Consider the following 114,936-nt stretch of genomic DNA (forward strand, 5'->3'; position numbering starts at 1 on the left):
ACCGACAGAACCCGCCACCGCCGACCGGCGGGCGGGAGTGGACGGACCGCGCGTCACCTGCGGACACACGAACCGGCCTCGCGGCGGGAACGAGGGAGATCACGCCTCCCGGGGTCTTCCCGACGCCCTGCGGCCATGACATGGCGTCCGGGATAGGTTGGCCCCCTGTCGTCACGGACACGACTTCGACGAACACACGACGCATTGAGTGGTGAGCTAACGGTGAGCATCGACCATCAGGCCATCGAGGCGACACGCGAGCGGATCAAGGCGGAGCACCTCAGGGAGCACCGCCCGCCGAGCAGCGCGAGGGGGTTGCACCACTTCGCGCTGATCTCCTCCGACGTCGAGACGACGATCGCGTTCTACCAGGACCTCCTGGAGTTCCCGCTCACGGAGATCTTCGAGAACCGCGACTACCGGGGGTCGAACCACTTCTTCTTCGACATCGGCAACGGCAACCTCCTCGCCTTCTTCGACTTCCCCGGCCTGGACCTCGGCCCCTACAAAGAGGTTCTCGGCGGGCTCCACCACATCGCCATCTCCGTCGATCCCTCCACGTGGGAGCGCCTGCGGGGCAAGCTGGAGGCGGCGGGAGTGCCGCACCAGGTCGAGAGTGGCGCGTCCATCTACTTCGCCGACCCCGACGGCGCACGCCTGGAGCTGCTCGCCGACCCCCTCGGCGAGATGTACGGCTCCCGAGTGCTCTGACGACTCCGCCTCCTCATCCCGGACCTCGGCCGCCCGCGTTCTCACCGGCGACGGGCCTTCCCCCGTACGTCTCCCGTCCAGGTCCCGGCGGACCTGGACGGGAAATCGGGAGACGGGGTGGTTCGCGGTCAGGCGGCGTCTCGGAACGGGCTCCCCCACCCCGGAGTGGACCCATACTTGGGGTATGCGCCTGTCGGAATTCTGGAAGCGGATGAAGTCACACTTCGGTGACCAGTACGCCGACTCATGGGCCAACGACTACGTCATCGCCGACCTCGGCGGTCGGACCGTGGTCCAGGCGCTGGCCGACGGCGTGGGGGCGAAGGAGGTCTGGCACGCCGTGTGCGGGGTGACCGACGTCTCACCCAGGCTCCGCTGAGAGCCGGTCAGGATTCGGGAAGCGGGACGAGGAGCCTCTCCACCACCTCGGCCGCGTGCGCGGGATCGTCGGCGCTCTCCTCGCCGTCCGGTGCCCACAGGAACAGCCAGCCGTCCTTGACCGGCGTGGCGAAGACGATCGTCTGCCGGTGACTGTCGGGATGCCACACCCACAGCACGGGGGCGGTGCCGCCGAGGGTGCGGCTCACCATCCCCCGTTGTCGCAGTTCGGCGGCGAGGGAGTCGAGATGGGCTAGGCGTTGCTGTGTGAACGCGTTGGGCACGTCGGGCACCTCGGGTCGTTTCCCCTCAGGATCACCCCAGGTCAGCCCGGTTACAACAGGCTCCAGGTAATTCTTGGAAATGTCGCCTTTCGGATGGGTTCCGGGTTCTCCGGGGCGGTTCTCCCGCCGCCGGTGCCCACAGCGCCTGGCGCCACGCGCCTCGTCGGCGGCCCCGCCGCCCGTGCCTGGTTGCGTAGACTTGTGGCGTTCCATGCCAGTTACCGGCTATTCATGTGTTTCGTAGCTATTCGTGCCCGATGATGCCTGTCGCACCCGGTGTCACGCACGCCTCGCCGGCGGCTCCGCCGTCCGCGCCCCCGTGTTCGTCGGACCGCCACGCGACATCTGGACCGCCAAGGTGGACCCGCGTCCGCGCTCGCTCGTGTTCGTCCGCGTCCGTCTGTGTTCGTCGGCGTCCGGTCGTGCCCGGTCGTGCGCGGGTGACCTCCGCGATGGTTCGCGACTCCCGCAACCCGTGGCGCCAACGGGCGGCGATCGAACAATCGTTCGGCTATATTGAACAGGCCACCACTCCTGGCGTGCCCTCCCGAAATTGTCGGCGGCACCCCGTAGCTTTCTGGCAACCGATCCAACCCGCGACCCTTCAGGGGGCTCCCATGGCAGCTAACGACCGCGAGAAGGCGCTTGAGACCGCACTCGCTCAGATCGAGCGTCAGTTCGGCAAGGGCTCGATCATGCGCCTGGGCGACGAGACCCGGGCTCCCATCGAGGTGATTCCCACCGGCTCCATCGCGCTCGACGTGGCCCTCGGCATCGGCGGTTTCCCGCGCGGCCGCATCGTCGAGGTCTACGGTCCCGAGTCCTCGGGCAAGACCACGGTCGCCCTGCACGCGGTGGCCAACGCCCAGCGCGGCGGCGGCATCGCCGCGTTCATCGACGCCGAGCACGCGCTCGACCCGGAGTACGCCCAGAAGCTGGGCGTCGACACCGACGCGCTGCTCGTCTCCCAGCCCGACACCGGTGAGCAGGCGCTGGAGATCGCCGACATGCTGATCCGGTCCGGCGCCGTCGACCTGCTGGTCATCGACTCGGTCGCCGCACTGGTGCCCAAGGCCGAGATCGAGGGCGAGATGGGCGACAGCCACGTCGGGCTCCAGGCCCGCCTGATGTCCCAGGCGCTGCGCAAGGTCGCCGGCGCGCTCAACAACACCGGCACCACCGCGATCTTCATCAACCAGCTCCGCGAGAAGATCGGCGTGATGTTCGGTTCGCCCGAGACCACGACCGGTGGAAAGGCGCTGAAGTTCTACGCCTCGGTCCGTCTCGACATCCGCCGCATCGAGACGCTGAAGGACGGCACCGAGGCGGTCGGCAACCGCACCCGAGTGAAGATCGTCAAGAACAAGATGGCCCCGCCCTTCCGGGTGGCCGACTTCGACATCCTCTACGGCGTCGGCATCTCCCGCGAGGGTGGCCTGATCGACATGGGCGTCGAGCACGGTTTCGTCCGCAAGTCCGGCGCCTGGTACACCTACGAGGGTGACCAGCTCGGCCAGGGCAAGGAGAACGCGCGAAACTTCCTCAAGAGCCACCCGGACATGGCGAACGAGATCGAGAAGAAGATCAAGGAGAAGCTGGGTGTCGGCCCGCGCCTTGACAGCCCGGCCGCCCCGTCGCCCGTCCCCGCGGCTTCGGCCCCGGCCGCCGCGTCCGGCCGTGCGGCCGGTGCCGCGTCCTCCGCCGGGTCCGGTCGCGGTTCCAAGGCCGCCACTCCCAAGCCGGGTGACGCCTGAGTCCGGGCTGATCGATGACGACGGGACCTGACTCCGGTCCGGCCGACCAGGCCGGGCCGAGAGACTGGGGCGCCTGGCCCGACGAACCTCGGGCGGCCTCACCGGGCAGGGGTGGGCGCGACTTCGGTTCGTCCGCTTCTGAGGAATGGTTCCGCGAGGAGACCGCGGAACCTGCGGGTGACGCACCCCGCGGCCGGAGGAAACGTGCCTCCCGTCGTGGCGGGCGGCGCTCAGGGAGGGCTACCCCGGGTTTCCTTCCCGAAGGATCCGACGGCCCCGACGGGCCAGACGGGTCCGACGGATCGGCCGAGCGGGCCGGGGCGAGCCGGAAGTCCGAGGCCGACCCGCAGGCGGTGGCGCGAGGCATCTGTCTGCGGCTGCTGACCATGGCGCCGCGCACCCGAGCCCAGCTCGCGGAGGCGCTGCGCAAGCGTGAGGTGCCACAGGAGGCGGCGGACGCCGTGCTGGACCGCTTCTCCGAGGTCGGACTCATCGACGACGAGGCGTTCGCCGCGGCATGGGTGAGTTCACGCCACGCCGGGCGGGGACTCGCCAGAAAGGCCCTCGCCTCGGAGCTCCGCCACCGCGGGGTGGAAGAGGAGACCGTGAAGGAAGCGGTGGATCAGCTCGATCCCGAGGAGGAGGCGGAGACCGCCCGCCGCCTCGTTCGGCGCAAGCTCTCCTCGACCCGAAGCCTGGAGCCCGCGGTCAGGACTCGCAGACTGGCCGGCATGCTCGCCCGGAAGGGATACGGCCCCGGCCTGGCCTTTCGCGTCATCCGCGAAGTGCTGGAGGACGAGGGTGCGGAAACATCGTCATTCACGGATGATTCGGGCTATCCGCTTGACTAGTCCAAAGCAGCTTGACAGCGGGTCTTTGCTTGCTCGTTACCTCTCTGACGCTTAATCTCAACGGCAGTGAGGAGTTACTCCGCGCAGTGCGGATTGTCATAGCGGTGTAGTACGGGCAAACAGGCTTGGCGGATGAGGACGGAACGACGGACCGGCGGGAAGAGCCGGTAGGTGATCCCCTCTGGGGTCACTTCTGTCCCGACAGCGCCGCCACCTGGACTTTCCGTGCCGTGCGTGTGACCCCTCGTGTGCCTGATATTTGCGACGCGAGGAAGGTGAGGCGCGCATGGATCCGGTCGTGGTCGTCATGTTGGTAGTGACGGTTGTGGCTCTCGCCGTGATGACAGCCGTGCTGGTCGTGTTGCTGCGTCGTATCGGTGGAGCCGGGCCCGTGCAGAAGGGCCCCACCCCCGAGCAGGAGGCCGAGGCCGAGACCCATCTGGAGGAGGCCAGGCGCGAGGCCGCCGACATTCGGGCGAGAGCCAGGGATGACGCCGGAGAGCTCCTGCGCAAGTCGGAGACGGCGGTCGAGGCGGCGGCGGAGATGCGCAAGGAGGCCGAGGCCGAGGGCAAGATCCTGAAGTACGAGCTCAAGGAGCTCCGGTCCGACCTCGAACGCAGGGAGAACCGGCTCGCCGAGCGGGAGCAGCGTCTCGACGAGGAGGCCAGGCGCCAGACCGACCGGGCCCGCAAGCTCGCCGAGACGGAGGTCGAGCTGGCCGACCGCCGTGAGGATCTCGAACGGGTCGCCGAGGAGCGTAAGACCATCCTGGAGCGGGTGTCCGGACTCACCAGCGACCAGGCCAAGGCCGAGTTGGTCCGAGAGATCGAGAACCAGGCCAAGCGCGAGGCCGCGCTGATCATCAGGGAGATCGAGAGCGAGGCCCGCAAGGAGGGTGAGAAGCGCGCCACCAAGATCGTCACATTGGCGGTCCAGCGGGTGGCCACCGAGCAGACCGCCGAGTCCGTGGTGAGCGTTCTGCACCTGCCGGGTGACGAGATGAAGGGGCGCATCATCGGCCGTGAGGGCCGCAACATCCGCGCCTTCGAGTCGACCACCGGCGTCAACCTGATCATCGACGACACACCGGAAGCCGTGTTGCTGTCGTGCTTCGACCCGGTCCGCAGGGAGACCGCGCGACTGACCCTGGAGAAACTCGTCCTCGACGGGCGCATCCATCCGCAGCGCATCGAGGAGGCCCACGAGCGCAGCAAGGCGGAGGTCCAGGAATTGTGCGTGCGTGCCGGTGAGGACGCCCTGGTGGAGCTCGGCATCACCGATATGCATCCCGAGCTGGTCACCCTTCTCGGCCAGCTTCGTTACCGCACCTCCTACGGCCAGAACGTGCTCGGTCACCTCATCGAGTCCGCCCACATCGCCGGAATCATGGCGGCCGAGCTGCGGCTCGACACGACACTGCTCAAGCGCTGCACGCTCCTGCACGACATCGGCAAGGCGCTCACCCATGAGGTCGAGGGCAGCCACGCGCTCATCGGCGCCGAGATCGCCAGACGCTACGGCGAGCACGAGGACGTCGTCCACGCCATCGAGGCCCACCACAACGAGGTCGAGGTCAAGACGGTCGAGGCCGTCCTCACCCAGGCCGCCGACGCGATCAGCGGCGGCCGCCCCGGAGCCCGCCGCGAGTCGCTGGAGGCCTACGTCAAGCGACTGGAGCGGCTTGAGGAGATCGCCACCTCCTACGAGGGCGTCGAGAAGGTCTTCGCCATGCAGGCGGGGCGGGAGATCAGGGTGATGGTGAAGCCCGACGCGGTCGACGACATCCAGGCCCAGGTGATCGCCCGAGATGTCGCCAAACAGGTCGAGGAGGAGCTCACCTACCCCGGCCAGATCCGCATCACGGTCGTCCGTGAATCGCGGGCCACCGAGTTCGCCCGCTGACCCCGCCGAACCGCTGAAAACCCGTTGAGCCGCTGACCTCGCCGACCGGTCAGGAGTGGAAGATCTGCTGATAGAAGGCGAGCTCGGTGGCGAGGGCCGCACTACGGGTCTCGGCGCGGCGGAACCCGTGGGCCTCGCCCTCGAACGTGAGGTAGGTGCAGGGGACGCCGCGTTCGGTGAGAGCGTCGACGAAGGCCTGAGACTGCGCCGGAGGGACCACCGGGTCGGACAGCCCTTGCAGGAGCAGCATGGGACAGCTCACCCCCGCCACCTGGCCGACGGGCTCGCGCGAGGCGTACAGGGCGGGATCCTCCGGGCCGATCAGCCACTCGACGTAGCGTGACTCGAAGTCGTGGGTGGTCGCGCTGAAGTTGGCGAGTCCGCTCACGCCGTAGTAGGAGACACCCCCGGCGAACGCCTCGGACGCGCAGCAGGCCGCCATGACCGTCCATCCGCCCGCGCTGCCGCCCCTGATCGCGATCCGCGCCGGGTCGCCCAGACCTTCCGCGGCCAGCCACTCGGCCGCGGCGATCGAGTCTTCGACGTCGACCACGCCCCACTGGCCGTGCAGCCGCTCGCGATAGACGCGGCCGTAGCCGGTGGAACCGCCGTAGTTGACGTCGAGAACACCGATGCCCCTGCTGGTGAAGAACGCTTTCTCCAGGTCGAGTGCGCCGACACTGTGCCCGGTCGGCCCGCCGTGCACGAACACGACGTACGGCGCGGGGCCCTCGCCACGCGCCTCGGGGTTGGACGGAGGGTAGAGGAACGCGTGCACCTCGCGCCCGAACCGGGTCTCGAACTCCACGGGCCTGGCGAGCGGCAGGTAACCGGCGTCGGGCAGCTCGTTGACGTCCCTGCGGAGCTCCTCCACCCGCTCGGTCACGGTGTCGATCCGGATGATGGACCGGGGCAGCGCGGGACCGTACCCGATTCCGACCAGGGCGTGCCCGTCGGTGGCGAGCACCGCGTCCCAGCCCTCGTAGGGCACGTCCAGGTCGCTCAGCACGCCGCTGTCCGGGTCGAAGACCCCCAGACGCAGGTTGCCCCGCCCATGCAGGACCGCGAGGCTCCCGTCGGCCATCGGTGCGTACGGCACCGCGCCGAGCTGCCACAGCGGCCCCGCGAACTCCTCCTCCGCCGGGTAGAGCGCCCTTGGCTCGGTGCCGTATATCCCGACCAGGTAGAGGTTCCACCAGCCCGACCAGTCGGAGATCAGGTAGAGGCTCTGCTCGTCACGCCACTGCGGGGCGAGCACCGACTCGGAGACGCCGCCCCGCACCTTCCAGGCGGCGCCGTCGGCGAGCCGGGAGACCCACAACTCGGTGCCGTTCCACGGCATCCGGGGGTGGTCCCAGCAGACGAAGGCGAGGTGCTCGCCGTCGGGGGAGAGGGTGGGGAAGGCGTAGAAGTCGTGGCCGCCGGCCCGCTCGCGCGGCGCGTCCTCGCCGGACAGCGGGATGGACACGATCGACCGGCTCACCCGGCCGTCGTCGTGGCGCTCCCTCACGCACCAGATCTGCCCGTCGTGGACGACCAGGTCCGCGTAGCGCAGGCCGGCCGGCTCCTCGGGCTCCGGCGTGAGGGGTCTGGGCTCACCGCCGGCGGGCAGTAGGTAGAGGCGCTGGTCGACGAAGTTGGTGAACACCACGCCCTCGCCGGGCACCACCGCGTACGACCGCCCGCCGTACTCGTGGACCCTGGTCCTGGCGCTCCACGGCGCGCTCAGCAGCTCGCGCTGGGCTCCGTCGGCGCTGCGGTGCATGATGGTGGTCCGTCCGCCCTCGGCGGGACGGTCCTCGGTCCACCAGACCTCCTCGCCGAGAACAGTCGGGTATCCGAGGCGCAGCCCGGAACGGGCGACGTCGGAGGTGGAGACCGGCGACGGCCACGTGGCGTACGGCAGGACGACCTGCTCGGGGGACATGGCGTAATCCTGCCCGATAACCCGTCGCGTGTCGCCGGTATCACGCTCGCGTCATCGGAGATATGCCGTCGGTGAACCGAGCGGGCCGTGAGATCAGGGGGAATGATGAGGTGAGGGCGGTTGGCCCGATCTCTGGCATAAATCGGCCTGCGGAGGTTTTTACCCACCTGTCACACGGAAAGGCGGTCACCGGATCCGGTGACCGCCCTTCGGCTGCCGTACTCCTACGGCGTGGCTCCTACGGCGCGGGGTTGCCGGGGCCGCCCTCGACCGCCGTCGGCGAGTCGGGCCGGGCGATCGGCTTGGCCGCGGTCTTCCTGCTGCGACGGCTCCGTCTCTCCAGCCAGGTGGCGACGGCGCCCACCATCACGTTGATGATGATGTAGATGATCGCGATGACGATCACAGCGGGAATGATGTTGTTGAAGTTGGAGGGCAGCACGCGTGCCCCCGCGTTCAGCAGGTCCTCGAACGACACGATGAAGCCGAGGGCGGTGTCCTTCAGGAGGACCACCAACTGCGCGACGATCGCCGGCATCATGACCGTGACCGCCTGCGGCAGCAGGATCATCCGCATCACCTGGCCAGGACGCATGCCGACCGCGAGCGCGGCCTCGCTCTGCCCCCGTGGGATCGACAGGATGCCCGCCCGGACGATCTCCGCCAGCACCGAGCCGTTGTAGAGGACGAGGCCGATCACCACCGCCCAGAACGGCGTCACGGTGAGCCCGAAGACCGCGCTGCCGCCGAACATCACCGCGAAGATCATGATCAGCAGCGGGATCGCCCTGAAGAACTCGACGACCGCACCGGCGGCGCGCCGGATCCAGGCGTTCGTGGAGAGCCTGCCGATGCCGAAGACGAACCCGAAGGGCACCGCGATCAGGGCGGCGACCGCGGCCGCGGTGAGCGTGTTCACCAGGCCGGGCAGGATCAGGTTGATCCACACGTCGCCGCGTAGGAACGGCGTCCACAACTCGGCGCTGAGCTGGTTCTTCTCGCCGAGCTTGGTCACCATCACGTACACCGCGAACAGCACGGCGAGGATGACGAGCACGGTGAGAACGTTGTTGCGGATCCGGGCCCTGGGGCCGGGAATGTCGTACAGGACGCTGACGCGTTCCGAGCTCTCGGCGCGCCGCTTGCGCGCCGGGGGCCGCTCTGTGGTCACCGCGGTCATCGGACCACCGCCAGGCGCTTGGCGAGCCAGCCGAACAGCAGACCGGTCGGCAGGGTCAGGATCAGGAAGCCCAGCGCGAACCCGGCGAAGATCTGGATGACCGCGTCGCCGTGCGCCTCGAACAGCGTCTTCATGGTCAGGGACGCCTCACCCACCCCGATGGCCGCGGCGATCGTGGTGTTCTTGATCAACGCGATCAGGACGCTGCCCAGCGGGGCGATCACCGCGCGGAACGCCTGGGGCAGCACGATCAGCCTCAGGTTCTGTCCGAAGGTGAGCCCGATGGCACGGGCCGCCTCCGCCTGGCCGACCGGGACCGTGTTGATCCCGGCGCGGATCGCCTCGCAGACGAACGCCGCCGTGTAGGCGGACAGTCCGATGATGGAGAGCCACAGGTAGTTGGTGGACAGGCTCTCGGAGAACGAGACGTCCAGGACCAGGCCGAGCCCCAGCCCGCAGAACACGATCACCAGGGTCAGCGGGGTGTTCCGCAGGATGTTCACGTACGCCGTGGCGATCCCGCGAAGGACCGGCAGCGGGCTGACCCGCATGCCCGCGAGGATCGTCCCGAGCACGAGCGCCACCAGCCCGCTGGCGAGGGTGAGCCGTATCGTCAACCAGAAAGCGTCCCGAATCATCGGGAACTCATCGAAGAGTGCCTGCACTCATCCCTCCAGAGGTCACAGGCCGGGGCGTCCGTACGCCCCGGCCGAGGTGTGACCGAATCAGTAGCGCTCGACGGTCGGCGGGTTGGTGAAGAACTTGCCGAACTCGCCGAAGTTGGCGTCGATGGCCTTCTTCCAGCTGCCGTCCGTGAACATCTTCTCCACGGCCGCGTTGACCTTCTCGCGGGTCTCCGTGTCCTCCAGCTTCAGGCCGATGCCGTACTTCTCCTCGGAGAAGGGCTGGCCGACGAGGCGGAACTTGCCGGGAGACTGGGTGGCGAAGCCGGCCAGGATCGTCGCGTCGGTGGAGATCGCGTCGACCTGCTTGTTCTCCAGCAGCGGCAGGCAGGCGCCGTAGCCCTGCTGCTCGGTGAGGAAGCCGCTCTTCCACTCGTCGCCGAACTTCTCGACCAGGCGGGCGGGGGAGGAGGAGCCCTGGGCGCCACAGACCTTCTTGCTCTTGAGGTCCTCGACGCTGTTGATCGTGGTGTCGTCCGCCCGGGTCAGGATGTCCTGGCCGGTGACCAGGTACGGACCGGCGAAAGCGACCTTCTTCTTGCGGTCGTCGGTGATCGAGTAGGTCGCGATCACGGCGTTGACCTGGCCCTGCTGGATGAAAGACTCACGGTTGGCCGAGATGGCCTCCTTGAACTCAATCTTGTCGTCCGTGTAGCCGAGCTCCTTGGCGATATAGCGGGCGACATCGACGTCGAAACCCTTGAAGGAGCCGTCAGGCTGCTTCTGGCCGAGACCGGGCTGGTCGACCTTGATTCCCACGACGAACTTGTCGCCTCCGCTGCCGCCGTCGTCGCCGCACGCGGTCAGGCCGGCCAGCGCCGCCGCGGCTGCGATGACCACGGCTCCAATACGACGTACACGCATTCTTGCTACCTCTTTTTCGTCAGGGACATCAGGAACATCAGGGGTGAGCAGGCCGTCAGTGAGTGAGGATCTTGGAAAGAAAATCCTTGGCCCGGTCGGTCCGGGCGTTGGTGAAGAACTCCTCGGGGGTGTTCTCCTCCACGATCTGGCCCTCGGCCATGAACACCACGCGGTTCGCCGCGCGGCGGGCGAAGCCCATCTCGTGGGTGACGACCATCATCGTCATCCCCTCCTGGGCAAGACCGATCATGACGTCGAGCACCTCCTGGACCATCTCCGGGTCGAGTGCCGAGGTCGGCTCGTCGAACAGGATCATCTTGGGGTCCATGGCCAGGGCTCGGGCGATCGCCACGCGCTGCTGCTGGCCTCCCGAGAGTTGCGCGGGATACTTCGACGCCTGGGCGCCGATACCGACCCGCTCCAGCAACTCCATGCCCCGCCGCTCCGCGGCCTCCTTCGCGACGCCGCGAACCTTGATCGGCCCAAGGGTGACGTTCTCGAGGATCGTCTTGTGGGCGAACAGGTTGAAGGACTGGAACACCATCCCGACCTCGGACCTGAGCTTGGCCAGGGTCTTGCCCTCCACCGCGAGCGGCTGCCCGTCGAAGGTGATGGTCCCCTCGTCGATCGCCTCCAGTCGGTTGATCGTCCGGCAGAGGGTCGACTTGCCGCCGCCCGACGGGCCGATGACGACGAGGACCTCGCCGCGGGAGATCGTCAGATTGATGTCCCGAAGGACGTGCAGGCTGCCGAAGTGCTTGTTGACACCTTCAAGCACGACCAGAGGAGTCTTGTCCCCGTTCTCCGTCATGCTGGACAACGTAATTCTGTAAAGGGCACCTGGGGCTAACCCTGCGGTACCGATCAGATCACGTCCTGCTCACGCCTTGATCATCGGAGCCTGCCCAGGGTAGCCGGGTCGAGGGTGAGCTTGAAGGGTTCTGTCAGGTCCACGGTCGTCCCGGCGGCGACACGGTGGATGAGCTGGTACTCGCCGTTCTCGTCGAGCGCGTACGTGAAGATCACTGGAAGCTCGTCGGAGCCCTGCCCTCGGAACGACTTCATCTCGATGCGCCAGAAGTGAGGGATGCCCACCTCCGCGTATTTCGCGTGCTTGATGATCCGATCCGTGGCCGTGGTGAACCCGGCGACTATCTCCACCACCAGGTGGACCCACTCGGGCTGTGCGACCTCCGCGCCCTTCTCGAAAGGCGCCGCCTCCACCACCATCAGATCGGGAATGACGCCGGGCTTGCGATCCAGGAGCAGACCTGTCGCGGTAACGGGGATCAAGTCCTCCGGCGCCACCGTCTCCAGATAGGTCTGGAGGCGGTCTCCGATGCGCTGGTGTCTGAAGGGTGGGGCGGGGGACACGATGAGGCTCCCGTCGACGAGCTCGTAGCGACCGCCGTCGTCTCGCGAGTTGAGCTCGGACCATTCGTCGAGGCTGAGTTCGCCGGGAGTCTCCCAGATGGCCGTTTTCGGCGCCGCTGTTTTCTGGCGGGGCTTCTTGGTGGGCTTCTTGGCCTTCAACGGGGCCTCCGAGGTCTGCGCGAGCATCGCCATCGTGGCTCACCACTCTCGGCTGTGGGTCGAGTCCTCATTCTCGTATGCGGCTTTGGGGCCCCAGCTTAGCGAGATGATTGACGTTGTGTGACCGTTCGATTGCCTGGAGTTCGGTGGGCTGGGGGCGTACCTGAAGGTTCCGCGGAGCGCCTACCCTTGTCGTGAGATGACTGCCACCGTGGAGAGCGCCCGCACGTACGAGGTCCGTACCTATGGGTGCCAGATGAACGTGCACGACTCGGAGCGCCTGTCGGGCCTCCTGGAAGACGCGGGATACGTCCCGGCCGCCCAGGGGGAGACGGCCGACGTGGTCGTGTTCAACACCTGTGCCGTACGGGAGAACGCCGACAACAAGCTTTACGGCAACCTCGGTCACCTGCGTCCCTCGAAGGTGGGCAACCCCGGCATGCAGATCGCCGTGGGCGGTTGCCTGGCGCAGAAGGACCAGGGGGAGATCGTCCGCAGGGCGCCCTGGGTGGACGTGGTGTTCGGCACCCACAACATCGGCTCGCTGCCGGTGCTGCTCGAGCGGGCGCGCGTCCAGCGGGAGGCCCAGGTCGAGATCAAGGAATCCCTGGAGACCTTCCCGAGCACGCTGCCGACCAAGCGCGAGTCCGCCTACGCCGCGTGGGTGTCGGTCTCCGTGGGGTGCAACAACACCTGCACGTTCTGCATCGTGCCCGCGCTGCGCGGCAAGGAGAAGGACCGCCGTCCCGGCGACGTCCTGAACGAGGTGCGCACCCTGGTCGACCAGGGCGTGCTGGAGATCACCCTCCTCGGTCAGAACGTCAACACCTACGGCGTGGAGTTCGGCGACCGGCTCGCCTTCGGCAAACTCCTGCGGGCCTGCGGCGACATCGAGGGACTGGAGCGGGTCCGTTTCACCAGCCCGCACCCGGCGGCCTTCACCGACGACGTGATCGCGGCCATGGCCGAGACGCCCAATGTGATGCACCAGCTCCACATGCCGTTGCAGTCGGGCTCCGACCGGGTCCTCAAGGCCATGCGCCGTTCCTATCGGGCCGAACGCTACCTGGGCATCATCGAGCGGGTCCGCGCGGCGATGCCCGACGCGGCGATCTCCACCGACATCATCGTTGGTTTCCCCGGCGAGACCGAGGAGGACTTCCAAGGCACCCTCGACGTGGTGCGCGAGTCGCGGTTCGCCAACGCCTTCACGTTCCAGTACTCCATCCGGCCGGGCACCCCGGCCGCCACCATGGACGACCAGATTCCCAAGGAGGTCGTGCAGGAGCGCTACGAGCGGCTCGTCGCCCTGCAGACCGAGATCTCCTGGGCGGAGAACAAGAAGCAGGTCGGCCGGACGCTGGAGGTGCTGGTCGCCGAGGGCGAGGGCCGTAAGGACGAGGCGACCCATCGCATGTCGGGCCGGGCCCCCGACAACCGTCTGGTGCACTTCACCCCCGGTGCGGAGGTTCCGCGTCCCGGTGACGTGGTGAGCGCCGAGGTCACGTACGCGGCACCGCATCACCTGGTCGCCGACGGTCCGGCTCTGAGGCTCCGCCGCACCCGCGCGGGCGACGCCTGGCAGGCGCGTCAGGGCACCCCCGCCGGGGCCGGTCCCGGGGTCATGCTCGGCATGCCCTCGATCGGCCGCCCCGCCCCGCTCCCCGAGACCTCGGGCTGCTCCGTCTCCTGAAGATCCGGTCTCCCGGCCGGGCGTCCGGGGGTCCGGTGCTCGCCCCTGCTCCACGAGCTGCTGAGCGCGGTCCGGTCTCTCGAGGCCCGAGGCCCCGGCCTGTCTCCTGAGGCCCTGCCCTTCCTGAGAGGGGCACGGGAGACAACTCTCCCGAGGCGCTCCCTCCCGGCGGGTTTTCCAGGGCGTGCGCCCGAAGTGCCCTCTCAGGACGACCCTCGTGACGCGCTCCTTCCCTGGGCCGGGATTTTTCGGAATGCTCACCCTCTGGGGGAGATCTTCTGATTGTTTTCTGGACGCTTCTCCAGGTGGTGCGAATCCATGATCGAATTGCCGGAACCCCCGGTGGGGGCGGTGATTCCGGTGACGCCGACGCTCCTGCCAGGGGGGACGTGCGCGGCGTCGCTGTCGGTCTCTTAACGGATGATATTTCGTGATTCATCCGTGATTGATGTGCGAGCATTTCCCTGCTGTGGCTACTGTGGTTCAGCACCCGCGGAAGCCGTGGAGGTTTCCCCCCGAGAACCGCAGGGAGTTTTCCCCATGCACGTCCCTCCATCTTCGGGCAGTCCCGAGGAACCAGAGATCATCGTCGGACCCGCCGACGAGCCCAGACAGTCACGTAAATCCCGTAAGCCCCGACGGAGAAGCGGCCTGGCCATAGCCGTCTTCTCCGTGCTCGCCGCCGCGCTCCTGGGCGGAGGTGCCGTCTTCGCATACGTGAACGCCGGAGGCGACGACCCCCGAGTGCCGGCGGTGCCGGACAGCGCCCAGGAGGCGGCCCAGGAGCCCGAGCCGGACCAGAGCCCGCCGCAGGACGAGAAGCAGAAGCCGGAGAAGAGCGCGGACGTCGCCTCCGGAGGCGACGACACGTCCACCGGAGGCGGTGGCTCAGGCGCCAACACCAACGCCAACGCCGGGGGCGGCGGAACGGGCGGGAACGAGCCGGCCGCAGGGAGGCCCGCGGAGGACACGTCGAAGCAGCGGCAGAGCAGCCCGCAGAAGTCGCAGGGCCCTCAGGAGGGCGATCTGAGCGACGGCCCTGCCGGCTACGTGCATCCCCAGGGGCCCGTCGGCGGCTACTGACCCAGGGCGATGAGCCAAAGATGATCGGTACGGCCGGGGCGCGGTGCGAGAAGCACCGCGCCCCGGCGTGTTTCCGGATCTTGTACGACCATCCTCACCGCGAGGCCGCGAGGCCGCGAGACGGTCGCCGGGGGAGGGCTCCGTTAGTCTGGCGAGGTGCTTGTCGCCGCGGCCGTGTGCCCGCATCCCCCGCTGCTGGTCCCCGAGCTGGCCGGGGCCGCGGCCTCGGAGCTCGACGACCTCAGGGCGGCCTGCGCGGCCGCGATCGGGGCGTTGCGCGGCGCGGGAGCCGACGAGATCGTGGCGGTGGGAGGCGCCGACCGAACCGCGGCGTACGGCGCGGACGCGGCGGGAAGCCTCGCCCCCTGGGGCGTCGACGTCCGAGGCGGCGAGGGGGAGCCTGTCCTGCCGCTGTCCCTGACGATCGGACGCCGCCTCCTCGACGCGGAGCGCCTGACCGCTTCGGGATTCCACGCGATCTCCTTCGACGCTTCTCCTGGGGAGTGCGCGGCCCTGGGAGAGCGGCTGGCGGCCACGGCCGGTCGCGTGGCGATGCTCGTCATGGCCGACGGTTCGGCCTGCCTCACCGAGAAGTCCCCCGGATATCTGGACCCCCGCGCGAAACCGTACAACCGGGCGATCGTCGAGGCACTGGCCCGCGCCGAGATCCCGGCGCTCGACCCCGGTGAGGCCGCCGGGCTGTGGGTCGCGGGCCGTGCGGCCCTGCAGGTTCTCGGCGGGTGCCGAGGCGCCCTGCGCGGCGAGATCCTCTACGACGACGCGCCCTACGGCGTCGGCTATTTCGTCGCCCGCTGGACGGAGTGATCCCGCGGGGAAGTGGCTATACCGTGGCGGACGAGAACGGCGCCAAGGGCGTCGGGGACGACGATCTCGCGAAGGGAAGACGAGGCCGATGGCGGGGACCGTGGCGTTCGGGAGCATTCCGACGCGGCTGGGGGACATGGCCGTCGCCGTGACCGAGGACGGCGTGGTGAGCGTCGGCTGGGAGGATCCGTCCCGGTTCAGGGCGCGCCTGCTCGAACGGCTGGGGTTGGAGGAGACGGACGATCCCGTCATGACGGCGGCCGTGCTCGGCGAGCTGGGCGACTACTACGCGGGCAGGCTGAAGGTCTTCGGGGTCCCGCTGGACTGGCGGCTGACCTCGCCGGTGCAACGCAGGGTGCTCGGCACGCTGTACGAGACGGTCCCGTACGGCAAGGCGGTGACCTACGGGGAGCTGGCGGCCCGCAGCGGGACGGGTGTTCCCGCGCGGGCCATCGGGTCGATCATGGGAGCCAACCCGATCCCCGTCATCGTGCCGTGCCACCGGGTGGTCGCGGGCAACGGGCTCGGCGGGTTCAGCGGTGGCGACGGCGTGGAGTCGAAGCGCTGGCTGCTGACCCTGGAGGGCTACCTGCAGCCGATGCTCGACTGGGACTGACCGGGAGCCGGAATCGGCCACGGTAAATCGTCGACGGATCGTCCGTGGCTCGTCTAGGGCACTGAGGGCGGCGGTGTTGTGCCGGGACCGGACGCGGTGTCTCCCCGCCCGGAAGGTCCGGAAGGTGTGGTGCGTCCGGGCGCGGGTGTCGTACCCGGCGGTGTGGTGCGGTCCGGCTCGTCGATCTTGTCGGCCATCTCCCTGGCCTTCCGCGCGGCGGTGTCGACCTGCTGGGCGTGTTTCGGCCCCAGCTTCTTCTTGGCGAACTTCTCCGCCTTGTCGATGCCCTGTTTGGCGAGTTCTTCGGTCTTGGCGCTGCCGCCCAGCATGTGTTTGACCTTGTCGAGGATGGACATGGTGGATCCCCCAATTCCGATGTGAGGACACATCGCCTCTCATCCATACCCGGGGAGTTGGCAGACTTACCTCGTGCCTCAGCTACCCGTCATCGCCGTCGTCGGCCCGACCGCGGCAGGAAAGTCCGACCTGGCCGTGGATCTCGCCCTCGAACTGGGGGGCGAGGTGATCAACACCGACTCCATGCAGCTTTACCAAGGAATGGACATCGGAACGGCGAAACTGTCCGTGGCGGAGCGCAGGGGAGTGCCCCACCACCTGCTGGACATCTGGGACGTGACCACGACCGCGAGCGTGGCCGAGTACCAGTCGCTGGTCCGGCCGCTCATCGACGACCTGCGGGCGAAGAAGGTCGTGCCCATCCTGGTGGGCGGATCAGGGCTGTACGTGCGGGCCGCCCTGGACGACCTGGAGTTCCCCGGTACCGATCCGGAGGTCCGCGCCCGGCTGGAGGCCGAACTCGACCTGCGAGGCCCCGGCCCGCTGTACGAGCGGCTCCGCGAGCGCGATCCGAAGGCCGCCGAGACCATCCTCCCCGGCAACGGGCGCAGGATCGTCCGCGCGCTGGAGGTCATCGAGATCTCCGGGCGGCCGTTCTCGGCCACGATGCCGTCGTACGACGCCGTCTACGAGAGCGTCCAGCTGGGGGTGGAGGTGCCCAGGGCGACGCTGGACGCCCGGGTCGAGGCGCGGGTCGACCACATGTGGCGGGCCGGGCTGGTGGACGAGGTCAGGGAGCTGGCCGCGCGCGGGCTCGCCGGAGGCCGTACGGCGAGCCGTGCCCTCGGGTACGCGCAGGTGCTGCGCTTCCTCGGCGGGGAGTGCACCGAGGAGGAGGCGAAGCAGGAGACGGTACGGGCGACGCGGAGGTTCGTCCGCCGCCAGGAGTCGTGGTTCCGCCGCGATCCTCGCGTGATCTGGCTTCCTCAGCAGGAGCCCGACCTTCTGGGGCGCGCGCTCGCCGCGATTCGCGGCTGACCGCTCCGGGGGACCGGCCGGGGAGCGGATACGGGCGTGGGTGACCGGCCGGGGTGCGGACGGAAACGCGGGTGACCGGTCGGGGTGATGAGGGCGGAAGCGTGCCCGGATAGGGTTGGTGAATGCGATTCGTGAAGGGACACGGCACCGAGAACGACTTCGTCATCCTCCCCGACCCGGACGGTGAGCTGGAGTTGTCCGCGACGACCGTGGCGGCGCTGTGCGACCGGCGCGCGGGGATCGGCGCGGACGGCGTGCTGCGCGTGACGCGGACGAAGCTCAGCCCGGAGGTGTCCGGCCAGGCGGGCGAGGCCGAGTGGTTCATGGACTACCGCAACGCCGACGGCGGCGTCGCCGAGATGTGCGGCAACGGGGTGCGGGTCTTCGCCCGCTACCTGGTCGACGCGGGACTCGCCGCGCCCGGGGAGTTCGGTGTCGCGACCAGGGCGGGCGTCAAGCGGGTGCGGCTGGCGGAGACGGGTGACGTGACCGTCGAGATGGGCCCGCCCAGGGTGCTGGGGTCGAGTCGCACGACCGTCGCGGGCCACGAGTACGAGGGTCTGCACGTCGACATGGGCAACCCCCACCTGGCCTGCGTCATCGGCGACCCGGTGGCCCAGCTCGACCTGAGTCACCAGCCCGCGTTCGACCCCGAGACCTTCCCCGGCGGGGTCAACATCGAGCTGCTCAATCCGGTGGGTCCGCGCCGGGTCGTCATGCGGGTCTTCGAGCGCGGTTCGGGTGAGACGAGGTCCTGCGGCACCGGCGCCGTCGCCTCGGCGGTGGCGGCCGCGCGGCTGGCCGGTGAGAGCGGCGGCACCTGGGCGGTGGAGGTGCTCGGAGGCACGGTCACCGTCACCCTCGACGAACACACCAGTTACCTGGCGGGTCCCGCCGTCCTGGTCGCCTCAGGTGTGGTCACGCTCTGAGCGGTGCGCGTCCTGGGCCGTGTCCGGTGTGGGTCACGCGTCGAACGGCACGTTTCCTCGGCCGTGTCCTGTGTGGTCGCGTTCGGAGTGGTACGTGTCCCGGTCACGTTCCGAGCGGTGCGCATGACGTCGCCGCCTTCGCCGCCCGCGCGGGCGCGTCGTGCCCGCCGGGGACACGCTCCGGGGCGCGGAGGTGAATCTTTCGTGACCCTCGTGGCGTCGCGGCGGGCCCCGCGCCCGGCGGGGACACGCTCATCCGCACGTGCGGGGCCATACCGTGAGGCCTCGGAGGTGCACGGGATCGCCGAGCCGTTTGGGGCATGCTCCCCGACCTGGCAGACTGACGTCCCATGGACGTGGACATCTGGGCCTGGGTGGGCGACACCCAGCGGCAACTGCATGAGGCAGGCAACACCGGTCTGGCTATGGCGATCGGAGACGTGCCCGCGCAGGCGTTGGAAGGCCGGTACGGGCAGCTCGACGTGCTCGCGCCCGCCATCGCGCAGCAGGCGGAGAACCTGCGACTGCCCTGGTTGGAGTTCTACGCCCGCTACTGGCACCTGATCGGCCGCGTCGGCGACCGCGCGCAGGGGACGGTCGCGATCGCCGACGCCGAGACGCTGGTGGAGTTCACCAAGCGGGAGGACGTCCGCGAGTGCCCGTCCGTGCCCGGTGCCGTCGTGGCGCTGGCCATCGCGCAGGCGAACGCGGACGGTCCGGGTTACGCCGCCGAGCGGCTGGCCGCGCTCTCGGCCCTGGACGTCGAGCCCGGCTCGCTGGCCTTCGCCTCCGTCGCCGAGCAGTACGTCGCGGCGCTCGTCGACGCGGGGCGCGTCGACGAGGCCGTCTCCCACGCCGAGACCGCGGTGGCGGCGCTCGGCGGTGCGGACCGTGAGGCGAGCTGGGAGCTGGGGGCCGCCTCGGCCCGCGCGCTGCTCGCCGCCGGACGAGCCGAGGACGCGCTCACCGCGCTCGACGCCGCGACCGGGTTCAAGCCCGACGACCCGGTGGCCAAGGAGCACCGCGAGGGAGTGCTCCGCTCACTCGTGCTCGCCACCCTCGGCAGGGTTCAGGAGTCCGTCGACGCCCTGCCCGACCTCGACGTGGTCGGCGACCACCCTCGCGTCTGGGTCGAGTGGTCGCACGCCATCCACGCGCTCACCGGAGCGACGCAGATCACCAACACCTGGCAGCTGGGCCGGGTGCTCAAGCAGTGGATCGACTACTTCGCGATGATGGGCGGCTACCGCGCCCGGGTCGAGCTGGCGCTCGTCGCGGGGCACCTGGCGGTCGCGCGCCAGGGAATCTGGCAGGCGCGGCTGTTGGCCGACCTGGCGGAGTCCGCGGCAGGGGAGCTCAGGAGCCCCGGTGACATCGCCGAGCGGATCACCGAGCTGCGCGCCGCCGCGGACTCCGCCACCGCGCTTCCTGCCCCGGGTCCCACGGACGAGCTGGTCGGCTACTTCGACGCCGCAGACGGCTTCAACGCCGACCCGGAGCGCTGGGTGGGCTGGCTGGCCCCGCTGTCCGGCCGTGACGTGGAGGCCACCCGGCGCCACACCACCACGCTGGGCTTCCTCGGCTACCCGGCCAAGGGCGCCGACATCTACTGGACCATGCTGGTCGAGTCCGGTGACATCGAGACCGCGGACCCGCAGGACGCCTCGTACCTCAGCGGCCTGCTGATCGAGGCCCGCCAGGACGAGCGCCTGGAGCAGGTGGCGGAGCGGCTGCCGGCCGCGCAGCGTCACATGGCCCTGGGCCGCCTGTACACCTCGCGGGAGCGCTGGGAGCAGGCGGCGGCCGAGGGCGAGGCGGCGGTCGCCGCGGGCGGCGGCATCGAGGCGGTCCGCCTGTGGTCGGCCGCGGCGCAGCAGCTCGGCGACAACGCCAAGGGCGCCGGCGTGCTGCGTGATCTCCTCGACTCGGAGGAGATCGAGCAGCAGGACATCTGGCGAATGATCGTCATGGCGACGGCCGCGGAGGACTGGGAGACCGTCCGTCTGGGCACCGCCAAGATCGGGATGCCGCTGCAGTCGACCGAGGGGCCGATCGAGGAGGAGATGGGCCTGGTGCGCATCATCCTTCCCGCCCCGGACGGCAGCCAGCGCCAGGTCCTGAGCGTGCGCACCGGCCCCGCGACGGCGCGTCTGGCCATCCCCCAGCCTCCCGGTATGGAGTACAACGCCGGTGACCTGGTCGTCTTCGAGCCGCAGCTGCTTGAGCCGATCCCGGAGAGCGCCGAGGAGCAGGAGAGCTTCGTCCCGCCCTTCGCCGCGGTCAGCATGCTCCGCCCGGGTGGCTACACCAGCTGGTTCTTCGACGGCGCCGCTCCCAGTCAGGCCGACTGGACGGAGTTCAACGACGTCATGGTCGAGCGCGGCTGGCCGATGTGGGTCTACAGCGACGACAACTACACCGTGACCCACCCGACCTCGGGCGAGCCGCTGCCCGGTGTGTTCGGCTGGATCGCGGTCCCGCCGGATGTCAGCCCGGTCGAGCTCGACGCGCTTCTGGACGACGCCACCGAGCGCTGGGTGCACCCGCTGGCCTGGCTCGACCTGGCCAAGGCCGTCGACGTCGAGGTGGAGCGGCACGAGCGGATCACCAAGGAGTACGGCCTGTAGGACGGCTCGCCACGGCCGTGCCCGGCGGTCCGTGGCGCCGCCCGCTCTTCGGGAGGTGTGGTCCGCGCGCCGCCTCAGGAAGGGAGGGGCGCGGTCATTCGTGACCCACTCGGAGCCCGTATCGCCGGTGACCCGCCAGGATCACCGGCGAGCACAGGACACCGCGTCGCCCGCGAGTGGACCGACCCCTCCCGAGCGGTTTCCGGCACGGTCACTAGAATCTCATTCGGCATGTTGGACGGATGAGGGAGGACCCCGATGCTGGAACGATTCCGGCTGGACGGCAAGGTCGCGATCGTCACCGGTGCGTCCTCGGGGCTGGGTGTCGCGTTCGCGAGAGGGCTGGCCGAGGCGGGCGCGGACATCGTGATCGGTGCCCGTAGGAAGGACCGCCTTGAGGAGACCCGCGCCCTGGTCGAGGAGACCGGCAGGCGGTGCGTGGCCCTCGCCACCGACGTGACCAGGCCGGAGGACTGCCGGGCACTGGCCGAGACGGCGGTGGCCGAACTCGGCGCGGTGGACATCCTGATCAACAACGCGGGTGTGGGCTCGGCGGTCCCGGCGCTGAAGGAGACACCCGAGCAGTTCCGGCAGGTCGTGGACATCAACCTGCACGGCACCTACTGGATGGCGCAGGCCTGTGCCAGGGTGATGAGGCCCGGCTCCTCGATCGTCAACATCGGGAGCATTCTGGGCGAGACGACCGCCGGTCTGCCGCAGGCCGCCTACAGCGCCTCCAAGGCGGGGGTCGTCGGTCTCACGCGCGATCTCGCCCAGCAGTGGACGGAGCGGCGCGGCATCCGGGTCAACTGCGTCGAGCCGGGGTTCTTCGCCTCGGAGATGACCGAGCAGTACGCCGAGGGTTATCTGGCCAGGCAGCTTGAGCAGCGGGTGCTGATGAAGCGTGCGGGCGACCCGGCCGAGCTCGTCGCCGCCGCGATCTTCCTCGCCTCGGACGCCGCCTCGTACGTCACCGGTGCGGTGATCCCTGTCGACGGCGGGATCCTGATCACCTGATCCGGCTGCTCCGAGGGGAGTGTCTTTGGTAGCTTTTGTCCGTATCGAGTGAGAAAGATGCTGGTAAGGCATGGATTGATGGGTCAGAAATTCTCTCGTTCTCCCAAAGGCTTCTTAAGGCTTTTAAGATTGAGGGCGGCATCTGAGGTAATTTGCCGCTTCAGTTGGTGAGCACGTGAGAGGTGGCAGGGTGCGGACGGCACTGGTACGAGGCGTGGTCGTCGCGACGATCGCGTTCACGGTGGCGGGCTGCGGCCCGTTTCCCGACGGAGGCGTGGACGAGGGGACGCGGTCCTCAGGAGGGGCTTCCGGGGACAGGAACTCCGCCTCCGAGGCGCTCAAGGAGCTGAGGAAACTCGAGGTCAAGGGGCGCGCCCCGATGACGGGATTCAACCGCGACAAGTTCGGTCCCGCGTGGTCGGACGTCGACAAGAACGGCTGTGACACCCGCAACGACATTCTCATTCGCGACCTCAAGGAGGAGGTCTTCAAGAAGGGCGAGGAGGGCTGCATCGTGCAGTCCGGAATTCTTGAGGACCCCTACAGCGGCAAGACCATCAAGTTCGAGCGCGGGACACGGACCAGCATGGCGGTGCAGATCGACCATGTGATCGCGCTCGCCGACGCCTGGCAGAAGGGCGCCCAGCAGTGGCCCGCTTCCAAGCGGAAGGAACTCGCCAACGACCCGCTGAACCTGCTGGCGGTGGACGGGCCGCTGAACAGCCAGAAGGGCGCCGGAGACGCGGCGACCTGGCTGCCGCCGAACCGCGCCTACCGGTGCCCCTATGTGGAACGTCAGATCAAGGTGAAGGTCAAGTACGAGATGTGGGTGACGCAGGGGGAGAAGGACGCCATGGAGGACGTCCTCAAATCCTGCTGATCAGTCGTCGTAGTCGCGCTTCAACTTGATGATCTTTCCGGTCTTCGCGGACACGTAGACGTCGTACTCCCAGGCACCCTTGTGCAGCTCGACCTTCCAGGCGCGCCGGCCGTGCTCCCACTCGCGCTCGACCTTGCTCACGCGCGCGCCGGGAACGCGCTTCTTGGCGATCTTCACGGCCTGGCCGGAGGAGATGTACGCCGAGGTGGTGACGGGTGCGGTGGCGGCACCCGTGGTGCCGGCCGCGGTCACGCCGGTCGTGCCGGTCGTGGCCGCGGTGGCGGTGATCGCCGCACCGTCCGTCTGGTGCGCGGCGAGGGCGATGCCGCCTCCACCGGTGAGGAGGGCGGCGGTTGCGAGGGCTCCGACGGTGATTCTGGTGATTCGTGTCATGGGTCAAGATTTGCGGAGACTTTGCTAGGGGCACGCTAAGAGATCGTTAACCGACGGTGAGTACGGCCCGCCACCGGATTCCGGCCCCTCCCCGACGTCGTTTCAGTTGGTCCGCTCAGTGACCGGCGGCCGCGGCCTGCTCCCGGGCCAGCCGCTCCTCGCCCGACAGCGTGTTGAGCGGCTTCTCCTTGATGAACAGGACCGCCACCAGCGCGAGCGCGGTGAGCGGCACGCCGATGAGGAACAGTTCGGCGGTTGCCGTCGCGTACACGTCCTGGACGATGCGGACGACGGGAGCCGGCAGCTTGGAGATGTCGGGTACGGCCCCGCTTTCGCCACCCGCGCCGCCGCCGGCGGCCATCGGGCCGAGCCTCTCCGTCATGAGCGCGGTGATCCGGTTGGCCAGCACCGCGCCCAGGGCGCTGACGCCGACGGCGCCGCCCATGCTGCGGAAGAAGGTCAGCACCGAGGTGGTGACCCCCAGGTCGTGGGCGGGTACGTCGTTCTGGGCGGCGAGGACCAGGTTCTGCATGAGCATGCCGACACCGATGCCGAGCACCGCCATGTAGATCCCGAGCAGCACCATGCCGGTCTGACCGTCGATGGTGCTGAGCAGGCCCATCCCGGCGAGCATGACGACGCCGCCGGCCACCAGGAAGCCCTTCCAGCGGCCCCACTTGGTGATGAGCTGGCCGGCCACGGTGGAGGAGACGAGCAGGCCGAACACCATCGGCAGGCTCAGCAGGCCGGCGACCGTCGGCGACTTGCCGAGCGCCACCTGGAAGTACTGCGACAGGAAGACCGTGCCGCCGAACATGGCCACGCCGACCAGCACGCTCGCCACGGTGGCGAGGGTGACGGTGCGGTTCCTGAAAATGGTCAAGGGGATGATCGGCTCGGCCGCCCTCGACTCCACCCAGATGGCGAGCGCGAGGGTGACCAGGGCGCCGCTCACCAGGGCGACGGTCCACCAGGAGCCCCACTCGAACTGGTTGCCCGCCAGGGACGACCAGATCAGCAGTGTGGACACACCCAGTGTGATCAGCAGGGCGCCCAGGTAGTCGACCTTGACGTCCCTGCGCACCACCGGCAGGTCGAGCGTGCGCTGCAGCAGGACGATGGCCAGGATCGTGAACGGCACGCCGATGAGGAAGCACCAGCGCCAGCCGAGCCAGGAGGTGTCCACGAGCACGCCGCCGATGAGCGGGCCCGCCACGGTACCGACGCCGAACACGGCGCCGAAGATGCCGGCGTAGCGGCCGAGCTCACGCGGCGGGATCATGGCCGCCATCACGATCATCGCGAGCGCGGTCATGCCACCGGCGCCGATGCCCTGCACGACGCGGCTGACGATGAGGATCTCCACGTTCGGTGTGAGACCCGCGATCAGCGAGCCCACCACGAACAGCCCCAGCGAGAGCTGGATCAGCAACTTCTTGTTGTAGAGGTCGGCCATCTTGCCCCAGAGCGGCACCGTGGCCGTCATGGCCAGCAGCTCCGAGGTGACGATCCAGGTGTAGACGGTCTGCGTGCCCTGCAGGTCGGTGATGATGCGGGGCAGGGCGTTGGCCACGACGGTCGAGGCCAGGATGGACACGAACATGCCCACCATCAGTCCCGACAGCGCCTGCAGCACCTTTCTCCTGGAGGTGGGCGCCGCGGCCACGGACTCGGGCTGCGCGCTGGTGGATGTCATCTTTCCTCGATTTCTCGGGCGGGGGACCGGCGCTCCGCGTGACTCGCGCGGACGCCTTCCGAACGGGAACGTGTTCGGGGGGTGATCGAAGGAGAACGGTGACCGGGACGGTCACGGATTGGGCAGGCCGGCGGCGAGCTGGGAGAAGGCCTCGTCGACCAGGTCGGCCAGCGCCGGGCGGCCGTCCGCGGCACTCCAGCGCATCATCGCCGCCCGGAAGGCCGCCATGGCCACCGCGGTGGCCAGCTCGGGATAGCCGCTCGTACCCGGTTCGACGCCGATTCTGCACGCGACGACGGCGGACACGGCGCGCTCGGTCTCGGTGCCGTTGGCGACCAGCCGCGGCAGGAGTGACGGGTTCTGCTCGAACACCTTCAACCGCAGCAGCCACTGCTCGCGGCGCTGCTGGACGTGTTCGGCCTCGACCCGCGACATCAGGCGCAGCGCCTCCAGAACCGGCACCTCGGCCGGCACGGCCTCCAGCCTCTCGCGCAGCTCGGCGACGGACGCCGGGCTCGCTCCGACAAGCGCGTCCTCCTTGGACGGGAAGTAGTTGAAGAACGTGCGCGAGGAGAGGTCCACCGCCGTGGCGATGTCCTCCACCGTGACACCCGCCAGGCCGTGTTCGGCCACCAGCGTCAGGGCGGCGTGCTCCAGCGCCGCACGGGTCTCGAGCTTCTTTCGATCTCTCCGGCCGAGCTCGTCCACGCTCTCCACACTGGTCACGACGTCAACAGTAGGGAGGAACTTTCAGATTATGCAACATTTCATTGTCTGAAGTGCGGCAGATCACAGGTGGGACGAGCACGCGGGCGTCGCGGGGATGGGCGGGGGCTTCCTCATCGGTTCCGTGAACTCCGCGTCCACCTCCGGTCACCGCGGGGGCGAGGGTTCCGGGGTCAGGACGTGACGGCGGGCAGGAACAGGATCACGCTCGCCCCACCGGAGGGGGAGGTGCGCAGGGACAGCGAGCCACCCGCCGACTCCGCCGTGCGGCGGGCGATGTCGAGGCCGAGACCGGTCGATCCGGCCCCGCTCTCGCCACGCTGCAGCGGATCAGGCGTGGCGAAGCCGGGACCCGCGTCGGCGACGGTCAGCAGCGCGCCGTCGCCGGTCGCCTCCAGCCGTACGGAGAACGAGACCCCCTCCGGGGTGTGCGCGAACACGTTGCCGAGCAGGGCGTCCACACAGGCGGCCAGGTCGTCCGCGGCGACCCCGACCGGCAGTGGTCCCGGGGCGAGATCCAGGGTGAAGTCTCGTGACTGGTCCTCGGCGAGCACCGACCAGAACGCGACCCGCGCCTCGGTCACCGCCGCCGCGTCGCACTCGGCCCGCTCACGCACCCGCCGCCTCGCCTCGGTGATCACCGAGGTGACGGCGCGTTCCAGGGCGTCCACTCTCGCCTCGATCCTGGCAGACTCCTCGGGATCGGCCAGTGACTCCGCCTCCAGCCTCAGCCCGGTGAGCGGGGTGCGCAGCCGGTGGGACAGGTCGGCGGCGCTCTCCCGCTCCTCTGCGAGCAGGCCGGTGATGCGCTCGGCCAGGTGGTTGAGGGCGAGACCGACCGCGTGCACCTCGGGAGGGCCGTCGGGCACCGTCCTGGCGGACAGGTCGCCCGCCGCGAGCCGGTGCGACACCTTCGCCAGCGCGGTGATCGGCCTGATCACCGCGCGGGCCAGCCGGTCGCCGACCAGCACGCCCAGTCCGACCAGGGCCAGGCCGAGCGCCGCCAGCCCGGCCCAGACCTGGGGCACGCCCCTGGTCAGGTCGGCGTCGTCCAGGAAGACCCGGACCACCGCCGTACCCCCGGGCGCCCCCTGGACCGCGACCAGGATCTCCCGCCCGCCGGGCGCGGCGGCGGTGACGCTGCGGCCGTGGGAGGCCAGCTCCACGGCGGTGGAGCGCGGCGCGGGATCGCCGATCACCTCCCCGCCGGGAAGGAAGACCGTCACCGGATGCCTGGCCTGTTCCGCGGTGAGCCGCAGGGTCTCGGTGTCCACCGCGCCGACCACGACCGCCACCGACTCTGCCTCGCTCTCCGCCTCACTGACCGCTCCGCTCACCGCGACCGTGCGGACCAGCAGGGCGAGCGGGACCAGCAGGGCGATCAGTACGAGGGAGGTGGTCGCCGCGACCAGCAGGGTCAGCCAGCGCCTCATGCCGGGGCGGCCAGTCGCACGCCGACACCCCGGACGGTCTGCAGGTAGCGGGGCTCCTGGGATGTCTCGCCCAGCTTGCGGCGGAGCCAGGAGAGGTGGACGTCCACCGTCTTGTCGGCCCCGCCGTAGGGGATCTGCCAGACGTGGGTGAGCAGTTCCCGCTTGGTGACCACCTCGCCGGGCCTGGCCGCCAGGTAGTGCAGCAGGTCGAACTCGCGAGGACTCAGATCCAGCGGCGTCCCGTCCAGGGTCGCCTCCCGGGTACGGGGGTCGATGCGCAGGCCACCGACGGTGACCGCGCTGTCGGCGCGGCTCTCGCCCGCCACCCGCCGGAGCACGGCCCGGATCCGCGCGTCGAGCTGGGCCGCGCTGAACGGTTTGACCACGTAGTCGTCGGCACCCGCGTCCAGCAGCCTGACCATCTCCGTGTCGCCGTCTCGCGCGGTCGCCACGATCACCGGGACCCGGCTCACCGCGCGGAGCATCCGCAGCAGGTCCAGGCCGTCCATGTCGGGCAGGCCGAGGTCGAGGACGACCAGCTCGGGGTGTTCCTCGACGGCCAGCCGCAGGCCTTCGAGAGCGGTGGGGGCGGACGACACGGCGTGGCCGCGATCGCGCAGGCCCCGGGTGAGGGAGGTGCGGATCGCGGCGTCGTCCTCGATGAGCAGCACATTCGACATTTGCCGCCACGTTAGCCTTCTCCGGCACCGCGTCAAAAGCGGGTTAGCCGCTCCTTAGCGTTGTCTTATCGTTCCAGGTGGCACAGTGAGGACATGCGCAAGCGTCTTCCCCTGGTCGTGGCCGGATGGCTGATCACCGGGCTTCTCGCGATCGGAGCGGGTGTGGCGGTGATCGATCGTCTCAGCGAGCCGCTGACGGACACCGGTCTTCGGCCGCTCTCCGCCGCCGAGGTGGATGAGGCGCTCGCCCTCGCCTCGTCCCTTCCCAGTGCCCCGCCCACCGCTCCCTCCCCTTCCGAGAGTGCCCCTTCCGAGACCGACGGCGTCGAGGAGTCCGGTGAGGCCACCCCCGAGCCCGCCACCACCGCCGCGGAGCCCGGTGAGAGCCGACTGATCATCACGAAGGGCGGCAGAGTGATCGCCCGGTGCGAGGGCGGGCTCGTCACCCTGCGGTCGTGGAGTCCGGCCCAGGGCTTCCAGGCCGACGACGTCGAGCGCGGACCCGCCGACCGGGCCCGCGTCGAGTTCGAGTCCGAGGAGGACGAGGTCAAGGTCGAGGTCCGCTGCGCGGCCGACGGATCACCCGTCCACCGTCTGCACAGCTGATCCGGGCTCTCATGCCCCTCCGCCGGTCGCCGCACGCCGTCCCCTGCCAGGACGGTGATCGGCTCACGAGACGCGCTCGGCTCCGCCGGGCGTGATCGGGCCCAGTTCGGCGCCGAAGTCGTGCGCGATCCTGCGCATGCCCTCGGCGAGGTCCCGCCGGTCGAGCGCGGCGATGCGCTCGGCCGGCCCGGACACCGACAGCGCGGCGATCGTCCGCGCCCCGTCCCGTACGCCCACCGCCAGGCAGTGCACGCCCAGCTCCTCCTCGCCCAGGTCCATCGCGTACCCGTGTTCTCGCACCCGCTCCAGCTCGGCGAGCATCCCGGACAGGTCGGTGATCGTGTTGGCGGTCCTGCGGGGCATGCCGGTCCGCTCGACCAGCGACGCCACCTCGCTGTCCGCCCTGTCGGCCATCAGGACCTTCCCCACGGCGGTGCTGTGCGGCAGCACCCGCCTGCCGACCTCCGCGAACATCCGCAGCCGCCTCGGCGAGGGCACCTGGGCGACGTAGACCACGAAGTCCCCTTCGAGCACCGCCAGGTTGGCCGTCTCACCCGACAACTCGACGAGCCTCGTCAGATACGGTTGCGCCCACACGCCCACCATGCGCTCGGCCACCCCGCCGAGCCGCACCAGAGCGCCCCCCAGGGCGTAGCGGCGGTCGGACTCCTGGCGCACGTAGCCCCGGGCGAGCAGTGTGCGCAGCAGCCGGTGGATCGTCCCGTACGGCAGGCCGGTCCTCGCCGCGATCTCCGAGAGGCCGGCCTCCCCGCCCCGTTCGGCCAGCGCCTCCAGCACGTCCAGCGCCCGGTCGACCGACTGCACCGCGCTCATGTGCCCTCCCCACGGGACGGCCCCCGACCTTGGCGCGTCCCGTGCCGGCGGGACGGGCCGCTCACGAGATCCCCGCCCGCCCTCACGGCACCCTCGCGAGTCCGCGCAGCGAGGCGTCGAGAACCTGCGCGGTGTGCGCCACGGGGACGGGTTCGGCGCCCCGGCGGCGGATCGCCGAGGCGATCTGCATGGTGCAGCCGGGGTTGGCCGAGACCAGCAGGTCGGCGCCGGTGGCGAGCACCCGTTCCGCCTTGCGGTCACCGAGGTCCTTCGCGGTCTCGGGCTGGAACAGGTTGTAGGTTCCCGCCGAGCCGCAGCAGATCGCCGATTCGGCGATCTCCTTCAGCTTCAGGCCGGGCACGCCCCCCAGGAGCTCGCGGGGCTGGGACCGTACCCCCTGGGCGTGGGCGAGGTGACAGGCGTCGTGGTAGGCCACGGTGAGCGGCAGCGGATGGCGCTCGGCCGCCGGGCCGAGCGCGACGAGATACTCCGCCAGGTCGACGGTCCTGATCGCCCGGGCCCTTTCGACCCACTCGCCGCCCTCGCCCTCGAGGATCTCCGCGTAGTCCTTCATCGTCGATCCGCATCCGGCGGCGTTGACGACGATCGTGTCGACGCCCGCCCGCTCGAAGGTGGCGATCGTCCGCTTCGCGAACCGCAGGGCCTGCCTCTCCTGGCCGGAGTGCAGCGACAGCGCCCCGCAGCAGCCCTGCGAGGGCGGGATCACCACGTCGCAGCCCTCCATCGCGAGCACCCGGGCCGTGGCCTCGTTGACCTGGGGGAAGAACTCCCCCTGCACGCAGCCGGTGAGCATGCCGACCGTGGCCCGGTGCGGGCCCCGCGCCGCGATCCTTCGCGGCAGCCGCGTCCGGTCGGCGGCCGGGGGAGCGAGGTCGGCCATCGCCGCCAGGGACGGGTTGATCCGCTCCAGCCTCGGCGCGACCGCGCGGCGCAGCCCGGCGCTGAGCCGCAGCGGCAGCCGCATCGCCCGCAGCCGCCGGGGATAGGGGAACAGCTGGAAGACCAGCGCCCGCAGCGCCCTGTCGTCGGGCTCTCTCACGTGCACCCGCTCCACCTCGGCCCGGGTCTGCTCGATCAGCCGGTCGTACCTCACCCCGGACGGGCAGGCGGGCACGCACGCCATGCACCCCAGGCACGCGTCGAAGTGCCCGGCCATCTCGGGCGTGAGCGGTGTGCCCTCGACGTGCTGTTTCATCAGGTGGATCCGGCCGCGCGGGGAGTCCATCTCCTCGCCCCACAGGACGTACGTCGGGCACGAGGGCAGGCAGAACCCGCAGTGCACGCAGTCGTTGATCAGCTCAGGGTCCATGTCAGATCCCTCCCGCGAACCGGCCGGGGGACATCCTCCGGCCGGGGTCGAACCGTTCCTTGACACGCCGCATCAGGGGCAGGGCGCCGGAGGGACCCCAGCGGTCGATCCCGCGGGCGAGAGCGGAGGGCACGGCGAGCACCGTGAGCGCGCCGCCGAGCCGCCGCAGGTCGTCGCGTACGCCCGTCACGAACCCGGAGAACTCCGCCTCGCCGACGTCCCCCGGCAGGGCGGCCAGCAGGACCGCTGAGGCCACCGACCCGCGCACCCGAGCGGGCAGTCCGCGTGCGGCGACCGCGCGCAGCGCCGGGCAGGCCGCGGCGGGCGGGACCCGCAGTTCCAGCAGCACCTCCTCGCCGGGCGGCACCGACCACCAGGCGGGCGCCTCGGCGGTGATCCGCGCGCTCCCGTACTCGTCCATCGAGGTGCGCACGGCCTCCGCGCGGACATCGGCCGCCACTCCCTCGACGAGCGCGCAGACGGTGGCCTCGCCGGTGATGTCCGGCCACTCCAGCTCGACGGCGCTCGGCTCGGCCTGCGAGGCCGCGAGCTCGGCGACCAGTGCGCCCAGTACGTCCAGTCCCTCCCTCGCGGGGGAACCGGCGGAACCCGGTCCGCCGGCGGGCAGGTCCACGGTGACCCACCGGCGGTCGGCGGGGATCGGGTGGAGGCGGAAGGTGGCCTCGGTGATGACGCCGAGCGTGCCGTAGGAGCCGGTGAAGAGCTTGCCCAGGTCATAGCCCGCGACGTTCTTGACGACGTTGCCGCCCGAGGTGGCGATCGTGCCGTCGGCCAGCACGACCGTGATGCCGATCAGCAGGTCGCGGGCGGTGCCGTAGCGGAACCTGCGGGGACCGGCGACCGCGGTGGCGAGCGTGCCGCCGACCGTGCCGGCACCCAGGGGCGTGTCCAGGGCGAGTTCCTGCCGCGACCGCGAGAGCGTGGCGTTGAGGACGCCGAGGGGGAGTCCGGCGCCGACCCGCGTCACGAGATCGCCCGAGGAGTGCTCGACCGAGGTTCCGTCCCCGAGGAGCAGACAGCAGGTGTCGATCAGCAGGTCGCACCGTTCGGGGGGATTGCCCCAGCCGAGCTTGGTGCCGTCTCCCACCGGGACCACGGCCAGGTCGTGGGCGGCCGAGACGCGCATCAGCGCGGCGACCTCCCCGGTGTTCTCCGGCAGGGCCACCCAGCGGGGCGAGACCCCGCCCACCGCGTCGTCGGAGGTCGCCTCCCGGATCGTCACGCCCGTCGCGCGCAGCGCCTGCTGTGCCTTTTGTGCCTTCAAGGGTGCCTCCAGCGGTGCTCCCATCAGAAGTGCTCCGCCTGTCCCGACTCGACCAGCGGGTGCGCGCCCTTGCGGACCCCGGGGACCTCGCCGCACAGCCGGGGGGTCGGGAAGATCTTTCCCGGGTTCGACAGGCCGCGGGGGTCGAAGGCGCAGCGCACCAGCTGCATGGTGTTGAGATCGTCGTCAGAGAACATTTTCGGCATATATCGGGACTTGTCCACGCCGACGCCGTGTTCGCCGGTGATGGAACCGCCGTGCTCGATGCACAGGTCGAGAATTCTCCCCGACACGATCTCCGCCCTCTCCTCCGCACCCGGCTCGGCGTCGTCGAACAGCACCAGCGGGTGCAGGTTGCCGTCACCGGCGTGGAAGACGTTCGCCACCCTGATGCCGTACTCGCGGGAGAGGGCGTCGATGCTCGCCAGCACCCCTCCCAGCGCGGTACGGGGGACGACACCGTCCTGAACGATGTAGGCGGGGCTGATCCGGCCCACCGCGGCGAACGCCGACTTGCGGCCCCGCCAGATCGCGGCCCGCTCCGCCGGGTCGTCGGCGACCCGTATCTCGAACGCGCCGCTCTCCCGGCAGAGTCGCGTCACCTCGCCGAACTGGTGCGCGACCTCCTCCGCGGGGCCGTCCAGCTCCACGATGAGCACCGCCCCCGCGCCCTCCGGGTAGGCGCACGCCACGGCCGCCTCGGCCGCCTCGACGGCGAGGGCGTCCATCATCTCGATCGCGGCGGGCACGATGCCTCCGCCGATGATCGCCGACACCGCCTGCCCGCCCCGCTCGATGTCCTCGAACGCCGCGAGCAGCGTCGTCACGGCCTCCGGCAGCCTGCTCAGCCGTACGACGATCTTGGTCGCGATACCGAGGGTGCCCTCGGAGCCGATGAACGCGCCCAGCAGGTCGTATCCGGGATCGGTGTCCGACAGCTCGACGATGTCACCGTCGGGGGTGACGATCTCCAGGCCGACCACGTGGTTGACGGTGAAGCCGTACTTCAGGCAGTGGGCGCCGCCGGAGTTCTCGGCCACGTTGCCACCGATCGTGCAGACCTGCTGGCTGGAGGGGTCGGGCGCGTAGTAGCGGCCCAGGTCGCGGACGGCCTCGGTGATCGCCAGGTTGGTGACCCCCGGCTCCACGGTCGCCCTCCGGTTCGGCAGGTCGACGGAGAGGATCCGCCGCATCTTCGAGGTCACGACCAGCACCCCGTCGGCCCGTGGCAGGGCACCGCCCGACAGTCCGGTCCCGGCGCCCCTGGCCACGAACGGCAGGTCGTACTCGTTGCAGATCCTCACCACGGCCGCGACCTGCTCGGTGCTCTCCGGCAGCACCACGACTCCGGGGGTGACCCGGTGGTGGGTCAGCCCGTCGCACTCGTAGGTGCGCAGCCGTACGGGATCGGTGATGACCGACCCGGGTCCGAGGAGTTCCTCGAACCTGCGGGTCGGCTCGTCCAGGGTCTTCGTCGACATCGCTCCTCCTCCGGCGTGCCCGGCGTCCCGGCGCTGTCGCCGGTGCCCGCCGGCCTCCATCGGCCGATCGAGGACGCCGTCCTTGTCATCCTCGTCTCGAATTCTCACTCAGCGCGGCGGCGCCGGTGTTCCTGCCGTGTCTGGGGCCGTCGTCCACGAGGCCGGAGAAGCAGGGCTCTCCGGGCGCCCGCTGCGGGGTACGGCGCTCGGGGGAGGGCGGCGTACGGACGGGGCCCGGCGGGGAGTGCCGGACGCGCAGGTGGAGCCGTCCTTTGATCATCGTGATCAGGACGCCCCTCGCCCACCCCTCGTCCGCGGTCTTGCGCGCGTAGAACTCCCTGGTCGCCCTGTTGTCGAGCATGTCGAGCAGGACGATGTGATGGCCCCAGGGGATCGGCCGGGTCGTCCTCGGGATGGAGTCCGGCCAGGCGGCCGCGAAGGCCCTCATGTAGAGGAGGTTGGTCCGCGAGTACCCCATCGCCTCGGGGAACGCGCCGCGCAGGTCGGTCGAGAGCCGGGGCACCGCTCTTCTGCCCCAGTCTTCGTCCGGCTGCCGATCGAGGATGTGGCGGCCGATCCGCCAGTACTGCCGGATCAGCTCGGTGTCGGTGGTGAGCAGCGCCACCCGTCCCCTGCTGCCGATGATCTCGCGTTTGACGGCGTCGAGCAGTGCCGCGTACTCGCCCTGGTCGACTCCTTCGCCGTTCCTGTCATCGCTCATGCACGCAAAGTATCCACTGAGCCCGGCGTCCGCATCCGCCCGCGGGGACCGCCCGGAGTGAGGAATCCCCGCCGGGGGATGAGGATTCCGCACTGTCGGGCTGGTCATGTCACGGCATACGCGCATAGGCCGGGAGGGTAAGGAACTCCGCGAAGTCGTCGTCGAGGGCGACCTCCTTGAACAGGGCGGTGGCCTGACCGTAACGGGCCTCGTCGTAGCCGGGCTCCGCCTTGATCTTGGCGAGTTCCTCGTCGATGATCCTCTCGACCAGCTCCCTGGTCACCACGGCACCGGTGTCGGCGAGCTCGATGCCGTTGTGGATCCACTGCCAGATCTGGGAACGGGAGATCTCGGCGGTCGCCGCGTCCTCCATCAGGTTGTGGATCGCCACCGCGCCCAGCCCGCCCATCCAGGCGGCCAGGTAGCGCAGCGCCACGTCCACGTTGTTGCGCAGCCCCGCCTCGGTGATGTCGCCGGGGGTCTTGGAGACCGCCAGCAGGTCGGCGGCGGAGACGGAGACGTCCTCGCGCAGGCGGTGGAGCTGGTTCGGCCGGTCCTCCAGGACGGCGTCGAAGACGTCGCGGCAGATCGGCACGAGGTCGGGGTGCGCCACCCACGAGCCGTCGAAACCGTCGCCGGACTCGCGGGTCTTGTCGGCGGTGACCTTCTCCAGGGCGACCTTGTTGACCTCGGGGTCGCGGCGGGAGGGGATGAACGCGGCCATCCCGCCGATGGCGTGGGCCCCGCGCCGGTGGCAGGTGCGGACCAGCAACTCGGTGTAGGCCCGCATGAACGGAGCGGTCATCGTCACGGCGTTGCGCTCGGGCAGCAGGAACTCGCGGCCCCGGGTGCGGAACTTCTTGATCACGCTGAAGAGGTAGTCCCAGCGGCCGGCGTTGAGCCCCGCGGAGTGGTCGCGGAGCTCGTAGAGGATCTCGTCCATCTCGAACGCGGCAGGGTAGGTCTCGATGAGCACCGTCGCCCGGATCGTGCCGTGGGGGATGCCGAGCAGCTCCTGGGCCCTGACGAAGACGTCGTTCCAGAGGCGGGCCTCCAGGTGTGACTCGATCTTCGGCAGGTAGAAGTACGGGCCCCTGCCCTTGGCCATCTGCCGCTGCGCCGAGTGGAAGAAGTAGAGGCCGAAGTCGACGAGGGAGGCGGAGAACGGCCTGCCGTCACAGGTGAGGTGCTTCTCGTTCAGGTGCCATCCGCGGGGCCGGACCACGATGGTGGCGAGCTCGGTGTCCGGTTTGAGGGCGTAGCTCTTCTCCCCGGCGGAGAAGTCCAGGGTCCGATCGAGCGCGTCGCGCAGGTTGAGCTGGCCGTTGATGGTGTTCTCCCAGGTGGGAGCGTTGGCGTCCTCGAAGTCCGCGAGCCACACCTTGGCGCCGGAGTTCAGCGCGTTGATCGTCATCTTCCGGTCGACGGGGCCGGTGATCTCCACGCGGCGGTCCACCAGGCCGGGGGCGGGCGGGGCGACGTGCCACTCGGACTCACGCACGTGCCGGGTCTCGGGCAGGAAGTCGAGGGTGCCTCCCGCCGACAGCTCCGCCTGGCGGGTCTGGCGGGCCTCCAGCAGCTCCAGACGCCGGCCGTCGAACTCGCGCTGGAGGGTGGCCAGGAAGGCCAGTGCCTCCGGCGTGAGGATCTCCTCGAAGCGGTCCTGGAGGGGGCCGCCGATCTCAACGCCGTCCATGGGTCCTCTTTCCTCGCGGACTTCCATATGGTGGAAAAGTAATTCTGAATTGTGGAATCGACGCTACTTCAGGGCCGGTCACCGGTCAAAGGCAGGGTCCCCTCAGGGGTCGATCCGGGCGTTCCCCGATGATCTGGGAGGCGGGCTCGGTCAGAGTTGGGTCAGCGCCCTCGGCAGGTCGGCAGAGGGAGAGGACGAACCCGTCGCACGTCGGTTGGGAAGCGAAGGTTTCCCGGAAGGTCGAGGACTGAGCACATGAAGAGGAACATGGTCGTCGCAGGGGCGATCCTGGGGTCGGTGTTCGTGCTCTCGGGGTGCGGCGCACTCGACTTCCGCGACCGGCAGCAGGAGGTCGTCTCCTACGACGTCACCGGCGAGCTGAAGGCCCTGGACGTCGCCACCGGCTCCGGGGACATCGTGGTCGCCGAGTCGGACCGGGAGGCCGTCCGGGTGACCGAGACCATCCACTGGCGTGGCGACAAGCCCACCCTCCGGCACCCGGTGGACGGCGGCACGCTCACCCTGCGCTACGAATGCCGCGGGAACTGCTCGGTCGACTACAAGGTCGAGATCCCGCGGGGCCTCACGGCCAAACTCGACACCGGCTCGGGCACCATCACGATGCGCGGGCTCACCGGGGAGGTTGAGGCCACGAGCGGCTCCGGCGAGATCGAGGCCGGCGCCCTGACCTCCAAGCGGTTCGTCGCCGACACCGGCTCCGGCGACGTCGAGGCGAGGTTCTCCGCCGCGCCCGAGGAGGTGCGGATCGAGACCGGCTCCGGCGACGTCGTCGCCTACCTTCCCAAGGGCGGCTACGACGTCACCACCGACACCGGTTCGGGGCAGGAGACCGTGGAGGTGGTCAGGGACCCCTCCTCGCCCCGCAAGGTCACGCTGCGGACCGGCTCGGGCGACGCCTCGGTCCGGCTTCCCTGAGGCCGCGCCTTCGCGCCGTTCCCGGGGCCCCGACCGAGGGGCGTTCACGGCGCGCCGGGACGAGGCGGTGATAACCAGGTGATGACCGGAGGTTCCCGTGGCACCATCAAGGGGAAGAGACCCGGGGTGTCGGGGCGTTCTCTTCTGTGAGAAGAACGCATACGCACCAACCATCTGAATGGAGCGACGACATAGACACTCGTGAGCCGCTGGACATCGACCGATTCGACGACCTGCTCGACAACGGCGAGATGGACCTGGCCGAACGCCAGGCACTCCGCCGGGTGGCGGGCCTCTCCACTGAGCTGGAAGACGTCACCGAGGTCGAATACCGCCAGCTGCGGCTTGAGCGGGTCGTCCTCGTCGGTGTCTGGACCTCCGGTACGTCGACCGACGCGGAAAACTCCCTCCTTGAGCTGAAGCTCCTCGCCGAGACCGCGGGCTCGGAGGTCCTGGAAGGTCTGATCCAGCGCAGGCAGAAGCCCGACACCGCGACCTACATCGGCTCCGGCAAGGCGCAGGAGCTCGCCGACATCGTCTCCGCCACCGGTGCCGACACCGTGGTCTGCGACGGAGAGCTGAGCCCCGGCCAGCTCCGCCAGCTTGAGGAGATCGTCAAGGTCAAGGTCATCGACCGGACCATGTTGATCCTCGACATCTTCGCCCAGCACGCCAAGAGCCGCGAGGGCAAGGCGCAGGTCGAGCTCGCGCAGCTCAACTACCTGCTGCCGCGCCTGCGAGGCTGGGGCGGAAACCTGTCACGCCAGGTCGGCGGTCGCGCCGCGGGCGGCGTCGGCATGGGAGGTCGCGGACCCGGTGAGACCAAGATCGAGCTGGACCGCCGCCGGATCCGCGAGCGGATGGCCAAGCTGCGCCGCCAGATCGGCGAGATGACCACGGCCCGCGTGACCAAGCGCTCGCGGCGCCTGCAGCGCGAGGTTCCCGCCGTGGCCATCGCCGGATACACCAACGCGGGCAAGTCCTCGCTGCTGAACCGGCTGACCGGCGCGGGGGTGCTGGTCGAGGACGCCCTGTTCGCCACGCTCGATCCGACGGTCCGCAAGGCGCACACGCCCGACGGCCGCCTGTTCACGCTCGCCGACACCGTCGGATTCGTCCGGCACCTGCCGCACCAGCTCGTCGAGGCGTTCCGCTCCACGCTGGAGGAGGTCGGCGACGCCGACCTGATCCTGCACGTGGTCGACGGCTCGCACCCCGACCCCGAGTCGCAGCTCGCCGCGGTACGCGAGGTGATCGGCGACATCGAGGGCGCCCGCGACATCCCCGAGATCGTGGTCGTGAACAAGGCCGACGCCGCCGACCCGGTGGTGCTGGCCCAGCTGACCGCGAAGGAGAAGCACACCGTCGTGGTCTCGGCCCGCACCGGCGCCGGACTCGACGAGCTGAGGGCCGTGATCGAGCGGGAGCTGCCCCGCTTCGACCAGGAGGTCAGGCTTCTCGTGCCGTACGAGCGCGGTGACCTGATCTCCAGGGCGCACAAGGAGGGCGAGGTCCTCGGCGTCGAGCACACCGGAGACGGTACGGTGCTGCACGCCAGGGTCCTGCCCGGCCTCTTCGCCGAGCTGGAGAAGACCGCCAAACCGGTCGAGACCGCAGTCTGACCCGCCAAAGTGCGCCGTACCGTCCTCTTATGGCGGTACGGCGCATCTAGCACATCCGGGCGCGTCCGCCGCCTCCCGGACGTCGTTCAGCGCTTCTCGCGCCGGAACATCACCAGCGCCACGTCGTCCTCCCTGGCACCGAACCGCTCGATCAGCCGGTCGCAAAAGGCCTCCTGGTCTCCCTCCAGGCTCTCCGCCAGGTGCCGTACGATCTCCAGGCTCTCGTCGAGCAGCTTGTCGCGATCCTCGATGAGCCCGTCGGTGAACAGCAGCACCGAGGCTCCCTCGGGGATGTTCACCCGGTCGACCCGGTAGGTCTCCTCGGCCACCCCCAGCAGGAGGTTGCCCAGAGCGTGGTAGCGGGCGTGGCCGTCCGCGATGACGAGAGGCGGGATGTGTCCCGCGTTCGAGATCTCCATCTCCCCGGTCACCGGATCGATCAGGAACAGGGCGACGGTGGCGGTCATGCCGGGGTGGTAGCGCCGCAGCACGTTGTTGAGCAGCGCCATCGACGTGCCGAGATCCTGGTCGTCGATGACGGAGGCACGCAGCGCGTGGCGCAACTCCGCCATGACGGTGGCGGCGAGCAGCGAGTGCCCCTGGACGTCGCCGATGGCGATGAGCACCCGGTGGTCCATCCGCAGGACCTCGTAGAAGTCACCGCCGACCTCGACGTTGTCGACCGCGGGCTGGTACCGCCAGCTGATCGCGATTCCGGGGATCTCGGGGATCCGGGCCGGCAGCAGACTGCGCTGCAGGGTGAGGGCGATCGCGTGCTCCTCGGCGTACGCCCGCAGCGCGTCCACGGCGAGGGCGAGGGCCTGGCCGAGCTGGCGCAGCACGTTGGACTCGTCGGGGTCGAGCGGCGGCGTCTCCACCACCCCGAGATAGACGGCGGGCCTGCCCAGCTTGGTGCGGCAGATCACCGCCGAGACGTCACCGTCGAGCGTCGCGTCGGGCATCAGCTCCATCCACTCGGCGGCCGGCACCGTGAGGACCTGGGTGCCCGCGGCGGCACCCAGGGACATCGCGCTCAGCCTGGGCAGCGTGTCCGGCGCCGCAACCTTGGCCTGGGCGACGTTGTCCGAAGGAGTCGCGGCGAACCTTCGGGTCCGGCCGTCGGGGGGCAGGGCGAGCGCGCCCGCGTGCCGCCCCAGGATCCGTGAGGTTCCCTCGACGGCCGTGGCGAGGAGCTCGTCGAACGTCTCGGCGGAGTTCATCGAGAGCGTGACCTCGGTGAGGGCGGCGAGTCGTCCGGCCATCAGCTCGGCCCGCTGCCGGGCACGGTAGTAGCGCAGCGTGGCCTCGACCGTCGCGGCGAACTCGTCCGGCTCGACCGGCTCCGCCAGATAGGCATCCGCCCCGCGTTCGAGCCCCTGGGCCCGGTCGGCGGGGGTGATCGCGGCCCCGGAGATCTGGATGACCGGGATGGAGGACGTCGCCGGATCCGCCTTGATCTGCTCGCAGACCTCGTAGCCGCTGATGTCGGGCAGCCGTACGTCCAGGACGACGAGGTCGGGGAGGAGCTCCCGCACCTTGGCGAGTGCCTCCATGCCGCCGGTGGCCTGCACGACCTGGTGACCCGAGCGCCGCAGCCAGCTCGACAGGATGTACAGCTTGGTCGGGGTGTCGTCCACGACCAGTACGGTCGCCTCCTTCCTCACCGTGCTCCTAGTCATCGACGTGTCCGAGGGCGCTCTCGATCGCCTCCAGCAGGGTGTCGCGGCGGAGGCCGTGCTTGGGGACCATCATGTGCGCCCTCTCGGGGACCTGGCGCGCCGTGGCGACGGTCACGACGATCACCGGCACCTTGCGCAGCCGCTCGTCGTCGGACATCCGCAGCATCAGCGCGGTGCCGTCGAGCCGGGGCATCAGCAGGTCCACCAAGGCGACGTCGGGTGGGTTCTCCTCCATCATCTCCAGGGCTCTCAGGCCGTCGGAGGCCTCGTCGATGTGGGCGGCGAATCCGGTGAGCATCCGGCGCACGACGGCGCGGAACTCCTCGTCGTCGTCCACGACGAGCAACCGGTCGACCACGGGGGCCCCGTCGTGCCGGTAGGGCAGCCTCAGGGTGGCCGTGGTGCCGGAGCCCGCGACGCTGGTCAGGTGCAGCCCGCCGCCCATCGCTTCGGCCAGCCGACGCGCGTACGGCAGGCCGAGCCCGGTCCCCTTGCTCCGCACCTGGATCGGTCCGGGAACCTGGAAGAACTCCTCGAAGACGCGCTCCAGATGCTCCTCGGGCACGCCTATCCCCGTGTCGGTCACGGTGAAGACCAGATCCTGGGTGGTCTCGTCGAGCCTCGCCTCCAGCTTGACCTCGCCCTGCTCGGTGAACTTCAGTCCGTTGGTGAGCAGGTTGCGCAGGATCCGGGTGAGCATCACCTCGTCCACCATCATCTCCGTCGGAGCCTGCGAGACCTCCACGGTGAGCCGCACCCCGTCGTGGCCGGTGGTGGGGCGCAACGTCATGCGCAGCCGTTCGGCCAGGGCCGTCAGATCGACCATGGAGGGCTGAGGGTCGAGCCTGCCCGCCTCGGCCTTCGCCATGTCGAGCAACTCGCTCACCAGCGACAGGAGCGTCTCCGCGGAGGAACCGATGAGGTTGATCTGGTGGAGCTGCTCGTCGGCGAGAGGGTCCCCGCCGGGGCCCACCAGGAGGCGGACCAGGCCGATGATCGAGTTGAGGGGGGTGCGCAGCTCGTGGCTGACGGTGGCCCAGAACCTGTTCTTCGCGTCGCTCGCCGCCCGGAGTTGCGCGGACTTCTCGTCCAGCTCCGCGTAGAGCGCCACGACGCCGCGGTTGGTCTCCTCCAACTCCTCCGACAGCTGGTTGTAGAGCGCGAGCACTCCCCGGTTGGTCTCCTGCAGTTCGGTGTTGAGCTGCAGGACCTCCTCCAGGGTCTCGGCGAGTTCGCGGTTCTGCCTGCGCAGCTCGTCGAGGGCCGTCGTGGGCGCGGCCGCGGCGAGCCTGGCGCGGATCTCCTCCGCCGAGAATCTCGGCTTGCGGCCCTGCGGGAGCCGTTTGACCATGCTTATTCTTCCCTCGGCGGAATCGAGCTCGATGCGGTCGACGAGACGCCCCGCGAGGGTCATGCCGTCGGAAGGACGGAAGTCGGCCTTCGAGAAGTCGACCGCGATGAGCAGGGCGTCCCGCTCCAGCCGGAAGGCGACGAAGGCGTCGCTCCCCGCCTCCACGAGTTCTCTGCCGATCTCGCTCAGCGCGGTGGCCACCCGGATCTGGTCCTGGGTCTCCATCCCGACGTTCTCCGCCACCTCACGGCCCAGCTTGCGCATGGCGAAGACATCCTGGTCGTCCCGGACATGGATCTGGATCAGCTCGTCCCCGGTCATGTGCCCGGCCTGACGGCGACCACGCAGGCGTCGTCCCTGCGGGTCCCGGCCTCACGCAGCAGCGTGCCGGCGACGACGGAGGGAAGGCGTGTGACAAGACCCGGATAGGAGGTGATGTTCCACCGCTCGGACAGACCGTCGGAGTGGAGCAGGACGACGCTGTGCGGTGGCAGGACGTACTCGTACTGGCGCAGCGTCCTGGCCTTGTGACCGGCGATGCCGGGAACCGAGATCATCCCCTGACGGCCGTCGTTGTGGGCGATCCACGCGGAGACGTTGCCGAGGCCGGCGAAGCTCACCGTGCCGGCTGCGCCGTCGACACGGGCCACGGCGACCGCGCCGCCCCTGGTGTGGCCGAGACCGGCGTGGATGCGTTCCAGGGCGGTGATCGGGGCGAGGTCGGTGTGCCGCAGGAACAGCCGTGCCGCCTCCTGGGAGGCATGGGCGGCCGCGGGGCCGTGGCCGAGGCCGTCACAGAGCATCACGGTCGTCACGGCGCCGTCATCGGTGATCACGAACGCGTCGCCGCAGACGGTCTCGTCGCCGATCGGGCGGGTGAGGCCGCTCACCCGGCACCGGGGCCGAGGGGCGCCCTGCGCGACGAAGTACATACCGAGCACGGTGCCCCGGCCGGGCATGGAGTGAACCTCGTATCCACTCGCCATCCTGGCGATGCCCCCCAGGCCGATGCCGAGGGTGCCGGTGGTGGAGTAGCCGTCGCGCAGGGCACGGGAGACGTCCCGCATTCCCGGCCCCTGGTCGATCGCGAGGACCTCCACCGCCGAGTCCAGTTCCAGATGGGGGCGAATCAGCATGACCCCGTTGGTCGCGTGCTTGACCAGGTTCGAGGCGGCCTCGCTCACCGCGACGGCGACCCGTCCGCTGTCCTCCTCGCTGAATCCCCTCGCCTCGGCGAGTGTCACGGCGGTACGGCGAAGGGCGCCGATCGCGCTGGCGTCCTCGGCCCTCACCCAGTTGTCACGCTGGGAGTGGATCAGCGCGCCCATTTCGTCACCGTGATCAACGTTCCCTCACCGGGAGTCGATTCGAGGTCGAACTCGTCGACCAGGCGACGCGAACCACTGAGGCCGAGCCCCAGGCCTCCGCCGGTGGTCCACCCGTCGGTCAGTGCCTGCTCGATGTCCGAGATGCCGGGGCCGTTGTCGCTGAAGACCATCCGCAGGCCCCGCCGCATGCCCTTGTGGACGACCTCGACCCGTACCTGCCCGCCTCCCGCGTAGACCAGGGCGTTGCGGGCCAGCTCACTGGCCGCGGTCACCACCTTGGTCTGGTCGACCAGGGAGAGGCCCACGTCCACCGCGACGGTCCTGACGTGCTGGCGGACCAGCACGACGTCGCCGTTGGCGTTGATGGGCAGTTCCTTCGCGGTTGTCACCGGGAGGCCTCGGAGTGCTGGAGTTCTTCGATCTGGTTCAGCAGCGCGACGCCCTTCTCGAGGTTGAGCGCCGTGCGTACGCCGCCGAGGGAGAGGCCGAGCTCGACGAGGGTGATCGCGACCGCCGGTCGCATGCCGACGACGATCGTCTCGGCGTCGAGCATGCGGGAGATCGCCGCGATGGTGGCGAGCATCCGGCCGATGAAGGAGTCGACGATCTCCACGGCGGTGATGTCGATGATCACCCCGCGCGCGCCGGTCTCGACGACCTTCTCCGACAGGTCCTCCTGCAGGGCGAGCACGCTCATGTCCTGCAGGTCGATCTGGATGGAGACGATCAGGATGTCGCCGAGTTTGAGGATGGGAACGCGATCCATCAGCCCTCCACCGTCCGCACGGCGATGCGGGACGCCCCGCCCTTGACGAATTTGACGCCGCTCGCCCGCAGTGTGTGGGCCAGCGCGTCGGCGAGGGTGGCCTTGGTCACGATGTCACCGAACTCGATGCCCAGGGTGACGATGGTGTGCGCGATCTGCGGGCGGATACCGGAGATCACGCACTCGGCACCCATCAGCCGGGCCGCCACCACGGTCTTGAGCAGGTGCTGGGCGACCTCCGTGTCGACGGCGGGGACCCCCGTGATGTCGATGACCGCGTGCTCGGAGCCGGTGTCGACGAGCGTCTGGAGCAGCTTCTCCATCACGACCTGGGTCCTGGCGGAGTCGAGCGTACCGACCAACGGCACCGCGACGATGCCCTCCCAGAGTTTGACCACCGGGGTGGACAGCTCCAGCAACTGCTCCGCCTGGTCAATGATGATCTTCTCCCTGGCCGCCGCGTAGCTCTCCATGGTGAAGAGGCCGAGGTCGTCGATTACCCGGGAGAACCAGATGAAACCTCGCACGGCCTCGGGGGAGCCGTCATTCTCGACGACCTCGTAGAGGGCCTCCTTCAGCCCGAAGACCAGGGTCGCGGTCTCGGTGGGGGTGAACCCCTGGCGGGCACGGTCCCGGGAGAGTTCGGAGAGCAGGCCGTGCAGGTCACTGAGGTCTCCGGAGTCCCCGAAGGACTGACGCAGCGCCTGGGAGAGCTCGCGCAACTGATCGGCGAGCTTTCCGCTCTCCGCATGGTCCCCGATGGACGAACGGGCGATCTCAAGCCAGCGCTTGAAGACGCGTGCCTCGTGCTCCTGGAAAAGTTCTTCGATGCGACGCCGACCGGCGTCCGCGTGGACGGACAAGGCAACTCCCATGCGTACGACCTGAAGACAGCTCGCACGAAAGGCTACATGGAACGTCCTGCTTACGACCCTTTTTGGGGGTTTGGTGGGCCGCCTGTGGTCAGATCCTCGAGGGGAGCGACGAGGTTGGACGGCCTGTGCGCTGTATCACATCGCGAGGTCCCGCGAGCTCCTCGGACGTCATCATCCTGGAGTGTGTGCCCATAGGGAGCATTGGAGGCGAGGGCGTCGGAGATCGCGGGTGACCGTGGGATCGCCGTCACGCCCGCGGTGCCGGCCCGCGGGCAGGTGGGGAGGGTCGCCGGGAGGGCGCGTTTTGAGTCTCTCGAGTTCCAATTTAGAGTGGTGGCGAACCGCATTTCAATGGCAGAACTTGCGTCCGACAGCCTGTGGTGGCTGCACTGTGAGAGTGCGAAAACGTACAAAAGCCTCAAAAGTTGCAGTGGTCGCCCAAGGTTTAGATTGCTACCATAAGGCAAATCTAGCGAGATGTTATGACGCAAGTTGCTCTGGTGACTACTGTTACGAGCGATGAAGAAGTAGTCTGAGCTGTGGAAAGTTGTTCGACGCCACGCGTGACCGTCGAGCCGGCGGGTGAGGTGCGGTCGCGGAGGGGCGGCGTTCTTCCCAATTAGCCTGTACAGCGGGCTGACTTGTGAAATAACGTAACTGAACTGAAATCGCCCGATCATGATCCCGGCGATACTGTCGCCGCACAACAGACACGCGGATGAGAGCAGGAGACCCCCGATGCCGTCCGGACTCACAGCGGGCTCGAAGGGTGCGGTGCTCGGCGCCGCGCGGAGCGGCCCGCCCCGTCCGGGTGCGGTCCTCCTCCAGGTGTCTTCCCCTGAACACAAGGCGGTGATGCGATGACGGTCCGCCTCCTGACCAACATCGGCCGGCTCTGGACCGGAAACGACGTGTTCAGCAACGCGGCGATTCTCGTCCACAACGACCGGATCGCCTGGGTCGGTCGCGCCGCGGATCTTCCGCAGAGCGTGCCCGGTGTCGTCGACGACATCGTCGACGTCGACCACGTCGAGAACCTGGGCGGCGCGCTGGTCACCCCCGGTCTGATCGACGCGCACACCCACCCGGTCTACGCGGGAAACCGCTACGCCGAGATGGCGATGCGCTCCAGCGGTTCCACCCCCTCCGCGATCACCGCGGCGGGCGGCGGCATCGGCTCCACCGTGACGGTCACCCGAGGCACCGACCCCTGGACGCTCTGCAACGGCGTCCGTGAGCGACTCCGTGAATGGCTGCTCAGCGGCACCACCACCATCGAGGCCAAGACCGGCTATCACCTCACCCGTGACGGTGAGCTGGCCGACGTGCGGCTCCTGCGCGAGCTGGAGAAAGAGCCGATGATGCCGCGGGTCCACGTGACCTTCATGGCCGCGCACGTCGTCCCGCCCGAATACTTCGGCCGCCAGCGCGACTACGTCGAGGCGGTGGGTTCCTGGTGCGCCGACGCCGCCGCGGCGGGAGCCGACGGTGTCGACGTCTACTGCGACGAGGGCCACTTCACCGCGGAGGAGGCCCGCTGGGTCCTCGCCTCCGGGCGCAACGTCGGCCTGCTGCCGCGCGTGCACGCCGGCGCCTACAGCCGGCGCGGCGCCGTTCAGCTCGCCGCCGAACTCGGTTGCGCCTCCGCCGACCTGCTCCACCACACCACCGACGAGGACATCGCGATCCTGGCCCGCTACGGTGTCCCCGCCGTGGTCTGCCCCGGGACCGCCCTCCAGCGTGGCAGCCTGCCCCCGGTCCGCCGGATGCTCGCCCAGGGGGTCACCGTGGCTCTCGGCAGTGACCACAATCCGGGCCACTGCGGCATCACCTCGATGTCCCTGGTCATCAGCCTCGCCGTCGCGGCCTTCGGCATGAGTGTCGGCGACGCCCTCCGAGCCGCCACCCTCGGCGGCGCCACGGTCCTCGGCGCCCCCGACCGCGGCGTCCTCGCTCCCGGCCGCCTGGCCGACATCGTCCAGTGGGACGCCGACCACGAGGGCGCCTTCGCCTGGTCCTTCGGCCTCAAGCCTCGCCGGGTCTGGCGCGGCGGCACCCCCGTCCAGTAGAGCCCTCCCTCCTCCCTCCGGCGGGTCCGCACTCGAAACCCTCACCCGCCGGATCCCTCCTGGGCATCGACCCCGTCTCCTTCGTGTGATCTCCTCCACGTAGCCTCTGGACATGCCCGCACCGGTCGCCGTCATCACGGACTCCACCGCCTACCTCCCGCAGGAGGAGGTCTCCCGCCTGGGAGTCGTCGTGGTGCCCCTCCAGGTGGTCGTCGGCGGCAGGTCGTTCGACGACATGGCGTGGACCGACGGCGCGGGCAGCGAGGACGTGCTGAGGGAACGAGGCCGGGTGACGACCTCCAGGCCCGCCCCGCGACGTTTCACCGATGTCTACCGCGAAGCGGCGGCCCGGGGCGCGAGCGGTATCGTCTCCGTCCACCTGTCGGCGGAGTTGTCCGGTACGGTCGAGGCCGCCCGCGCGGGAGCCGAGGACTCTCCCGTTCCCGTCGACGTCGTCGACAGCAGGTCCATCGCCATGGGTCTCGGATTCCCCGTCCTCGCGGCCGCGAGCGCCGCCGCCCGGGGCGCGCCCCGGACAGAGGTGGCGGACGTCGCCCGTCGCCGGGCGGAGTCGGCCCGCAGCCTCTTCTACGTCGACACCCTGGAGCATCTCCGCAGGGGAGGCCGGATCGGCGCCGCGGAGACCCTCCTCGGCTCGGCGCTGATGATCAAACCGATCCTGCACATATCCGATGGGATGATCGTCCCGTTGGAGAAGGTCCGTACGGCGAGTCGTGCCATCTCCCGCCTCGAAGACCTCGCGGTCGAGGCCGCGGGCACGGGCCCGGTGGAGATCGCCGTTCAGCATCTCGGCGCACGGTCCCGCGCGGAAGTCCTGGCCGCACGCCTGCAGGGACGTATTTCCGCACTCACCGAGGTCGTCGTCGTCGAGGTCGGCTCGGTCATCGGCGCCCATGTCGGCCCCGGCATGCTGGGCATCACCGTCTCCTCTCGTGAGCCTCTGACGTCTTCGGGGTCCTGACGTCTCCGATTCGGAGCCGACGTCTCCGAATTCGTGACAGCGACAGCGGGGACACACGGGACGCCCGCAGATGTCTTTCGCCCGTGGCTCTCTGCGCTTGCACGTCTTTGCGTTCGCACCTCTCTGCGCTCGCAGGTCTCCGGGCCTTCGGTGTCCCACACGCCGATCAGATGACCGGCGTCCCCCCTCCGTCGCGCGATCTTCCGGTTATCCACAGAACCAGATTCGGTGAAAGTTCGCTCGCCGCCGCCACCGTAACGTCCTGCGGGTGCGGACCACAGGCCAGAACATCGAGCGGTTCCAAGCCGAGTCGCGGCTGAGGATCCTGACAGGGTGCGGATCATCCGCCCCCGCCCCCCTGCTCTCGCCACGCCGTCCGGGCGGTATACCGCGCCGGGGCCGGCACGCGCGGCCCGGCGTTCATGACGGGATGGAGGATGTCGTCCACGACAGCCCCGCCTCGCGCTTGCGTTCGGCACCGATCCCCCCGTCCTTCGAGGCGCTTCGCAAGGTCGTGGCCATCCAGAGCCCCGCGCTCGTGCCCGGCCGTCCCGGGCTGCGTCTCCTGCTGCTTGTCGCCCTGATCGCCCTCGTCATGGGAGGCGTGTACGCCTGGCGGTCCCAACCGGAGCCCGAGCCCCTGGCACCACCTGTGCCGGTCTCCGGGCCACCGCTGTCGGCGCCCGCCACCGCTCCACGCCGGCAGTCCGCGCCGCTCACCGGACTCACCGTTCACGTGACGGGTAAGGTCCGGCGTCCCGGAGTGCTCACGTTGCCGGACGGTTCCCGGGTCGCCGACGCGGTCAAGGCGGCCGGGGGCATCCGTGGGGCGGCCGCCACGGGATCCCTCAACCTCGCGCGCAGGCTCGTCGACGGCGAACAGATCGTCGTCGGCCCCTCCGGCGCGGCCGTCGTCGCGGCGGCGCCCAACCCGGTGAATCCCGTGGATCCCGCCACCGCCGTCGTCGACCTCAACACGGCCACCCCCGAGCAGCTTGAGCGGTTACCGGGCGTTGGTGAGGTGCTCGCCCGGCGCATCGCCGAATATCGCGACGCCCACGGTGGTTTCCGCACCGTCGAGGAGCTTCGCGACGTGAGCGGGATAGGCGACCGTAAGTACGCCGAGATGCGCGACAAGGTCCGTGTCTGACGCGCCGACGGCGAGGGAGGTCGTGACACGGCTCGTCACGGCCATCACGGCAGCCGGCTCCGATGGCCCTCCCCGCCGCGATGTCGCCGCTCTTCGGAGTCTCGGGGGACCGTGCGGACCGGAGGAGACCATCGGCTCCGGCGGTCCCCGACGGTCCGCCGACCCCGGTCATTCCCGAGGTGCGGCAGGCTCGGGCGGGCAGGGAGGCCCGGAGGGTTCCGGCAAGGGAAGGCGCGCACATGCCGCTCAGCTGGTGCTGCCGGCGGCGGCCTCATGGATCACCGCCCTCGTCCTGCTGGGCTGCTCGGCTGTGACCGGTGCCGTGACGGCCGGTCTCATGGCCGCAGGTGCTCTGGCGATGGCCGTCATGCCCCGGCCACCGGGAGTGGCGGGCCGGCGAAACGCGATGATCGCGGTCCTTGGGTGCGCGGCCGCGGTGGCGGGATCGGTGGCCTTCCGGGTGCACGCGGTCGGTACGGGACCGATCGCCGAGCTCGCGGGAGGAAACGCCCTGGCGGTGGCCGAGGTGGTGGTGACCGACGACCCGCGGGAGACGGGCAGGAGGGGAGGGCCTTCCCTCCGGGAGAGCTTCGTGGTGCCCGCCCGGGTCGAGTCGGTCGGTACGGGAGCGGGCAGGGTGGTGCTGCGGGCTCCGGTGGTGCTGTTCGTCTCGGGCGCCGAGTGGCGCTTCCTGCTGCCCAGCCAGCGAGTGGAGGTCACCGGTCGCTTCGGCCGGGCCGGCCCCGGAGAGTTGCTCGCGGCGGTGGTGCTGGTCAGAGGGGCACCGCGAGTGTTGAGCGGGCCGTCCTGGGAGCAGCGCGCGGCCGGCGCGCTCAGGTCGGGATTGCGGGAGGCGGCCGACGTGTTGCCTCCGGCGCAGCGCGGACTGCTGCCCGGCCTGGTGGTCGGTGACGTGTCCCGGATGGACGAGCAGGTCAAGGCCGACTTCAAGGCGGCAGGCCTCAGCCATCTGCTCGCGGTCTCCGGCGCGAACCTCGCCGTCGTGGCGGGGGCGGCGGTCGCGCTGGCCAGAATGGCCGGGCTGCCCCTCGCGGCGCGGGCGGTGCTGGCGATGTCGGCCATGGTCGCCTTCGCGGTCGTCGCCCGGCCCTCGCCGAGCGTGCTCAGGGCACTCCTGATGGGTGGAGTCGCCGCCCTCGCCCTCGGCACGGGCCGCTCGCGTGACGGTGTCGCCGCCCTGTCGGTGACGGTCCTGGGGTTGATCTTCTTCGTTCCCGGTCTCGCGCGTTCCTACGGTTTCGCCCTGTCGGTCGCGGCCACCGCGGGCATCCTGGTCCTCGCTCCCGGCTGGCGCGACCGGCTCTCGGCCCGCATGCCCCGATGGCTCGCTGAGGCGACCGCGGTGGCCGCCGCGGCTCAGGCCGCTGTGACCCCCGTCCTGGTCCTGATGTCGGGGCAGCTCGCGCCGGTGGCGATTCCCGCCAACCTGCTCGCGGGACCGGCCGTCGCCCCCGCCACCCTGCTCGGCTTCGCGGTGGCCTTGATCGCCCCGCTGCACATGGGGCTCGCCCAGTTGCTGGTCCGGCCGGCGGGGCTGGCCACCGGATGGATCATCGAGGTGGCCGCGCACGCCGCCGGACTCCCACTGGGCGTGATCCCGTGGCCGGGCGGCGTCACCGGCCTGCTCCTGCTGGCCGCCGCCGTCCCGCTCGCGGTGCTGGTGCTGCGACATCGGCGGTCACGCCTGATCGCCCTCGCGGCCATGGCCGGGCTGGTTCTCGCCGTGACGGTGGCCGCGCCGATCGTGGCACGCTGGCCGCCTCGCGGATGGTTGCTCCTGGCCTGTGACGTCGGTCAGGGAGACGCGTTGCTCGTCGCGGCGGGACCGGGGCGGGCCGTGGTGGTGGACGCGGGCCCCGACCCGGTGCGGATGGACCGCTGCCTGCGCTCCATGGGGATCAAAGAGGTGCCGCTGGTCATTCTCACCCATCCGCATCTCGACCATGTGGGAGGACTCGACGGGGTCTTTCGCGGACGCGTCGTGGGGGCGGTGGTGGTGACCCCGCACGATGCCGGAGGGTACGAGGGGAGGAGGCTGAGCGACGCCCTCGCCCGTCGCCATGTGGTCGAGTGGGCGGCGAGGCCCGGCGTGAGCTGGTGTTTCGGGCCTTCCGAACTCACCGTCATCGGCCCGGCGGCCGAAGCGTCCCCGCCCGGCGCGGGGGAGGGGGCGGCCGTCAACAACGCGAGCATCGTGGTGCACGTCCGCTGGGCCGTGGGGGCGGCCCTGCTCAGCGGCGACATCGAGACCGAGGCCCAGGCGGAGTTGCTCCGGCGCGGCCTGCCGTCCGCCGAGATCCTCAAGGTTCCGCACCACGGATCGGGCAGGCACGACCCGGGCTTCCTCGCCGCCTCCGGTGTCCGCGCCGCTCTGATCAGCGTGGGGGCGGACAACGGCTACGGCCACCCCGCCCCGTCGACCCTGGCCGCGCTGCGCCGGCTCGGCGCCCGCGTCTACCGAACGGATCTGTCGGGAGACCTCGCCGTGGTGGTCCGCGAGGGGGCTCTGGCCGTCATCGCGAGGGGGGCGGAGACTCGTTCGCGGGCGGCGCGGGGCGTCCGGGCCGAGGTGGGCAGGCTGGTGGGCAGGCTTCCGGGTCCGGTCGCGCCGGTGCGGATCAGTTCCCGCTTCCGGCCTGGCGGCGGAACTCGGTGTCCACATCGGCGGCGTAGACCGACCGGCTGCAGCGCGCGCAACGGTACATGATCGGGCCCTCGTCGAGGGATGTTCCGCAGCGAGGGCAGGCGTGTCGGCGAATGGTGGAGTTTGTCATGGTTCTCACCTCCTCTGGTGTTTCCCAGGGTGCCCGGTGGCACCTGCATTTCGATTGCGAACGGCTTGCCGACGGCCCAGCCGGTCACCGAGACGTGGCATGCTGCTCGACATGGCGGCAATCGATCCGGCACCCGTGATCCTGATCCTCGGCGACGAGGAACTCCTGGCCGACCGCGCGGTGAGCGAGGTGACCTCGGCGGCGAAGGCGGCCGATCCGACCGCCGAGGTGCACGACCTCCCCGGCTCGAAGATGGAGCTCGGGGAGCTCACCCGCATGACGTCGCCCTCGCTGTTCGGCGAGAGGTCCGTGGTGGTCGTCCGCTCGGCCCAGGACCTCGGCAAGGACGTCATCGCCGAGGTCGTCTCCTACGCGGCGCACCCGGCGGACGAGACCGTGCTCGTCCTCGTCCATCCGGGAGGAGTGAAGGGCAAGGCTCTGGTCGACGGGGTCAAGAAGGCCGGTGCCCAGGTGGTCTCCGTCACCAAGGTGACCAAACCGGCCGAGCGTCTCGCGTTCGTCAAGGCGGAGCTGAAGCGGGCCGGGCGCACCATCGGGGCCGACGCCGCCTCCGCCCTCCTCGACGCCGTGGGCAACGACCTGCGCGAGCTGGCCGCCGCGTGCAGCCAGCTCGCCTTCGACACCCCCGGCAAGACGATCGACGAGGCCGCCGTCGCGCGCTACCACCGGGGCAGGGCCGAGGTGAGCGGTTTCACCGTGGCGGACTCGGCGGTCGAGGGGCGGCTGGGCGACGCCCTGGAGCAGCTGCGCTGGGCGCTCTCGACCGGTACGGCCCCCGTCCTGCTGGTGAGCGCGCTCGCCGGGGGCCTGCGCTCGCTGGCCAAGGTGGGAGGCGCTCCCCGCAATCTCCGGGGTGGTCAGCTCGCCAGCCATCTCGGCATGCCGCCCTGGAAGATCGACCGGGTCCAGCGGCAGCTGAACGGCTGGGGGCCCGAAGGGCTCGCCCGTGCCATCCAGGCGGCCGCCACAGCCGATGCGCAGGTGAAGGGCGGCGGGGCCGACCCCGCGTACGCGCTGGAGCACATGGTCCAGACCGTGGTCGCCAGTCGCACGGGGCGTTAGGCGGATACGGGCGAGAGGAGCCCGGGACCGCCGGGAACCGAAGCCGCCGAGGCGGGACGGCGTGAAACGCAGAAACGCCGCATCCCTTTGGGATGCGGCGTTCGCGGAACCTGGGACTACTTGGCGGCCGACAGGGCGGCGGTGCGCTGGGCGATCGCCGACTTGCGGTTGGCGGCCTGGTTCTTGTGGATCACGCCCTTGCTGGCAGCCTTGTCCAGCTGGCGGGAGGCGGCGCGCTGCAGCGCGACAGCCTCTTCGACGTTACCCTGGTCGGCGGCCTCGCGGAACTTGCGGATGGCCGTCTTCAGGGAAGACTTGACAGCCTTGTTGCGCAGCCGGGCCTTCTCGTTCTGCCGGTTGCGCTTGATCTGGGACTTGATGTTCGCCACGAAGAAGCCTCGGTGAATGTCGTTGGATGGGGCGCGCGGGCAGAGAGGGCGCGCCACACGCAGTTGACTAGGCTACCAACTGCCGTGGTCGACACTCAAATCGACAGGCCGGGCAGAGGGATGCCTGATCAGTCTAGCGTGTGGTCCCGATGGCTCGGGCCGGAATCCTCATGGCTTGAACCAGAACTTCTCGTACTCCGCCCAGTCCTCCTTGGTGGCGGCGAAGTCGACATAGAGCGCCAGGCCGAACCGTTCGCGCGGCTTGCCGTACGAGGTCAGCGCCAGCCGGGCGCCCGTCGCCGCCTTCTCGACGCTCTCGGCCTCGTCGGCCCAGGAGACACCGTGGTCGTGATAGGCCGGGGCGCCGATCAGCACCGTCTTCTCCTCGGGGACGATCTCCAGCGCGAGCGAGGTCTGCCGTACGACGTAGCCGCCGTAGACGGTGGGGAAGGGGAGGTAGGAGTCGTAGGTCATGATCGCCACCTGGTCGGTGAGCTTCGCGACCTCGCGGAAGTAGGCGGGCGACCAGTACTTGTCGTGGCCGAGGGCCGCGCGGACGGCCGGCCGGACGAGCGGGAACGGCTCGATCTGCGGGGTCGAGGTGGAGAGCAGGCCGTCGCCCACGATCGCCCGGGTCTGGGTGAGCAGGTCGAGGAAGTCGGTGTCGCCGTCGCCGATCGGCTCGAAGTTGTAGTGGACGCCGTCGAAGCCGAGCTCCGTGATCGCACGGGCCCCCTCCAGCACACGCTGCCTGGAGGCGGCGTCGTCGAGATCCAGGACGCCGTCGACCTTCTGGCCGAGCCAGGCGGACACCCTGACCTTGGGGAGTTCCTCGCGCCACCACTTCAGGAAGTCGGCCGCCTTCGGATACGCGCCGGCGGGCAGTGTCCCGTCCGAGTCGAACGGGCCGGAATGGACGTACACGTCCTTGATCCCGGTCTTTCGCAGCCGGGCGGCGAGGGTCCGCACGTCGTCGGCCGTCTTGCGGCCGTCGACCCACGCGTGGCCCAGCCACAGGGCGTCGTGGCCGGTCGTCTTCGCCCATGGGGCGGGTGTCCCGGTAAACTGCAGGGTGAGGATGGCCACGGCCACCCCTGGAAGCGCGAGGAGCAGGGCCGCCACCGTAGCGAGGAACCGCAGGCCGCGCCGTGCTCTGGTCCGGGCAATCACCCGGACATGTCACCATGGAAGACGGCTGGCATGCCAGCCGTATGATCGTCATCAATCTGTTGAAACGGATCCCGGTGCGCATTCAGCCTGGCCAGACCGACCCCGCTGTGCTCCGCAACTTCTGCATCATCGCGCATATCGACCATGGCAAGTCGACGCTCGCCGATCGCATGCTGCAGATCACCGGAGTGGTCGACGACCGTTCCATGCGTGCCCAGTATCTCGACCGCATGGACATCGAGCGCGAGCGCGGCATCACGATCAAGTCGCAGGCGGTCAGGCTTCCCTGGAAGGTCGGCGACACCGACTACGTCCTCAACATGATCGACACCCCCGGGCACGTCGACTTCACCTACGAGGTCTCCCGGTCGCTCCAGGCGTGCGAGGGCGCGATCCTGCTGGTCGACGCCGCGCAGGGCATCGAGGCGCAGACGCTGGCCAATCTCTACCTGGCGATGAACAACGACATGACGATCATCCCGGTGCTCAACAAGATCGACCTGCCCGCCGCCCAGCCGGAGAAGTACGCCGCGGAGATCGCCCACCTCATCGGCTGCGAGCCGGAGGACGTGCTGAGGGTCTCCGGCAAGACCGGCGTCGGCGTTCGCGAGCTGCTGGACCACGTGGTCTCGAACGTTCCGGCCCCGGTCGGCGACGCCGACGCGCCCGCCCGTGCGCTGATCTTCGACTCGGTGTACGACACCTACCGCGGTGTGATCACGTACGTCCGGGTGATGGACGGCCACCTGGGCAAGCGTGAGCGCATCCTGATGATGTCCACCACCGCGGCGCACGAGACGCTGGAGATCGGTGTCATCTCGCCCGAGCCGAAGATCGCCGACAAGGGGCTGGGCGTCGGCGAGGTGGGTTACCTGATCACCGGGGTGAAGGACGTCCGCCAGTCGCGGGTCGGCGACACGGTGACCTCCGTGACGCGTCCGGCCCTCCAGGCGCTCAGTGGTTACGAGCACCCCAAGCCCATGGTCTTCTCGGGTCTCTATCCGATCGACGGGGACGACTACCCCGACCTGCGCGAGGCCCTGGACAAGCTCCAGCTCAACGACGCCGCCCTGGACTACGAGCCGGAGACCTCCGCGGCGCTCGGCTTCGGATTCCGCTGCGGCTTCCTCGGCCTGCTCCACATGGAGATCGTCCGCGAGCGGCTGGAGCGCGAGTTCAACCTCTCGCTCATCTCGACCGCGCCCAACGTGGTCTATCGGGTGATCATGGAGGACGGCAAGGAGGTCGTCGTCACCAACCCCTCGGAGTTCCCCACCGGCAAGGTGGAGAAGGTCTTCGAGCCGATGGTCAAGACGACCGTGCTCGTCCCCTCGGAGTTCATCGGCGCGATCATGGAGCTCTGCCAGAACCGCCGGGGCAGCCTGCAGGGCATGGACTACCTGTCCGAGGACCGCGTCGAGATCCGCTACACCATGCCGCTCGGTGAGATCATCTTCGACTTCTTCGACCAGCTCAAGTCCCGTACGCGCGGCTACGCCTCGCTGGACTACGAGCCCTCGGGCGAGCAGGAGTCGGATCTGGTCAAGGTCGACATCCTGCTCCAGGGCGAGGCCGTGGACGCCTTCAGCGCCATCGTCCACCGGGAGAAGTCGTACGCCTACGGGGTCGAGATGGCCAAGAAGCTGCGCGAGCTCATCCCCAGGCAGCAGTTCGAGGTGCCGATCCAGGCGGCGATCGGCGCCCGGGTCATCGCCCGTGAGAACATCCGCGCCATCCGCAAGGACGTCCTCGCCAAGTGCTACGGCGGCGACATCTCCAGAAAGCGCAAGCTGCTGGAGAAGCAGAAGGAGGGCAAGAAGCGGATGAAGATGGTCGGCCGGGTCGAGGTGCCCCAGGAGGCGTTCGTCGCCGCGCTGTCCACCGAGTCCTCCGCGGACAAGAGCAAGAAATAGCTGAAACGTGCGGGCGAGGCCGCTGGTGACCCAGATCCTGCGGCCTCGCCCGGTATGAGGGGGATCGCTCAGCGCAGGACGCTGTAGAGCGCCGAGGTGAGCGACGCCCGGGTGTCGTCCTGGTCGATGGACCACATCATCGAGCCGCCGAGGCCCTTCAGGCGGATGTAGGCCGCCTTCTGCAGCAGCGTGGCCGGGTCGTCGTAGGACCAGAACTCGTTGCCGTCGTAGAGCCACACGGTCCCGGTCAGCAGGTCGCGGTGGCGCTTGCCAGGCTTCTTCACGAGGATCTTGTAGTCCTCGCTTCCGGCGGCGTAGGTGGCGGGAGCGGGGCCGGTGGCGGTGCCGTACAGGCCGTTCTTCCCGCCGGTGACGCCGGTCCAGCCCTGGCCGTACGCCGGTACGCCCACCACGAGCTTCTTGGCGGGTGCGCCGCGCGTGAGGTAGTCGCGGACCGTCTGGTCCACGCTGTACTTCACCGGGTGGGGGTCGCGCCGGTCGTTGAACAGGTTGCCGTTGTGGCCGGTGACGGTCTCCCACGAGCCGTGCAGATCATAGCCCTGGATGGTGGCGAAGGTGAGCTGCTTGAAGACGTCGCGGACCTCGAAGCCCGCGTCGATCTTCGCGGCGGCGGCGGGCAGGAAGGCGGTCAGCTCGGTGCGCTGGTCGAACTGGTTCATCTGGCGGCGGATCTCGGCGACGAACAGGGTGAAGTTCCGCTTGTCCTCGGGGCGGATGATGTTGCCGACCTCCCCTGAGGAGCCGGGCCACTCCCAGTCGAGGTCGATGCCGTCGAACACACCGGCCCCGGTGCCGGGGGCGGTACCGGGCAGGTTGCCCTTCAGCCACAGGTCGATGCAGGAGGAGGCCAGCTTGGCGCGGCCCTGGGGGGTCAGCACCGCGTCGGAGAAGTACTTCGAGCCGGTCCAGCCGCCGAGGGAGATCAGGGCCTTGAGCCCGGGGTGCTTGGCCTTGAGCTTCTTCAGCTGGTTCAGGTTGCCGTTCAGCGCCTGCCCTTCGACGTCGGCGACGCCGTCCACGCTCTGCTCGGCGGGCACCGGGCGCTGCCAGTCGGCCCACGGGTCGGGGGAGTAGCAGGAGCCCTCGGCGTTGACGAAGCCGAAGGCGTAGTTGATGTGGGTGAGCTTGGCCGCGGCGCCGCTGGTGTCCATGTCCTTGACGTGGTAGTTGCGACCGTAGATGCCCCACTGGACGAAGTAGGCGACCCGCTTGTAGCGGTCACCGTGTCCCTGGAGTCCCTGAGATGCCTGAGCCTGGGCGGGGGCCGGCGCGGCCACCGCCACGAGACCCGCGGCGAGGGCTGTCGCGATCACTTTACGGAGGAGTCTCTGCACGGGCTTCTCCACTGCTTGGAATAGTAACTTATAGGAAACTTTCCTTTAAGTTTTCCCGGATCGTAGACCTGCGCGATCTGGCCGTCAACGGCCATCGGCGTTTTGACCGGTGGACGGCAGGATGCTTCGACTACCTTGGTAAGGCATGGAGCAGCAGGCGTTCTGCAACCGATGTGGCACCCCTGTGCGCGGGCTGTCGCGATGTCCCGGGTGTGGGGCGTCCACGGGGGGCCTGCCCTCGGCGAGCCGGTCCTCGCCGGCCGGGTTCCCGCCGCTCCAGGCCCCGTCGGCTCAGACCCCTTCGGTGCGGCCTTCCGGGGGCGTCCCTCCGGGCGGGAGCAGGATTCCGCCCGAAGAGTGGCGGCAGGATCCCGCCGACTGGCAGCAGCATCTTCCACCGGACGAGCGCCCCCGGCCGCCCGCACCGGACGACCCGGCCCCGAGGGGCCGTGCCCGGTCGCCTCGCGAGGACCGCAAGGTCTGGCCCCCGCCTCCGCCGGCCACGGTCCTCGCCGACGGCGGCGACTCCGGTCGATAGGCGAGGGCCGAGGCTCGAAGCCGACGGCCCTGGCTTCGAGCCGGTCGGTGTCCCTGAGCATCGGATCTTCGGCGTACCGGGCATCGCGGGGAAAGCGGCAGACTTGAGGCGTGCCATCCACACTTCCCGACGGGGATCCCGTACCCGCCTCCGGCGAGCTCCCGGAGAGCGCGCTCGCCGGACTCGGCGAGCGGCCCTTCGGCTTCTACGTCCACGTCCCCTTCTGCGTGACCCGGTGCGGTTACTGCGACTTCAACACCTACACGGCGTCCGAGCTCGGCCCCGGCGCCTCGCAGAAGGACTACGCGGACACCGCCGTCGAGGAGGTGCGGCGGGCGCGGGCCAACCTCGGCGCCGCGCGTCTCCCGGTCGAGACCGTGTTCTTCGGCGGGGGAACCCCCACCCTGCTCCCCGCCGGGGATCTGGTACGGATCCTGAAGGCGATCGAGGAGGAGTTCGGGCTCGCCTCCGGCGCCGAGGTGAGCACCGAGGCCAACCCCGAGTCGGTGGATCCCGCCTACCTGGCGGAGCTGCGCGCGGGCGGGTTCAACCGGATGAGCTTCGGGATGCAGAGCGCCCGCGAGCACGTGCTCCAGGTGCTGGACCGCCGCCACACCCCCGGCCGCCCCGCACGGGCGGTACGGGAGGCGAGGGAGGCGGGGTTCGACCACGTCAACCTCGACCTGATCTACAGCACGCCGGGGGAGAGCGACGACGACTGGCGCGCGTCGCTGGCCGCGGCGATCGAGGCGGGGCCGGACCACGTCTCCGCGTACTCGCTGATCGTCGAGGACGGAACGAAGCTGGCCGCCAGGATCAGGCGCGGCGAACTCCCGATGCCCGACGACGACGTGGCCGCCGATCGTTACCTGATCGCCGACGCCATGCTGGCCGAGGCGGGGTTCGAGTGGTACGAGGTGTCCAACTGGGCGACCTCGGAGGCCGGGCGCTGCCGGCACAATCTGCTCTACTGGACCGGCGGCGACTGGTGGGGCGTCGGTCCCGGGGCGCACAGCCACGTCGGCGGCACCCGCTGGTGGAACGTGAAGCACCCCGCCGCCTACGCCCGGCGTCTGGCCGAGGGCACCTCGCCCGCGCACGCGCGCGAGGTGCTGGACCCTCAGGACCGGGCGGTGGAGCGGCTGATGCTGGAGCTGCGGCTCGCCCGGGGTTTCCCGCTCGGCGAGCTGGAACGCCCGCCCGTGGTCGCTCGCGCGCTCGCCGACGGCCTGCTGGAGGTGGAGCCGTTCAAGGCGGGCCGTGCGGTGCTCACCCTGCGCGGTCGTCTCCTGGCGGACGCCCTGGTCCGGGATCTCACCTGAGAGCTCCGGGGCACCGGCCGGTCCGCCGGGCGGGTCAACCGACGAAGCGGATGTTTATCGGATAGCGGTAGGTCTCTCCCCGGTTGGCCGCCAGCGCGGCGACGATCGCCATGACGATCGATCCGACCCAGAGGAAGAACATCAGCAGGAAACCGATGAACACGAACGCCAGGACCCAGCAGACGGCGTAGGCGATCAGCACCGTGAGCTGGAAGTTGAGCGCCTCGGCGGCCTGGTCGCGCGCGTAGGGCGACTCGTCCTTCTTCGCCAGATAGAGCACCAGCGGCCCGACGAAGGAGGTGAGCAGGCCCAGCAGGTGGGCGAGCATCGCCATGGTGGTGTCGTCGCTGCCCGGTCGCGGGCCGTACGTTCCAGGGGGCGCCTGGTGGCCGTATCGCGGCGGGGGGCCGTACGCCCCGTATTCGGGGTATCCGTGCTGGTAACCACCCGGGTAGCCGTCGGAGGCGTACGGGGAGGTGTACGGGGAGGTGTACGGCGGGTAGCCCCCGTACCGCTGGTCCGGTTGCCCGTGGGATCCGTATTCCTGGCCCGGTGGGGGGTGACCCTGGCCGCCGGGCCCGTATCCCTGGTCCGGGGGCGGGGTGCTCTGCCCCGGCCAGGAGTGGTCCGGCGGAGGGTTGCCGACCCGCCGCGTCGGGTCGTCGGCCGATGGGCCTTCGGGGTTCTCGCTCATGTCCCCTCCTGATGGGTTGACGGCCTATCCGTCCTCGTCCGGAACCGTCACGAAGTCGATCAGCTCCTCGACGGGGCCGAGGAGCTCTGGCTCCAGATCGGCATATGTCGTGACCGATCCGAGAATGCGGCGCCATGCGGCGGCAGGCTCCACATCCCAGCCCAGCGCGGCGATGACACCCTCCTTCCAGGGCACCCCGCGGGGCACCGACGGCCAGGAGGGGATCCTGAGCACCTGCGGTCTGACCGCCTGCCAGACGTCCACGAACGGGTGCCCGACGATCAGTACGTGCGGTGAGGAGATCCGCGCGACGATCCGGCTCTCCTTGGAACCGGGGACGAGGTGGTCGACGAGCACACCCAGCCGCCGCCCCGGCCCCGGGCCGAACTCCTCGACGATCGAGGGCAGGTGGTCGACCCCCTCCAGATACTCCACGACCACGCCCTCGACCCGCAGGTCGTGCCCCCAGACCTTCTCCACGAGCGCGGCGTCGTGCACGCCCTCCACGTAGATCCGGCTCTCCTTCGCGACCTGGGCCCGCAGGCCCTCGACCGCGATGGAACCCGACGCGCTCCGCCTCGGGCCGCGCGGCGCGGCGGCGGGTCGTACGAGGGTCACGACCCTGCCCTCCAGAAGGAAGGCGGCCGGCTCCAGCGGGAAGACCCGCCGGCGCCCGAAGCGGTCCTCCAGGGTGACGGCCTCCTTGTCGCAGGCCACCACGGCGCCACAGAAGCCGCCGTCGGCGTCCTCGACGACCAGGTCGAGCTCCGCGGGCACCTGGGGGATCGTCCCCCTGCGCGGGCGCCGCCAGTCTCCCGCCAGAACGTCACGCTCGTACATCACCGACCGCCACCCTCTCTCGCCGGGGATCAGGTGGGACGCTAGCAAACACCGGCGTCACCTGCCGTAGGGTCCCGGCTGTCCCCACTGCCCCATCGACGACGCGGCGGCGGCCTGGCGCTTGCGGGCACCGCTGCGCTTCACCAGCACGACGATCGTCACGACGATGGCGAGCAGAATCCCGATGCCGGGGATCAAGAACAGGGCGGCCACCCCGCCCACCAGCGAGTCGGCGGACAGTTCCCTGCCCACGCCGAAGGTCGTGCCGTCGGCGGGGTCGGCGGAGCACTGGACCTGGTAGTCGCCCGCCTGGTCCACGCCGACCCGCAGGCCCATCTCCCAGGTGACGCCGTCGGATCCCGCGACGGTCTGCTGGATGTCCGGCTTCTGCAGGCGGGGCGTGCTCGTACCGCCGGTGAGCGTGCACTCGAACTTGGTGGGCCCGCCGGTGGCGACGTAGATCGCCGGCTTGTCCGCCGGGTCGAGCGCGACCGTCGCGGTCTCGCCGGGGGCGAACGTCCGCGTCGGGGCCGCGTCGGTGACCGCGCCGAGGATGCCACCGGCGAAGCCGCCGATGCCGACGACGATGCTGACCAGGGCGAGCAACCAGACCCCGACGATCCACCCGATGCCAGGCTTGATCTTTCCGCTGGGAGGCGGTCCCTGCGGGGCGCCGTAACCGGGAGGGGCGTAACCGTACGAGGGGGGCTGCTGGCCGTACGGCTGCTGACCGTATTGCTGGCCGGGCTGCTGCTGGCCGTACTGCTGACCATACGGCTGCTGAGGGCCGCCGTGACCGGGGCCGCGGGAGGCGTCGCCCGGATAAGAACCAAAATCGTTGGACATGTGCAAATTGTGGTGGGTACCGCTTGGATCGCGATAGCAGTTGACTTGACAAAGGCTTGCCGTCATCATCCACCGCTTTCGCTTATCGCGCCTTCCGTGCGGGGGCCGTACACTTGGCACTCGGGAACACAGAGTGCCAAGCCTCGTGTTTCCCTCTGAACGCAGGCAGGGAGGTGACCACGTTGGTCGACGACCGCAAGCTCGCCGTGCTCCGCGCCATCGTCGAGGACTACGTGTCCACCAACGAACCGGTGGGGTCGAAGGCTCTCGCGGACCGGCACAACCTGGGGGTGTCCCCGGCGACGATCCGCAACGACATGGCGATGCTGGAGGAGCAGGGCTACATCGCCCAACCCCACACCAGTGCCGGCCGGGTGCCCACCGACAAGGGCTACCGGCTCTTCGTCGACAGGCTCTCGCAGGTGAAACCCCTGTCGAGCGCGGAACGCAAGGCGATCGAGAGTTTCCTCGCGGGTGCCGTGGACATCGACGACGTCGTCATGCGGACGGTGCGGCTGCTGGCCCAGCTCACCCGGCAGGTCGCCGTGGTGCAGTATCCGACGCTGACCCACTCGACGGTCAGGCACGTCGAGCTGGTGCCGCTGAGCGAGCGCCGGCTGATGTTCGTGCTGATCACCAACACCGGCAGGGTCGAGCAGCGCGTGATCGAGGTGCCCGACGTCATCGACGAGCAGCGCGTGGCACACCTGCGCGCGATGCTCAACGCCTCCCTCGACGGATGCGGGCTCACCAGCGTTCCCGACCGGGTCGCCGATCTGCCGGAGCGGTTGCCCGCGGAGGATCGACCGCTCGCGGCGACTATCCTGTCCGTACTGCTCGAGTCCCTGGTGGACAGGCATGATGAGAAGATCGTTTTTGCCGGGGCCGCCAACCTCGCGGGAGCCGACTTCACCGTCGGGCTCCGCGACGTGCTGGAGGCCCTGGAAGAGCAGGTCGTGCTCATGCGACTGCTCGGTGAGACCTCGGACCTTTCCGCGCTGACCGTGCGGATCGGCTCGGAGAACCCCTACACCGGACTCCAGGGCACATCCATCGTCGCCGCTGGATACGGTTCCGGGGACAAGCAACTCGCCCGGCTCGGTGTGCTGGGCCCGACGCGAATGGACTACCCGGTCACGATGGGCGCGGTGCGCGCGGTGGCACGCTACGTCAGCCAGATTCTGGCTGCATCATAAGAGGTCAACGAAAAGTGGCTAAGAGCGACTACTACGGCACCCTCGGGGTGCGCCGTGACGCCAGTGCGGAAGAGATCAAGAAGGCGTACCGCCGCCTGGCACGCGAGCTGCATCCCGACGTCAACCCCGATCCTGAGACTCAGGAGCGCTTCAAGGAGATCACACAGGCCTACGAGGTCCTGTCCGACTCCGGCAAGCGGCAGATGTACGATATGGGTGCCGACCCGTTCGCCGCGGGCGGCGGTGCGGGCGCCGGGGGCTTCGGCGCCGGCTTCCCGTTCAGCGACATCATGGACGCCTTCTTCGGCGCGGCCGGTGGAGGCGGTGGCCGAGGCCCCCGCTCCCGTGCCCGCCGCGGGCGCAACGCGACCATCAGGGTCGAGCTCGACCTGCGCGAGTCGGGCTTCGGCACGACCCGCGAGCTGGTCGTCGACACCGCCGTGGTCTGTGAGGTCTGCACGGGCTCAGGGGCCGCGGCCGGCACCCACCCCGACACCTGTGACATGTGTCACGGTCGGGGAGAGGTCTCCCAGGTCACCCGGTCCTTCCTCGGCCAGGTCATGACCTCCCGCCCCTGCCCCCAGTGCGGCGGCTTCGGATCGATCATCCGCAATCCCTGCCAGGAGTGCTCGGGTGACGGCCGGGTTCGCACCCGGCGGACCATCAAGGTCCGCATCCCGGCCGGTGTCGAGGACGGCACCCACATCCAGCTCGCCGGCGAAGGCGAGATCGGCCCGGGCGGGGGTCCGCCCGGAGACCTGTTCCTGGAGATCGTCGAGCGTCCCCACGAGATCTTCGAGAGGCGCGGCGACGACCTGCACTGCACCGTGCAGATCCCGATGACCGCGGCCGCGCTCGGCACCATCCTGACCATGGAGACGCTCGACGGCGCCGAGGAGCTCGACATCCGTCCCGGCACGCAGTCCGGGCAGACGATCCCCCTCTACGGGCGGGGCGTGCAACGGCTGAACGAGACGGGCCGAGGCGACCTGCTGATCCATGTGAACGTGGAGACCCCCGCCCGCCTCGACGCTGAGCAGGAGACGCTCCTGAAGGAGCTCGCCAGGCTCCGCGGCGAGGAGCGCCCGCCCGGTAAGTTCGCCCCCGGGCAGCAGAGCTTCTTCTCCCGCCTGCGGGACGCTTTCAATGGCCGCTGACCAGGTCTCAACGGCCGCTCCGCCCCGCTTCCGGTTGCGTCGTCACGGTCCGGCCCGCACCCTGCCCGGTGCAGGTTCCCGGCCGGGGCGTCGGGTCCGTCCCGAGGCATCGTCCCGGTCGCGTTGCCGGGGGCACCTCGGGGCGGTCCGCCCGGACGGCCCATGACCGTCCCGGTCTTCCTGGCGGACCCGGCCGACCTGGCCAGGCCGGAGTTCGTCTTCGGCGGTCCCGAAGGACGCCACGCGGCGGCCGTACGGCGGCTGCGGGCGGGTGAGCGGCTCGACCTGACCGACGGGGCGGGCTCCGTCGCCGAGTGTGTGGTGACCGAGGCGGGCAGAGACTCGCTCCGGGTCGAGGTGCTGCGCCGCCACGACGTGCCCGTGCCGTCGCCGCGCCTGGTCGTGGTCCAGGGCCTGCCCAAGGGCGACCGGGGCGAGCTGGCCGTGGAGATGATGACCGAGGCGGGGGTCGACGTGATCGTCCCCTGGGCCGCGGCGAGGTGCGTCACCCAGTGGAAGGGCGAGCGGGCGGCCAAGGCGCTGGCCCGCTGGCGCTCCACGGCGCGCGAGGCGGGCAAGCAGTCGCGCCGCTTTCACCTGCCGGAGGTGACGGAGCTCGCGTCCACCGCGAAGGTGGCCGGCCTGTTGTCGGCGGCGGCGTTGGGCGTCGTACTGCACGAGGAGGCCGCCTCCCCGCTGTCCGGCCTGCCTCTCCCCGCGGGCGGCGACATCGTCGTGGTGGTCGGACCGGAGGGCGGGGTGTCAGGGGAGGAGATCGCCGCGTTCCGCGAGGCCAAGGCGGTGCCTGCGCTGCTCGGGCCGACGGTGCTGCGCACCTCGACGGCCGGCGTCGTCGCGGCGGCGGTGCTCCAGACGCGCAGTGGCCGCTGGTAGGGCGCCCCTGCCGACGCGCTACCGATCGCACGGCGACCACGGGGCCCGGGGGATCCGCGCCGTGAGGTCTCGGCAGCCGTGAGACAGAGAAGCGGTCACGGCTTGCCGTGACCGGTACCAACGTTGGTTGTGGATGGGGCACCGGTCACGGCTCGCCGTGACCGGTTACCGCGCTAGTTCTGGATGGGGGCCGGAGCCAGGGTGTTCGCCTCCGTCGGCATGGGGGGCGACACGTCGCTCGAGGGGGCGCACTCATCGGGCGAGCACGGGCTCTCCGAGGGGGCCGGTGGCCTCGATCGCGACGGCGTCGGGGTCGCCTCGATCTCCTCACACTTGCTGATGATCCCGCTGGGCTCGACCTCAGGGCTGTCGGGGGGAGTGGGGCAGGTCGGCGTCGGCGTCGGCGCCGGCCGGGGCGTCGGCGCCGAGTCGGTCCTGGACGGCCGGGTGCTGGACGCCGCGCTCCTGGACGGTGTGGGCGTCGGCGGGAGCATGGTGGCGCCGGGGTCGCCCGACCTGTCGAGAGTCGGAAGCGGGGCGTGGGCGGACGGTGGCTGCGAGGAGGCCGCAGGGGGGCGCGAGGTGGCGGACCCGTCGACGGGAGGAGTCGACTCGGCGTACTTGACCCCTTCGGTGCTCACTTGAGGGATCACCTGTTCGCGGAACTGGGGAACCACCATGACGACGGTCGCCGCGACGAGGACCGCACCGGCGACGGAGGCTCCGGCACGCCACCACATCAGCCCGCGGAGTCCGCGCCGCTCGATGCGGCCGCGGATTATCTCCAGCCCGTCCGGGGAGGGAACGACCGAGTTCGCCTCCGCGCTGAGCGCGCGGCGAAGCAGCTCGCCGTACTCATCCGGGGAGTCGGTCATGACAGTTGCTCCAGTGAGGTTCGTAGGGCGGCCATGCCACGAGCCGTGTGGCTCTTGACCGCGCCTTTGCTGATGCCCATCGCGTGGGCGATCTGCGCCTCGGACAGATCTCCGTAGTAACGCAGGACCAGGGCCTCCCGCTGGCGTGCGGGCAACCCGCGCAGCGCTTCGATGACGGCGGAACGCTCGAACTCGCCGATCGCGCCGTTCTCGGCGCTCGGCGCGTCGGGCATGCCCTTGGGCGCGTACTTCTCGACGACCGCTCGATGCCGAAGCACCGAACGTGATCGGTTGACGACCGACTGTCGCAGGTAAGCCAGTGCCTTGTCGGTGTCGCGCAGTCGGCGCCAGGCGCCATGGATGGCGACGAACGCGTCCTGCACGACCTCCTCCGCGGTTGCCATATCGCGGACGAGCAAGACGGCGAGACGGACAAGAGACCGATAGTGCGCGCTGTAGAGCGCGGTAACGGCCATGTCGGCGTCCCATCCGACGGGCACCGCCCCGAGCGACCTGTCGGCCACGAGGGTCTCGGTGGTCACATCAGTGGGACGCTTGGCCTTCCCAGAGGGTTTACGCTCTTCCGGTTCATTAGGGGGCATGACCCAGTCGTGTCCTCGCCAGGCGGCCATATATTGCTGTGCGCAAAGGGCTGTCGTGGTTGAAGTTTTGCACACCCACCATATCCGGGCGGATCTTTGTTTGCGGACGGGAACCATCACCGATTCACAACGTCCTCAGCGGTATGGTGCCTGTCATGGTGAGCGAAGCCGACTGCCTGTTCTGCAGGATCGTGGCCAAGGAGATTCCCGCGGAGATCGTCTACGAGACCGATCGCGCGCTGGCCTTCCGCGATGTCAATCCCCAGGCGCCGACCCACGTGCTGGTGATCCCCAAGGATCATTACCGGGACGCGGCGGCCCTCGCCGCGGCCGACCACGGCCTGGCCGACGAGGTGATCAAGGCCGCGCACGAGGTCGCCCTGCTGGAGGGGGTCGCCGAGTCGGGCTACCGGCTGGTGTTCAACACCGGGCCCGGTGCCGGCCAGACCGTCTTCCACGTGCACGGACACGTGATCGGCGGGCGGGGCCTGCAGTGGCCGCCCGGCTGAAAACCGGTAGGCGTGATCTTGACGATCGCGGATAGCATGGCGTTGAAGTTCCGCGCCTATATCTGGAGGCGAACAGGCCGTAAGGCCCGCTCATGTCCGAGACAAACGATTCCAGCAGAACGCCGCCGAGGTCCCGGGGTGCCAGCCGGACCCAGGCGAAGGTGGTTATTCCGGACGATCAGTCGATGGTCAGCCTGCTGGGCTCGCGCGACGAGTTGTTGCGCGTCATCGAGGGCGCCTTCCGCGCCGACATCCACGTCCGGGGCAACGAGATCACCGTCACCGGCAGCCCCGAGGAGAGCAGCACCGTGGTGCGGCTCTTCGAGGAGATGTCCGAACTCGTCCGCGGGGGCGCGCAGCTCACGGCCGACGCGGTCGAGCGCAGCATCGCGATGCTGCGGATGACCTCCGACAGGCCCGCCGAGGTGCTCTCCCTGGACATCATCTCCTCGCGGGGCCGGACCATCCGCCCGAAGACCGTGAACCAGAAGCGTTACGTCGACGCGATCGACAAGTTCACCGTCGTCTTCGGCATCGGTCCGGCAGGCACGGGCAAGACCTACCTCGCCATGGCGAAGGCCGTGAAGGCCCTCCAGGAGAAGAAGGTCAACCGGATCATCCTCACCCGCCCCGCCGTCGAGGCGGGCGAGAGGCTGGGCTTCCTGCCGGGCACGCTCTACGAGAAGATCGACCCCTACCTGCGCCCGCTCTACGACGCGCTGCACGACATGCTCGACCCCGACTCGATCCCCAGGCTGATGGCCGCGGGCACGATCGAGGTCGCCCCCCTGGCCTACATGCGCGGCCGTACGCTCAACGACGCCTACATCATCCTGGACGAGGCGCAGAACACCTCGCCGGAGCAGATGAAGATGTTCCTGACGCGGCTGGGCTTCAACTCGAAGATCGTTGTCACCGGAGACGTCACCCAGGTCGACCTGCCGAACGGCACACAGAGCGGCCTCCGGGTCGTCCAGGACATCCTCGATGGCATCTCCGACATCCACTTCAGCCGCCTGACCAGCGCCGACGTGGTGCGGCATAAGCTGGTGGGAGACATCGTGGACGCGTACGGACGCTACGACGAGACGCAGCGCCAGAGCAGCGCGGTGGAGCAGATCAAGGGCGTGGTCAAACGTCCCCGAGGGAGATCATGAGAACGGCCGGTCGAGAGGCGATGAGCGTGGAGCGACTCCGGCGCGGGAAACCGATCGGGGCGCGGGGCACGAGCCGGCCGCGTGGCGAGCGGGGAGCGAGGAGCGCCCGATGAGCGTCGAGGTCAACAACGAGTCCGGTGTCGAGATCGACGAGGGGCTCATCGTCTCGCTCGCGGGGCACGTGCTGGAGCGGATGGGCATCAACCCGCTCGCCGAGCTGTCGATCCTGGTCGTCGACGAAGAGGCGATGTCGGTGCTGCACGAACAGTGGATGGGCGAGCCCGGCCCCACCGACGTGCTCGCCTTCCCGATGGACGAGTTGCGCCCCGGGCCCGGCGCGGGGGCGAGGCAGGAGGGCGACGCGCCCACCGACCCGGCGCTCCTCGGTGACGTGGTGCTCTGCCCGCAGGTGGCCGCCAAGCAGGGGGCCGAGGCCGGGCACGGCACCGAGGCCGAGCTGGAGCTGCTGTGCACGCACGGCATCCTCCACCTGCTCGGATACGACCACGCCGAGCCCGAGGAGCACAAGGAGATGTTCGGCCTTCAGGGCGAGCTTCTGGAGTCGTGGCGGGAGGTGCGCCCCCAGCGGTGAACCTCGCCAACGGGTGGTTGTTCGCGGCCGTCGTCCTCGTCGTGGTCGGCGGGTTGATCGCCAGCGCGGAGACGGCCCTGACCCGCATCTCAAGGGTTCGCGCGGAGGAGTTCGGCCGCGAAGGCCGCCGGGGCGCAGGGCGCCTGCAGGCCATCGTCGCCGACCCGCCGCGCTACCTGAACCTGCTGCTCCTGCTCCGGTTGAGCTGCGAGCTGGTCGCCACGGTGATCGCCACGCTGCTCTTCATCGACTGGCTCGGCGACCGGGGCGGTGCCTACGCCGCCGCCGCAGCCGTCATGATCGTCATCAGCTACGTGATCGTCGGGGTCTCCCCGCGCACGCTGGGGCGTCAGCACGCGGAGCCGATCGCGCTCGCGAGCGCGCCCCTCGTCTACGGGCTGACCCGGATCTTCGGCCCCCTGCCCAAGCTGCTCATCCTGCTCGGCAACGCCGTGACGCCCGGCAAGGGCTTCCGCGAGGGGCCCTTCACCTCGGAGGCCGAGCTGCGCGACCTGGTCGACCTGGCCGAGGAGCGCAGGGTGATCGAGCCCGACGAGCGGGAGATGATCCACTCGGTCTTCGAGCTCGGTGACACCCTGGCCCGCGAGGTCATGGTGCCCCGTACCGACATGGTGTTCATCGAGCGCGGCAAGACGCTGAACCAGGCTCTGTCGCTCGCTCTGCGCAGCGGTTTCTCGCGGATCCCCGTGGTCGGTGAGAACGAGGACGACGTCATCGGTATCGCCTACCTCAAGGACATCGCGCGCCGGGTGCAGGACACCGGTGACGAGGGGCGTGCCGAGCCGGTGGAGTCCCTCATGCGCCCGGCCACCTACGTGCCGGAGAGCAAGCCGATCGACCAGCTTCTCCGTGAGATGCAGGCCCGCCAGATCCACCAGGCCATCGTCATCGACGAGTACGGCGGCACGGCCGGTCTGGTCACCATCGAGGACATTCTGGAGGAGATCGTCGGTGAGATCACCGACGAGTACGACCAGGAGGCGCCCAGGGTGGAGCCGCTGGAGGGCGGCGCGGTCCGGGTGACCGCGAGGCTCCCGGTGAGCGACCTGGAGGACCTGTTCGGCATCGAGCTTGAGGTCGACGACGTCGAGACCGTCGGAGGGTTGCTGGCGCACGCGCTGGGCCGGGTGCCGATCGCCGGTTCCCACGCGGTGGTGGAGGGTCTCAGCCTGACGGCCGAGAGCCTCGCCGGGCGCCGCAACCGGATCGGCACGGTCCTCGTCACCAGGGCCGTTCCCGCCGAGCCCGACTCGGTCTCGGCCTCCGCCGACCAGTGAGGGGTCCCGGGCCGCCGCGGAGGCCCGGGGAAGCGCCCCATGCGTTTTGGGTGGGTTATCCGTTTACAAGCCATTCGCAAGCCTCTCGCAACCGGGGCGCGCGACTCTTCTCTCACGGCACCCGGTCGCGCGGGAGCCGGTGGGGAAGGTCCCGGTGCCCGGAGGGGTTCGCGGTGCGAGGGATCTACCTCAGGGGAGACAGGGTCACGCAGAGCTCCGAGGCTGTTCTGCGTGACTCGCGCAAGGGTGTTCTCGACCGTGAGGTGCGGTTGAGGGCACCCTTAGGCGTTTATTGAATGATTGCCGCTTTTGCCGATGGGGAAGAAAGCGGGTCGGTGGGGACAGGGACGCCTCGCACATGACATCGGGGGAATGGTCATGACACGGGGGATGAGTTTTGTCGTTTTTGTAGTGTGGTGTGGACTTTTGTCGGGTGTTTTGGTCGGGTGTGGCGAGCAGGAAAAGGGCGGGGTGCCGGATCGTGCCGCAGAGCGGGACCGGCTGCGGGCGGTACTCGGCGAGGCGCGAGGGCTGCCTGACGGGTTCACGACACGCCCGCGCGCCGGCTGGCGCGCCCCCTTCAAAGCCGTCGACGAGGACTGCAGACTCGTCCTCGACGCCGCCGGAGGCAGGCCGCCGAAGCGGGCGCTGGAAGCACGGGCCGCCGTGACCTACCAGGGCGACGGGGTCGGGGAACTGGCCGGGTTCGGCCTGGCCTCCTACGACGGCGACGACGCCGCACTCCACTTCGGCGAGCTCGCCGAGGCGCTGGGCGGCTGCCCTGTCGTGCGCACGCCCATGGCGGGTCGCGGCACCGCCTTCAGGGTCTCCGACCTGGACCTGGATCTGAGCGGGGTCGGTGACGGGGTGCGGGCGAGGCGGTTGAACGGCAGGCTGGACGGATACCCGTACGAGATCCACCTGGTGTTCGCGCTCAGCGGTCACACCCTGATCTCGCTGGTACACGCCGGGGTGAGGGAAGTCGACGCCGCGCGTACCGGGCAGCTCGCCCGCCTGCTGGTCGACGAGGCCGGCACGTGAAAGGGCACGCCGTACCAGCGGATGCGCCGGCAGGATGCGGCCTGCGGTTCGCCGGGAGAACCGGCCTCGCCCCGGCGGGGTTCGCCGGGAGAACCCCGCCGGGGCGAGGCCGGGTCGCGGTGAGGGGTGATGGCTGAATACCCTTGTGCCGTGAGTGACGCGACCCTCGATCCCGAGGACAAGAAGATCATCGTGCTGGCCCGTTCCGCCCGTGCCCGCAACGGCGCCGCGGAGGGGGCCGCCGTGCGGGACGAGACGGGCAGGACCTACTCGGCGACCAACGTGGCGCTGCCGTCACTGACCCTCTCCGCGCTCCAGGTCGCCGTGGCGATGGCCGTCTCCAGCGGAGCGGAGTCACTGGAGGCCGCCGCGCTGGTCACGGCGGGTGAAGGCCCCTCGGATGCCGACACGCGGGCGGTCCGCGATCTGGGCGGTGAGACCGTGCTCGTGGCCGGCCCCGACGGGACACCGCGTCAGAGCTGAGTCCGGTATCGGGGACAATGGTGGACGTGAGTTCCTCAGCTGCTGATTTCCATGCCGGTTTCGCCTGCTTCGTCGGCCGGCCCAACGTCGGCAAGTCCACGCTGATGAACGCGTTGGTCGGCACGAAGGTGGCGATCACCTCCTCCAAGCCCCAGACGACCCGCCGGGCCATCCGTGGCATCGTGCACCGCCCCGACTCCCAGCTCATCATCGTCGACACTCCCGGGCTGCACCGGCCCCGCACGCTTCTGGGCGAGCGGCTGGACAGCCTGGTGCTCTCCACCCTCACCGAGGTCGACGTGATCGGCTTCTGCGTGCCCGCCAACGAGCCCATCGGCAAGGGCGACCGGTTCATCGCGGAGAAGCTCGCGGGCATCAAGAAGACCCCGGTGGTCGCCGTGGTGACCAAGTGCGACCTGGCGACCCGCGAGCAGATCGCCGCGCAGCTGCTCGCGATCTCCCAGCTCGCCGACTTCGATGACATCGTCCCGGTCTCCGCGCAGTCGGGCGAGCAGCTCGACGTGCTCGCCGACGTGCTGGTCCGGCGCCTGCCACCGAGCCCGCCGCTGTACGAGGGAGGCCGGCTCACCGACGAGCCCGAGCAGGTGCTGGTGGGCGAGCTGATCCGCGAGGCGGCCCTGGAGGGCGTACGCGACGAGTTGCCGCACTCGATCGCGGTCGTCGTCGACGAGATGATGCCCAGGGAGGGCCGCGACGACCTGCTCGACATCTACGCGCACATGTTCGTCGAGCGTCCGTCACAGAAGGCCATCGTGATCGGGCACAAGGGCTCCCGGCTCAAGGACGTCGGCAGCCGTGCCCGCGGGCAGATCGAGGCGCTTCTCGGCACCCGCGTCTACCTCGACCTGCGCATCAGCGTCGCCAAGGACTGGCAGCGCGACCCCAAGCAGCTCCGCCGCCTGGGCTTCTACGACTGAGAGCGGCACCGAGGCACTTCGAACCCGGTGAGAGCACGACGGGTGCCGGTCCGTCTTTGAACGTTGACCGGGTATCACCACCTGATGAGGGCCGGATCCGGTTTTTCCCGCAAGGTCGTTGTGACGGCCCGGTGGCTCCGCCGGCCGGGTCTCTACGAGCGAGGATCCGTCATCGCCGTATCAAAGCGGTCGCCTCCTCACCGTGCCCGAGCCGCCGCCGCAGCTCGACGGCGTCCCGGCCCAGCGCGGAGACCAGGGTGGCCGGGCCGGCGAGCGGAAGGACGGCCCAGCCGTCCCCCACCGTCGTCTCCGGCGCCCGTCCGGTGATCAGGGTGCTGCCCACGCAGCGGGCGTCACCGTAGACGGCGGAGCTGCCGTCGATCTCCGGATCGCCGACCACGAACTCCTGCCGCAGCAGCGGCACCCCGCCGAGAACGGCGTCGAAGCGCGAGTGGCAACGCCCGGGCCGCTCGCCGTACCGGCCGAAGACGATCTCCTCGCGCCAGAACACCCGCGCGTCCTCGGCCAGGTCCAGCCGGACGGCCGTCCGGTGCAGGCAATCCGCCGCGAGCACCGTCGGTTCCGGCGCGAACCGCAGCGAGGCGCCCGCGCCGACCCTGACCGTGATCGTCATCAGCGACTCGGCCCCCGTGAAACCGGGCAGCACCAGCGTGCTCGCCACCGACCGCACCTCAAGCGCGGTGCCCGGTGCCACCTCGATGTCGAGGGCGAGGTCGTCGCCGCCCAGCGGACCCGCGGCGGTGGACACCAGGTGCACCCGGCCCGGCGCGGTCGCCCGCACCGTGAGCGGCGGTCCGGAACGCATCGTGGCCAGGACGGTCCGGCCGCCGGAGTCCCGCCGGGTGACGATCTCCGCCCGTGCCCTCATCGACCGCCGCCCGGCCCGCTCGGGCTCGGGTCGTAGGGATCGTGCGGGCCGTGCGGGGGCGGGAGCGGAGTCGGTGACGGACATGAGGTCAGACGCCGGAGTGTTCGTGGGCCCAGGACGAGACCAGGCCGGTGACCCATTCCGAGACCGCGTGCGCGCTCGGGTCCTCCCTGATCGAGGTGAACAGCACGGGCCTGCCCTCCCGTACGGCCGCCGCGTCGCGTGACATCACCGTGAGGTCCGCACCGACCATCGGCGCCAGGTCGGTCTTGTTGACCACGAGCAGGTCGGCCGTCGTCACGCCGGGGCCGCCCTTGCGTGGGACCTTGTCGCCGCCCGACACGTCCAGGACGAAGATCTGCCGGTCGGCCAGGCCCCTGCTGAAGGTGGCGGTGAGGTTGTCCCCGCCACTCTCCACGATCACCAGATCGAGCGGGCCGAACCGCTCCTCCAGGCTCTCCACCGCGTCGAGGTTGGCCGCGATGTCGTCGCGGATGGCGGTGTGCGGGCAGCATCCGGTCTGGACGGCGACGATCCGCTCGGGATGGAGCACGCCCGCTCTGCGCAGGAAGTCGGCGTCCTCGGTGGTGTAGATGTCGTTGGTCACCACACCCAGGCGCATCGAAGGGCCGAGCGTCCGGCACAGGGCCGCGGTCAGCGCGGTCTTGCCGCTGCCGACCGGGCCTCCGATGCCCAGGCGTAATGCTCGTCCGTGAGGGTCGGCGGCGTGGTGGTGGTCGTCGTGGTTGGCGCCCATGGGGGTCACCGTCCTTCCAGATGGTCGTCAGGAGACGAAGAGCCTCAGATCTGCGCGGATGTGCTGTTCGGCGAGCAGGTCGAGCGCGGGGGCGGCGTGCGCGGGCAGTGACTCCCACGATTCCCACGACTCCCATGACATCCCGGGCCCTCGGGACTTTCCGGTTTCTCCGGACTCCCGCGACTTCTCGGGCTCTCGGGGCTTTCCGGCTCCCCAGGACTCCCGGGATCGGGACGCAGGCCCGGTGGGGACGGCGGCCGCGACCCTTTCCAGGGCCGGGGCGAGTTCGGCGAGCAGGCGGTGGACGGCCACCGGGTCGAGTCCCAGCAGCCGTACCGCCGCCGTGGCGGGTCCGGTGACGGAGGTGTAGGCCGCCGCGAGGGCGGCCTCGGCGGGGGAGCAGCCCGCCACCGCCGCCACCGCGCCGAGCGCGAGAGGGTGGTGGACCCCCGAGGTGACGGCTCCGGCCGACGCGTCGAGCACCGGGGAGGGCCAGATTCTCCGCGAGGTGCGCAGCAGCAGCCTGCCCTGCGTGCGGCTCGCCTCCCGCTGGGCGGGCGAGGAGATCCTGGCGTCTGCCTCCGCGTCCAGCCGTACCCAGAGCGAACGGCTCGTCTCCGGATCCGGAGACGAGCCGTTCGCGGGAGCGGGATCGGGGCCGTTCGCGGGCGTGAGAGCCGGACCGTTCACGAGAGCGGCGCCGTCAGCCGGGGGGAGGCCGTTCGTCCGCGTGGGAACCTCCGCCGGAGAGCCGCCCGCCGGAGGCGAGAGGCTCGCGGAGAGGTGGGCCGTGCCGAGCTCGCAGGCCGCGGCGGCGAGGGCGGCCGTCACGAGGCCCGCGGTGGCGAGGCGGCCCCGCAGGAAGGCGGCGAGGCCGGGAAGGTCGTGGATCGCACCGATCCTGACCGCCTCCTCGGCGCCTCCGGAGTGGCCGTGACCCCCGGCGGGCAGCCGGGAGTCGGCCAGGAGCAGCAACGCGGCGTTCATGCGCTACGGGGCCTCACCTTCGGCTGGACGGGACAGCGGGGCGGTCGATCGGGAACCGGTCAGAACAGGAAGTAGCGCTGGGTCATGGGCAGGGTCTCGGCGGGGGCGGGTTCGATCACCTCGCCGTCGACGCTGACGGCGAAGGTGTCGGGATGGACGTCGATCCTGGGCATCGCGTCGTTGAGCGGCATGCTCTCCTTGCCCCTGCGACGCACGTCGGCGACAGGCAGCAGGCGCCTGCGTACGGCGAGCCGGTCGGCGAGGCCGTCCTCGATCGCGAGGGGGGCGACGAAGTGGACCGACGTGGCGGAGGCGGTGAGCGGGGCGGCACCGAACATCGGGCGCGGCATGACCGGTTGCGGTGTCGGGATGGAGGCGTTGGCGTCACCCATCTGGGCGTACGCGATGACACCACCCTTGACCACCAGGTCCGGTTTGACGCCGAAGAAAGCCGGATCCCACAGGACGAGGTCGGCCAGCTTGCCGACCTCCACCGAGCCGACCTCGCCGTCCAGGCCGTGGGCCACGGCCGGGCAGATCGTGTACTTGGCGACGTAGCGCCGGGCGCGGAGGTTGTCCGCGGGGCCGTCACCGGGAAGCGCGCCCCGGCGGCGCTTCATCACGTGCGCGGTCTGCCAGGTGCGGATGATCGTCTCGCCCACCCGGCCCATCGCCTGGGAGTCCGAGCCGATCATCGAGATCGCACCCATGTCGTGCAGGATGTCCTCGGCCGCCATCGTGGACGGCCGGATCCGGGACTCGGCGAAGGCCAGGTCCTCGGGGATGGACGGGTTGAGGTGGTGGCAGACCATCAGCATGTCGAGGTGCTCGTCGAGCGTGTTGACGGTGTGCGGGCGGGTCGGGTTCGTCGAGGACGGCAGGATGTTGCCGTAGGAGGCGACCCGGATGATGTCCGGCGCGTGACCGCCGCCCGCCCCCTCGGTGTGGTACGCGTGGATCATCCGGTCGCCGATCGCCGCGAGCGTCGACTCCACGAACCCGGCCTCGTTGAGGGTGTCGGTGTGGATCGTGACCTGGGTGCCGGTGTCGTCGGCGACCGAGAGGCAGGCGTCGATCGCGGAGGGGGTGGTGCCCCAGTCCTCGTGCAGCTTGAACCCCGAGGCCCCGGCGCGGAGCTGTTCGAGCAGCCCTTCGCGGCTGACCGTGTTGCCCTTGCCGAGCAGCGCGACGTTGATCGGGTAGGAGTCGAGCGACTCCAGCATCCGGGCGAGATACCAGGTGCCGGTGACGGTGGTGGCCTTGGTGCCCTCGGCGGGTCCCGTGCCGCCGCCCACGATGGTGGTCACCCCCGCGGCGAGGGCCTCGTCGAGGATCTGCGGGCAGATCAGGTGGACGTGGGAGTCGATCGCCCCGGCGGTCAGGATCTTCCCGTTGCCCGCGAGGATCTCGGTCGAGGGGCCGATGACCAGGTCGGGGTGGACGCCGTCCATGGTGTCGGGGTTTCCCGCCTTGCCGATCGCGACGATGCGGCCGTCGCGGATCCCGATGTCGGCCTTCACCACGCCCCAGTGGTCGAGGATCACCGCGCCGGTGATCACCAGGTCGGGCGAACCCTCGGCCCTGGTGGTCCTGGCCTGGCCCATCGACTCCCTGATGACCTTGCCGCCGCCGAAGACGGCCTCGTCACCCGCTCCGGAAGGGCCCATCGACAGGTCCTCGGTGACCTCGATGAGCAGGTCGGTGTCGGCCAGCCTGACCCGGTCGCCGGTGGTGGGGCCGTAGAGCGCGGCGTAGCGCGATCGTTCAATGAACACCGGGGCTCCCGTCGAGAGGTCCGGCCCACTCGGGGCGGAGGCCGGGGACGATCCGCAGTCCGCCGATCGGTACGAGGGTGACATCGCGCTCCACACCGGGCTCGAACCGCACCGCCGTGCCGGCGGGGACGTCGAGCCGGGTGCCCCAGGCCGCCTCGCGGTCGAACTCCAGGCCGGGGTTGCAGGCGGCGAAGTGGTAGTGCGAGCCGACCTGGATCGGCCGGTCGGCGGTGTTGACGACGCGGACGGTGACGCGCTCACGGCCCGGGTTGAGCGGGATGGGCGCGTCGCCGTACTGGATCTCACCGGGTGTCATCGGCGCTCACCGTTCCTGGGATGTGAGGGGCCGGTGGAAAGTCGTGGGCTCTCATGAGATCGGCCGGGGCTCACGGGATCGGGTGGTGGACGGTGACGAGTTTGGTGCCGTCGGGGAAGGTGGCCTCGATCTGGACCGACGACAGCATCTCGGGCACCCCCTCCATGACGTCGTCGCGGGAGAGCACCTTGCGGCCCGCGTCCATCAGCTCGGCGACGGTGCGCCCGTCTCTGGCGCCCTCCATGAGGAAGGACGCGATGATCGCGGTGGCCTCGGGGTGGTTGAGCCGGAGGCCCCGTGACCTGCGGTCGCGGGCGACACCGGCGGCGACGTGGATGAGCAGGCGTTCCTGCTCGTGTGGTGTGAGCCGCATTCCCGGACCATAGGAACCGGCGGTTTCCATGATGTTGCACGTCGATGTCGTGCTGGTTTCCAGGTGGTGCGGATCGTACGAACGGGAGAGAAGCGGCCATCGGTGTCCCCTTTCCTGCGGGTATACCGACGCGTTCCGAAGTGAATATCACGAAATTTGCTGATTTGTCAGGATAAAAAGTGGTGCGGTGTCCGCGCCGCCACGTCCTGTCACAGCGGTGAAATCCCGGTAAAGCGCAATTAACAACTGCGAACTAGTCGGGAAACCTCACTCAGTCACCTTGACGGCAGATAGCTCGGTGCGGGGGCCGTACCGGCAAGGAGGAAAGTCATTGAGGAACACAGTGTGGCGCTCCGGAGTCGTCGCCGTGGCGCTGGCCATGGCACTGACCGCATGTGGAGGCGAAGCCCCTGCGGACAAGAACGCGGCCAGTGCCGGTGGCGGTGGCGGTGAGGACGGCATCAAGGTCGGCATCCTGCACTCGCTCAGCGGGACCATGGCCATCAGCGAGGTGACCGTGCGGGACTCCGAGCTGCTCGCGATCGAGGAGATCAACGCCGCCGGAGGCGTACTCGGCAAGAAGCTGATCCCCGTCGTGGAGGACGGCGCGTCCGACTGGCCCACCTTCGCGGAGAAGGCCACCAAGCTCATCCGCCAGGACAAGGTCGCCACCACCTTCGGTGGATGGACCTCCGCCAGCCGCAAGGCGATGCTGCCGGTGTTCGAGCGGAGCAAGGCCCTGCTGTGGTACCCGGTCCAGTACGAGGGCCTGGAGAGCTCGCCCTACATCTTCTACACCGGCGCCACCACCAACCAGCAGATCATCCCTGGCCTGGACTACCTCAAGGAACAGGGCAAGAAGAAGATATTCCTGGTCGGCAGCGACTACGTCTTCCCCCGCACCGCCAACAAGATCATCAAGGCGTACGCGGCGGCGAACGGGATGGAGATCCTCGGCGAGGAGTACACCCCCCTCGGTCACACCGAGTACAGCACGCTGACCAACAAGGTCGTCCAGGCCAAACCGGACGCGGTCTTCAACACCCTCAACGGTGACAGCAACGTCGCCTTCTTCAAGCAGCTCAACAGCGCGGGGGTCACCGCCGAGAAGATGCCCGTCCTGTCGGTGAGCGTCGCCGAGGAGGAGGTCAAGGGCATCGGCGTCGACAACATCGCCGGCCACCCCGTCGCCTGGAACTACTACCAGACCACGGAGAACCCGGCGAACGAGAAGTTCGTCGCCGCGTTCAAGGCCAAGTACGGCGCCGACAAGGTGACCTCCGACCCGATGGAGGCCGGATACAACGCCGTCTACCTCTGGGCCGAGGCCGCCAAGAAGGCCGGAACCGTCGAGGTCGAAGCCGTCAAGAAGGTCGCCGGGGGCATCGCCCTGGAGCGCCCCGAGGGCCTGGTCACCATCGACGGCGAGAACCAGCACATGTACAAGACGGCGAGGATCGGGGTGATCCAGCCCGACGGTCTCATCAAGGAGGTCTGGAACTCCGGCGAACCGATCAAGCCCGACCCCTACCTCAAGGGCTACCCCTGGGCGAGCGGCCTGGCCAACGGCTGACCCCCTCTCAGACCGGCTCCGGACCGGGCCGTGACCAGATCACGGGCAGCACCGTGGCGCACCCACAATGCGGCACGGCCCGCTCCGGAGCCAGACACTCCTAGGAAGGGGATTCGGTGGAGGCCTTCCTCAACCAGCTCCCGATCGGCCTGTCCATCGGCGCCGTACTGCTCCTCATCGCCCTCGGCCTGACGTTCACGTTCGGCCAGATGGGCGTGATCAACATGGCCCACGGCGAGTTCATCATGGCGGGCGCGTACACCGCCTACCTGCTCCAGGACCTCACCGGCCGGATGGCCGTGATCGTCGCCCTGCCCGTCGCCTTCCTGGTCGCCGGGCTGATGGGGCTCATCCTCGAACGGACCGCGATCCGCCACTTCTACGGCCGCCCGCTCGACACCCTGCTGCTCACCTGGGGTGTGAGCCTCGTGCTGCAGCAGCTCGCCCGCGACCTGTTCGGGGCGCCCAACGTGCAGGTACAGGCACCCACCTGGCTGCAGGGCGGCATCGCGTCCCTGCCCTACAACCGGCTGTTCATCTTCGCCCTCGCCATCGTCACCGTCGTCGGCATCTGGGCCTACATGAACCGCACCGGCCAGGGGCGGCGGATGCAGGCGGTGATGCAGAACCGCCAGCTGGCCGCGGTCAGCGGCATCAACACCGCCCACGTGGACCAGCGCACCTTCTTCATCGGCTCCGGCCTGGCCGGGGTCGCCGGAGTGGCCCTCACCCTCATCGGCCCCGTCGGACCCGCCCTCGGCACCTACTACATCGTCGACGCCTTCCTCGTGGTCGTCGCCGGAGGCCTCGGCCAGCTGCGCGGCGCCGTCATCGCCGCCGCCGGCCTCGGCCTGCTCAACTCCTACGCCGAGTTCTGGAGCGACGCCAGCCTGGCGAAGGTGATCGTGTTCGCCGCGATCATCGCCTTCCTCCAGTTCCGGCCCCAGGGCCTGTTCGTACTCCGATCGAGGGCTTTGACATGAATCTCGCACGTCTCAGGGGGCCCGGGGTCTTCGCGGTGGTGGCCGTGCTCGCCCTCGTGGTCGCGCCGCTCCTGCTGGAGCCCTTCCGTCTCGGCCTGCTGGCCAAGTATCTCTGCTTCGCGATCATCGCCCTGGGCATCGGCCTGGCCTGGGGGCAGGGCGGCATGCTCACCCTGGGCCAGGGCGTGTTCTTCGGCCTCGGCGGCTACGCCATGGCGATGCACCTGAAACTGGTGGACGCCCAGGGCGACCTGCCCGACTTCATGGTGTGGAGCGGGGTCGAGCAGCTGCCCGCCCTGTGGAAACCGTTCGCGAACCCGGTGTTCGCGCTCGCCATGGTCGTCGTCGGGCCGATGGCGATCGCCACGGTGCTCGGCCTGCTGGTGTTCAGGCAGCGGGTGCGCGGCGCCTACTTCGCGATCCTCACCCAGGCGCTCGCCGCCGCGTTCGTCATCCTGCTCGTCGGCCAGCAGGGCCTGACCGGCGGCACCAACGGCCTGACCAACTTCTACGACCTGTTCGGCCAGGACCTGGCGGCCGACTCCACCCAGCGCGGGCTGTACCTCGCGGTCGCGATCGTCACGGGACTGCTCTATCTCGGTGCCCGCCAGCTGGTCAAAAGCCGCTTCGGGCGGCTGCTCGTCGCGATCAGGGACGGTGAGGACCGCGTCAGGTTCCTCGGCTACGACCCCGCCAGGATCAAGACCGTCACCTTCGCGCTCTCAGCGGGCATGGCCGGGCTCGCGGGGGCCCTGTTCGTGCCCGTGGTCGGCATCATCTCGCCCGCGCTGCTGGGCGTGGTCCCCTCCCTCGAACTCGTCGTCGCGGTCGCGGTGGGCGGCAGGTTCGCGCTGGCCGGGGCGATCCTCGGCGCGGTCGTGATGGGGTACGCCAAGACGTCCTTCAGCGAGCAGTTCGCCGACGGCTGGCTCTACCTGCAGGGCGCGCTGTTCATCCTCGTCATGACCCTGGCCCCCAAGGGGATCCTCGGCGTGGCGGCGTCGGCGCGCGACGCCTGGGCGCGCAGGTCGAGGCGTCGTACGGACCCGGAACCGCCGCCCGCGGACGCCCCCGGAGTGAGAGTCATGGAGGAGGTCGGATGAGCCCGATGATCGAGGTGCGCGGGCTGTCGGTGGTCTTCGACGGCTTCCGCGCCATCGACGGCATCGACCTCACCGTCGAGAAGGGGGAGCTGCGCTTCCTGATCGGCCCCAACGGGGCGGGGAAGACCACGCTCATCGACGTCATCACCGGCCTCACCCGCCCGACCACCGGCGAGGTCGTCTTCGACGGGAAAAGCCTGGTCGGGCAGCGCGAACACAAGATCGTACGGCTCGGCGTCGGGCGGACCTTCCAGACCTCGGTGGTCTTCGAGGAGCTCACCGTCCTGGAGAACCTCGACCTGGCCGCGTCGTTCCGCAGGCCGCTCTGGTCGCTGGCCCGGCGCAGGCGGGGCATCTCGGAGGCCGTCGCCGAGGCCCTGGAGACCACCGGCCTCAAAGAGCTGGCCGATCGGCCCGCGGGGGTGCTCTCCCACGGTCAGCGGCAGTGGCTGGAGATCGGCATGCTGCTCACCCAGAGTCCCAAGCTGCTCCTGCTGGACGAGCCGGTGGCCGGTATGTCCAAGGACGAGCGGGAGCGCACCGGCGAGCTTCTCACGTCCGTGGCGAACGACCACACGGTGATCGTGATCGAACATGACATGGAGTTCCTGCGCAGGTACGCCTCGCAGGTCACCGTCCTGCACGAGGGCAAGGTGCTGATCGAGGGGTCGGTCGACGAGGTTCGCGACGATCCGCGCGTGCAGGAGGTCTATATCGGAAGGAAGCGCAGCGATGCTGTCGGTACAGGAACTTGACGCCGGGTACGGCAGGGCCCGGGTGCTGTTCGGAGTCTCCCTGGAGGTGGAGCCGGGGCAGCTGATGTGCGTGATGGGCCGCAACGGGGTCGGCAAGACCACCCTGCTCAACACGGTGATGGGCGTGCTGCCCGCCACCGCGGGATCGGTCACCTTCGAGGGCCGCGACGTGACCCGCATGCCGCCGCACGAGCGGGTCCGGCTCGGCATGGCGTACGTCCCCCAGGGGCACGAGACGTTCCCGCAGCTCAGCGTGCTCGGCAATCTGCAGGTCACGCTGGAGGCCGCCAAGGGGTCGCAGGAGGCGCTGGAGGAGGCCCTGGAGACCTTCCCGCGTCTGAAGCCGCTGCTCAAGCGGCGCGCCGGATTCCTGTCCGGCGGGCAGCAACAGCAGCTCGCCATCGCCCGCGCCCTCGTCACCCGTCCCAAGCTGCTCATCCTCGACGAGCCCACCGAGGGCATCCAGCCGTCGATCGTCATCGAGATCGAGGAGGCGATCGAGCGGCTGCACGCCACGGGCCTGTCGGTTCTGCTGGTCGAGCAGTATCTGGATCTGGCGCTCCGCCTCGCCGACCGTTTCCTCATTCTCGACGCCGGGCACGTCGTCCACTCAGGGGCGGCCGAGGAACTGCGCGGGGAGGGAATTCACCGTCTTCTCGCCGTCTGATCCGCAGAAAATCCGAATCGGACTTCCAACATCAAGAAGGGCCCATTTGATCACTTCTTGATGAAGAGCCTCCCGCGGCGGGTGACGACGACATAATCTGCCCAGAAAAGCGGAGTCCGGGGGTGTCATGGCGAAGGAACCTGCGGACGGGGAGACGGGCCCGGAAGGGGCTCCCTCACCTCCCGAGAAGCAGCGCCGGTCTTCCCCGGGGGAGACCGGCGGCCCGGCCCCTGACTCGGGGGAGACCGGCGCTCCGGCCGTCGGCGAGCGCGAGACACCGCCCGGCGGGGCGATCGGCGAGCCGGACGGCGGCGCCCCCGCCGCCCCCGCCGCCCCCGGTGCCCCCGGCTCGCGAGGCGACGAGGGACGCGACCGGCAGGGTCGTGATCCCGATGACCGCCACGACCGCGATCAGAGGTCTGATGACCGCCGCGAGCGTGATCAGAGGCCTGATGACCGCTATGACCGTGACCGGCGGGGTGACGATCGGTATGAGCGTGACCGGCGGGGTGGTGATCCCGATGACCGAGATGACCGCCATGACCGGGACCGCCGGGACGATGACGGGTACGGACGCGACCGGCGCGACAGCGGACGATATGAGCGCGGCCGGAGGTCTGACGACCGCTATGACCGGGACCGCCGGGACGATGACGGGTACGGACGCGACCGGCGCTACGACGACCGCTACGATCGCGCTCCGCGATTCGACGACGCGGACGTCAAGGGCTTCCAGCCCGGGCCGCCGACCACCCCGGCCGGAGCGCCGGGGCCGCCCCGCAGGCGTCGTTTCCGCCGTTTCCGGCTGGCCGCCTGGATCGCGCTGGTCCTCGCCGCGGTCGTGGTCGGGGTGTCCATCGCGTGGGTGAACGGGCCTCCCACCGAGGCCGAGCTGCGGGAGAAGGCGGGACTCCTCAACAAGGACAGACTGCTGATCGGGGTGAAGGAGGACACCCCCGGCATCGCCCTGCGGGAGCCGGGCGGGACCGGTTTCACCGGCTTCGACATCGACATCGCCTACATGATCGCGGCGGATCTGGGATTCCGGCCCGACCAGGTCGACTTCCTCGCCATCGAGACCGAGGACAGGGCGCGTATGCAGGCCCGCGACACGGACGGCACGTTCGTCAAGGTCGACCTCGTGGTGGCGACCTTCAGCGTGACGCCGGAACGCAGGGCCGACCCCTCCGTCGGTTTCTCCACGCCCTACCTCTACACCGAGCAGTCGGTGGTGACCAGGGCCGACTACCCCGACGACAACGTCGCCTCGCTGGGTCAGCTTGAGGGCAGGAAGGTCTGCTCACTCGGCACCTCGACCTCCCTGGCCGAACTGAGGAAGGCGATCAAGACCGACCCCATCGCCGAGCTCCTGATCAGCAAGTGCGTGGACCGTCTGGCGGACGGTGTGCCGAGCGACAGGGCGGCCGAGGCGGTGACGACCGACGCGGCACTGCTGGCCGGGTTCGTCGCACAGCCGGAGAGGAAGCTGCGCCACCACGACATCGCGCTGGAGAAGACGGAGATGTGGGCGGTCAACGCGGGTTCCAACCGCGCGCTGCGTACCCTGGTCGATCTCGCGCTCTACCGTTCCTACGCCGATCCGGGCAACAAGATGTGGGAGGAGGCGTACGAGAAGCACATCCGGCCGTTGCTGGCGGCCAACCCGGGGGTGGACGTGGCGCAGGCGCAGCAGCCGTGCGCGCTTCCCCCGGACGTACGCCGCTGGCCCTGGGAGCGGACCCTCCCCGTGCGGGATTGCCCCTCCGCGCCTTGAAGCCCAACGCGCGGTTGAGGGACGCGCCGAGGAACCAGGAGTGGTTCCTCACGCTGCTGCCGGTGTTCCCGATCGTCCTGCTGGTGATGCGGCTGTGGTACGCCAGCAGGCAGGACACCCAGACGCTGCTCCTGCTCGTGCAGACCATCAGCCCGCTGGGCCTGCTGAGCGCGGTCCTGCTGACCACGGTGTGGGTGCTGCCCGTCGTCGTGGTCGGGGGCAGGCTTCTCGGCACCCTCTACTGGATCAGCACCGGCCGCTTCTCGTGGCTGGTGCACAGCGCCCAGCGGCTGCCCGGCTGGGTCGTGGTCCTCGCCGTCGCGATGGGCGTGTGCACCTGGCAGCTGCGCTTCCTGCCGACGCTCGCGATGATGTCACTCGCCCTGCTCGGGCTGACCGTGCGCGAACGGTTCCCGGATCACGAGGAGCTGCGGACGACGTTCTGCTACGCGCTGCCGGTGATCGCCGCCGTGCTGTCGTACGTCATGCTGTGGCCGGCGATCGTCTCGGCGTTCACCGCGCGGGACGTGGCGACCGCGATCCTGCTCACGCTTCCCCCGGTGTTCGCGGCGCTGCTGACCGGTCCCGTGCCCGAGGCGCCGGCCAGGGTGCTGACCCACGGCATCGCGATCGGGATGGCGGTGTTCACGCCGTTCCTGGTCGGCGTGGTCGTGATGAGGGCGCCGATCCTCCCGTTGATCGCCATACAGATCAGCGTGGAGAGTCCGACCGCGAAGAGGCCCGCCGAGGTGGTCGTGGGCTACATGGTCGCCAGCGACGACCAGATGACCACCGTCCTCAAGCGTGACGGTGCCGTGGAGTTCATCCAGAACGACAGGCTGCAGTCGAAGGTGCTCTGCCCCGATCCCGGTGAGGTGCCCAGGACGTGGGTGAACCTGCACGGCTGGTACGTCGAACAGAGTGTGATCTCCTGGCTCGCCCCGGCGTCGCAGCGGACTTCGGCGGACTCGCGCTGCGAGGGCCGTCCGGAGAAGGCGATCGGCCCGCTGCCACCGTCCTCCGACCGGTCCCCGGATCCGTCTCCACATCCGTCTCCGAGTACGGAGAAGTCTCCGACCCCCGCCAGGTCTCCGACTTCCGCCGAGTCTCCGTCCGTGACCGAGCCGCGTGCCGGGTGAGTGCGGCGGAGCGGCAGGGGCGGGCGAGCGGGAGTGACGGGTCAGCTCGCGGGGCGGACGACGCACTCCCTGTGACGACTTTCCGGGCGAACGGTCACTGACGGTAGTCTTCGACCTCGTCGATCGGGCGGGGGGCCGCCGAGTCGGGGTCATCGCCGAACTCGCGGAGCGCCCGGCGCTGCCTGAGCAGGTCCCAAGCCTGGTCGAGAGCCTCCTCCAGCTGCATGATCCGGTTGTTCTCCTCGTGTGAGGAGATCGAGTGCGAGCCCAGCTTCGCCCGGAGCTCCCGCTCCTCGGCGATCAGCTCGTTGATGTGGGCGAGGATGTCGCCGTCCTTCATGGCCGTTCCCCCTGTCAAAGTATTTCTGGACTGTATCCGATCAGTGGATCGTCGCACCGGGGGAATCGGGCGGCCTCGCGCGGCGGCCGTCGCGGGCGGCGCCTCCCGTACGGACGAGATCTGGAAGATCTTCGAAGTCCCGCGATGTGAGACCGAGGCACGGGGATCCTGAGACGTCTGCTAACGTGCTAGGCATGCTGCGCGGTCTGCTTCTTAGCTGCCGCGACGAGGGCCTGTAGAGGCCGGCTCCCTCGTCGCGGAGCGAGCCATGCGCGTCGGCCACGATTGTTTTCCCAGTCGAGGAGCCTTGCATGTATCCGCAGCAGCAACCCAGTCCCATGCCTTTCACGCGTTATCAGTCCTTCGCGCCGATCCGGCTGGACGACCGCACCTGGCCCGGCAAGGTCATCGACCGAGCCCCACGATGGTGCGCCGTCGACCTGCGTGACGGTAACCAGGCACTGATCGATCCCATGGACTCCCACCGCAAGCTCAAGATGTTCGAGCTGCTGGTGAAGATGGGATACAAGGAGATCGAGGTGGGCTTTCCCGCCGCCTCCCAGACCGACTTCGACTTCGTACGGCAGATCATCGAAGAGGACCTGATCCCCGACGACGTGGTGATCCAGGTCCTCACCCAGGCGCGGGCCGAGCTGATCGAGCGGACCTTCGAGTCGGTGCGCGGGGCCAAGCAGGCGATCGTCCACCTGTACAACTCCACCTCCACCCTCCAGCGGCGGGTCGTCTTCGGCCAGGACCGTGAGGGCATCACCGCGATCGCGGTCGAGGGCGCCAAGCTCTGCAAGAAGCTCGCCGCCCAGATGGACGACACGGAGATCTACTTCCAGTACTCCCCCGAGTCCTTCACCGGCACCGAGCTGGAGTACGCGGTGGAGGTCTGCGACGCCGTCAACGACGTCTGGCAGCCGACTCCCGACCGCAAGGTCATCATCAACCTGCCCGCCACCGTCGAGATGGCCACGCCCAACGTCTACGCCGACCAGATCGAGTGGATGCACCGCAATCTCGCCCACCGCGACTCGATCGTGCTGTCCCTGCACCCCCACAACGACCGAGGCACCGCCGTCGCCGCCGCCGAACTGGGCTACATGGCGGGGGCCGACCGGATCGAGGGCTGCCTGTTCGGCAACGGTGAGCGCACCGGCAACGTCTGCCTGGTCACGCTGGGCATGAACCTGTTCTCGCAGGGCGTCGACCCCGAGGTCGACATCTCCGACATCGACGAGATCCGCCGGGTCACCGAATACTGCAACCAGCTGCCCGTCCACCCGCGCCACCCGTGGGGCGGCGAGCTCGTCTACACCGCCTTCTCCGGCTCCCACCAGGACGCCATCAAGAAGGGCTTCGAGCACCTGGAGCGTGACGCGGCCGCCGCGGGCGTTCCGGTCGAGGAGTTCACCTGGGCGGTCCCGTACCTGCCGATCGACCCCAAGGACATCGGCCGCACCTACGAGGCGGTCATCCGGGTCAACAGCCAGTCCGGCAAGGGCGGCGTCGCCTACATCATGAAGGCCGACCACCACCTGGACCTGCCGCGCCGCCTGCAGATCGAGTTCTCCCGCGCGGTCCAGGCCCACACCGACACCGTCGGCGGCGAGGTGAACGCCGCCCGGATGTGGGAGGTCTTCACCGACGAATACCTGCCCAACCCGGCCAGCCCGTGGGGCCGTCTGGGTCTGCTGGCCCACCGCACCACCTCCAGGGGTGACGGCAAGGACGCCATCAGCGCCGATCTGCGCCTCGACGGTGAGATCCGCGAGGTCGAGGGGGTCGGCAACGGTCCCATCTCCGCCTTCTGCGACGCCCTGGCGAGGGTCGGCGTCCAGGTGCGCGTCCTCGACTACGCCGAGCACGCCATGAGCGCGGGGACCGACGCCAAGGCCGCCTCCTACATCGAGTGCGAGATCGCCGGCCGCACCCTGTGGGGTGTCGGCATCGACTCCAACACCACCACCGCCTCGCTCAAGGCCGTCATCTCCGCGGTCAACCGCGCCAGCCGCTAGCGAAGGACCGTACGGCACGATCTGCCGTAGGAGGTTTCGACAGAGGCCCACAAGGTATCGACGTCGCTCACCCGACCGCGCCCACCGCGAAATCCGCCCGGGCGCGGTCGAGTCGTCTCCGCTCGCCTTCCGGTGCCGGAGACGCTCGTGACCTCAGGGCGAAGACGATGTCGCGGTCGTCCTGGGTGGCTCCGAACCGTTGGCCGTGTGTGGTGGGTGACTATCTGCCTTCATGGTGTTCGGGGGCTTCGGGCATGTTGGCCACGTCAGACAAACTGCCTCGGTACCACTGGCCTGAACGGGCGACGGGGCCGGCTGTGGTTCTGGTGAATCGGCGGGCGAGGTGTTCGAAGGCGCCGGCGAGTTCGTCGGGGCCGACGACTTCGAAGTCGGCGTCGTAGCGGGCGATGGCGGCGGCAAGGCTGGGCCAGGACCAGGATCCGAGGGTGAGCCGGCAGCGGTGGGGGCCGATCTCCTCGACGACTCCGTCGCGGGTGTAGAGGGCCACGGTGGCGGCGGGCAGGTCGAGGATCACCGTGCCTTGGCAGGGCCAGTTGCCCGAGGAATCGCCGGAGCCGCGGAACGTGCCGGTGACGAAGGCGGCGACGCCTCCTCCGGGCAGTACGCGTGGGGTGAAGCGGGGCCCGTTGGGGGTGTGCGGGGTGATCCGGTCGGCGCGGAAGGTGCGCCAGTCATCGCGGTCGAGGTCCCAGGCGATGAGGTACCAGCGTCCGTCCCAGGTGATGACGTGGTGGGGTTCGACGCGGCGCGGGGGTTCGTCCGCGGCCCCGGCGGCGTAGTCGAAGCGCAGGATCTCGCGGGCGTGGACGGCGGCGCTGACAGTCAGGAGTACGTCGCCGTCGACCGGGGCGGCCGGTCGGGTGGCAGGGGATTCGACGGCGGTGACGCGCACCGCGTCGACGCGGTGCCGGAGCCGGGAGGGCATGACCTGCCGGATGGTGTTCAGTGCCCGTTCGGCGGGTTCGGCGAGGCCGTTGCCGGGGGTGGTGGCGGCGATCCGCAGGGCGATGGTGAGGGCGACGGCCTGTTCGTCGTCGAACAGCAGCGGGGGGAGTTCGGTGCCGGCGCCGAGCCGATAGCCGCCGTCGGGACCTTTGACGGCGGCGATGGGGTAGCCGAGCTCGCGGAGCCGGTCGACATCGCGGCGCACGGTGCGCAGGCTGATGTCCAGGCGATCGGCCAGCACCGTGCCGGACCAGTCCCGGCGGGTCTGCAGCAGCGACAGCAGGGCCAGCAGTCGGGCGGAAGTCTTCGGCATGAACCTGATTCTGTCCGAAGTAGGTGCCACATCCTGTCACCTACCCCTGCGAATCTTCGTTTCGAGCCGGTCAGCCACCGTGACCCGGACACCCCCTTTTTTTTGCCGGCGCTCTCAAATGAGGCTTACCACCCCATACAGGCCGTATCGCGCCTGGAAAATCAACAAGGAGTCACCCACATGGCCATTTCCACCACCACTCACCTGAACTTCCGCGGCGACGCCCGCGCGGCGCTGGAGTTCTACCAGACCGTGTTCGGCGGCCGCCTCACCACCATCACCTACGGCGACTTCGGCATGCCGAAGGACATGCCCGACGCCGACAAGATCGTCTTCGGCCAGGTCGCGGCCGACAACGGTTTCGCCGTCATGGCCTACGACGTGCCCGGCCAGGCACCGGCCGCCGCCGTGCCCGCCGCCACCACTCGTGAGCACGGCATGACGCTGACCGGCGAGCGGTTCTTCGTGTCCGTCCGCGGCGAAACCGCCGAGGAGGTCGGCGCGTTGTGGGACAGGCTCGCCGACGGCGCCGACCTCATCGAGAAGTACGGTCCCTCGCAGTGGGCGCCGGGCTTCGGGATGCTGACCGACCGCTTCGGCGTCACCTGGATCCTCGATGTCGCCGCCCCCTACGCCGGCTGACCGCCACCGCACTCATCCGGTCCGAGTCCGGTCCGAGGCGGCCTTCCCGGACCGCCTCGGACCGCCCGGCCTTCAGCCCTGGGCCCCGGCCTTCGTCATCAGCCATCCCGCGGTCACCTCGGCGATCATCGGAAACCCACGCCCTCACCGCGGACGGCGCCATCTGCGGTGTGATCGATCATGCTCGCGGACCTTTGCCCCGAGCGGCCGTTCGGAGACGCCCCCGACCGGTGAATTCATGGCATTCCGTGGCGAGTCACTGCGAGACATCCCCGCGTTGTCGACGTAGCCTCTTCGCAGCTCAGGGTACGACTCGCTCCCCCCGAACAAACCGAAAACGACTTATCGGTTATATGCGGAATTTGTATTTATCGGGGGAAACTATGCGATGTATTCTCGGCCTGGCCGCCGCCGGGCTCGTCATCCTCAGCGGTACCGCCACCGCGGACACGCAGTCACCACCGAACCACATACCCGACCCGCCCGTGGTCCAGCCGGTCGCCGATCCGCCCCCGGTTCCGCCCAAGCCCATCCCGATCCCGACACGGCCCATCGCGACCCCGCCCGTTCCGATGCCGCCCTGGTCCACTTCGATCCCGCGCCCGCCCTGGGGTCAGCCCATCCCGCCTCCGCCGATTCCGGCCCCGATGCCGCCCCGCCCGCCGTGGCCGACGGCCGGAGGCCCGTACGCCAAGCACCTCACGCTGACCGTCTCGCGCATAGGCAGGAAGCGGACCATCCGCCTGGGATGCACGCCGCTCTACGGCATGCACCCCGAGGGAAGCCAGGCATGCTCGCTACTGCTCAGGGCGCAGGGCGACCCCGCACGCATCAGGCTGCCCTGGAGGGCCTGCCCGCAGTACTACGACCCCATCACCGTCACCGCGACAGGCACCTGGAACGGCCGCTTCATCAGATACCAGCGGACCTTCAGCAGCCAGTGCGAGCTACGCACCGCGACAGGGCCGATCTTCTCCTTCTGACACCCGTCCCCTGAAACACGCCGCTCCGGGCACGGGGCGGCGTCCGGGACACGGGAGGGCCCGCTGATCGGTGCCGGAGAGGATCGAGCGTGCCTGCCGTGGAACGGCGGGCCCGATCCCCGGTCCCCGTTCCCGCGAAAGGCTCCTACGGCGGCGAGGGTGCCCACGTCGCCGTACGGGCCGTTCCCCTCACGCGCCCTGAACCGAGGGAAAGACACAGGTCGGTGGCATCATGACATGGGTCGACGATGCTCACGGCCAGGAGCGGATCCACGACAGGACGGGGGAGACGGCGATGGGCGAGCGGCCCGGGAAAACCGTGCTGTCCTCCTCCCAGCGGGCGGCGATGCGAGATCTGCTCGCCGAGGACCGCGAGAGGACGGTGGCCCAGATCGCGGCGCTGACACGTGACTGGGACGACCTCGTCGAGGCGTCGGCGCTGGTGGGCAATGACGACGAGCACGACCCGGAGGGGGCGACGATCGCCTTCGAACGGTCCCATCTCCAGGCCCTGCTCGACAGGGCGCGAGCCCATCTCGACGATCTCGACGAGATGGCGGGGCGACTTCGGCGGGGCACCTACGGCGTGTGCGACGACTGCGGGCGCCCCATCGCCCTGGAGCGCCTGAAGGCACGCCCGATCGCCAGGACCTGCATCGAGTGCGCGGCCCGCGGCCGATGAGGGCCCCCGGTGATGTTCAGACATTTCTGAACTAACCTGGGGGCGGCAATGCCCGCCGTCGTGTCTCGCGCGATCACCGGTCATGAGCCGTGCTCGCGCACGGCCACGACCGCGACCGCCCGGCCGCGATCCGTGCCCCCGCCCGGTCACCCGAGTGAGTCCGTGTCCCGGCACGATCACCGCGTGTGGCGCGCATCCGCCGCGTACGGCCTGGCGTGAGGCGTGGAGAGGGCACATCGTGACCAGAGGGTTGCTGAACTGGGCGGGCAACATCACTTACGGCGCCGCGCGGATCCACCGCCCCGGCGACGTCGAGGAGCTCCAGGAGGTGGTCGCGGGCAGCGCCGCCATCGGGGCGCTCGGCACCCGCCACTCCTTCAACGAGATCGCCGACCGTCCCGGCGGTGACCTCGTCTCGCTGGAGGGCCTGCCCGCCGCCTTCGAACTCGACCCGGAGCGGGGCACGGTCACGGTCGGCGGCGGGGTGCGCTACGGCGAGCTGAGCCGGTGGCTGTACGGCGAGGGCTACGCGCTGCCCAACCTCGGCTCCCTGCCGCACATCTCGGTCGCCGGCGCCTGCGCCACGGCCACGCACGGTTCCGGCGTCGCCAACGGCAACCTGGCCACCGCGGTCTCCGGCCTCGAACTCGTCACCGCGGACGGCGAGATCACCGTCCTCAGCCGCGAGAAGGACGGCGACCGCTTCGCCGGGGCGGTCGTCGGCCTCGGCGCGCTGGGCGTCGTCACCAGGGTCGTCCTCGATGTCGTCCCGGCCTTCGAGGTGCGGCAGTACGTCTACGAGAACCTGCCGTGGGCGCGTCTGGAGGAGCACTTCGAGGAGGTCCTCTCCGCCGCGTACAGCGTGAGCCTGTTCACCGGCTGGAGCGGCCCCCGGATCGACCAGGTGTGGGTGAAGCGCCGCGAGGACGAGTCCGGTCCGTGGGAGGCGGCGCCGCGCTGGCTGGACGCCACGGCGGCCACGGCCGACCGGCACCCGCTGCCGGGGATCTCCGCCGTCAACTGCACCGCGCAGATGGGCGTCCCCGGCCCCTGGTACGACCGGCTGCCGCACTTCCGTCTGGACTTCACCCCGAGCAGCGGGGAGGAGCTCCAGTCGGAGTATCTGTTGCCGCGCCGCCACGCCCTCGCCGCGCTCCGCGCGCTGGACGCGGTCAGGGACGTCATCGCCCCCGTCCTGCAGATCTCGGAGATCCGTACCGTCGCGGCGGACGACCTGTGGCTGAGCACCGCCTACCGCGAGGACGTCGTCGCCGTCCACTTCACCTGGAAGAAGGACTGGCCCGCGGTGAGCCGGGTGCTCGCCGTGGTCGAGGAGTCGCTGGAGCCCTTCGAGGCCCGCCCGCACTGGGGCAAACTCTTCCTCATGGGACCCGATCGCCTGAACTCCCTGTACGACCGGCTCCCGGACTTCCGGCGCCTGGCCGCCGACCTCGATCCCACGGGCAAGTTCCGTACCCCGTTCCTCGACGCCCGTGTCTTCGCTTCCTGACCGTTCCCAGCCTCAACCTTGATCCGGACATCAACTCACAAGCGGATCTTACGATCGGATCAGGGTAGTCAACTCCCATCACAGTGATAACGGTGCGATATCCACCGTTAGAACTCGTGAATCCAGCGCTGGTGATGAGGGGGAGAGCATGGAACGCAATACGGTCGTGCGCGCGATGCACGATGTCGGGCTGGCCGCCTGGTTCGGGGGATCGTTGATGGGCGCGATCGGCCTCAACGGTGCCACCGCCGCGGTGAGCGACAGGAGCGAGCGCCTGCGGGTCGCGAACGCGGGATGGGGCAGGTGGGCGCCGGTCAGCGCGGCGAGCGTCGGCGCCTTTCTCGTCGGCTCGCTCGGTCTGCTGTCCGCCAACAGGCGGCGCGTGGCGTATCAGCGCGGGGTGGGGGCGAGCACCGCGGCCAAGGCCGTGCTGACCGCCGGGGCGCTCGCCGCGACCGCCTACACCGGGGTGCTCGGTGCCAAACTCGCGGACGCGGGCGACGTGCCGGTGGAGGGGGCCGTGAAACCGGAGAAGGAGACCCCGGAGGACGTCGCCAAGACGCAACAGCAGCTGCGTCTCATGCAGTGGGTCGTCCCCGCCGTCACCGGGGTGCTCGTCGTGCTCACCTCCCTGCACGGAGAGCAGCAGCGGCCGGGCCAGGTCATCCGGGGAGCCGCGCGCAAGAAGTTCTCCCGGTAGAGGGCCTGCGGCCGTTCACACGGTCTCACGTGGACCGTCGTCCCACGGCCCCTCGGGGCCGTGGATCGCCGGGTGACCGTCTGACCGACGCCAGGAAGACCCCGGAATTCGTACCGGACGAATACCTCGAGTACGGCGCGATCGACCCCCTCTCTGCAACCTGGTGTGACACATGACGACAAATAGCGTCCATGCCGAGGCCCTGCTGTGCTGGGTGAATTACCCGGCCAACTCGTGACGTATCAGACAGACAGCCCGAGGGTGCGGGCCTGGCAGCGCATGGCGTGGTCGAAGGCCGACGCGGGGTCGAGGATCGCGTTGTCGAACTGGCCGAACACCTCGAAGTTGATCCAGCCGAACAGGCCGGTCCAGGAGATCAGGCCCCGGACGACCACGTCGTCGGGGACGTCGGGTATCAGTTCGCGCACGCGTGCGGCGTCCTCGTGGAAGGACGGCGGGACGGGCGGGTGGGTGGTGTCGGGCGGGTTCAGCGCTCCGGCGCGGTGGGCGTCGGAGACGATCCGGCCGTAGACGGCGGTGTCGCGGACCGCGGCGGGGACGGTGTCCTGGGGGGCGCGGTAGCCGGGGACGGGTGAGCCGTACAGCAGGGCGTACTCGTGCGGGTGGGCGAGTGCCCAGTCCCGTACGGCGTGGCAGACCGCCATCCACCGCCTTCCGTGGTCTTCCGGCGGGACGGCCGCGTCGGCGTTCTCCACGGCCTCGCCGATGGCGTTGTAGCCGTCGATGATCAGGGTCGTGAGCAGGTCGTCCCTGGACGGGAAGTAGCGGTAGATCGCCGAGGAGGCCATGCCCATCTCGCGGGCGATGGCGCGCAGGGACAGGCCGCTCGCGCCGTCGACGGCGAGCTGCCTGCGGGCGACGTCGGTGATCTCGCGGGTCAGCTCGGCCCTGACCCTCTCGCGTGCGGTGAGGCTCGAACTCATGTCGCGACCATATCAGAGCACTGTCAGAAAACGAGAGCACTGCTCTTGACGAGCAGTGCTCTCTAGCGAGAGCATTGCTCTCAGAACGGAACGGGTAAGCCACCGCACAGGAAGAGGAATCATGGCCAAGCACGTCATCGCCGGAGCCGGACAGGTCGGCTCGGAGGTCGCCAGGCTGCTGACCGGGCAGGGGCACGAGGTCGTCCTCATCAGTCGCTCGGGCTCTGGCCCCGACCTGCCGGGCGTCCGCAGGGTCGCCGCCGACGTGAGCGACCGCGAGAAGCTGACCGCCCTGACCCGGGGCGCCGCCGTCCTCTACAACTGCGTCAACCCGCGCTACCACGAGTGGGCGCGCGACTGGCCGCCGCTCGCCGCGTCCCTGCTGGGAGCCGCCGAGACCACCGGCGCCGGATACGTCATCCTCGGCAACCTGTACGTCTACGCGGCGCCCGACCGGCCGATGAGGGAGAACGACCCCCTCGACCCGCCCAGCGCCAAGGGCGCGATCCGGGTGAAGGTGTGGCGGGACGCCCTGGCCGCGCACGAGGCGGGCCGGGTCAGGGTGACCGAGGTGCGCGGATCCGACTACTTCGGCCCCGGCTGCCTGGACCAGTCGCACCTCGGGGAGAGGTTCGTCCCCGCACTGCTCGCCGGCAGGACCGTCCGCTTCGCCGGAGACCCCGACCAGCCGCACAGCTGGACCTATGTGCCCGACGTCGCGCGGACCCTGGTCGCGGTGGGCGAGGGCGAGGGCGCCTGGGGTCGCGCGTGGCACGTCCCCACGAACGAGCCGATGCCGGTGCGCGAGGTCGCCGAGCGCCTGTGCGCGCTCGCGGGAGTGCCCAACCCGGGGGTGAAGGCCCTGCCCCACTGGATGCTGCGCACCGGCGGGGTCTTCTCACCGATGCTCAGGGAGCTGGAGGAGTTGCGTTACCAGTTCGTCCGTCCCTTCGTCCTCGACTCCGACGTCTCCCAGGCGGCCCTCGGTCTCGCGCCGACCCCGATGGACGAGGCGCTGGCCGCGACGCTCGCGTGGTGGCGCGGCCGCCTGGCCGCGGCGGCGTGACGGCGCGCCTTCGTACGCGGGGACGGGGGCCACGACGCTCTGAAGGCGGGCGCGGACCATCGGGCATACCCGGTACGCGGGACGGGGGAACACCGGTTCCCGCTGCCGGGGAGGGCCGGTATGTCCGGGCCGGTGTGCGGCACGTCCCCGACGGTCTCAGGGGTGCGGCGCGCGTGCCCGGTGGGCGTCGGCGACCCGGCCGACACCGATCACATGGGCGGCCTCGCGCAGGGTGATCCCGCACTCGGCGGAGACCGCCGCGGTCGTGTCGAACGCGTCCCGCACGATGCCGCGAAGCCTCGCGTCGACCTCGCGCGCGCTCCAGCGACGCGCCTGCATGTTCTGGAGCCACTCCAGGTAGGAGACGATCACGCCGCCGGCGTTGGCCAGGATGTCGGGGACCACGGTGACGCCCGCGTCGGCGAGGACGCGGTCCGCACCGGGCGTGGTGGGGGAGCTGGCGCCCTCCACGACCAGGCCGGCCCTGATCCTGGTGGCGTTCTCCTCGGTGATCGCCCCCTGCATGGCGGCGGGGACGAGCACGTCCACGTCGAGCTCCAGCAGTTCCTCCGCCGGCAGCGCGTCCGCCCGGCGGTAGCCGCGTACCCCGCCGGTCTCCTCCGACCAGGCCCGCAGGTCGTCGATGTCCAGGCCGGAGCGGTCGATCACGGCCCCGGTGCGGTCGGAGACCGCGATCACGAGGCAGCCCGCGTCGGCGAGGTAGCGCGCGGCGGGGGCGCCGACCTTGCCGAAGCCCTGGATCGCGACGGTACGGCCCTCGGGGGAGCCGCCCAGAGCCCTGAGCGCGGCGATCCGCACGCCGCGGGCGGTCGCGGTCCCGGCCGTGTCGGGCGCGCCGCCGGGGGAGACGGGGCCGCCGATCGTCACGCCGGGCACCGGGTAGCCCGCGTTCACCGAGTAGGTGTCCATGATCCAGGCCATGGTGCGCTCGTCGGTGCCGACGTCGGGGGCCGGGATGTCCCGCTCGGGACCGATGACGGGCAGGACCTCGTTGACGTAGCGCCGGGTGACCCGTTCCAGCTCGCGGGCGCTCAGCGAGGCCGGGTCCAGGGAGACGCCGCCCTTGGCGCCCCCGTAGGGGATGCCGGCCAGCGCGCACTTCCACGTCATGCCCATGGCCAGGGCGGTGACCTCGTGGACGTCGGTGCGGGGATGGAAGCGGATGCCTCCCTTCGCCGGGCCGCGGGTAGTGTTGTGCTGCACCCGGAAACCCTGCACGACGTCCATCCGGCCGTCCTCGCGGCGGACCGGGACCGAGACGGTGAGCGAGCGGCGGGGGGTGGCGAGCATGGTGCGCAGGCTGTCGTCCAGGTCCAGCCGGTCCGCGGCCCGGCCGAGCTGGAAGAGCGCGGAGTCGAGGGCCTGTCGGCCGGGACTGACGGGAGCGGTGGCGGCCGGCGTCGTCGACGGCACCGTGAGCGTTCTCAAGGGATACCTCCGTACGGTGAGCGAAGCGCCCTTGCTCCGCTCGGGGCACATGGTCAGGATCAGACTAGGCGCGGTTTTTTGCCCGCAGGGTCGGGCCGTGTTTCGTTCTCATGACTGATTCGCGGATCGGGTCGCGAGCCTGCGAGCTGGAGGTGTGTTGTTATCTGCCTGCTCCCCTGGGCAATCTGGGAGTAAAACATAGATTTTCCAGAATCCGGTCAGGATTCCTACCGTTGTGTAGCCGAGGGGATGAAAGTGCCGGAACTTGTGGTCGGGCCGATGTTGCGTTACGTGGACGAGACGAGCGCGTCGGTGTGGATGGAGACGAGCGAGCCGTGCGAGGTGACGGTCGAGGTCGGTGGCGTGCGCTCGGAGGCGAGGACGTTCACCGTCCACGGTCACCACTACGCGATCGTGGACGTGGAGGGCGGAGGCGCCTACGAGGTGCGCCTGGGCGGGGAGACCGTGTGGCCCCTGCCCGATCAGCCGCCGAGCCGCATCCGCCTGCTCGGCCCCGACGGTCCGAATCGCGTCATGTTCGGCTCCTGCCGGACCAGCGTGCCGCACGACCTCGTGTACACGATCTCCCACGGGGTGGACGTGCTGCGCGCGTACGGTGGCACGCTGCCCGAGACGCCCGACGAGCGCTGGCCCGACCTGCTGCTGCTGCTCGGTGACCAGGTCTACGCCGACGAGCCGTCCGCGGAGATGCTGGAGTTCATCGCGGGCCGCAGGGACACCGAGCCGAAGAAGGAGATCGCCGACTTCGAGGAGTACGCCGAGCTGTACCGCCTGGCGTGGACCGACCCGGAGATCCGCTGGCTCCTCTCCACGGTGCCCAGCGCGATGATCTTCGATGACCACGACCTGCGCGACGACTTCAACACCTCCATCTCCTGGCGTACGTCGATGGAGGAGGTGCCGTGGTGGCGGCACCGGGTGATCTCCGGGATCGGCGCCTACTGGGTCTACCAGCACCTGGGTAACCTGTCGCCGGCGGAACGTGCCTCGGACGAGCTGCTCAGCAAGGTGTGCGCGGCCGAGGGGGACGGCGCCGAGGTCCTCGACGCCTTCGCCGAGCACGCCTACGACGTTCCCGCCGACAGCCGGTGGAGTTACGCCCGCGACCTCGGCGACACTCGCCTGATCATGCTCGACTCCCGCTGCTCCCGCCAGCTCGACCCCGATGACCGGCGCATGATCGACCCGGTGGAGTGGGAGTGGCTCACCGAGCAGCTGCACAAGGGGGGCGCGAAGCGCTTCGTGATCGGCTCCTCGGTGCCGTTCCTGCTCCCCGCGGGCATTCACCACATCCAGAACTGGAACGAGGCCCTCGCCCAGGGGGCCTGGGGCAAGACCGTGGCGCGCTGGGCCGAGGCCCTGCGCCAGGCCGTCGACCTGGAGCACTGGGCGGCCTTCCGCCGCTCGTTCGAGGACCTGTCCAAGCTGCTGGCCGGGCTGGGAAAGCCGGTGATCATGCTCTCCGGCGACGTGCACTACTCCTACGTGGCCAAGGCGCGCGACCTTCCTGTCTACCAGCTGGTCTGCTCCCCGATCCGCAACCCGCTGAGCCGCACCCTCCGCCTGGCCAACATCGTCGCCCAGTTCGGCATCGCGAGCCTGGTCGGCCGTACGCTCTCCCGCACGGCGAGGATTCCCAAGCCGCCCTTCAAGTGGCGGATCACCGACGGCCCGTGGTTCTCCAACGCGGTCGCGACCCTCTCCCTGGACACGGCCCCCACGTCGGTCCGCTGGGACACCGCCACGGGAACCGAGGTATCGGAGATCACCGTCGTGAAGCTGGAGGAGGGCTAGCGAAGCGCCCTCCGTTCCCCCGCGCGCCGAAGAGGGCCGGGGGCCGTCGCGATCTTCCGGCCGGGGGCCGGGCAGAGGGCCGCGGCGCTCTTCTCGTGCGCCGGGAAGTATGTGAGGCGTACTCACCTGGGCGGATGCGGAAATCGCTTACCGGGGGCCGCGGGCGTGCTCGTTTTGATCATAAAAAACGTTGACATCGAACGTCACTCAGTTTTACATAGTGATCATCAGCGCTGATTTGCCCCTTTTCTACCAGGTGACACAGCTTTGTGCTGCCGTCATCTCTTTTTCTGGTGAGGCGCATGTCAACGTTACGGGGCCTGGCGGCCGTACTGGCCGCCGGGGTTATCGCTACGGGGTCAACGGTTGCGATCGACGTTCATGGAGGGGCTCCGAGAGCCGTCGCTTCCTCGGCGGAGCCGGTGGCTCCGACGGATGAGCAGGCCGGCAGGATCGCCCGCGAGACGGGCCGCAGTACGGAAATCCTCGCCAAGCGAGGTGAGAGCAGGGAGGTCTTCGCCAATCCCGACGGTTCCTTCACCGCGGTGGAGCACCTTCGCCCTGTCAGGGTCCGGCAGGACAGTTCCTGGGTGGCGCCGGACGTCACCCTGATCCGCAGGCCCGACGGGTCCATCGGGCCCAAGGCCTCCACCGTCGACCTGACCCTCTCCGGGGGAGGGGACGAGCCCATGGTGCGGATGGCGCGCGCCGGCCGGGAGATGTCGCTGAAGTGGCCGGAAAAGCTGCCGGAGCCGGAACTGCAGGGCGACTCGGCCGTCTACCGCTCGGTGCTCAAGGACATCGACCTGGTCGTTCGGGCCGACACCGACGGGTTCGCGCACACGCTCGTCGTGAAGACCAGGGAGGCGGCGGAGAACGGAGCCCTCGCCCGGCTCGGCTTCGACCTGGGCGAAACCGAGCTGGCGGTGCGCGCCGAGCCGGACGGGCGACTGCGTGCCGTCGACACCGAGGGAGGGGGCGCGGTCTTCGAGGCCCCGTCGGCGATCATGTGGGATTCCGGCACGCAGGCCGGGAGCACGCCCGCTGAGTCGGCGCCTGCTGAGACGGCGCCCGCAGAGACGGCGAGGCGCACGACGGCCGAGCCGGAGGAGGACCTCGCCAGGGGCCCCGCCCCGACCTCGAAGGTGGCCGATGTCGGGGCCGCCGTCGAGGACGGTTCGCTCACCCTCACCCCCGAGACCACGCTGCTGACCGCCCCCGACACACGGTTCCCCGTCTACATCGACCCGGTGTGGAAGACGGTCAAGGCGTCCGCCTGGGGATATGTCTCGCGCGCCTATCCGAGCACGTCGTACTACAAGTTCAGCGGCAAGGCCGACTCCGGCATGGGCTACTGCTCGGGTGACGCCAGGTGCGCGCCCTCGGACGTGAAGCGCATCTTCTACCGGATGCCCACCAGCGCCTACGCGGGCAAGCACATCATCTCCGCGGAGTTCGTCGCCAAGGAGACCTGGTCCTACTCCTGCGACGGCCGTACCGTGCAGCTCTGGCGGACCAAGGGGTTCGTCGAGGGCTCGACCTGGAACTCCACCAAGGACAACTGGCTCGAACACCTCGCCACCCGGGACGTGGCGAAGGGCTGGTCCTCCGACTGCCCGGGTGGCGACGTGGAGTTCAACGCGACCGCGGCGGTGAAGGACGCCGCGGCGGGCAAGTGGTCGACCACCACGTTCGGACTCAGGGCCGGGTACGAGACCGACCCGAAGGGGTGGAAGCGGTTCGCCGACGACGCCTGGCTCCGGGTCAACTACAACACCCCGCCGCCGCAGCCGAAGATGTCCAACCTGACGATGGACCCGGGTGGCAAGTGCGTCTACTCCCCGGCCCCGGCGGTGCGGGTGCCCCCGACGCTCTCGGCGGTGCTGCACGACTCCGACTCCGCCGACGCCAAGAAGGTGTACGCCGAGTTCCAGGCCAGCTGGGACGGCGCGACGAAGTGGACCTCCGGCAGGATCGGCCCCAAGACCACCGGATCGACGTTCCAGGTCAAGATGCCCTCGACGATCCCCGAGAAGAAGACGATCGCCTGGTCGGTACGCACCTGGGACGGCTACCAGTACAGTCCGTGGAGCTACGCGGGCGACGCGACCGGCTGCTACTACACCTATGACAAGAGCGTGCCGGCCGCCCCCGCGCTGGCCTCGACCGCCTACCCCAAATCGGATCCCGAGGACGAGCTCGACCCGTGGTACGACGGGGTGGGCCGCTACGGACGCTTCACCGCCACCTCCGCCTCCAGCGACGTCGTCAAGTACTGGTTCGGGATCAACGGCAACCCCACGCAGGCCAACGAGCGCAAGCCCGCCACCAACGGCGGGCCGGTGACGATCGACATCGCGCCCGAGCACGCGGGACTGAACTACGTCACGGTCCAGGCGTTCGACGCGGCCGGCAACGTCAGCGAGATCGGCCGTCACGCCTTCAGGGTCAAGACCGGGGCGCCGGCGAAGGCGGAGTGGCCGCTGGACGAGCCCATCGACTCCCCGCAGGTCACGGATGTCGGGGGAACCTTCCCCGCCACCGTCACCGGCGGCGTCACGCTGGGGGTGGACGGCGTCTCGAAGAGCGCCGCGCAGTTCAACGGCTCCACCGGGTACGCCAGGACGACGGCCCCGGTGGTGAACACCACCACGAGTTTCTCGGTGTCGGCGTGGGCGAGGCTTCCCGAGGTCAAACCCACCCACGCCGGAGTGATCGCCACCCAGGCGGGCACGGCTCGACCGGGCTTCGAGCTGTACTACTCCTCCTCCTACGACCGGTGGATCTTCAACAGGTTCAGCACCGACAGCACGAGCGCCACGATCGTGCGGGCGATAGGGGCCACCGCGCCGCAGGGCGGGGAGTGGGCGCACCTGGTCGGCGTGTACGACTCGGTCGCCAAGCACATCAGGCTCTACGTCAACGGCAAGCTCGCCTCGACCACCGCGTTCACCACGCCGTGGAACGCCACCGGACCGGTACAACTCGGCGCGAGCCTGTACAGCACGGTCCCGGACGCGTTCTTCCCCGGCGAGATCGACGACCTGCGGATCTTCGACCGGATCGTCACCGCGGAGGAGGTCGGCAACCTCTTCAGCCAGCACCCGGTGGTGAACGCCCGCTGGAAGCTGAACGACTCGGCCTCGGCGGTCCGGGCGAGCAAGGCGTACTGGAAGCTGGACGAGGCGGCGGGCGCGACCCGCGCCGAGGAGGCGGGCGGCGTCCACCCGGCGAGCAAGGTCGGCACCGTCACCTTCGGGACGACCGGGAAGTCCGGCAAGGCCGTCACCCTCAACGGCACGAACGGGTATCTGAAGACCACCGGGGCCGTGCTCGACACCACCAAGAGCTTCTCGGTGTCGGCGTGGGCGAGGCTCCCCGCCACCAAACCCACCCACGCGGGGATCATCGCCACCCAGACCGCGTCGGTGAAACCGGCGTTCGAGCTGTACTACTCCTCCTCCTACGACCGGTGGATCTTCAACCGTTTCAGCGCGAACAACGCCTCCGCCACGATCATCCGGGCGCAGTCCACCTCGGTGCCGCAGGGCGGGGTGTGGACGCATCTGACCGGGACCTACGACGCGGCGGCCAAGCAGATCAGGCTCTACGTCAACGGCAAGCTGGCCTCGACCACGGCGTTCACCACGCCGTGGAACGCCACCGGACCCGTGCAGCTGGGCGCGGGTTCCTACGACGGCGCGGCCGGGTCGTTCTTCCCCGGCGAGATCGACGACCTGCGGATCTTCGACCAGGTCGTCACCGACTCCGAGATCGCCACGCTGGCCTCGGGATCCCCGCTGACCATCGCGGCCGACGACGGCACCGCGGGCCGGCACGTCACCCTGTACGGCAACGCCCGCATCGACCAGGGCGCGGGCTGGGTCGGCACCCCGCCCGGCGCGCTGGTCCTGGACGGCGACGGCGACTACGCGGCCAGCGCCGGTCCCGTGGTGCGCACGGACGACAGCTTCACCGTCGCCGGCTGGGTGACCAGCGCGGGCCGTCCCGGCCGGCCGGCGACGGTCTTCAGCCAGGAGGGCGCGGTCAACAGCGCCTTCACCCTCCGCTACCGGCCGGACCCGGCGGATCCGGTCAACGCGGGCGGCTACCAGATCGAGATGCCGGACTCCGACGCCACCGGAGCCACCCGCCCCACCTCGGAGCACTCGGCCTTCCAGTCCGGCTTCGAGTGGGACCACGTGGCGATCGCCTACGACGCGCTCCAGGACGAGATGCGGCTCTACGTGAACGGGGAGCTGGAACAGACCGAGGAGCAGGTGTCGTGGCGGTTCAACGTGCTGGGCTTCAACGCCACGAAGGGGTTGCAGCTCGGCCGGACCAAGGGCGACGGCGCCTGGGGCGAGTACTGGCCCGGCGTGATCGACGACGTGTGGGCCTTCCAGGGAGTCGCCACACAGGAGCAGATCCAGATGCTGGCCGCGGGCAACGAGCTCGACACCGAGACCGGCCCCTGAACTGAGGAACGGATCGCGGGCCACGGCCCGCGATCCCCTTCCCATCCCCATTTCCCGAGGTGCCCCGGCCGCCGCGTACGGCGGCCGGTGGCCTGCGCCTGTGCGGAGGATTTTCATGAAGGGGTTATACGAATCGGGTACCCGGCGTTGGCTGGCCGTGTTCACGGCACTGGTCACCGCCGCGGGCCTGCTGGTGGCGCCACCGGCGCACGCCGGGGCCGGGCCGGACGGAGAGCGTCCCGAGGTCGAGAGCGCCGAGCGCGTGGTGCCCGGCAGGGCGGAGACGGTGAGGCCGCGCAAGCCCGACCCCGCGGCCGCCGAGCCCGACCCGGCCCCGGCGGGCTGGCCGGAGCCGGGAGTGACCGAGGCGAAGGTACCGGCGAGCGGGGAGGCGGTCCGCGCCGGGAAGCTGCCGGTCCGGGTACGAGCTCCCCAATCGCGGGCCAGGGGGGCGGCGCCTCCCGTGGAGGAGGTGAAGGTCCAGGTCCTGGAACGGGCGGCGGCCCGGCGGGCCGGCGTGGACGGGGTCGTGCTGACCGTGGGCGGTCCCGGGACCGGCCAGGTCGGTGTCGAGCTGGACTACTCCGGGTTCGCCGGAGGTTTCGGCGGGTCCTACGGCAGCCGGCTGCGCCTGGTCCAGCTGCCGGCCTGCGCGCTGACCACCCCTGACGCGCCGCAGTGCCGTACCGGCACCGAGATCCCCTCGCGCAACGACACCGAGGCGAGAACGCTGTCGGCCGAGGTGACGGCCGCACCGCAGGCGACGGTGCTCGCCGCGGTGGCGGGGGAGTCCAGTGAGAAGGGCGACTACAAGGCGACGGCGCTGTCGGCCTCGTCGACCTGGGCGGTCTCCGAGCAGTCGGGCGACTTCGCCTGGTCGTACCCGATGCGGGTGCCACCCGTCCCCGGTGAGCTCGCGCCCAAGGTGGAGATCGGCTACTCCTCGGGCGCGATGGACGGCCGCACGTCCAACACCAACAACCAGCCGTCCTGGGTGGGAGAGGGATTCGACTACTGGCCCGGCTACATCCAGCGCGGCTACAAGCCGTGTGCCGACGACGGGGCTCCCAAGGACCAGTGGGGCACCCCGCCGGGCGACCAGTGCTGGGCCTACGACAACGCCACCCTCAGCTGGAACGGCAAGGGCGGCGAGCTGGTCCAGGCCGCGGACGGCACCTGGCGGATGAAGAACGACGACGGCACGCGTATCGAGCGGGTCAAGGACACCGGGAAGGCCAACGGCGACAACGACGGCGAGTACTGGAAGCTGACCACCACCGAGGGCGTGCAGTACTTCTTCGGCATGAACCGCCTGCCCGGCTGGAGCACCGGCAAGGAGGAGACGAAGTCGACGTGGACCCACCCGGTCTTCGGCGACGACGCCGACGAGCCCTGTCACGGTTCCACGTTCGCCACCTCCTGGTGCCAGCAGGCCTACCGGTGGAACCTCGACTACGTCGTGGACCCACGGGGCAACGCCATCTCCTACTTCTACACGCAGGAGGGCAACCGCTACGGCCGCAACCTCAAGCCCGCCGACGACACCCCCTACGTGCGGGGCGGCTGGCTGGACCGGATCGACTACGGCCAGCGCGCCGCCACCCTGTTCTCGGCGAAGCCGTCGGCCAGGGTGGTCTTCGGCCTCTCGGAGCGCTGCCTGTCGGCGACCGCCGCCGACTGCGCGGAGGACAAGATCGGTGACCATCCGACCAGGTGGCCCGACGTGCCCTGGGACCTGAACTGCGCCGCGGGCACCGAGTGCAAGGGCACCAAGGGCACACTGGCGCCCACCTTCTGGTCACGCAAGCGGCTGACCAAGGTCACCACCCAGGTGCTGAAGGCGGACGGAGCCTACCGGGACGTCGACTCCTGGAAGCTGGACCACCTCTGGGGCGACGCCGACATCGACCGGGCCCTGCTGGTCAAGTCGATCCAGCACACCGGTCATGCGGCGTCCCCGGCCGTCACGCTGCCCCCGGTGACGTTCAACCACGTCCAGCTGCCGAACCGGGTCGACAAACTGGGCGACGACATCGCGCCGTTCGTCAAGTACAGGGTCGGGGCGATCTACGACGAGTCCGGTGGCCAGATCGACGTCAACTACTCCGACGCCGACTGCACGCTGTCCTCGCTGCCGACGCCGGAGACCAACACCCGGCGCTGCTTCCCGGTCAAGTGGACACCGGCCGGCTACGCCGACCCGATCCGGGACTGGTTCCACAAGTACGTGGTCACCCAGGTCGTGCAGAGCGACAGGACCGGCAAGGCGCCGGACATGCTCACCACCTACGAATACCTCGACGGCGCCGCCTGGCACTACGACGACGACGACGGCATGACCAAGGAGAAGTACAAGACCTGGTCGCAGTGGCGCGGTTACGGCCGGGTGCGGATCAAGACGGGAGGCTGGAACGACCTGCGCTCCCAGAGCGAGCGCCTGTTCCTGCGGGGCATGGACGGTGACCGGCTCGACGCCGACGGCGGCACCAAGAAGGTCTCCGTCGCCGACGGCGAGGGCGGAACGCACGTCGACCACGAGGCGCTGCAGGGTTTCGAGCTGAAGCGGACGGAGTACGAGGGGGTCGGCGGCGCGGTGGCCGTCAAGACGGTCAACACCCCGTGGCGCGAGCAGACCGCCGGCCGCACCAGGAGCTGGGGGACGGTCACCGCGAACCTGACGGACGTCGCCAAGAGCCACACCTGGACCGCGATGGACGGAGGGAAGTGGCGGGAGACCGAGATCGTGACCTCCTACGACCCGGCCACGGGTCTCGCCACCCAGGTCGACGACAAGGGCGACCTGGCCACGGCGGCCGACGACCGGTGTGTCAGGACCACGTACGCACAGGACAAGACCGCCTGGATGCTGAAGTTCCCCTCGCGGGTGGAGAGCCTCTCGGTGGCCTGCTCGGTCACGCCCGACCGGTCCAAACACGTGATCGAGGACGGGCGCTCCTTCTACGACGGCAAAGCCTTCGGCGCGGCGCCGGACAGGGGAGAGGTCACCAGGGTCGAGAAGATAGCGAGCCACAACGGCACCGCCGCCACGTACGTCCCCACCGAGATCTCCACCTACGACTCCTACGGCCGTGAGCTCACCACCAAGGACGCCGCGGGCAACGTCACCACCGTCGCCTACACCGACACCGCGGGCCTGGCCACGCTGGTGAAGACCACCGGGCCACCGGTCACCCCCGGCGACCCCGGTACGGCCCACGTCACGAGCGAGGAACTCGACCCGGCCTTCGGCTTCGAGACGGTCAAGGTGGACGCCGGAGGCAAGCGGACCGACCTGGAGTACGACGCGCTGGGCCGCCTGCTCAAGGTGTGGATGGCAGACCGCTCCAAGGCGGCCAAGCAGACACCGAACCTGGAGTTCAGCTACCGGGTGACCGACGGTCAGATCATCGCGATCGGCACGAAACGGCTGACCGCCGAGGGCGGCCAGACCGAGCCCACCTACGAGCTGTACGACGGCAGGCTGCGGCTGCGTCAGACCCAGGACCCGGGGCCGGACGGCGGGCGGCTGATCTCCGACAAGCTCTACGACTCCCGGGGCAACGTCGCGCGCGAGTACGGGCAGTACTACTCGACCGGGGCGCCCTCGACCACCCTTTTCGGAGCCTTCGACGGCAATGTCGAGTCGCAGAAGGTCTTCGAGTTCGACGGCCGCAATCGGGTGACCGTCGAGCGGTTCCTCGTCGGCAACGGCGAGACCCAGGAGAAGTGGCGCACGATCACCTCGTACGCCGGAGGCCGGGTCACGGTCGACCCGCCGACCGGGGACACGCCGGTCACCACCTTCACCGACGCGCGCGACCACATCGTCGAGCTGCGCCAGTATCGGGGGGACTCGCCGACCGGCGACTTCGACCGGACCCGCTACACCTACACCCCGCTGGGCAAGCTCGCCACGGTCGAGGACGCGGCGGGCAACACCTGGACCCACCACTACGACCTGCGCGGCAGGGAGATCCGGGTGGACGACCCGGACAAGGGCACGACCAGGTCCGCCTACGACGACCTGGACCGGGTGACCTCCACCGAGGACGCCAGGGGCGCCAAGCTGTTCACCACCTATGACGCGCTCGGCCGCAAGACCGAGGTCCGCGAGGGGTCCGCGACCGGCAACGTCCTGACGGCGTGGACCTACGACACGGTCCGCAAGGGGCAGCTCTCCAGCTCCACCAGGAACGCGGGCGGCCAGGCGTACACGACGACCGTCAACGCCTACGACAACCTGGACCGGGCGATCCGGACCACGATCACCGTCCCGGAAACCGAGAAGGAACTGGGGGGCAGCTACCAGTTCGACACCCGCTACAAGCTGGACGGCACGGTGCAGTCCGCCACCTTCCCCGCCTCGGGGGGCCTGGCGGCCGAGACCGTCGTCTACTCCTACGACGAGCTGCGGCGGCCCACGGCCACCTCCGGTCTCACCTCCTACGTGACCAGGTCGATCCACAGCCTCACCGGCAAACCCGAGCAGTACGAGCTCTCCACCGGAGGCAAGAAGGTCTGGCTCACCAACTCCTACGAGTACGGCACACAGCGGCTGAAGTCGGCGCGGGTCGACCGTGAGGACGTCGCCGGTGTGGACCGCCACGCCACCTACACCTACGACGCGGCGGGCAACGTCACCGCGGTCTCCGACGTCTCCCGGTCCGGCACGGACACCCAGTGCTTCTCCTACGACCACCTGCGCAGGATGACCGAGGCGTGGACGCAGGGCACCCAGAGCTGCGCCGGCACGCCCGCGGCGAACCTCGTCGGAGGCGTGGCACCGTACTGGCAGTCGTTCGGCTATGACGCGACGGGCAACAGGACGAAGGAGGTCGAGCACGGCGTCGGCGGGGCCGCCGACACCCAACGTGTCTACGGCTACCCGGCCGCGGGTTCCCCGCAGCCGCACGCGCTGGCCTCGGTGACCCAGACCGGGGGCGCGGGTGCTCGCGTGGAGAGCTACGGCTACGACGCCACCGGCAACACGACCAGCCGTAAGGTCGGCGCCGTCGACCAGAAGCTGGACTGGGACGTCGAGGGACGGCTGAACAAGGTCACCGACGGGGCCAAGGTCACCTCCTATCTCTACGACGCCGACGGCAACCGGCTGATCCGCAGGGAGCCGACCGCCACGACCCTGTACCTGCCGGGCATGGAGCTCCGGCTGGACACCGCGACCGCGAAGGTCGCCGCGACCAGGTACTACGTCCACGACACGGTCGCGGTCGCGGTCAGGACCACGGCGGGGGTGACCTTCGTCGCCAACGACCACAACGGCACCGGTGAGCTCGCGGTCAACGCCGCCACCCAGGCGGTCTCCCAGCGCCGCTTCAAGCCCTTCGGCCAGCTTCGGGGGGCACCGCCGGGGTCATGGCCTTCGGAGAAGGGGTTCGTCGGCGGCACCGTCGACTCCTCCACCGGCCTGACCCATCTGGGCGCCCGTGAGTACGACCCGGCGACCGGCCGTTTCATCAGCGTCGACCCGATCATCGACCCGCAGGACCCCCAGCAGATGAACGGGTACGCCTACGCGAACAACAACCCGGTCACCTTCACCGACCCGGACGGCAAGTTCTGGGGAAGCTGGATCGCCGCCCTGCTGGCGATCATCCGGGCACTGGCGGCGCTGCTCAACGGCGGCGGCGGTGGCGGCAACAAGGGCGGCGGCGGCAACGGTGGCGGTGGTGGCGGTGCGCCGCACCGCCCGGCGCCGAGCGGCGGTGTGAGCACCTCCTACGGCAAAACCGTCAAGACCAACACCCTCAGCAGCGTCGATCCCCGCAAGTTCACCGCGCTCGGCTGGCTCGCCTACGGCTTCGGCGGCCCGTCCGACATGCTCAACACCTGGGGAACCAACGTCGCCGAGAAGGGGCGGGTGATGGGTGGCATCTACGCCCTCAAAGCGGCGAGCTACCCGCAGGGAAACTGGAAGTCCAGCTGGTTCTGGAACGGGCTGCGCAAGTGGTACGACGCCAAGTCGGTCAGGGTCGAGGCGCGCGGCATCAAGTGGGGCGGACGCCTGGCCAAGGCAGGGAAGTTCCTGGGCCGGTTCGGACTGGTGACCACCTTCGCCGACGGCGCGCTGACCCAGTGGAACTCCGACAAGGGAAAGGACATCAACAAGGGCGAGAAAGCCCTGCGAGCCGGTATCCGCGGCGCCGCGGTGGCCGGCGGCGCCTACGCGGGTGCCACCATCGGGGCCGCGGCGTGCAGCCCCGGAGTGGTCCTCGCGGCGGTCTGCGGTGCGGCCGGCGCCTACATCGGAGGTATGGTCGGCGGAGTCGTCGGTGACACCGCCATCGCCGCCTACGACAAGGCGCGAGATCCGGTGGTGAACACCGCCAAGTCCATCGGTTCCGGGATCAAGAAGGGATGGAACAAGCTCTTTGGATGAGACAGCCGTGCTGACGGGGTACCCGCACGCGCCGGTGTGGGCGGTGCTCGCCACCGCCCTCATGGCGGTCCTCGGGTTCGTCAACCATCGCCGGTTCCGTGGAGCGGACGCGCAGAGCGCGTGGGCCGAGCGCTACTTCGACGAGGCCAAGCCGAAGGAGTGGCGCAACCTGCCCTTCGCCCAGCTCCCGGGGGCGATCATGTTCTCCCTCTGGGCGGTGCTGCTGGCCTACACCTGGGTGTCCGGGCAGGAGATCCTCGACGCGCTCGTCGGGCTCGGCTTTCTCGGGTCCTTCGTCTTCGGCGGGATCGCCGTCAAGCGGCTCTACCGGCCTCCGGCCAAGGCGAGGCCGGCCTGGCTGGTGGCGGAGGAGGAACGGCGCAGGCGGCTGGGCCTGACCACCCGCGACGGCTGGACGACGTAGGGGTCGTCTCCCGGTCCCCGCCGCCAGGGGACCGGGAGGAAGCGTGACGGAAACACGAGGAGCCGGTGCGGCTCTCCCGTCCAGGACGGGAGAGCCGCACCGGCTCCGTCATGCCCGGGCTCGGCCGGGGTGGTTCACTTTGCCAGTTCGGCGAGGGCCGCGCCGAGCTGGTCGACCGCCCAGAGGAGGTCCTCCTCGGAGACGACGATCGGCGGGGCGAGACGGATGGTCGAGCCGTGGGTGTCCTTGGCCAGCACGCCGTGGGCCATGAGCGCCTTGGAGACCTCACGCCCGCTCGCCAGCGACGGGTCGATGTCGACCCCCGCCCACAGGCCGCGCCCGCGCACGGTGACCACGCCGTGGCCGATCAGCCCGCGCAGCCTCTCGTGCATGACCTCGCCGAGCTCCCTGGCCCGCGCCTGGTACTCGCCGGTGCCGAGCATCTCGATGACCGCGTTCGCGACCGCGCAGGCGAGCGGGTTGCCGCCGAAGGTGGAGCCGTGCTGCCCCGGCCTGATCACACCGAGCACGTCCTCGTTCGCGGTGATCGCCGAGACCGGGACGACGCCGCCGCCCAGGGCCTTGCCCAGCACGTAGATGTCGGGGACGACGCCCTCGTGGTCGCAGGCGAAGGTCTCGCCGGTGCGGCCGAGACCCGACTGGATCTCGTCGGCGATCATCAGGATGTTCTCCGCGGTGCACAGCTCGCGGACCTGGGTGAGGTAGCCGTTCGGCGGTACCAGCACCCCGGCCTCGCCCTGGATGGGCTCAAGCAGCACCGCGACCGTGTTGGCGTCGACGGCCTCGCGGATCGCCTCGACGGAGCCGTACTTCACGATCCTGAAGCCGGGGGAGTAGGGGCCGAAGCCGCCCCGGGCGTCCGGGTCGGTGGAGAAACCGACGATCGTGGTGGTCCGGCCGTGGAAGTTGTCCTCCATCACGATGATGTTGGCCTGCTCGGCGGCCACGCCCTTGACCTCGTAGCCCCACTTGCGGGCCACCTTGATCGCGGTCTCCACGGCCTCGGCGCCGGTGTTCATCGGCAGGACCATGTCCTTGCCGGTGAGGTCGCCCAGCCCGGCGGCGAAGGAGGCGAACTGGTCGTGGAAGAAGGCGCGGCTGGTCAGGGTGAGCCGCGACAGCTGCTCCTGCGCCGCTGCGATGATCTTCGGGTTGCCGTGCCCGAAGTTCAGGGAGGAGTAGCCGGACAGGCAGTCGAGGAACCGCCTGCCCTCCACGTCGACGACCCAGGCGCCCCGCGCCTCGTGGATCACGATGGGCAGGGGGTGGTAGTTGTGCGCGCTGCGGCGCTCGCTCAGCTCGATGAACTCGTCGGTGCCGGTCATCCGATGATCCGCCCCTCCCCGATATGCCCGGTCCGCCCGGTACGTCTGGTCTGTAGTTGTCATGCCCCGCCCTGTCCCCGGATCTCCAGCGTGCAGCACTTGGGGCCGCCACCCGCCTTGCGAAGCTCCGACAGGTCCACCGCGATGACCTCGAAGCCCCGGCGCTTGAGTTCGAGCTGCAGGTCGGAGGCCTCGGCGTTGATCACCACGTTGACGCCGTCGCTGACGGCGTTGAGGCCCAGCACGGCCGCGTCGTCCTCGTTCGCGATGACGGCCTCGGGGAAGAGGGTGCGGAGCACCTCCTGGCTTCCAGGAGAGAAAGCCTCCGGGAAGTATGCCACGTTATGTCCGTTAAGCGGGAAGAGTGCGGTGTCCAGGTGGTAGAACCGGGGGTCCACCAGCTGCAGCGTCACCACCGGGCGGCCGAGGAACTCCTGGGCCTCCTTGTGCGCGGTGATGTCGGTACGGAACCCGGTCCCGGCCAGCACCAGGTGGTCGAGCGTGAGGAAGTCCCCCTCGCCCTCGTTGGTGAAGGCCGCCTCACGGACCCGCCGGTAGCCGTTGTCGACGAACCAGCGCAGGTACGCGGGTCCCTCGGCCGCGCGCTGCGGGTGGGTGAACCGCGCACCGTACACGCGGCCGTCCACGACCAGCGCGCCGTTGGCGGCGAAGACCATGTCCGGCAGGCCCTCCACCGGGTCGATGAGGCTGACGCGGTGCCCGAGCTCCTCGTAGACGCTCTTGAGCGCCTCCCACTGGCGGATCGCCACCTCGCGGTCGGCCCCGGCCTCGGGGTGCATCCACGGGTTGATCGCGTACTCGACCGCGAAGTGGTCGGGCCGACACATGAGGTAGTGCCTGGTCATGGATAACCCCCGCGCGTGAAAGGTCGTGGTGACAGCCGCCCATCACGGTCCCGATGGCGGCGTCATCAGCCTAGGAAGCGCGTTCTCGCAGGCCAAGAGCCTGCTTTTGCGCGTCGGCGCGGGTTTCCCGCGTGGTTCAGGTCAGAAACGTCGATTCGTTGTGCGGGGCGATGAAGGGCTCGCTGCGCGAGGTCACCAGGGGCGCCTCGATCAGCCGGGAGAGCACGATGGAGCTCTTGGTCCGCACCACGAACGACTCGGAGGCGATCCGCTCGATCACCCTCTCCACGTGCCGCACGTCGGTGGCCCTGATGTGCAGCAGCGCGTCGGCCTCACCGGTGATGGTGCACGCCGAGACCACCTCCGGATGGCGGCCGATGGCCACCCCGATCTCCGACGGCGAGGTCTTGCCCGCGCAGAACAACTCCACGTAGGCCTCGGTGGTCCAGCCGAGCGCCGCGGGCTCCACCCGGGCGGTGAACCCGGTGATGGCGCCGGTCTCGCGCAGCCGGTCCACCCGGCGTTTCACCGCCGACGCCGACAGGCCGACCCGCTGTCCGATCTCCGCGTACGTGGCGCGGGCGTCCTCGACGAGCGCCCCGATGATGTCGCGATCCAGCCTGTCCAGTTCCACGAAGACCTGTATACCGCTTCGGACGGGCGCGGGTTCGCGACGGGCGCCGGTGGCCCGCGCCCGGAAGACACGAACGCCGCCGGACGGATGATCCGTCCGGCGGCGTTCGCCGTTCGTGAAGCCCCGATCAGCCCTGATCGATCTTGATCAGGTCCGGTCGGACCGGAGCAGCTCAGGTCTGGTCGGCCTCGCCGGTGGCCTGCTCCTGGGCCTCCTCGGGGGAGGTCTCCAGGTCGTCGCTCGCCTGCGCGGCGTTCGCCGTCTGCTTGTCCAGGCCGACCCAGCTCGTCACGCTCTCCACCGCGAACAACACACCGAGATAGAGCGTGAGCGCGGCCAGCACCCACGTCATCACGCCCAGCACGGCGCCGACGCTGATGATCAGCAGCCGGAGCTCCCAGCCGAGCCCCGCCCTGAACACCCAGGGGGCGGGCCAGATGCTCTGCCGCGTCCGGTACACCGTGTCGTAGGTGTGGTAGCCGATCACGTAGATCAGCACGTAGAGCAGCCACTTGGGCGCGTCGACCGCGAGGCCGACGAGGATGATCGTGAGGAACTCGGTCCCCCGGATCAGCGGCGGCGCGAGCCAGTCGAGCTTGCCGAGGTGGTCGCGGGCCGCGGTGGGCAGCACCAGGACGATCATGACCAGTGCCGGGACGAGCAGGATCGGCCCCTCCACCAGTAGCCCGGTCACGGCCATCGCGATGATCGCCAGCAGCGCGGCGAGCGTGGCGGGAACCGGGGGCAGCCCCGGCCCCACCTTGTCGCGGAGCAGCGTCACCAGCGGGCCGTCGTCGCGGTAGGCGAGCAGCCGCGCGGTCTGCACGCGCAACCGCTCCTCGTATGGATCCGGAACGGGGGTCGTCTGCGGCTGGGTGATCATGCGAGAGACCTCATCAGGCGTCCGGTGAGCGAGTAGGCGGCACCGATGCCGCCCCAGATGATCAGGGTGAGGAAGGTGATCCTGGCGTCGAACAGGGCGCTGACGATCGCGATGGCGGCGAAACGCTCGCCGATGGGGAACACGATCATCTTGCGGGCCCAGTGCACGGCGCGGTATCTGCCGGCCCTGCCCCACATCTTCAGCAGGCTGCGGATCCCGCCGGTCACCGCGTTCTTGCGCTCCTCCAGCGCCTGGCGCAGCCCGGTGTCGGCGCTCACCGTGAGCGGGACCGACGGCAGCGGCGACGGGGGCTTGCGCCGGTTCGCCGCGCCGTAGGAGAAGTCGAGGAGGTGCCTGATGGACTGCACGCCGAGCGCGATCAGCGCGAGCGTCCAGACGTCGCCCACCCCGGAGACCGCCGCGCCGACCGCCAGGCCCGCGAAGACCACGTATTCCTTGAACCGGTCGAACGTGGCGTCCAGCCACGCCCCGAGCACGCCGAACTTACGGGCGTATCGTGCGACCTGGCCGTCCACGCAGTCGAACACGAACGCGAAGTAGATCAGCACGCCGCCCGCGACCATCCCGGCCCGCTCACCGGTGGCGAAGCACAGCGCCGCCGCCACGCCCAGCGCGATGGAGATCAACGTGACCTGGTTGGGGGTGAGACCCCGCCTCGCCGCCCATCGGGCGATGAACCGGGAGTAGGTGCTGACGAAGTACGTGGTGAAGAAGCCGTCGGCGCCCTTCACCGCGTTGTCCAGCCGCGCCCTGTCCTCGTTGAACGTGGACATCTCGGCCAGCGCCTCCGCGGCCTGCTCGGGAGTGGACACCCGGCGGAAGAACAGGTCCCGGCGGCCGCGGATGCCGACGGAGACGCCCTTGCGCACCAGACCCAGCACCAGCAGCTGGACCAGGTCGTCCTCGGGCCCCAGCAGGTGGGCCATGTCGGCCAGCTCGCGGGCGGCCTCCGCGAGGACGGGC

General features: G+C 69.8%; 100 protein-coding genes (1 of these 100 running past the window's edge). 52 read left to right on the plus strand and 48 right to left on the minus strand.

Annotation, left to right across the window (positions count from 1 at the left end; translation table 11 throughout):
* Positions 1-222 precede the first annotated feature (222 nt).
* Both ACFY3D_RS16680 and ACFY3D_RS16685 read left to right on the plus strand, forming a co-directional pair.
* On the plus strand, positions 223-711 hold the full coding sequence (locus tag ACFY3D_RS16680) for a VOC family protein (protein WP_350944643.1): 489 nt from the start codon (positions 223-225) through the stop codon (positions 709-711).
* A gap of 184 nt (positions 712-895) precedes the next feature.
* Positions 896-1,090: a DUF3046 domain-containing protein gene (locus ACFY3D_RS16685; protein ID WP_386199321.1), complete on the plus strand. Its 195-nt coding sequence runs from the start codon at positions 896-898 to the stop codon at positions 1,088-1,090.
* A 7-nt stretch (positions 1,091-1,097) separates the two neighbouring features.
* Here the strand turns inward: ACFY3D_RS16685 and ACFY3D_RS16690 are convergent, their stop codons facing one another.
* On the minus strand, positions 1,098-1,373 hold the full coding sequence (locus ACFY3D_RS16690; protein ID WP_362898520.1) for a hypothetical protein: 276 nt from the start codon (positions 1,371-1,373) through the stop codon (positions 1,098-1,100).
* Positions 1,374-1,990: 617 nt separating this feature from the next.
* Between ACFY3D_RS16690 and recA the strand changes: the two genes are divergently transcribed.
* From recA to rny, 3 genes are all read left to right on the plus strand, one after another.
* A complete protein-coding gene (gene recA / locus ACFY3D_RS16695) occupies positions 1,991-3,127 on the plus strand; it encodes a recombinase RecA (RefSeq protein ID WP_389769913.1) in 1,137 nt (378 codons plus the stop codon).
* Positions 3,128-3,141: 14 nt separating this feature from the next.
* Positions 3,142-3,978, plus strand: a complete 837-nt coding sequence (gene recX / locus ACFY3D_RS16700; protein WP_389980269.1) for a recombination regulator RecX — start codon at positions 3,142-3,144, stop codon at positions 3,976-3,978.
* 286 nt (positions 3,979-4,264) lie between these two features.
* Complete coding sequence (gene rny / locus ACFY3D_RS16705) at positions 4,265-5,881, plus strand: ribonuclease Y (RefSeq protein WP_350944636.1); 1,617 nt, start codon at positions 4,265-4,267, stop codon at positions 5,879-5,881.
* Between the two features lie 49 nt (positions 5,882-5,930).
* On the opposite strand, the gene ACFY3D_RS16710 is transcribed toward rny, so the two are convergent.
* The 6 genes from ACFY3D_RS16710 to ACFY3D_RS16735 all read right to left on the minus strand — a co-directional run bounded on the left by ACFY3D_RS16710 (position 5,931) and on the right by ACFY3D_RS16735 (position 12,101).
* Entirely contained in the window at positions 5,931-7,808 is a 1,878-nt protein-coding gene (locus tag ACFY3D_RS16710; RefSeq protein ID WP_389980271.1) for a S9 family peptidase, read from the minus strand.
* Between the two features lie 238 nt (positions 7,809-8,046).
* Complete coding sequence (locus tag ACFY3D_RS16715; protein WP_389980273.1) at positions 8,047-8,979, minus strand: amino acid ABC transporter permease; 933 nt, start codon at positions 8,977-8,979, stop codon at positions 8,047-8,049.
* A 5-nt stretch (positions 8,980-8,984) separates the two neighbouring features.
* Positions 8,985-9,653, minus strand: a complete 669-nt coding sequence (locus ACFY3D_RS16720) for an amino acid ABC transporter permease (RefSeq protein ID WP_389980275.1) — start codon at positions 9,651-9,653, stop codon at positions 8,985-8,987.
* A gap of 60 nt (positions 9,654-9,713) precedes the next feature.
* Positions 9,714-10,535, minus strand: a complete 822-nt coding sequence (locus ACFY3D_RS16725; RefSeq protein WP_389769878.1) for a glutamate ABC transporter substrate-binding protein — start codon at positions 10,533-10,535, stop codon at positions 9,714-9,716.
* A gap of 55 nt (positions 10,536-10,590) precedes the next feature.
* Entirely contained in the window at positions 10,591-11,346 is a 756-nt protein-coding gene (locus tag ACFY3D_RS16730) for an amino acid ABC transporter ATP-binding protein (RefSeq protein ID WP_350944629.1), read from the minus strand.
* Positions 11,347-11,426: 80 nt separating this feature from the next.
* On the minus strand, positions 11,427-12,101 hold the full coding sequence (locus ACFY3D_RS16735) for a Uma2 family endonuclease (protein WP_389980277.1): 675 nt from the start codon (positions 12,099-12,101) through the stop codon (positions 11,427-11,429).
* Positions 12,102-12,267: 166 nt separating this feature from the next.
* Here ACFY3D_RS16735 and miaB point away from each other — a divergent pair, with 166 nt between their 5' ends.
* The 4 genes from miaB (at position 12,268) to ACFY3D_RS16755 (ending at position 16,285) form a co-directional block, all read left to right on the plus strand.
* A complete protein-coding gene (gene miaB, locus ACFY3D_RS16740; protein WP_389980279.1) occupies positions 12,268-13,761 on the plus strand; it encodes a tRNA (N6-isopentenyl adenosine(37)-C2)-methylthiotransferase MiaB in 1,494 nt (497 codons plus the stop codon).
* Between the two features lie 540 nt (positions 13,762-14,301).
* Complete coding sequence (locus ACFY3D_RS16745) at positions 14,302-14,844, plus strand: hypothetical protein (RefSeq protein WP_389980281.1); 543 nt, start codon at positions 14,302-14,304, stop codon at positions 14,842-14,844.
* Positions 14,845-15,000: 156 nt separating this feature from the next.
* Positions 15,001-15,669, plus strand: coding sequence for a hypothetical protein (locus ACFY3D_RS16750; protein ID WP_389980283.1), 669 nt, complete (start codon positions 15,001-15,003; stop codon positions 15,667-15,669).
* An 88-nt stretch (positions 15,670-15,757) separates the two neighbouring features.
* A complete protein-coding gene (locus ACFY3D_RS16755; protein ID WP_389980285.1) occupies positions 15,758-16,285 on the plus strand; it encodes a methylated-DNA--[protein]-cysteine S-methyltransferase in 528 nt (175 codons plus the stop codon).
* A gap of 53 nt (positions 16,286-16,338) precedes the next feature.
* Here the strand turns inward: ACFY3D_RS16755 and ACFY3D_RS16760 are convergent, their stop codons facing one another.
* Positions 16,339-16,641, minus strand: a complete 303-nt coding sequence (locus ACFY3D_RS16760; RefSeq protein ID WP_389980287.1) for an antitoxin — start codon at positions 16,639-16,641, stop codon at positions 16,339-16,341.
* Between the two features lie 73 nt (positions 16,642-16,714).
* On the opposite strand from ACFY3D_RS16760, the gene miaA reads away from it, so the two are divergent.
* From miaA to ACFY3D_RS16785, 5 genes are all read left to right on the plus strand, one after another.
* Positions 16,715-17,620 carry a tRNA (adenosine(37)-N6)-dimethylallyltransferase MiaA gene (gene miaA, locus ACFY3D_RS16765; protein ID WP_389980289.1) on the plus strand — a complete coding sequence of 302 codons (906 nt, stop codon included), beginning with the start codon at positions 16,715-16,717 and terminating at the stop codon, positions 17,618-17,620.
* Between the two features lie 122 nt (positions 17,621-17,742).
* Positions 17,743-18,549, plus strand: coding sequence for a diaminopimelate epimerase (gene dapF / locus ACFY3D_RS16770; RefSeq protein ID WP_350944618.1), 807 nt, complete (start codon positions 17,743-17,745; stop codon positions 18,547-18,549).
* A 350-nt stretch (positions 18,550-18,899) separates the two neighbouring features.
* Positions 18,900-21,176, plus strand: a complete 2,277-nt coding sequence (locus ACFY3D_RS16775; protein ID WP_389980291.1) for a tetratricopeptide repeat protein — start codon at positions 18,900-18,902, stop codon at positions 21,174-21,176.
* Between the two features lie 258 nt (positions 21,177-21,434).
* A complete protein-coding gene (locus ACFY3D_RS16780; RefSeq protein WP_350944616.1) occupies positions 21,435-22,193 on the plus strand; it encodes an SDR family oxidoreductase in 759 nt (252 codons plus the stop codon).
* A 190-nt stretch (positions 22,194-22,383) separates the two neighbouring features.
* Positions 22,384-23,073, plus strand: a complete 690-nt coding sequence (locus tag ACFY3D_RS16785; protein WP_389980293.1) for an HNH endonuclease family protein — start codon at positions 22,384-22,386, stop codon at positions 23,071-23,073.
* Here the strand turns inward: ACFY3D_RS16785 and ACFY3D_RS16790 are convergent, their stop codons facing one another.
* The 5 genes from ACFY3D_RS16790 to ACFY3D_RS16810 all read right to left on the minus strand — a co-directional run bounded on the left by ACFY3D_RS16790 (position 23,074) and on the right by ACFY3D_RS16810 (position 28,001).
* Entirely contained in the window at positions 23,074-23,466 is a 393-nt protein-coding gene (locus ACFY3D_RS16790) for a PepSY domain-containing protein (RefSeq protein WP_362898474.1), read from the minus strand.
* Positions 23,467-23,581: 115 nt separating this feature from the next.
* Positions 23,582-25,162 carry an MDR family MFS transporter gene (locus ACFY3D_RS16795; RefSeq protein ID WP_362898472.1) on the minus strand — a complete coding sequence of 527 codons (1,581 nt, stop codon included), beginning with the start codon at positions 25,160-25,162 and terminating at the stop codon, positions 23,582-23,584.
* Positions 25,163-25,273: 111 nt separating this feature from the next.
* The gene (locus ACFY3D_RS16800; RefSeq protein WP_389980295.1) at positions 25,274-25,888 is read right to left on the minus strand and encodes a TetR family transcriptional regulator; all 615 of its coding nucleotides are present in this window, start codon (positions 25,886-25,888) and stop codon (positions 25,274-25,276) included.
* Between the two features lie 173 nt (positions 25,889-26,061).
* Positions 26,062-27,321: an ATP-binding protein gene (locus ACFY3D_RS16805; RefSeq protein WP_389980297.1), complete on the minus strand. Its 1,260-nt coding sequence runs from the start codon at positions 27,319-27,321 to the stop codon at positions 26,062-26,064.
* Positions 27,318-28,001 (minus strand): response regulator transcription factor, encoded by a 684-nt coding sequence (locus tag ACFY3D_RS16810; protein ID WP_350944608.1) that lies wholly within the window; start codon positions 27,999-28,001, stop codon positions 27,318-27,320. Before ACFY3D_RS16810 ends, ACFY3D_RS16805 begins: the two co-directional genes overlap by 4 nt.
* A 93-nt stretch (positions 28,002-28,094) precedes the next feature.
* On the opposite strand from ACFY3D_RS16810, the gene ACFY3D_RS16815 reads away from it, so the two are divergent.
* Positions 28,095-28,607: a hypothetical protein gene (locus tag ACFY3D_RS16815; protein ID WP_350944606.1), complete on the plus strand. Its 513-nt coding sequence runs from the start codon at positions 28,095-28,097 to the stop codon at positions 28,605-28,607.
* 63 nt (positions 28,608-28,670) lie between these two features.
* Here ACFY3D_RS16815 and ACFY3D_RS16820 read toward each other — a convergent pair whose 3' ends face one another.
* From ACFY3D_RS16820 to aceB, 6 genes are all read right to left on the minus strand, one after another.
* Positions 28,671-29,441: an IclR family transcriptional regulator gene (locus ACFY3D_RS16820; RefSeq protein WP_389980299.1), complete on the minus strand. Its 771-nt coding sequence runs from the start codon at positions 29,439-29,441 to the stop codon at positions 28,671-28,673.
* Positions 29,442-29,523: 82 nt separating this feature from the next.
* The gene (locus tag ACFY3D_RS16825) at positions 29,524-30,771 is read right to left on the minus strand and encodes a heterodisulfide reductase-related iron-sulfur binding cluster (protein WP_350944604.1); all 1,248 of its coding nucleotides are present in this window, start codon (positions 30,769-30,771) and stop codon (positions 29,524-29,526) included.
* 1 nt (position 30,772) lies between these two features.
* Complete coding sequence (locus ACFY3D_RS16830; RefSeq protein ID WP_389980301.1) at positions 30,773-32,056, minus strand: FAD-binding oxidoreductase; 1,284 nt, start codon at positions 32,054-32,056, stop codon at positions 30,773-30,775.
* A 23-nt stretch (positions 32,057-32,079) separates the two neighbouring features.
* A complete protein-coding gene (locus ACFY3D_RS16835; protein WP_389980303.1) occupies positions 32,080-33,537 on the minus strand; it encodes an FAD-binding oxidoreductase in 1,458 nt (485 codons plus the stop codon).
* Positions 33,538-33,622: 85 nt separating this feature from the next.
* Entirely contained in the window at positions 33,623-34,258 is a 636-nt protein-coding gene (locus ACFY3D_RS16840; protein WP_389980305.1) for a DUF1016 N-terminal domain-containing protein, read from the minus strand.
* 109 nt (positions 34,259-34,367) lie between these two features.
* Positions 34,368-35,954: a malate synthase A gene (gene aceB / locus ACFY3D_RS16845; RefSeq protein WP_389980307.1), complete on the minus strand. Its 1,587-nt coding sequence runs from the start codon at positions 35,952-35,954 to the stop codon at positions 34,368-34,370.
* Between the two features lie 255 nt (positions 35,955-36,209).
* Here aceB and ACFY3D_RS16850 point away from each other — a divergent pair, with 255 nt between their 5' ends.
* Both ACFY3D_RS16850 and hflX read left to right on the plus strand, forming a co-directional pair.
* Complete coding sequence (locus ACFY3D_RS16850) at positions 36,210-36,890, plus strand: DUF4097 family beta strand repeat-containing protein (RefSeq protein WP_350944597.1); 681 nt, start codon at positions 36,210-36,212, stop codon at positions 36,888-36,890.
* Between the two features lie 251 nt (positions 36,891-37,141).
* Complete coding sequence (gene hflX / locus ACFY3D_RS16855) at positions 37,142-38,512, plus strand: GTPase HflX (protein ID WP_362502212.1); 1,371 nt, start codon at positions 37,142-37,144, stop codon at positions 38,510-38,512.
* A gap of 86 nt (positions 38,513-38,598) precedes the next feature.
* Here hflX and ACFY3D_RS16860 read toward each other — a convergent pair whose 3' ends face one another.
* The 6 genes from ACFY3D_RS16860 to ACFY3D_RS16885 are packed head-to-tail and all read right to left on the minus strand — an operon-like array spanning position 38,599 to position 44,511.
* Complete coding sequence (locus tag ACFY3D_RS16860) at positions 38,599-40,191, minus strand: SpoIIE family protein phosphatase (RefSeq protein WP_389980309.1); 1,593 nt, start codon at positions 40,189-40,191, stop codon at positions 38,599-38,601.
* The gene (locus ACFY3D_RS16865) at positions 40,184-41,863 is read right to left on the minus strand and encodes an ATP-binding protein (RefSeq protein WP_389980311.1); all 1,680 of its coding nucleotides are present in this window, start codon (positions 41,861-41,863) and stop codon (positions 40,184-40,186) included. Before ACFY3D_RS16865 ends, ACFY3D_RS16860 begins: the two co-directional genes overlap by 8 nt.
* A complete protein-coding gene (locus ACFY3D_RS16870; RefSeq protein WP_389980313.1) occupies positions 41,860-42,870 on the minus strand; it encodes an ATP-binding protein in 1,011 nt (336 codons plus the stop codon). The genes ACFY3D_RS16865 and ACFY3D_RS16870 overlap by 4 nt, the downstream gene beginning before the upstream one ends.
* Positions 42,858-43,259, minus strand: a complete 402-nt coding sequence (locus ACFY3D_RS16875; RefSeq protein WP_389980315.1) for an anti-sigma regulatory factor — start codon at positions 43,257-43,259, stop codon at positions 42,858-42,860. The genes ACFY3D_RS16870 and ACFY3D_RS16875 overlap by 13 nt, the downstream gene beginning before the upstream one ends.
* Positions 43,256-43,636, minus strand: coding sequence for an STAS domain-containing protein (locus ACFY3D_RS16880; RefSeq protein ID WP_389980317.1), 381 nt, complete (start codon positions 43,634-43,636; stop codon positions 43,256-43,258). The genes ACFY3D_RS16875 and ACFY3D_RS16880 overlap by 4 nt, the downstream gene beginning before the upstream one ends.
* Entirely contained in the window at positions 43,636-44,511 is an 876-nt protein-coding gene (locus ACFY3D_RS16885; RefSeq protein WP_389980319.1) for an STAS domain-containing protein, read from the minus strand. The genes ACFY3D_RS16880 and ACFY3D_RS16885 overlap by 1 nt, the downstream gene beginning before the upstream one ends.
* An 860-nt stretch (positions 44,512-45,371) precedes the next feature.
* Here ACFY3D_RS16885 and hutI point away from each other — a divergent pair.
* From hutI to holA, 5 genes are all read left to right on the plus strand, one after another.
* Positions 45,372-46,580 carry an imidazolonepropionase gene (hutI, locus tag ACFY3D_RS16890; RefSeq protein WP_350944587.1) on the plus strand — a complete coding sequence of 403 codons (1,209 nt, stop codon included), beginning with the start codon at positions 45,372-45,374 and terminating at the stop codon, positions 46,578-46,580.
* A gap of 112 nt (positions 46,581-46,692) precedes the next feature.
* A complete protein-coding gene (locus ACFY3D_RS16895; RefSeq protein WP_389980321.1) occupies positions 46,693-47,562 on the plus strand; it encodes a DegV family protein in 870 nt (289 codons plus the stop codon).
* A gap of 430 nt (positions 47,563-47,992) precedes the next feature.
* Positions 47,993-48,712, plus strand: a complete 720-nt coding sequence (locus ACFY3D_RS16900; protein ID WP_389980323.1) for a helix-hairpin-helix domain-containing protein — start codon at positions 47,993-47,995, stop codon at positions 48,710-48,712.
* A 253-nt stretch (positions 48,713-48,965) separates the two neighbouring features.
* A complete protein-coding gene (locus ACFY3D_RS16905; RefSeq protein WP_389980325.1) occupies positions 48,966-51,440 on the plus strand; it encodes a ComEC/Rec2 family competence protein in 2,475 nt (824 codons plus the stop codon).
* A 178-nt stretch (positions 51,441-51,618) separates the two neighbouring features.
* On the plus strand, positions 51,619-52,590 hold the full coding sequence (gene holA, locus ACFY3D_RS16910; RefSeq protein ID WP_350944580.1) for a DNA polymerase III subunit delta: 972 nt from the start codon (positions 51,619-51,621) through the stop codon (positions 52,588-52,590).
* A gap of 116 nt (positions 52,591-52,706) precedes the next feature.
* Here the strand turns inward: holA and rpsT are convergent, their stop codons facing one another.
* Together rpsT and ACFY3D_RS16920 are read right to left on the minus strand one after the other, a co-directional pair.
* Positions 52,707-52,979 carry a 30S ribosomal protein S20 gene (rpsT, locus tag ACFY3D_RS16915; protein ID WP_362501329.1) on the minus strand — a complete coding sequence of 91 codons (273 nt, stop codon included), beginning with the start codon at positions 52,977-52,979 and terminating at the stop codon, positions 52,707-52,709.
* Between the two features lie 168 nt (positions 52,980-53,147).
* Positions 53,148-54,149, minus strand: a complete 1,002-nt coding sequence (locus ACFY3D_RS16920; protein ID WP_350944577.1) for a hypothetical protein — start codon at positions 54,147-54,149, stop codon at positions 53,148-53,150.
* 41 nt (positions 54,150-54,190) lie between these two features.
* On the opposite strand from ACFY3D_RS16920, the gene lepA reads away from it, so the two are divergent.
* A complete protein-coding gene (lepA, locus tag ACFY3D_RS16925; RefSeq protein ID WP_389980327.1) occupies positions 54,191-56,062 on the plus strand; it encodes a translation elongation factor 4 in 1,872 nt (623 codons plus the stop codon).
* A gap of 68 nt (positions 56,063-56,130) precedes the next feature.
* On the opposite strand, the gene ACFY3D_RS16930 is transcribed toward lepA, so the two are convergent.
* The gene (locus ACFY3D_RS16930; protein WP_350944573.1) at positions 56,131-57,417 is read right to left on the minus strand and encodes a glycoside hydrolase family 18 protein; all 1,287 of its coding nucleotides are present in this window, start codon (positions 57,415-57,417) and stop codon (positions 56,131-56,133) included.
* Positions 57,418-58,065: 648 nt separating this feature from the next.
* On the opposite strand from ACFY3D_RS16930, the gene hemW reads away from it, so the two are divergent.
* The gene (gene hemW / locus ACFY3D_RS16935; RefSeq protein WP_389980329.1) at positions 58,066-59,277 is read left to right on the plus strand and encodes a radical SAM family heme chaperone HemW; all 1,212 of its coding nucleotides are present in this window, start codon (positions 58,066-58,068) and stop codon (positions 59,275-59,277) included.
* A 34-nt stretch (positions 59,278-59,311) separates the two neighbouring features.
* Here hemW and ACFY3D_RS16940 read toward each other — a convergent pair whose 3' ends face one another.
* From ACFY3D_RS16940 to ACFY3D_RS16950, 3 genes are read right to left on the minus strand one after another with little or no spacing between them, the layout of a single operon-like run.
* Positions 59,312-59,971 (minus strand): DUF4870 domain-containing protein, encoded by a 660-nt coding sequence (locus tag ACFY3D_RS16940; protein ID WP_389980331.1) that lies wholly within the window; start codon positions 59,969-59,971, stop codon positions 59,312-59,314.
* A gap of 24 nt (positions 59,972-59,995) precedes the next feature.
* Positions 59,996-60,811 (minus strand): DUF3097 domain-containing protein, encoded by an 816-nt coding sequence (locus ACFY3D_RS16945; protein ID WP_389980333.1) that lies wholly within the window; start codon positions 60,809-60,811, stop codon positions 59,996-59,998.
* Positions 60,812-60,868: 57 nt separating this feature from the next.
* Positions 60,869-61,657: a hypothetical protein gene (locus ACFY3D_RS16950; RefSeq protein ID WP_350944567.1), complete on the minus strand. Its 789-nt coding sequence runs from the start codon at positions 61,655-61,657 to the stop codon at positions 60,869-60,871.
* A gap of 182 nt (positions 61,658-61,839) precedes the next feature.
* Between ACFY3D_RS16950 and hrcA the strand changes: the two genes are divergently transcribed.
* From hrcA to ACFY3D_RS16965, 3 genes are all read left to right on the plus strand, one after another.
* Positions 61,840-62,853 (plus strand): heat-inducible transcriptional repressor HrcA, encoded by a 1,014-nt coding sequence (hrcA, locus tag ACFY3D_RS16955; RefSeq protein WP_362502214.1) that lies wholly within the window; start codon positions 61,840-61,842, stop codon positions 62,851-62,853.
* 14 nt (positions 62,854-62,867) lie between these two features.
* A complete protein-coding gene (gene dnaJ, locus ACFY3D_RS16960; protein WP_362898431.1) occupies positions 62,868-64,010 on the plus strand; it encodes a molecular chaperone DnaJ in 1,143 nt (380 codons plus the stop codon).
* Between the two features lie 162 nt (positions 64,011-64,172).
* Positions 64,173-64,904, plus strand: a complete 732-nt coding sequence (locus ACFY3D_RS16965; protein WP_362898430.1) for a 16S rRNA (uracil(1498)-N(3))-methyltransferase — start codon at positions 64,173-64,175, stop codon at positions 64,902-64,904.
* Positions 64,905-65,077: 173 nt separating this feature from the next.
* Here the strand turns inward: ACFY3D_RS16965 and ACFY3D_RS16970 are convergent, their stop codons facing one another.
* Positions 65,078-65,779, minus strand: coding sequence for a hypothetical protein (locus ACFY3D_RS16970; RefSeq protein ID WP_389980336.1), 702 nt, complete (start codon positions 65,777-65,779; stop codon positions 65,078-65,080).
* A complete protein-coding gene (locus tag ACFY3D_RS16975) occupies positions 65,776-66,255 on the minus strand; it encodes a SigE family RNA polymerase sigma factor (protein WP_043655278.1) in 480 nt (159 codons plus the stop codon). The genes ACFY3D_RS16970 and ACFY3D_RS16975 overlap by 4 nt, the downstream gene beginning before the upstream one ends.
* A 284-nt stretch (positions 66,256-66,539) precedes the next feature.
* Between ACFY3D_RS16975 and ACFY3D_RS16980 the strand changes: the two genes are divergently transcribed.
* The 7 genes from ACFY3D_RS16980 (at position 66,540) to era (ending at position 72,399) form a co-directional block, all read left to right on the plus strand.
* Positions 66,540-66,890, plus strand: a complete 351-nt coding sequence (locus tag ACFY3D_RS16980) for a histidine triad nucleotide-binding protein (RefSeq protein WP_350944844.1) — start codon at positions 66,540-66,542, stop codon at positions 66,888-66,890.
* A gap of 92 nt (positions 66,891-66,982) precedes the next feature.
* On the plus strand, positions 66,983-68,047 hold the full coding sequence (locus ACFY3D_RS16985; protein WP_389980338.1) for a PhoH family protein: 1,065 nt from the start codon (positions 66,983-66,985) through the stop codon (positions 68,045-68,047).
* A gap of 109 nt (positions 68,048-68,156) precedes the next feature.
* Complete coding sequence (ybeY, locus tag ACFY3D_RS16990) at positions 68,157-68,639, plus strand: rRNA maturation RNase YbeY (protein WP_344742683.1); 483 nt, start codon at positions 68,157-68,159, stop codon at positions 68,637-68,639.
* Entirely contained in the window at positions 68,636-69,937 is a 1,302-nt protein-coding gene (locus ACFY3D_RS16995; RefSeq protein WP_389980340.1) for a hemolysin family protein, read from the plus strand. Before ybeY ends, ACFY3D_RS16995 begins: the two co-directional genes overlap by 4 nt.
* A gap of 471 nt (positions 69,938-70,408) precedes the next feature.
* Positions 70,409-70,978: a hypothetical protein gene (locus tag ACFY3D_RS17000; RefSeq protein ID WP_389980342.1), complete on the plus strand. Its 570-nt coding sequence runs from the start codon at positions 70,409-70,411 to the stop codon at positions 70,976-70,978.
* Positions 70,979-71,107: 129 nt separating this feature from the next.
* Positions 71,108-71,461 (plus strand): cytidine deaminase, encoded by a 354-nt coding sequence (locus ACFY3D_RS17005; RefSeq protein WP_350944553.1) that lies wholly within the window; start codon positions 71,108-71,110, stop codon positions 71,459-71,461.
* A gap of 17 nt (positions 71,462-71,478) precedes the next feature.
* The gene (era, locus tag ACFY3D_RS17010) at positions 71,479-72,399 is read left to right on the plus strand and encodes a GTPase Era (protein WP_362898423.1); all 921 of its coding nucleotides are present in this window, start codon (positions 71,479-71,481) and stop codon (positions 72,397-72,399) included.
* Positions 72,400-72,568: 169 nt separating this feature from the next.
* Here the strand turns inward: era and ACFY3D_RS17015 are convergent, their stop codons facing one another.
* From ACFY3D_RS17015 to ACFY3D_RS17040, 6 genes are all read right to left on the minus strand, one after another.
* Complete coding sequence (locus ACFY3D_RS17015) at positions 72,569-73,288, minus strand: urease accessory protein UreD (protein ID WP_389980344.1); 720 nt, start codon at positions 73,286-73,288, stop codon at positions 72,569-72,571.
* Positions 73,289-73,376: 88 nt separating this feature from the next.
* The gene (ureG, locus tag ACFY3D_RS17020; protein WP_350944549.1) at positions 73,377-74,045 is read right to left on the minus strand and encodes an urease accessory protein UreG; all 669 of its coding nucleotides are present in this window, start codon (positions 74,043-74,045) and stop codon (positions 73,377-73,379) included.
* Positions 74,046-74,072: 27 nt separating this feature from the next.
* Positions 74,073-75,032 carry an urease accessory protein UreF gene (locus tag ACFY3D_RS17025; RefSeq protein ID WP_389980346.1) on the minus strand — a complete coding sequence of 320 codons (960 nt, stop codon included), beginning with the start codon at positions 75,030-75,032 and terminating at the stop codon, positions 74,073-74,075.
* 59 nt (positions 75,033-75,091) lie between these two features.
* A complete protein-coding gene (locus ACFY3D_RS17030; RefSeq protein ID WP_389980348.1) occupies positions 75,092-76,807 on the minus strand; it encodes an urease subunit alpha in 1,716 nt (571 codons plus the stop codon).
* On the minus strand, positions 76,797-77,123 hold the full coding sequence (locus ACFY3D_RS17035; RefSeq protein ID WP_350944545.1) for an urease subunit beta: 327 nt from the start codon (positions 77,121-77,123) through the stop codon (positions 76,797-76,799). The genes ACFY3D_RS17030 and ACFY3D_RS17035 overlap by 11 nt, the downstream gene beginning before the upstream one ends.
* Before the next feature lie 70 nt (positions 77,124-77,193).
* Entirely contained in the window at positions 77,194-77,496 is a 303-nt protein-coding gene (locus tag ACFY3D_RS17040) for an urease subunit gamma (protein ID WP_350944544.1), read from the minus strand.
* A 379-nt stretch (positions 77,497-77,875) separates the two neighbouring features.
* Here ACFY3D_RS17040 and urtA point away from each other — a divergent pair, with 379 nt between their 5' ends.
* The 7 genes from urtA to ACFY3D_RS17075 all read left to right on the plus strand — a co-directional run bounded on the left by urtA (position 77,876) and on the right by ACFY3D_RS17075 (position 85,490).
* A complete protein-coding gene (gene urtA, locus ACFY3D_RS17045; RefSeq protein ID WP_389980479.1) occupies positions 77,876-79,069 on the plus strand; it encodes an urea ABC transporter substrate-binding protein in 1,194 nt (397 codons plus the stop codon).
* A 116-nt stretch (positions 79,070-79,185) separates the two neighbouring features.
* The gene (gene urtB, locus ACFY3D_RS17050) at positions 79,186-80,052 is read left to right on the plus strand and encodes an urea ABC transporter permease subunit UrtB (RefSeq protein ID WP_350944542.1); all 867 of its coding nucleotides are present in this window, start codon (positions 79,186-79,188) and stop codon (positions 80,050-80,052) included.
* Positions 80,049-81,155: an urea ABC transporter permease subunit UrtC gene (urtC, locus tag ACFY3D_RS17055; protein ID WP_389980350.1), complete on the plus strand. Its 1,107-nt coding sequence runs from the start codon at positions 80,049-80,051 to the stop codon at positions 81,153-81,155. Before urtB ends, urtC begins: the two co-directional genes overlap by 4 nt.
* The gene (gene urtD / locus ACFY3D_RS17060) at positions 81,152-81,910 is read left to right on the plus strand and encodes an urea ABC transporter ATP-binding protein UrtD (RefSeq protein ID WP_389980352.1); all 759 of its coding nucleotides are present in this window, start codon (positions 81,152-81,154) and stop codon (positions 81,908-81,910) included. Before urtC ends, urtD begins: the two co-directional genes overlap by 4 nt.
* Entirely contained in the window at positions 81,888-82,577 is a 690-nt protein-coding gene (gene urtE, locus ACFY3D_RS17065; protein ID WP_362898413.1) for an urea ABC transporter ATP-binding subunit UrtE, read from the plus strand. Before urtD ends, urtE begins: the two co-directional genes overlap by 23 nt.
* Before the next feature lie 127 nt (positions 82,578-82,704).
* On the plus strand, positions 82,705-84,351 hold the full coding sequence (locus tag ACFY3D_RS17070; protein ID WP_389980354.1) for a transporter substrate-binding domain-containing protein: 1,647 nt from the start codon (positions 82,705-82,707) through the stop codon (positions 84,349-84,351).
* The gene (locus ACFY3D_RS17075; protein ID WP_389980356.1) at positions 84,348-85,490 is read left to right on the plus strand and encodes a hypothetical protein; all 1,143 of its coding nucleotides are present in this window, start codon (positions 84,348-84,350) and stop codon (positions 85,488-85,490) included. Before ACFY3D_RS17070 ends, ACFY3D_RS17075 begins: the two co-directional genes overlap by 4 nt.
* Before the next feature lie 94 nt (positions 85,491-85,584).
* Here the strand turns inward: ACFY3D_RS17075 and ACFY3D_RS17080 are convergent, their stop codons facing one another.
* On the minus strand, positions 85,585-85,830 hold the full coding sequence (locus ACFY3D_RS17080; RefSeq protein WP_389980358.1) for a DUF2630 family protein: 246 nt from the start codon (positions 85,828-85,830) through the stop codon (positions 85,585-85,587).
* Between the two features lie 311 nt (positions 85,831-86,141).
* On the opposite strand from ACFY3D_RS17080, the gene leuA reads away from it, so the two are divergent.
* On the plus strand, positions 86,142-87,854 hold the full coding sequence (gene leuA / locus ACFY3D_RS17085; protein ID WP_389980360.1) for a 2-isopropylmalate synthase: 1,713 nt from the start codon (positions 86,142-86,144) through the stop codon (positions 87,852-87,854).
* Between the two features lie 220 nt (positions 87,855-88,074).
* Here the strand turns inward: leuA and ACFY3D_RS17090 are convergent, their stop codons facing one another.
* Positions 88,075-89,133, minus strand: a complete 1,059-nt coding sequence (locus tag ACFY3D_RS17090; protein ID WP_389980362.1) for a helix-turn-helix transcriptional regulator — start codon at positions 89,131-89,133, stop codon at positions 88,075-88,077.
* A 180-nt stretch (positions 89,134-89,313) separates the two neighbouring features.
* On the opposite strand from ACFY3D_RS17090, the gene ACFY3D_RS17095 reads away from it, so the two are divergent.
* The 5 genes from ACFY3D_RS17095 (at position 89,314) to ACFY3D_RS17115 (ending at position 93,650) form a co-directional block, all read left to right on the plus strand.
* A complete protein-coding gene (locus ACFY3D_RS17095; protein ID WP_389980364.1) occupies positions 89,314-89,775 on the plus strand; it encodes a VOC family protein in 462 nt (153 codons plus the stop codon).
* A 383-nt stretch (positions 89,776-90,158) separates the two neighbouring features.
* The gene (locus tag ACFY3D_RS17100; RefSeq protein ID WP_389980366.1) at positions 90,159-90,758 is read left to right on the plus strand and encodes an SSI family serine proteinase inhibitor; all 600 of its coding nucleotides are present in this window, start codon (positions 90,159-90,161) and stop codon (positions 90,756-90,758) included.
* A gap of 232 nt (positions 90,759-90,990) precedes the next feature.
* Entirely contained in the window at positions 90,991-91,440 is a 450-nt protein-coding gene (locus tag ACFY3D_RS17105) for a TraR/DksA family transcriptional regulator (RefSeq protein ID WP_389980368.1), read from the plus strand.
* Positions 91,441-91,678: 238 nt separating this feature from the next.
* Positions 91,679-92,950 carry an FAD-binding protein gene (locus tag ACFY3D_RS17110; RefSeq protein WP_389980370.1) on the plus strand — a complete coding sequence of 424 codons (1,272 nt, stop codon included), beginning with the start codon at positions 91,679-91,681 and terminating at the stop codon, positions 92,948-92,950.
* Positions 92,951-93,098: 148 nt separating this feature from the next.
* Positions 93,099-93,650: a hypothetical protein gene (locus tag ACFY3D_RS17115; protein WP_362898395.1), complete on the plus strand. Its 552-nt coding sequence runs from the start codon at positions 93,099-93,101 to the stop codon at positions 93,648-93,650.
* 242 nt (positions 93,651-93,892) lie between these two features.
* Here the strand turns inward: ACFY3D_RS17115 and ACFY3D_RS17120 are convergent, their stop codons facing one another.
* On the minus strand, positions 93,893-94,594 hold the full coding sequence (locus tag ACFY3D_RS17120; RefSeq protein ID WP_389980372.1) for a TetR/AcrR family transcriptional regulator: 702 nt from the start codon (positions 94,592-94,594) through the stop codon (positions 93,893-93,895).
* A gap of 121 nt (positions 94,595-94,715) precedes the next feature.
* Here ACFY3D_RS17120 and ACFY3D_RS17125 point away from each other — a divergent pair, with 121 nt between their 5' ends.
* On the plus strand, positions 94,716-95,660 hold the full coding sequence (locus tag ACFY3D_RS17125; RefSeq protein ID WP_389980374.1) for an NAD-dependent epimerase/dehydratase family protein: 945 nt from the start codon (positions 94,716-94,718) through the stop codon (positions 95,658-95,660).
* 156 nt (positions 95,661-95,816) lie between these two features.
* On the opposite strand, the gene ACFY3D_RS17130 is transcribed toward ACFY3D_RS17125, so the two are convergent.
* Entirely contained in the window at positions 95,817-97,109 is a 1,293-nt protein-coding gene (locus ACFY3D_RS17130) for a Glu/Leu/Phe/Val dehydrogenase (RefSeq protein WP_389980376.1), read from the minus strand.
* A 255-nt stretch (positions 97,110-97,364) separates the two neighbouring features.
* On the opposite strand from ACFY3D_RS17130, the gene ACFY3D_RS17135 reads away from it, so the two are divergent.
* The 4 genes from ACFY3D_RS17135 to ACFY3D_RS17150 all read left to right on the plus strand — a co-directional run bounded on the left by ACFY3D_RS17135 (position 97,365) and on the right by ACFY3D_RS17150 (position 110,223).
* Positions 97,365-98,924 (plus strand): alkaline phosphatase D family protein, encoded by a 1,560-nt coding sequence (locus ACFY3D_RS17135; protein WP_362898387.1) that lies wholly within the window; start codon positions 97,365-97,367, stop codon positions 98,922-98,924.
* Positions 98,925-99,346: 422 nt separating this feature from the next.
* Positions 99,347-103,402 (plus strand): LamG domain-containing protein, encoded by a 4,056-nt coding sequence (locus ACFY3D_RS17140; RefSeq protein WP_389980378.1) that lies wholly within the window; start codon positions 99,347-99,349, stop codon positions 103,400-103,402.
* A 115-nt stretch (positions 103,403-103,517) separates the two neighbouring features.
* A complete protein-coding gene (locus ACFY3D_RS17145; RefSeq protein WP_389980382.1) occupies positions 103,518-109,799 on the plus strand; it encodes an RHS repeat domain-containing protein in 6,282 nt (2,093 codons plus the stop codon).
* The gene (locus tag ACFY3D_RS17150; RefSeq protein WP_389980384.1) at positions 109,792-110,223 is read left to right on the plus strand and encodes a hypothetical protein; all 432 of its coding nucleotides are present in this window, start codon (positions 109,792-109,794) and stop codon (positions 110,221-110,223) included. Before ACFY3D_RS17145 ends, ACFY3D_RS17150 begins: the two co-directional genes overlap by 8 nt.
* A 134-nt stretch (positions 110,224-110,357) precedes the next feature.
* Here the strand turns inward: ACFY3D_RS17150 and rocD are convergent, their stop codons facing one another.
* From rocD to ACFY3D_RS17175, 5 genes are all read right to left on the minus strand, one after another.
* On the minus strand, positions 110,358-111,569 hold the full coding sequence (gene rocD, locus ACFY3D_RS17155) for an ornithine--oxo-acid transaminase (RefSeq protein WP_389980386.1): 1,212 nt from the start codon (positions 111,567-111,569) through the stop codon (positions 110,358-110,360).
* 59 nt (positions 111,570-111,628) lie between these two features.
* Complete coding sequence (gene ddaH / locus ACFY3D_RS17160; RefSeq protein ID WP_350944511.1) at positions 111,629-112,435, minus strand: dimethylargininase; 807 nt, start codon at positions 112,433-112,435, stop codon at positions 111,629-111,631.
* 136 nt (positions 112,436-112,571) lie between these two features.
* Positions 112,572-113,069, minus strand: coding sequence for an Lrp/AsnC family transcriptional regulator (locus ACFY3D_RS17165; protein WP_350944510.1), 498 nt, complete (start codon positions 113,067-113,069; stop codon positions 112,572-112,574).
* Between the two features lie 172 nt (positions 113,070-113,241).
* Positions 113,242-113,952: a DUF5941 domain-containing protein gene (locus ACFY3D_RS17170; RefSeq protein ID WP_350944509.1), complete on the minus strand. Its 711-nt coding sequence runs from the start codon at positions 113,950-113,952 to the stop codon at positions 113,242-113,244.
* Positions 113,949-114,936, minus strand: the 3' portion of a protein-coding gene (locus ACFY3D_RS17175; protein WP_362898375.1) for a CDP-alcohol phosphatidyltransferase family protein. It continues 587 nt past the right edge of the window; only the last 988 of its 1,575 coding nucleotides appear in the window; its start codon lies beyond the right edge, outside the window; its stop codon occupies positions 113,949-113,951. The genes ACFY3D_RS17170 and ACFY3D_RS17175 overlap by 4 nt, the downstream gene beginning before the upstream one ends.

The organism is Streptosporangium sp. NPDC000509 (genome assembly GCF_042898365.1).
Lineage (GTDB): Bacteria > Actinomycetota > Actinomycetes > Streptosporangiales > Streptosporangiaceae > Streptosporangium.

Bases quoted from the DNA above. Each gene is read 5' to 3' on its own strand.
- ACFY3D_RS16755 (WP_389980285.1), top strand. From the start codon at position 15,758: ATGGCGGGGACCGTGGCGTTCGGGAGCATTCCGACGCGGCTGGGGGAC.
- urtA (WP_389980479.1), top strand. From the start codon at position 77,876: ATGGCACTGACCGCATGTGGAGGCGAAGCCCCTGCGGACAAGAACGCG.
- ACFY3D_RS16870 (WP_389980313.1), bottom strand. From the start codon at position 42,870: ATGGGCGCGCTGATCCACTCCCAGCGTGACAACTGGGTGAGGGCCGAG.
- ACFY3D_RS17035 (WP_350944545.1), bottom strand. From the start codon at position 77,123: ATGACACCCGGTGAGATCCAGTACGGCGACGCGCCCATCCCGCTCAAC.
- ACFY3D_RS16975 (WP_043655278.1), bottom strand. From the start codon at position 66,255: ATGGCCGTTACCGCGCTCTACAGCGCGCACTATCGGTCTCTTGTCCGT.
- ACFY3D_RS17095 (WP_389980364.1), top strand. From the start codon at position 89,314: ATGGCCATTTCCACCACCACTCACCTGAACTTCCGCGGCGACGCCCGC.
- ACFY3D_RS16810 (WP_350944608.1), bottom strand. From the start codon at position 28,001: ATGTCGAATGTGCTGCTCATCGAGGACGACGCCGCGATCCGCACCTCC.
- ACFY3D_RS16895 (WP_389980321.1), top strand. From the start codon at position 46,693: ATGCCCGCACCGGTCGCCGTCATCACGGACTCCACCGCCTACCTCCCG.
- hflX (WP_362502212.1), top strand. From the start codon at position 37,142: ATGGACCTGGCCGAACGCCAGGCACTCCGCCGGGTGGCGGGCCTCTCC.
- rny (WP_350944636.1), top strand. From the start codon at position 4,265: ATGGATCCGGTCGTGGTCGTCATGTTGGTAGTGACGGTTGTGGCTCTC.
- ACFY3D_RS16780 (WP_350944616.1), top strand. From the start codon at position 21,435: ATGCTGGAACGATTCCGGCTGGACGGCAAGGTCGCGATCGTCACCGGT.
- hutI (WP_350944587.1), top strand. From the start codon at position 45,372: ATGACGGTCCGCCTCCTGACCAACATCGGCCGGCTCTGGACCGGAAAC.
- ACFY3D_RS16880 (WP_389980317.1), bottom strand. From the start codon at position 43,636: ATGGATCGCGTTCCCATCCTCAAACTCGGCGACATCCTGATCGTCTCC.
- dapF (WP_350944618.1), top strand. From the start codon at position 17,743: ATGCGATTCGTGAAGGGACACGGCACCGAGAACGACTTCGTCATCCTC.
- urtE (WP_362898413.1), top strand. From the start codon at position 81,888: ATGCTGTCGGTACAGGAACTTGACGCCGGGTACGGCAGGGCCCGGGTG.
- holA (WP_350944580.1), top strand. From the start codon at position 51,619: ATGGCGGCAATCGATCCGGCACCCGTGATCCTGATCCTCGGCGACGAG.
- ACFY3D_RS16805 (WP_389980297.1), bottom strand. From the start codon at position 27,321: ATGAGGCGCTGGCTGACCCTGCTGGTCGCGGCGACCACCTCCCTCGTA.
- ACFY3D_RS17145 (WP_389980382.1), top strand. From the start codon at position 103,518: ATGAAGGGGTTATACGAATCGGGTACCCGGCGTTGGCTGGCCGTGTTC.
- aceB (WP_389980307.1), bottom strand. From the start codon at position 35,954: ATGGACGGCGTTGAGATCGGCGGCCCCCTCCAGGACCGCTTCGAGGAG.
- ACFY3D_RS17040 (WP_350944544.1), bottom strand. From the start codon at position 77,496: ATGCGGCTCACACCACACGAGCAGGAACGCCTGCTCATCCACGTCGCC.
- ACFY3D_RS16885 (WP_389980319.1), bottom strand. From the start codon at position 44,511: ATGGGAGTTGCCTTGTCCGTCCACGCGGACGCCGGTCGGCGTCGCATC.
- ureG (WP_350944549.1), bottom strand. From the start codon at position 74,045: ATGGGCGCCAACCACGACGACCACCACCACGCCGCCGACCCTCACGGA.
- ACFY3D_RS16940 (WP_389980331.1), bottom strand. From the start codon at position 59,971: ATGAGCGAGAACCCCGAAGGCCCATCGGCCGACGACCCGACGCGGCGG.
- ACFY3D_RS16775 (WP_389980291.1), top strand. From the start codon at position 18,900: ATGGACGTGGACATCTGGGCCTGGGTGGGCGACACCCAGCGGCAACTG.
- ACFY3D_RS16820 (WP_389980299.1), bottom strand. From the start codon at position 29,441: ATGAGCGCGGTGCAGTCGGTCGACCGGGCGCTGGACGTGCTGGAGGCG.
- ACFY3D_RS16970 (WP_389980336.1), bottom strand. From the start codon at position 65,779: ATGACCGACTCCCCGGATGAGTACGGCGAGCTGCTTCGCCGCGCGCTC.
- ACFY3D_RS16685 (WP_386199321.1), top strand. From the start codon at position 896: ATGCGCCTGTCGGAATTCTGGAAGCGGATGAAGTCACACTTCGGTGAC.
- ACFY3D_RS17025 (WP_389980346.1), bottom strand. From the start codon at position 75,032: ATGAACGCCGCGTTGCTGCTCCTGGCCGACTCCCGGCTGCCCGCCGGG.
- ACFY3D_RS16840 (WP_389980305.1), bottom strand. From the start codon at position 34,258: ATGAGCGATGACAGGAACGGCGAAGGAGTCGACCAGGGCGAGTACGCG.
- ACFY3D_RS17080 (WP_389980358.1), bottom strand. From the start codon at position 85,830: ATGAAGGACGGCGACATCCTCGCCCACATCAACGAGCTGATCGCCGAG.
- rocD (WP_389980386.1), bottom strand. From the start codon at position 111,569: ATGACCGGCACCGACGAGTTCATCGAGCTGAGCGAGCGCCGCAGCGCG.
- ACFY3D_RS17070 (WP_389980354.1), top strand. From the start codon at position 82,705: ATGGCGAAGGAACCTGCGGACGGGGAGACGGGCCCGGAAGGGGCTCCC.
- lepA (WP_389980327.1), top strand. From the start codon at position 54,191: ATGATCGTCATCAATCTGTTGAAACGGATCCCGGTGCGCATTCAGCCT.
- ACFY3D_RS16725 (WP_389769878.1), bottom strand. From the start codon at position 10,535: ATGCGTGTACGTCGTATTGGAGCCGTGGTCATCGCAGCCGCGGCGGCG.
- ACFY3D_RS16950 (WP_350944567.1), bottom strand. From the start codon at position 61,657: ATGTCCAACGATTTTGGTTCTTATCCGGGCGACGCCTCCCGCGGCCCC.
- ddaH (WP_350944511.1), bottom strand. From the start codon at position 112,435: ATGACCAGGCACTACCTCATGTGTCGGCCCGACCACTTCGCGGTCGAG.
- ACFY3D_RS16860 (WP_389980309.1), bottom strand. From the start codon at position 40,191: ATGACTAGGAGCACGGTGAGGAAGGAGGCGACCGTACTGGTCGTGGAC.
- ACFY3D_RS16985 (WP_389980338.1), top strand. From the start codon at position 66,983: ATGTCCGAGACAAACGATTCCAGCAGAACGCCGCCGAGGTCCCGGGGT.
- ACFY3D_RS16735 (WP_389980277.1), bottom strand. From the start codon at position 12,101: ATGGCGATGCTCGCGCAGACCTCGGAGGCCCCGTTGAAGGCCAAGAAG.
- ACFY3D_RS17005 (WP_350944553.1), top strand. From the start codon at position 71,108: ATGGCTGAATACCCTTGTGCCGTGAGTGACGCGACCCTCGATCCCGAG.
- urtC (WP_389980350.1), top strand. From the start codon at position 80,049: ATGAATCTCGCACGTCTCAGGGGGCCCGGGGTCTTCGCGGTGGTGGCC.
- ACFY3D_RS17115 (WP_362898395.1), top strand. From the start codon at position 93,099: ATGGAACGCAATACGGTCGTGCGCGCGATGCACGATGTCGGGCTGGCC.
- recA (WP_389769913.1), top strand. From the start codon at position 1,991: ATGGCAGCTAACGACCGCGAGAAGGCGCTTGAGACCGCACTCGCTCAG.
- ACFY3D_RS16815 (WP_350944606.1), top strand. From the start codon at position 28,095: ATGCGCAAGCGTCTTCCCCTGGTCGTGGCCGGATGGCTGATCACCGGG.
- ACFY3D_RS16945 (WP_389980333.1), bottom strand. From the start codon at position 60,811: ATGTACGAGCGTGACGTTCTGGCGGGAGACTGGCGGCGCCCGCGCAGG.
- ACFY3D_RS17015 (WP_389980344.1), bottom strand. From the start codon at position 73,288: ATGAGGGCACGGGCGGAGATCGTCACCCGGCGGGACTCCGGCGGCCGG.
- era (WP_362898423.1), top strand. From the start codon at position 71,479: ATGGTGGACGTGAGTTCCTCAGCTGCTGATTTCCATGCCGGTTTCGCC.
- ACFY3D_RS16730 (WP_350944629.1), bottom strand. From the start codon at position 11,346: ATGACGGAGAACGGGGACAAGACTCCTCTGGTCGTGCTTGAAGGTGTC.
- ACFY3D_RS16745 (WP_389980281.1), top strand. From the start codon at position 14,302: ATGCACGTCCCTCCATCTTCGGGCAGTCCCGAGGAACCAGAGATCATC.
- leuA (WP_389980360.1), top strand. From the start codon at position 86,142: ATGTATCCGCAGCAGCAACCCAGTCCCATGCCTTTCACGCGTTATCAG.
- ACFY3D_RS17105 (WP_389980368.1), top strand. From the start codon at position 90,991: ATGACATGGGTCGACGATGCTCACGGCCAGGAGCGGATCCACGACAGG.
- ACFY3D_RS16835 (WP_389980303.1), bottom strand. From the start codon at position 33,537: ATGTCGACGAAGACCCTGGACGAGCCGACCCGCAGGTTCGAGGAACTC.
- ACFY3D_RS16790 (WP_362898474.1), bottom strand. From the start codon at position 23,466: ATGACACGAATCACCAGAATCACCGTCGGAGCCCTCGCAACCGCCGCC.
- ACFY3D_RS16965 (WP_362898430.1), top strand. From the start codon at position 64,173: ATGACCGTCCCGGTCTTCCTGGCGGACCCGGCCGACCTGGCCAGGCCG.
- ACFY3D_RS16825 (WP_350944604.1), bottom strand. From the start codon at position 30,771: ATGGACCCTGAGCTGATCAACGACTGCGTGCACTGCGGGTTCTGCCTG.
- urtD (WP_389980352.1), top strand. From the start codon at position 81,152: ATGAGCCCGATGATCGAGGTGCGCGGGCTGTCGGTGGTCTTCGACGGC.
- miaB (WP_389980279.1), top strand. From the start codon at position 12,268: ATGACTGCCACCGTGGAGAGCGCCCGCACGTACGAGGTCCGTACCTAT.
- ACFY3D_RS16900 (WP_389980323.1), top strand. From the start codon at position 47,993: ATGGAGGATGTCGTCCACGACAGCCCCGCCTCGCGCTTGCGTTCGGCA.
- ybeY (WP_344742683.1), top strand. From the start codon at position 68,157: ATGAGCGTCGAGGTCAACAACGAGTCCGGTGTCGAGATCGACGAGGGG.
- ACFY3D_RS16850 (WP_350944597.1), top strand. From the start codon at position 36,210: ATGAAGAGGAACATGGTCGTCGCAGGGGCGATCCTGGGGTCGGTGTTC.
- ACFY3D_RS16710 (WP_389980271.1), bottom strand. From the start codon at position 7,808: ATGTCCCCCGAGCAGGTCGTCCTGCCGTACGCCACGTGGCCGTCGCCG.
- ACFY3D_RS16865 (WP_389980311.1), bottom strand. From the start codon at position 41,863: ATGACCGGGGACGAGCTGATCCAGATCCATGTCCGGGACGACCAGGAT.
- ACFY3D_RS17120 (WP_389980372.1), bottom strand. From the start codon at position 94,594: ATGAGTTCGAGCCTCACCGCACGCGAGAGGGTCAGGGCCGAGCTGACC.
- ACFY3D_RS16795 (WP_362898472.1), bottom strand. From the start codon at position 25,162: ATGACATCCACCAGCGCGCAGCCCGAGTCCGTGGCCGCGGCGCCCACC.
- ACFY3D_RS17090 (WP_389980362.1), bottom strand. From the start codon at position 89,133: ATGCCGAAGACTTCCGCCCGACTGCTGGCCCTGCTGTCGCTGCTGCAG.
- recX (WP_389980269.1), top strand. From the start codon at position 3,142: ATGACGACGGGACCTGACTCCGGTCCGGCCGACCAGGCCGGGCCGAGA.
- ACFY3D_RS16760 (WP_389980287.1), bottom strand. From the start codon at position 16,641: ATGTCCATCCTCGACAAGGTCAAACACATGCTGGGCGGCAGCGCCAAG.
- ACFY3D_RS17170 (WP_350944509.1), bottom strand. From the start codon at position 113,952: ATGATCACCCAGCCGCAGACGACCCCCGTTCCGGATCCATACGAGGAG.
- ACFY3D_RS17125 (WP_389980374.1), top strand. From the start codon at position 94,716: ATGGCCAAGCACGTCATCGCCGGAGCCGGACAGGTCGGCTCGGAGGTC.
- ACFY3D_RS17100 (WP_389980366.1), top strand. From the start codon at position 90,159: ATGCGATGTATTCTCGGCCTGGCCGCCGCCGGGCTCGTCATCCTCAGC.